This window comes from Parabacteroides hominis, from assembly GCF_014287585.1.
Taxonomy (GTDB): Bacteria; Bacteroidota; Bacteroidia; order Bacteroidales; family Tannerellaceae; genus Parabacteroides; species Parabacteroides hominis.
Map to the genome: position 1 here is coordinate 115,344 of NZ_JACOOJ010000004.1, position 84,486 is coordinate 199,829.

At 43.0% G+C, this 84,486-nt stretch carries 75 protein-coding genes, 5 tRNA genes and 2 pseudogenes (1 of these 82 cut by a window edge); 39 read left to right on the forward strand and 43 right to left on the reverse strand.

The window, feature by feature from the left end; genetic code table 11:
- The 4 genes from H8S65_RS03585 to H8S65_RS03600 all read right to left on the reverse strand — a co-directional run.
- Positions 1 to 1,088, reverse strand: the 5' portion of a protein-coding gene (locus H8S65_RS03585) for an AMP-binding protein (protein WP_186928595.1). The gene continues 577 nt to the left of window position 1, outside the view; only the first 1,088 of its 1,665 coding nucleotides appear in the window; it begins with the start codon at positions 1,086 to 1,088; the stop codon falls past the left edge of the window.
- 187 nt (positions 1,089 to 1,275) lie between these two features.
- Complete coding sequence (locus tag H8S65_RS03590; RefSeq protein WP_186928596.1) at positions 1,276 to 1,929, reverse strand: 3-keto-disaccharide hydrolase; 654 nt, start codon at positions 1,927 to 1,929, stop codon at positions 1,276 to 1,278.
- 24 nt (positions 1,930 to 1,953) lie between these two features.
- A complete protein-coding gene (gene ettA, locus H8S65_RS03595; protein ID WP_186928597.1) occupies positions 1,954 to 3,642 on the reverse strand; it encodes an energy-dependent translational throttle protein EttA in 1,689 nt (562 codons plus the stop codon).
- Positions 3,643 to 3,743: 101 nt separating this feature from the next.
- Positions 3,744 to 5,027, reverse strand: coding sequence for an MFS transporter (locus H8S65_RS03600; RefSeq protein WP_186928598.1), 1,284 nt, complete (start codon positions 5,025 to 5,027; stop codon positions 3,744 to 3,746).
- Positions 5,028 to 5,233: 206 nt separating this feature from the next.
- Between H8S65_RS03600 and H8S65_RS03605 the strand changes: the two genes are divergently transcribed.
- From H8S65_RS03605 to H8S65_RS03620, 4 genes and pseudogenes are all read left to right on the forward strand, one after another.
- Positions 5,234 to 5,306 (forward strand) — tRNA-Lys (locus tag H8S65_RS03605).
- Positions 5,307 to 5,580: 274 nt separating this feature from the next.
- Positions 5,581 to 6,357 (forward strand): annotated as a pseudogene (locus H8S65_RS03610) (phage integrase SAM-like domain and Arm DNA-binding domain-containing protein); the annotation flags it as partial.
- A 273-nt stretch (positions 6,358 to 6,630) separates the two neighbouring features.
- Positions 6,631 to 7,875 (forward strand): site-specific integrase, encoded by a 1,245-nt coding sequence (locus H8S65_RS03615; protein WP_186928599.1) that lies wholly within the window; start codon positions 6,631 to 6,633, stop codon positions 7,873 to 7,875.
- Positions 7,876 to 7,888: 13 nt separating this feature from the next.
- A complete protein-coding gene (locus H8S65_RS03620) occupies positions 7,889 to 9,130 on the forward strand; it encodes a site-specific integrase (protein ID WP_186928600.1) in 1,242 nt (413 codons plus the stop codon).
- Positions 9,131 to 9,328: 198 nt separating this feature from the next.
- Here the strand turns inward: H8S65_RS03620 and H8S65_RS03625 are convergent, their stop codons facing one another.
- The 10 genes from H8S65_RS03625 to H8S65_RS03670 all read right to left on the reverse strand — a co-directional run bounded on the left by H8S65_RS03625 (position 9,329) and on the right by H8S65_RS03670 (position 15,520).
- A complete protein-coding gene (locus tag H8S65_RS03625; RefSeq protein ID WP_122296713.1) occupies positions 9,329 to 9,742 on the reverse strand; it encodes a GNAT family N-acetyltransferase in 414 nt (137 codons plus the stop codon).
- Positions 9,739 to 10,680, reverse strand: a complete 942-nt coding sequence (locus tag H8S65_RS03630; RefSeq protein ID WP_122296714.1) for a DUF5712 family protein — start codon at positions 10,678 to 10,680, stop codon at positions 9,739 to 9,741. Before H8S65_RS03630 ends, H8S65_RS03625 begins: the two co-directional genes overlap by 4 nt.
- A gap of 4 nt (positions 10,681 to 10,684) precedes the next feature.
- Positions 10,685 to 11,269, reverse strand: coding sequence for a BfmA/BtgA family mobilization protein (locus H8S65_RS03635; protein ID WP_122296715.1), 585 nt, complete (start codon positions 11,267 to 11,269; stop codon positions 10,685 to 10,687).
- Positions 11,270 to 11,523: 254 nt separating this feature from the next.
- A complete protein-coding gene (locus tag H8S65_RS03640; RefSeq protein WP_122296716.1) occupies positions 11,524 to 11,874 on the reverse strand; it encodes a helix-turn-helix domain-containing protein in 351 nt (116 codons plus the stop codon).
- A gap of 147 nt (positions 11,875 to 12,021) precedes the next feature.
- Complete coding sequence (locus H8S65_RS21000; protein WP_230391785.1) at positions 12,022 to 12,489, reverse strand: hypothetical protein; 468 nt, start codon at positions 12,487 to 12,489, stop codon at positions 12,022 to 12,024.
- The gene (locus tag H8S65_RS03650; RefSeq protein ID WP_122296718.1) at positions 12,446 to 12,673 is read right to left on the reverse strand and encodes a hypothetical protein; all 228 of its coding nucleotides are present in this window, start codon (positions 12,671 to 12,673) and stop codon (positions 12,446 to 12,448) included. The genes H8S65_RS21000 and H8S65_RS03650 overlap by 44 nt, the downstream gene beginning before the upstream one ends.
- A gap of 70 nt (positions 12,674 to 12,743) precedes the next feature.
- Entirely contained in the window at positions 12,744 to 13,514 is a 771-nt protein-coding gene (locus tag H8S65_RS03655) for a GNAT family N-acetyltransferase (protein ID WP_122296719.1), read from the reverse strand.
- A 3-nt stretch (positions 13,515 to 13,517) separates the two neighbouring features.
- The gene (locus tag H8S65_RS03660; protein ID WP_122296720.1) at positions 13,518 to 14,387 is read right to left on the reverse strand and encodes an SPL family radical SAM protein; all 870 of its coding nucleotides are present in this window, start codon (positions 14,385 to 14,387) and stop codon (positions 13,518 to 13,520) included.
- 7 nt (positions 14,388 to 14,394) lie between these two features.
- Positions 14,395 to 14,670: a zinc ribbon domain-containing protein gene (locus H8S65_RS03665; RefSeq protein ID WP_028728931.1), complete on the reverse strand. Its 276-nt coding sequence runs from the start codon at positions 14,668 to 14,670 to the stop codon at positions 14,395 to 14,397.
- A gap of 7 nt (positions 14,671 to 14,677) precedes the next feature.
- Positions 14,678 to 15,520 (reverse strand): AraC family transcriptional regulator, encoded by an 843-nt coding sequence (locus tag H8S65_RS03670; RefSeq protein ID WP_122296722.1) that lies wholly within the window; start codon positions 15,518 to 15,520, stop codon positions 14,678 to 14,680.
- Positions 15,521 to 15,763: 243 nt separating this feature from the next.
- On the opposite strand from H8S65_RS03670, the pseudogene H8S65_RS03675 reads away from it, so the two are divergent.
- The 3 genes and pseudogenes from H8S65_RS03675 to H8S65_RS03685 form a co-directional block, all read left to right on the forward strand.
- A pseudogene (locus H8S65_RS03675) lies at positions 15,764 to 16,087 on the forward strand (site-specific integrase); the annotation flags it as partial.
- Between the two features lie 353 nt (positions 16,088 to 16,440).
- Positions 16,441 to 17,406: a DUF5712 family protein gene (locus H8S65_RS20910; RefSeq protein WP_255489019.1), complete on the forward strand. Its 966-nt coding sequence runs from the start codon at positions 16,441 to 16,443 to the stop codon at positions 17,404 to 17,406.
- Between the two features lie 422 nt (positions 17,407 to 17,828).
- On the forward strand, positions 17,829 to 23,909 hold the full coding sequence (locus H8S65_RS03685; RefSeq protein ID WP_186928601.1) for an NACHT domain-containing protein: 6,081 nt from the start codon (positions 17,829 to 17,831) through the stop codon (positions 23,907 to 23,909).
- 823 nt (positions 23,910 to 24,732) lie between these two features.
- Here the strand turns inward: H8S65_RS03685 and H8S65_RS03690 are convergent.
- Together H8S65_RS03690 and H8S65_RS03695 are read right to left on the reverse strand one after the other, a co-directional pair.
- The gene (locus tag H8S65_RS03690) at positions 24,733 to 25,977 is read right to left on the reverse strand and encodes an McrC family protein (RefSeq protein ID WP_222616233.1); all 1,245 of its coding nucleotides are present in this window, start codon (positions 25,975 to 25,977) and stop codon (positions 24,733 to 24,735) included.
- A 12-nt stretch (positions 25,978 to 25,989) separates the two neighbouring features.
- Positions 25,990 to 27,942, reverse strand: coding sequence for a DUF8426 domain-containing protein (locus H8S65_RS03695; RefSeq protein WP_222616234.1), 1,953 nt, complete (start codon positions 27,940 to 27,942; stop codon positions 25,990 to 25,992).
- Between the two features lie 974 nt (positions 27,943 to 28,916).
- Between H8S65_RS03695 and H8S65_RS03700 the strand changes: the two genes are divergently transcribed.
- A complete protein-coding gene (locus tag H8S65_RS03700; RefSeq protein WP_186928603.1) occupies positions 28,917 to 29,081 on the forward strand; it encodes a hypothetical protein in 165 nt (54 codons plus the stop codon).
- Between the two features lie 54 nt (positions 29,082 to 29,135).
- Here the strand turns inward: H8S65_RS03700 and H8S65_RS03705 are convergent.
- The 11 genes from H8S65_RS03705 to H8S65_RS03755 form a co-directional block, all read right to left on the reverse strand.
- Positions 29,136 to 29,209 (reverse strand) — tRNA-Arg (locus tag H8S65_RS03705).
- Positions 29,210 to 29,242: 33 nt separating this feature from the next.
- A tRNA-Arg gene (locus H8S65_RS03710) sits at positions 29,243 to 29,319 on the reverse strand.
- Positions 29,320 to 29,352: 33 nt separating this feature from the next.
- A tRNA-Arg gene (locus H8S65_RS03715) sits at positions 29,353 to 29,429 on the reverse strand.
- Between the two features lie 74 nt (positions 29,430 to 29,503).
- Positions 29,504 to 31,819: a patatin-like phospholipase family protein gene (locus H8S65_RS03720; protein WP_186928604.1), complete on the reverse strand. Its 2,316-nt coding sequence runs from the start codon at positions 31,817 to 31,819 to the stop codon at positions 29,504 to 29,506.
- Between the two features lie 229 nt (positions 31,820 to 32,048).
- On the reverse strand, positions 32,049 to 34,100 hold the full coding sequence (gene htpG, locus H8S65_RS03725) for a molecular chaperone HtpG (protein WP_186928605.1): 2,052 nt from the start codon (positions 34,098 to 34,100) through the stop codon (positions 32,049 to 32,051).
- Positions 34,101 to 34,413: 313 nt separating this feature from the next.
- Positions 34,414 to 35,970: a sodium:solute symporter family protein gene (locus H8S65_RS03730; protein ID WP_186928606.1), complete on the reverse strand. Its 1,557-nt coding sequence runs from the start codon at positions 35,968 to 35,970 to the stop codon at positions 34,414 to 34,416.
- The gene (locus H8S65_RS03735; protein WP_186928607.1) at positions 35,967 to 36,107 is read right to left on the reverse strand and encodes a symporter small accessory protein; all 141 of its coding nucleotides are present in this window, start codon (positions 36,105 to 36,107) and stop codon (positions 35,967 to 35,969) included. Before H8S65_RS03735 ends, H8S65_RS03730 begins: the two co-directional genes overlap by 4 nt.
- A gap of 13 nt (positions 36,108 to 36,120) precedes the next feature.
- Positions 36,121 to 36,546 (reverse strand): ACT domain-containing protein, encoded by a 426-nt coding sequence (locus H8S65_RS03740; protein ID WP_186928608.1) that lies wholly within the window; start codon positions 36,544 to 36,546, stop codon positions 36,121 to 36,123.
- A 26-nt stretch (positions 36,547 to 36,572) separates the two neighbouring features.
- The gene (locus H8S65_RS03745) at positions 36,573 to 37,874 is read right to left on the reverse strand and encodes a phenylacetate--CoA ligase family protein (protein WP_186928660.1); all 1,302 of its coding nucleotides are present in this window, start codon (positions 37,872 to 37,874) and stop codon (positions 36,573 to 36,575) included.
- 946 nt (positions 37,875 to 38,820) lie between these two features.
- Positions 38,821 to 39,222, reverse strand: coding sequence for an energy transducer TonB (locus H8S65_RS03750; protein ID WP_186928609.1), 402 nt, complete (start codon positions 39,220 to 39,222; stop codon positions 38,821 to 38,823).
- On the reverse strand, positions 39,188 to 40,264 hold the full coding sequence (locus tag H8S65_RS03755) for a DUF4934 domain-containing protein (RefSeq protein WP_186928610.1): 1,077 nt from the start codon (positions 40,262 to 40,264) through the stop codon (positions 39,188 to 39,190). The genes H8S65_RS03750 and H8S65_RS03755 overlap by 35 nt, the downstream gene beginning before the upstream one ends.
- Positions 40,265 to 40,571: 307 nt before the next feature.
- Between H8S65_RS03755 and H8S65_RS03760 the strand changes: the two genes are divergently transcribed.
- Genes H8S65_RS03760 through H8S65_RS03780 form a run of 5 tightly spaced genes read left to right on the forward strand, consistent with a single transcriptional unit; the run spans position 40,572 to position 42,484 of the window.
- Complete coding sequence (locus H8S65_RS03760; RefSeq protein ID WP_186928611.1) at positions 40,572 to 40,934, forward strand: hypothetical protein; 363 nt, start codon at positions 40,572 to 40,574, stop codon at positions 40,932 to 40,934.
- 6 nt (positions 40,935 to 40,940) lie between these two features.
- A complete protein-coding gene (locus H8S65_RS03765) occupies positions 40,941 to 41,150 on the forward strand; it encodes a hypothetical protein (protein ID WP_186928612.1) in 210 nt (69 codons plus the stop codon).
- On the forward strand, positions 41,134 to 41,673 hold the full coding sequence (locus H8S65_RS03770; protein WP_186928613.1) for an RNA polymerase sigma factor: 540 nt from the start codon (positions 41,134 to 41,136) through the stop codon (positions 41,671 to 41,673). Before H8S65_RS03765 ends, H8S65_RS03770 begins: the two co-directional genes overlap by 17 nt.
- A 4-nt stretch (positions 41,674 to 41,677) precedes the next feature.
- The gene (locus tag H8S65_RS03775) at positions 41,678 to 42,010 is read left to right on the forward strand and encodes a hypothetical protein (protein ID WP_186928614.1); all 333 of its coding nucleotides are present in this window, start codon (positions 41,678 to 41,680) and stop codon (positions 42,008 to 42,010) included.
- Positions 42,011 to 42,022: 12 nt separating this feature from the next.
- Complete coding sequence (locus H8S65_RS03780; protein WP_186928615.1) at positions 42,023 to 42,484, forward strand: hypothetical protein; 462 nt, start codon at positions 42,023 to 42,025, stop codon at positions 42,482 to 42,484.
- Positions 42,485 to 42,574: 90 nt separating this feature from the next.
- Here H8S65_RS03780 and H8S65_RS03785 read toward each other — a convergent pair whose 3' ends face one another.
- The gene (locus tag H8S65_RS03785) at positions 42,575 to 43,891 is read right to left on the reverse strand and encodes a Na+/H+ antiporter NhaC family protein (RefSeq protein ID WP_186928616.1); all 1,317 of its coding nucleotides are present in this window, start codon (positions 43,889 to 43,891) and stop codon (positions 42,575 to 42,577) included.
- A 17-nt stretch (positions 43,892 to 43,908) separates the two neighbouring features.
- Positions 43,909 to 46,494 (reverse strand): DUF5686 and carboxypeptidase-like regulatory domain-containing protein, encoded by a 2,586-nt coding sequence (locus H8S65_RS03790; protein ID WP_186928617.1) that lies wholly within the window; start codon positions 46,492 to 46,494, stop codon positions 43,909 to 43,911.
- 286 nt (positions 46,495 to 46,780) lie between these two features.
- On the opposite strand from H8S65_RS03790, the gene H8S65_RS03795 reads away from it, so the two are divergent.
- Genes H8S65_RS03795 through guaD form a run of 3 tightly spaced genes read left to right on the forward strand, consistent with a single transcriptional unit; the run spans position 46,781 to position 50,193 of the window.
- A complete protein-coding gene (locus H8S65_RS03795; protein WP_186928618.1) occupies positions 46,781 to 47,980 on the forward strand; it encodes a CHC2 zinc finger domain-containing protein in 1,200 nt (399 codons plus the stop codon).
- A gap of 7 nt (positions 47,981 to 47,987) precedes the next feature.
- A complete protein-coding gene (locus tag H8S65_RS03800) occupies positions 47,988 to 48,899 on the forward strand; it encodes a cation diffusion facilitator family transporter (protein WP_186928619.1) in 912 nt (303 codons plus the stop codon).
- Positions 48,892 to 50,193 (forward strand): guanine deaminase, encoded by a 1,302-nt coding sequence (gene guaD / locus H8S65_RS03805; protein ID WP_186928620.1) that lies wholly within the window; start codon positions 48,892 to 48,894, stop codon positions 50,191 to 50,193. The genes H8S65_RS03800 and guaD overlap by 8 nt, the downstream gene beginning before the upstream one ends.
- Positions 50,194 to 50,342: 149 nt before the next feature.
- Here guaD and H8S65_RS03810 read toward each other — a convergent pair whose 3' ends face one another.
- A complete protein-coding gene (locus tag H8S65_RS03810; protein ID WP_186928621.1) occupies positions 50,343 to 51,617 on the reverse strand; it encodes a type IX secretion system plug protein in 1,275 nt (424 codons plus the stop codon).
- A 126-nt stretch (positions 51,618 to 51,743) separates the two neighbouring features.
- On the opposite strand from H8S65_RS03810, the gene H8S65_RS03815 reads away from it, so the two are divergent.
- From H8S65_RS03815 to H8S65_RS03845, 7 genes are all read left to right on the forward strand, one after another.
- Entirely contained in the window at positions 51,744 to 53,093 is a 1,350-nt protein-coding gene (locus H8S65_RS03815; protein ID WP_186928622.1) for a Na(+)-translocating NADH-quinone reductase subunit A, read from the forward strand.
- A gap of 22 nt (positions 53,094 to 53,115) precedes the next feature.
- A complete protein-coding gene (locus H8S65_RS03820; protein ID WP_186928623.1) occupies positions 53,116 to 54,318 on the forward strand; it encodes an NADH:ubiquinone reductase (Na(+)-transporting) subunit B in 1,203 nt (400 codons plus the stop codon).
- A 13-nt stretch (positions 54,319 to 54,331) separates the two neighbouring features.
- Entirely contained in the window at positions 54,332 to 55,147 is an 816-nt protein-coding gene (gene nqrC / locus H8S65_RS03825; protein WP_186928624.1) for an NADH:ubiquinone reductase (Na(+)-transporting) subunit C, read from the forward strand.
- Positions 55,148 to 55,154: 7 nt separating this feature from the next.
- Positions 55,155 to 55,784, forward strand: coding sequence for an NADH:ubiquinone reductase (Na(+)-transporting) subunit D (locus tag H8S65_RS03830; RefSeq protein WP_186928625.1), 630 nt, complete (start codon positions 55,155 to 55,157; stop codon positions 55,782 to 55,784).
- Positions 55,785 to 55,810: 26 nt separating this feature from the next.
- A complete protein-coding gene (nqrE, locus tag H8S65_RS03835) occupies positions 55,811 to 56,428 on the forward strand; it encodes an NADH:ubiquinone reductase (Na(+)-transporting) subunit E (RefSeq protein ID WP_115499002.1) in 618 nt (205 codons plus the stop codon).
- Positions 56,429 to 56,456: 28 nt separating this feature from the next.
- Complete coding sequence (nqrF, locus tag H8S65_RS03840) at positions 56,457 to 57,743, forward strand: NADH:ubiquinone reductase (Na(+)-transporting) subunit F (protein WP_374046301.1); 1,287 nt, start codon at positions 56,457 to 56,459, stop codon at positions 57,741 to 57,743.
- Positions 57,744 to 57,970: 227 nt separating this feature from the next.
- Entirely contained in the window at positions 57,971 to 58,156 is a 186-nt protein-coding gene (locus tag H8S65_RS03845; RefSeq protein WP_186928626.1) for a hypothetical protein, read from the forward strand.
- Between the two features lie 127 nt (positions 58,157 to 58,283).
- On the opposite strand, the gene H8S65_RS03850 is transcribed toward H8S65_RS03845, so the two are convergent.
- Entirely contained in the window at positions 58,284 to 58,733 is a 450-nt protein-coding gene (locus H8S65_RS03850; protein ID WP_186928627.1) for a type I restriction enzyme HsdR N-terminal domain-containing protein, read from the reverse strand.
- Between the two features lie 54 nt (positions 58,734 to 58,787).
- On the opposite strand from H8S65_RS03850, the gene H8S65_RS03855 reads away from it, so the two are divergent.
- The 7 genes from H8S65_RS03855 (at position 58,788) to H8S65_RS03885 (ending at position 66,755) form a co-directional block, all read left to right on the forward strand.
- Positions 58,788 to 59,564, forward strand: a complete 777-nt coding sequence (locus H8S65_RS03855) for an AMP nucleosidase (protein ID WP_186928628.1) — start codon at positions 58,788 to 58,790, stop codon at positions 59,562 to 59,564.
- 24 nt (positions 59,565 to 59,588) lie between these two features.
- On the forward strand, positions 59,589 to 60,611 hold the full coding sequence (gene holA / locus H8S65_RS03860) for a DNA polymerase III subunit delta (protein ID WP_186928629.1): 1,023 nt from the start codon (positions 59,589 to 59,591) through the stop codon (positions 60,609 to 60,611).
- An 843-nt stretch (positions 60,612 to 61,454) separates the two neighbouring features.
- Complete coding sequence (locus H8S65_RS03865; protein ID WP_186928630.1) at positions 61,455 to 61,904, forward strand: helix-turn-helix domain-containing protein; 450 nt, start codon at positions 61,455 to 61,457, stop codon at positions 61,902 to 61,904.
- Positions 61,905 to 61,966: 62 nt separating this feature from the next.
- Complete coding sequence (locus H8S65_RS03870; protein WP_186928631.1) at positions 61,967 to 62,746, forward strand: dihydroorotate dehydrogenase electron transfer subunit; 780 nt, start codon at positions 61,967 to 61,969, stop codon at positions 62,744 to 62,746.
- A complete protein-coding gene (locus tag H8S65_RS03875; RefSeq protein WP_186928632.1) occupies positions 62,734 to 63,645 on the forward strand; it encodes a dihydroorotate dehydrogenase in 912 nt (303 codons plus the stop codon). Before H8S65_RS03870 ends, H8S65_RS03875 begins: the two co-directional genes overlap by 13 nt.
- Positions 63,646 to 63,848: 203 nt before the next feature.
- Positions 63,849 to 66,008: an alpha-galactosidase gene (locus H8S65_RS03880; protein WP_186928633.1), complete on the forward strand. Its 2,160-nt coding sequence runs from the start codon at positions 63,849 to 63,851 to the stop codon at positions 66,006 to 66,008.
- Positions 66,009 to 66,050: 42 nt separating this feature from the next.
- The gene (locus tag H8S65_RS03885) at positions 66,051 to 66,755 is read left to right on the forward strand and encodes an MgtC/SapB family protein (protein WP_186928634.1); all 705 of its coding nucleotides are present in this window, start codon (positions 66,051 to 66,053) and stop codon (positions 66,753 to 66,755) included.
- A gap of 4 nt (positions 66,756 to 66,759) precedes the next feature.
- Here H8S65_RS03885 and H8S65_RS03890 read toward each other — a convergent pair whose 3' ends face one another.
- From H8S65_RS03890 to coaW, 8 genes are all read right to left on the reverse strand, one after another.
- The gene (locus H8S65_RS03890) at positions 66,760 to 67,233 is read right to left on the reverse strand and encodes a C-GCAxxG-C-C family protein (protein ID WP_186928635.1); all 474 of its coding nucleotides are present in this window, start codon (positions 67,231 to 67,233) and stop codon (positions 66,760 to 66,762) included.
- A 17-nt stretch (positions 67,234 to 67,250) separates the two neighbouring features.
- The gene (locus H8S65_RS03895; protein ID WP_075964716.1) at positions 67,251 to 67,553 is read right to left on the reverse strand and encodes a Dabb family protein; all 303 of its coding nucleotides are present in this window, start codon (positions 67,551 to 67,553) and stop codon (positions 67,251 to 67,253) included.
- 20 nt (positions 67,554 to 67,573) lie between these two features.
- A complete protein-coding gene (serB, locus tag H8S65_RS03900) occupies positions 67,574 to 68,800 on the reverse strand; it encodes a phosphoserine phosphatase SerB (protein ID WP_186928636.1) in 1,227 nt (408 codons plus the stop codon).
- Between the two features lie 103 nt (positions 68,801 to 68,903).
- Positions 68,904 to 70,118: a sodium ion-translocating decarboxylase subunit beta gene (locus H8S65_RS03905; protein ID WP_186928637.1), complete on the reverse strand. Its 1,215-nt coding sequence runs from the start codon at positions 70,116 to 70,118 to the stop codon at positions 68,904 to 68,906.
- Positions 70,119 to 70,135: 17 nt separating this feature from the next.
- A complete protein-coding gene (locus tag H8S65_RS03910; RefSeq protein ID WP_186928638.1) occupies positions 70,136 to 70,576 on the reverse strand; it encodes a LapA family protein in 441 nt (146 codons plus the stop codon).
- Between the two features lie 86 nt (positions 70,577 to 70,662).
- A complete protein-coding gene (locus H8S65_RS03915; RefSeq protein ID WP_222616236.1) occupies positions 70,663 to 71,067 on the reverse strand; it encodes a hypothetical protein in 405 nt (134 codons plus the stop codon).
- A gap of 137 nt (positions 71,068 to 71,204) precedes the next feature.
- On the reverse strand, positions 71,205 to 72,581 hold the full coding sequence (locus H8S65_RS03920) for an aminopeptidase P family protein (RefSeq protein ID WP_186928639.1): 1,377 nt from the start codon (positions 72,579 to 72,581) through the stop codon (positions 71,205 to 71,207).
- 560 nt (positions 72,582 to 73,141) lie between these two features.
- Positions 73,142 to 73,984 (reverse strand): type II pantothenate kinase, encoded by an 843-nt coding sequence (coaW, locus tag H8S65_RS03925; RefSeq protein WP_186928640.1) that lies wholly within the window; start codon positions 73,982 to 73,984, stop codon positions 73,142 to 73,144.
- A 95-nt stretch (positions 73,985 to 74,079) separates the two neighbouring features.
- Here coaW and H8S65_RS03930 point away from each other — a divergent pair, with 95 nt between their 5' ends.
- Genes H8S65_RS03930 through H8S65_RS03955 form a run of 6 tightly spaced genes read left to right on the forward strand, consistent with a single transcriptional unit; the run spans position 74,080 to position 77,832 of the window.
- Positions 74,080 to 74,424, forward strand: a complete 345-nt coding sequence (locus H8S65_RS03930; RefSeq protein ID WP_186928641.1) for a DRTGG domain-containing protein — start codon at positions 74,080 to 74,082, stop codon at positions 74,422 to 74,424.
- 17 nt (positions 74,425 to 74,441) lie between these two features.
- The gene (locus H8S65_RS03935; protein ID WP_005643243.1) at positions 74,442 to 74,867 is read left to right on the forward strand and encodes an ATP-binding protein; all 426 of its coding nucleotides are present in this window, start codon (positions 74,442 to 74,444) and stop codon (positions 74,865 to 74,867) included.
- Between the two features lie 2 nt (positions 74,868 to 74,869).
- A complete protein-coding gene (locus H8S65_RS03940; RefSeq protein WP_186928642.1) occupies positions 74,870 to 76,246 on the forward strand; it encodes a [Fe-Fe] hydrogenase large subunit C-terminal domain-containing protein in 1,377 nt (458 codons plus the stop codon).
- On the forward strand, positions 76,233 to 76,571 hold the full coding sequence (locus H8S65_RS03945; RefSeq protein ID WP_186928643.1) for a DRTGG domain-containing protein: 339 nt from the start codon (positions 76,233 to 76,235) through the stop codon (positions 76,569 to 76,571). The genes H8S65_RS03940 and H8S65_RS03945 overlap by 14 nt, the downstream gene beginning before the upstream one ends.
- Positions 76,568 to 77,308 carry a PHP domain-containing protein gene (locus tag H8S65_RS03950; RefSeq protein WP_186928644.1) on the forward strand — a complete coding sequence of 247 codons (741 nt, stop codon included), beginning with the start codon at positions 76,568 to 76,570 and terminating at the stop codon, positions 77,306 to 77,308. The genes H8S65_RS03945 and H8S65_RS03950 overlap by 4 nt, the downstream gene beginning before the upstream one ends.
- Positions 77,305 to 77,832, forward strand: coding sequence for an ATP-binding protein (locus H8S65_RS03955; protein WP_186928645.1), 528 nt, complete (start codon positions 77,305 to 77,307; stop codon positions 77,830 to 77,832). Before H8S65_RS03950 ends, H8S65_RS03955 begins: the two co-directional genes overlap by 4 nt.
- Here the strand turns inward: H8S65_RS03955 and H8S65_RS03960 are convergent.
- The 3 genes from H8S65_RS03960 to H8S65_RS03970 all read right to left on the reverse strand — a co-directional run bounded on the left by H8S65_RS03960 (position 77,829) and on the right by H8S65_RS03970 (position 81,099).
- Positions 77,829 to 79,226, reverse strand: a complete 1,398-nt coding sequence (locus H8S65_RS03960) for an MltF family protein (RefSeq protein WP_186928646.1) — start codon at positions 79,224 to 79,226, stop codon at positions 77,829 to 77,831. The genes H8S65_RS03955 and H8S65_RS03960 overlap by 4 nt on opposite strands.
- A 10-nt stretch (positions 79,227 to 79,236) precedes the next feature.
- Positions 79,237 to 80,661 carry a 23S rRNA (uracil(1939)-C(5))-methyltransferase RlmD gene (gene rlmD, locus H8S65_RS03965; RefSeq protein ID WP_186928647.1) on the reverse strand — a complete coding sequence of 475 codons (1,425 nt, stop codon included), beginning with the start codon at positions 80,659 to 80,661 and terminating at the stop codon, positions 79,237 to 79,239.
- 75 nt (positions 80,662 to 80,736) lie between these two features.
- Positions 80,737 to 81,099: a winged helix-turn-helix transcriptional regulator gene (locus H8S65_RS03970; protein ID WP_186928648.1), complete on the reverse strand. Its 363-nt coding sequence runs from the start codon at positions 81,097 to 81,099 to the stop codon at positions 80,737 to 80,739.
- Between the two features lie 166 nt (positions 81,100 to 81,265).
- Between H8S65_RS03970 and H8S65_RS03975 the strand changes: the two genes are divergently transcribed.
- Positions 81,266 to 81,793, forward strand: a complete 528-nt coding sequence (locus H8S65_RS03975; protein WP_186928649.1) for a DJ-1/PfpI family protein — start codon at positions 81,266 to 81,268, stop codon at positions 81,791 to 81,793.
- 82 nt (positions 81,794 to 81,875) lie between these two features.
- On the opposite strand, the gene H8S65_RS03980 is transcribed toward H8S65_RS03975, so the two are convergent.
- Positions 81,876 to 82,505: a recombinase family protein gene (locus H8S65_RS03980; RefSeq protein ID WP_186928650.1), complete on the reverse strand. Its 630-nt coding sequence runs from the start codon at positions 82,503 to 82,505 to the stop codon at positions 81,876 to 81,878.
- Between the two features lie 220 nt (positions 82,506 to 82,725).
- Here H8S65_RS03980 and H8S65_RS03985 point away from each other — a divergent pair.
- Both H8S65_RS03985 and H8S65_RS03990 read left to right on the forward strand, forming a co-directional pair.
- A tRNA-Pro gene (locus H8S65_RS03985) sits at positions 82,726 to 82,800 on the forward strand.
- A gap of 199 nt (positions 82,801 to 82,999) precedes the next feature.
- The gene (locus H8S65_RS03990) at positions 83,000 to 84,274 is read left to right on the forward strand and encodes a phage integrase SAM-like domain-containing protein (RefSeq protein ID WP_186928651.1); all 1,275 of its coding nucleotides are present in this window, start codon (positions 83,000 to 83,002) and stop codon (positions 84,272 to 84,274) included.
- Positions 84,275 to 84,486: the final 212 nt, after the last annotated feature.

Sequence of the window (84,486 nt, forward strand, 5' to 3'; positions counted from 1 at the left end):
TCGTAGGAAACCAGCGGGCCGCATTCTGTCATTCCATAGCCTACCGTATAGCGGAAGTCGATGGATTTGAGGAACGTCTCCACCTCTTTATTGATGGCCGCACCGCCGATTACGATTTCGCCGAAGTTTCCGCCGAAAGAGGCATTCAACTTTTGGGCGATCTTCTCGCGTACCTTCTGGTCGACGTACGGTACTTTCAGCAGCAGCTTGATCAACGGTTTTTCCAGTTCGGGGAAAACCTTGTTCTTGATGATCTTCTCGATGATGAGCGGTACGGCAAGGATCAGCGCCGGGCGAACCGTCGCAAATGCCTCCGCAATGATTTTCGGACTCGGTGTGCGTGTCAGGAAATGAACGTGGCAGCCTTTATTGACGGAGTTCAGCACTTCGAAAGCCAATCCGTACATGTGTGCCATCGGCAACATGCAGACGATGTTGTCTCCCGGATGGATGAACGGCAGCCGGTCGTAGGCAAACTGCGTGTTGCTCCACAGGCTACGGTAGGGGATCATCACTCCTTTCGAGAAACTGGTCGTGCCGGACGTATAGTTCAGGACAGCCAGTTCCTCCGGGTCTTCGACATGATATTTCACATCGTTGGCGGTGAAGGAGCGGGGGTATTTTTTTCCGAAATATTCGTTGATGCGGTTGCGCACGGTACGTACCTCCTTATTCTTGCAGTCGATGATGGAGAAGTTGTCCAGCATCATGAACAGCTTGACTTCCGGCATCATCTTTTCGTTCAGGTTCTCCCAGTTGCTGGAACCTGCCAATACGGCTTTCGCTCCCGAATGGTTGACGATATGATGGATATTGTCGGGTTTGAACTCATGCAGGATCGGCACGGCAACAGCCCCGTAAGCCAGTATTCCGAAAAAGCAGATCGCCCAGTTGGAGGAGTTACGCCCGACGATGGCTACTTTGTCGCCTTTCTTGATACCGGCATGTTCCAGCAGGATGTGGAACTTCTCTATCCGCCGTGCGACGTCTTTGAAATGAAAAGTATGTCCGTTGTAATCGGAGAAAGCGGGGAGGTCCCAATGCTCCTTCATGCTTCTCTCTATAAGGCCCAAGAAACGATTATCCATAGTGATATAATTTTAAAAAGAACCGGAATATCCGTGAGAATGTTGCAAAGATAGCAAAGAAACGATATGTTTTACGGAATGATGGTACAGTTTCATAGGCATGAAACAAAAATTCCATAGGCAGGGAACAAGAGTTTCATGCCTATGGAACAGAAGTTTCATGCGGAGGGAATAAATCCGCGCCCGTTTACCACGGGGTGACCGTCACGTTGCGGAACTGGACTTCCTTGCCTTCGCTCTGCAAGCCGATGTAACCTTCTTTTACTTTGTTCGTCCCGGTGTTCTGGTAAACTCCGTTGATGTAAACCGTGATGACGCCGTCTTTTACGAAAATGTTGGCTTCGTTCCATTCACCGGCAGGTTTTTCGCTGTCCGGGTTGCTTTTGCGTACGACCGGGAAGGCAGGACGCGGCTGTCCGGATTTACCCTGGTATTCGGCCAGGTCCGAACCGCCAAGCAGGACGAAATCGCCGGCATTGTCAAGCATCAGGTTACATTCGATACCGTTCGGGAACGGGTTTTTCGGGTCTTCGATCAGCAGGAAGATGCCGCTGTTCGCCTTTTCCTTGCCGTTCGGCCAGCGGTATTCTACATGCAGTTTATAATCTCCGTATTTTTCTTTCGTGTACATGTATCCGAATGGCTGTCCCGTGATGTTGATGACGCCGTCTTTTACGGAATATACCTGTTCGGCTGGGACGGAATTCTTGTCGACAACGAAGTTCCAGCCGGAAAGATCTTTCCCGTTGAACAACTTGGTTGTTTTCTGTGCACTTGCTTCGCTACCGGAACACAAAAAGGCGGCAGCCACTACTGCCATTGATAACATTCTTTTTTTCATGGTCTTACAAAATTATTTATATGATTAATCAACAATAAGTTTACGATAACGGACGCGTTTCGGTTCCACGTCGCCCAACTGTTTGCGCTTGTACTCTTCATACTCCGAGTAGGAACCTTCGTAGAACACGACATTCGAATCCCCTTCGAACGAAAGGATATGCGTACAGATACGGTCGAGGAACCAACGGTCGTGGGAAACGACAACCGCACAACCGGCGAAGTTTTCCAGCCCTTCTTCGAGTGCCCGGAGCGTATTCACGTCAATATCGTTGGTCGGTTCGTCGAGCAGCAACACATTTGCTTCCGCTTTCAGCGTGAGGGCCAGATGCAGGCGGTTCCGTTCGCCACCGGAGAGCACACCGCAAAGTTTTTCCTGGTCGGCTCCCGCAAAATTGAATTTGGAGAGGTAGGCGCGGGAGTTGACTTCCTTGCCGCCTACGCGGATGAACTCTTGTCCGCCGGAAACGACCTGATAAACGGTCTTCTTCGGATCGATATCTTTGTGTGTCTGGTCTGCATAGCCGACCTTTACCGTTTCGCCCACTTCGAAAGAGCCTTTGTCGATGCTTTCCATTCCCATGATCATCTTGAACAACGTGGTCTTACCTGCACCGTTCGGACCGATCACGCCGACAATTCCGTTTGGCGGCAACATGAAGTTCAGGTCGTCAAACAGCAGTTTGTCGCCGAATGCCTTTGCTACATGCTGGGCCTCGATCACCTTGTTACCCAGGCGCGGGCCGTTCGGGATAAAGATTTCCAGTTTGGCTTCCCGTTCTTTCTGGTCTTCGTTCAAAAGGGCTTCGTACGAATTCAGGCGAGCCTTGCCTTTGGCCTGACGGGCTTTCGGGGCCATATTGATCCATTCCAGCTCGCGCTCCAATGTCTTACGGCGTTTACTAACCTGCTTTTCCTCCTGTGCCATACGTTTGGTCTTTTGATCCAGCCATGAAGAGTAGTTTCCTTTCCAGGGAATACCTTCTCCGCGGTCCAGTTCCAGAATCCATCCGGCCACATGGTCGAGGAAGTAACGGTCGTGTGTGATGCAGATAACCGTGCCCGCATATTGTTGCAAATGTTGCTCCAGCCAGTCGATCGACTCGGCATCCAAGTGGTTGGTCGGTTCGTCCAGCAACAAGACATCCGGCTGCTGCAACAACAAGCGGCAGAGAGCCACACGGCGGCGTTCGCCTCCCGACAGCGTATCGACCACCTGGTCTTCAGGCGGACAGCGCAGGGCATCCATCGCCCTTTCCAGGCGGCTGTCGAGGTTCCATGCGTCGGTTGCATCTATCTTATCTTGCAATTCGGCCTGTCGGTTGATCAGTGCGTCCATCTTGTCCGGATCTTCGAGCACTTCGGGATCGCCGAATTTTTCGTTTACTTCTTCATATTCCTTGAGGGTGTCCACGATATCCTGTACACCTTCCTGAACGATTTCCTTTACCGTCTTGCCCGGTTCCAGTTTCGGATCTTGCTCCAGATATCCGACGGAATATCCGGGTGAGAAAACCACTTCTCCCTGGTATTCTTTTTCGACACCGGCAATAATTTTCAGCAATGTAGATTTACCGGAACCGTTCAAACCGATGATCCCGATCTTAGCTCCATAGAAAAAGGACAGGTAAATATTTTTTAATACTTGTTTTTGAGGCGGAAAGACTTTACTCACGCCTACCATCGAGAAAATAATTTTCTTGTCGTCTGCCATGTTTCAAATTATATGTATTTATATGATCATTTTTCTTCGTGGACAAACTTACATAAATATCTTCATAGTTTATATATGTCGGATGAAAATAGCGTGTATTTTTATCCTTCCTGCCCCTTAGTTTTTAATTTATATCCATTTATCCCATAATACAATATATATACTTCCCCGGCAATGACCAACAACCATGTCCAGCGCCAGTTCCCGTCCAGCAGATCGGCGAAAATCCCCTGCAGGAAAGGAATGATCCCTCCACCGACGACGCCCATGGTCAAAACGCCGGATGCTTTGGTCGTATATTTTCCGAGTTTGTCGATTGCCAGTGTGAAAATTGCCGGCCACATGATGGAGTGGAAGAAGCCGATTCCCGTTAATACCCAAGGATTAGCTGCGATCATGGCGAATATCAACAACGCAATTGCTCCTATGGAGGCAATCACTAATTGTTTTTCGGAAGGTACTTTTTTGATAAAAGAGCCTAAAAAGCGTCCCAGTAGGAGCAACCCCCAATATAAGGCCGCCATGTGCGTGGCATTGGTGGCAAACGTTCCACCCAATTCGGATGCATACATATTGATATTGGCCCCGACTGCAACCTCGATGCCGACATAAAAGAAGATTCCCCATACGCCTAATTTAAGATGTCTGAAGGACCACACACTTTTTTCAAGTGTTTCTCCCGGTCCTTGCCGGATGTTATCGATGGAGGGCATTTGTGTTCTGTTAACAAAAAATATGATAACTAACATAAGTAGAATCAATATGATGAGCGGAACGACAAACTGTTCTGTCCGGATATCGTGTAAAGGTGTTCCGTAAAAAATCAGATAGCTGATGACAAGCGGTGCAACAGCCATACCGATCGAATTGCTTGTTCCTCCGATCATTTGCCGTTGCAAAGCTGTCGTTTTTCCGATTTGGCAGACGGCCAGATATAGGTTGAGCACGACTTGTAGTACTGTCGCTGCCATCCCGATCACAAAAGATCCGATCAGGAAAATAAAGAATCCGAGAGAAATCTGGTTTCCGAGTATGGAGATCCGTACTGGTGTGTAAATATGGAAAAGCACAGCCGCTTCATAGATGGCCAGTCCGGTGACGAGTATGAGCAGGGCGAGAAAGGAAGTTTTCCGGTATCCATATTTTTCCAACCATCGCGTCCCGAATCCTTCAGATAGGGGATAGGCAAGGAACCAGGAGAAATTCAACATCGTTACTAATGCATTCGTTATATTACCATCGTGGGGAAGCATGGCCGTCTGTAGCGGTATCTGGAACTGCTGATTGATTACGGTAAAAAGTCCCACGATAAAATAGAGTATCAGCATTACCGTAAACACAGCAAACGCGTTCACCACCTTTGTTCGAATATTATTTTGGTTCATGTGAAATAAATTTGGTTATGTTATTGATGAAAACAACCCTTCACCTTGAAAAGTTGCTTTTTTGAAAAAATGTTGATTTTCAGCCATAATTTAGTTTGGCGAATATTTTCTCTTAATGGAAAGTAAATAAAAATGCGCTCAACACTTGCATGATAAAAATTAATCACATATCTTTGCACCCGCATTACAGAAGTAACGCACAGGATGATTCGCTAGCTCAGCAGGTAGAGCACATCCCTTTTAAGGATGGGGTCCTGGGTTCGAACCCCAGGCGGATCACATAGGAACAAAGCCAAACGGCGACAAAAATTAGACAAGTCCTACAATATCAACGTATTGTGGGACTTTTTTTTATGTTTTAGTCTTGCCTGAAAGACAGAAAAGGGTCACGAAAAGACACTGTTGAGTATCCAAATCGTACCCCCTGCCCCAAAAAACGATTAGGGGGTACGATTGTCGGAAAATGGCTTACTTTTGGCGTGATTTGTCTATACTCTATTTATCTCATTTTCAGTGATTAGAATTAGTTTTGCAATCTAAAAAAAGTGAGAGTATGAAAAATGAAAAGAGTACATTCAGCGTATTGTTTTACCTGAAAAAAGACAAGATGAAAAAGAATGGTTTAGTACCCATTCATGCCCGTATCACAATAAACGGCAAACAAACCCAATTCAATACCAAGTTAGAAGTATTAGAAACTAACTGGAAATCCGGCAGAGCCATAGGTAAATCAATGGAGATACAAAGGCTTAATTCCATGTTGGACGACATCAAAGCAAATATCCGTTCTCACTTCCACAATCAATTAATGCGGGATAGCTATGTTACACCCGAAAGCGTAAAAAATGCACTTTTAGGCAGAGAGGAAGAAGCCAATACCATTATTTCCTTTTTTGTTCAGCACAACGAACAATACAAGAAAAAGGTTGCCGCCGGAGAAGCTACACAGAAAACATACACCCGTTACGAACTCACCAAAGAGCGTTTAATCGAATACATGAAAGATGAATTTCGTGTATCAGATTTGCCAATACGCCAAATCAACAAAGTATTTATTGAGAATTTCTACCTTTATATAATAAAGAACCACGACTGTTCACCCAACACGGCTATGAAGTTCATCCAGCGTTTCCGCACAGTCGTAAACTTCGCACAGGGCACGGGATTGATTACAGCCGACCCATTCGCCAATTACAAACTGAAATTCGAGTATATAGAAAGAGGGTATCTTGATAAAGACGAGATTAGCAGGATATGCAATAAAGATTTTGCTTCAAAGCGATTGGAACAGGTACGGGATATATTCATTTTTAGCTGCTTCACCGACTTATTACAGTAGAAGCAAGAAAGAGAAAAGCGATGTAATTGATTGAAATATAGAAATGTACGTCTTTTAGTGTCTTTGGGTGTCCGATAGTGAAATAGCAGGAAAAAGCAGATTTAAGCAAACTTTCCGTTTCTAAATCGTTACCCATTGAGATTAGAGAAAAACACAGCAAACCAATGACCTTGAACGTCTGGTTATAACACTGTTTGTCTGCTTGTTACATTGTTCAAATAACTCACAGAGAAAGTAATTTTACGAACTTAAAATGTGAGCGTTATGAACAACGAACTGAAAGTGTCCTTTTACCTCAAACGGGAAGGAAGTACAGAAAGAACAGAAGTAAACCCCGATGCCGTTTATCCGGTTATCGGAAAAATCATTATTGGCAACTCTATCGCCCAATTCAGTTCCAAACTGAAAATCGAAGAACGGCTTTGGAGTGTTAAATCCGGTCGGGCTACCGGAAAAAGTCGTGTAGCCGTTGAACTCAACAGAGAGATTAATAAAATTAATCTCTCCATACACACGCATTACAGGGCTATTTTAGAGCGAACCGGAACAGTTACAGCCCAAGAAGTTAAGAACGCATTTCAAGGGATTGCGACCGCACAAAAAACACTGCTTACTCTCTTTGATGAAATGATGCAGGATTTCCAAACACGCATCGGAATAGACCGTTCCCAAGCCACTTACCACAAATATGTTACCATCAGAAAACAAGTCAAACGTTTTCTGAAAGTCAAGTATAATGTTCAAGATATACCCCTGAACCAGTTAGACCTGACCTTTATCGAAGCGTTCGATTTTCATTTAAGAGTGGAAAGAAAAATGACGGATGAAACAGTTTCCGGTACTATGTTGGTGCTTTTCAAAGTCGTGCGTATCGCCCTGCATCGGAAATTGATTATCAATCCTCCTTTCTTTGGCTACAAGTTGAAGAAGCCCGATTTCAAAATACGCTCACTCACAAAAGAAGAGTTTCAAAGGCTTATATCCACTCCGATAGAATCCAAAAGCCAATGCTTTATCCGTGATATGTTCGTATTCGCAGCCTTTACGGGGCTTCCTTACATTGACCTGAAACAACTTACTTGGAAAGAAATTATTACCGAAGAAGATGGTAGTCTGTGGATTTCCACCGACAGACAAAAAACCGGAATACCATTTAATGTTAAATTGCTGGATATACCCGTACAGATTATAGAGAAATACAAAGGACTGGCAAAAGGAGAAAACGTATTTCCCATGTTAGGACCGGGACGTATTAATTATGCACTGAAAATTATCGCTAAACTCTGCAATATCACAACCAAACTAAGCTTCCATGTCGGGCGGCATGTTTTCGCTTCCGAATTATGCCTTTCGCAAGGCGTACCCATTGAAAGTGTCAGCCGGATGATGGGGCACAAGAATATTCAGACTACCCAACGCTACGCACGTGTCAATAATGAGAAGATAGGCAATGATATGAAATTGCTATCTCTCCGTATCTCCGATAAATACACTTATGTCGAACAATAAATTCCATATAACAATGAAAACAAATAGAAGTACTTTCGCTATATTATTCTACCCGAACACCAGTAAAACCAAGAAATCAGGAGCTTGCCCGATAGTCGGGCGTATCACTGTGGATGGTAAGAACACCACATTCAGCACCGGATTGGAAATAATGCCCGACAATTGGGATAATCAAATAGGGGCTGCAAAGGGACAATCTAAGGAATTAATATCTATCAATAAGCAAATAGAAAAGCTTCATAAAGAAATATCTTCCCATTATAACAATATGGTGAATAACAATGGTTACGTTACTGCCGAAGCTCTTAAAAATGCGTTACGTGGTATCGGTGTAAACCGTAATACCTTGATGCAGGAATTTGCCGAACTACTCGATGAAAAACGGAAAAGTATCGGAATACGGATAACTGAAGGTACATTTCCGGTATATACCAATGCCTACCGACACATGAAAGAGTTCCTCCAAGAAAGGTATAATCTTTCCGATTTGCCTTTTGGAAAGATTGATACTCCATTTGTAGAGAGCTATTTCCATTATCTGAAAATTGATTTGAAAATGACACCCCGAACAGTTAAAACTAATATGAATCCATTTCGTCAAGTTGTTGTAAGGGCTTGTAATAAAGGAGTTCTACGTCAGAACCCGTTCTTTGATTTTGTCCCTGAACGGGTAATTCCTAAACGTCCGTGGCTCTCTAATGACGAGATACAACGAATGATGCAAGCCAAGCTCAAACTTGCCACATGGCGTTTTACCCGTGATATGTTTATTTTTTCGACCTTTACAGGAATTTCAATCATTGATTTACGAAATCTGAAACATTCCAATATTCAGGAAATGGAAGACGGTAGCCAATGGATTATTCTTGACAGGCAAAAGACCGGAACAACTTCGTATATCCCACTGTTGGATATTCCTAAACGTATTCTTGAAAGATACAGAAATACGGAGTTTGCCGGAACAGATGGGAAAGTTTTCAAATTACAGCACCATGTTTCTATGAACTGGCAACTGAAACGTATTGCTAAGGCTGCCGATATAGACAAACGGCTGACGTTCCATATGAGTCGTTTCTCGTTTGCTACGACCGTCTGCCTGACGCAAGGTGTTCCAATAGAAAGCCTTAGCCAAATGATGGGACACCTTTCAATAAAGACTACTCAAATCTATGCGGAAGTTACCCGTACCAAAATCAATGAGGATATGACTAACCTTGCGGAACGGATTGAGGGTAAATATGAACTGGCAGAATAAGCAACTCCCAAACCAATATATTTTTTCCTTTTTTTCTCTGATACACGTTCACTATATGGAAAGAATAAATAAGGCAACACTTTTTGTAAATTTACTCTTTTTCGGGACGAAAAAGGAAGAAATTTACAAAAACCGCTTGCGGCTCGGTGTTGCCGTTTTATTCTTGGAATATACCTTTGTGTTCAGAGAAAGAAAGGATTAACTAAGATTATTCCATTGAAAATAAGATATTAGATTGGTTATCGCTATTGCGTAATTTTCGCCATCTATGGAATAAAAGCCTAACTTCTTGGCAAATGCACTGCTTTTGATGTTGGCACACTCAATGCCGATATAATTGAAACCATATTTCCGGGCTACTTCGGTCAAGAACCTAAGAAAGTGTGTTCCATGTCCTATCCGCTCTTTAATGAAACCCAATCGGGCGATAATCAGGCAATCAGGTGGAAAACGACTTTCAATCCTCCTGATACGCAAATACAAATCTACCCGGCTGTTTCTCCGGGTGGCAATTATATTATCCACCGTCAGGCAAACGAGTGATTTTCGATACTTGAACCGTTCCATCAGATAGCGGTCTATGTCGGCTCGTAGTTCTTCGTATTCAATCATCTTCTTATTCCTTTCTTCTTTTTCTTCTTACGTTTCTGTGCCTGTAATTCTTCCGCTAATGTTGCATCGTAGCTGCTGCCATCTCCCAATGAAAAGATAGATAACAGAGAATCGCCGCTCTTATTATCTCCCTGATTAAAAGAATGATACTCATTTCGCTTGCTATCAATATTGCAAGAAATCATGTTTTCTTTTTCACCGGATTGGAATACTTCTTTTTTATTTTCGCCAGTAAAATGTTGTTTTGGTTCTTTCAAATCTTGTTCCTGTAATTCAATCTGTTCGGAAATAGAACCGTTCTTCATGGTATTGGCATACTCAAAGGATTCTGATAATTGGCGGTTATAGCCGAACAGTTTATCAAATCCTTGCTCTGCCTGTTGGAACAGGTTCACACGGTCAAAACCACCTTTGATAACTCCGTTCTTGGTGTTCTTGTGGTTGGTTAGTGGAGATAGCTTCTTTTTATTAGCTTGGTCTTTCCGGCTCACAATCAAATGGCAGTGCATATTCAGTTCGTTATCGGAACGGCTACGGTCAAAATGTATCTTCCCGTAAAACTTTATATCCGCTTCGGATAGTCCTTTGTTGAAGTTCTTGGCGTATTCAGGAATAAAGACTTCCCGAATATACCGTTTCATTGCTTCGGCTTTCTCTTGTTCAGTATTCCCCATTGCCCGAAGTTCACTTTCCGATGGGCTGACATGGATGGCAAAAAACTTTGCATCCGTTTTCAACAGTTGCCCGATATTATTATCTATATCCTTAATAACCTTTGATTTGTAGATATTATCATCCGTCAGGTTGAAAAAGCCATCGGTATAGATACCCTTTTCCATCCGTTCCAAATCTTCATGCTCCATATATGAAGCTAATTGGCGGCTACTTCCTGCATTGTTGTATGTTCCGCTTGATGGTGGGGCAAAATCTATGTGCATGGTTCTATGTGTTTATCAGATTAATGATTTCCGCTTTTAAGTTCTCTTTCCGTTTGCTATCCATTACTCCACAAGCGGACAGTTCCGAATAGAGTTGTATCAGTTGAAGTAGCTTCTTGTAATCCCGTTGGTGTATTTGATAGAGTGCGTTTAGTTGCTTCCCTTGTTGGTTGATTATATCGGCATGTTTGCCAAATTGCTCACTTACTTTTTGTAGTACGGCTGTTTGTTTCCCCTGACTGGATTCCAGCCACGAAAGAATAAGTGTTTCCAATGTCTTGCCAATGGTATCAAACCGAACTGCAATAGAATTAGCGGTTCGTATCATGGGATTCAGTTGTTCCTCCTCGTAGTGTCGGATGAAGCGGATAATATCGTCCTGCCGTTTGTTAATTTTCGCCAGTTCCGATTTTACGGATTCCGGTGATTCCGATGGGTTGATACAGGCTTTATCAATATAGACAAATGCCAACCGGACTATTTCCCCTTTTTTCATCGAATAGCGTTTACAGAGCTTATCTATTAACTTACTCGTTAGTCGGTCTATTCCGATGGTGGTAAGTGTGGGTATATTATTGGTCTTATCCATGATTATAACTTTTTTATAAAGAAAGTGATATTCATTCAGTTGATTATAAGCGAAATACGTTTTCGACTTATAATCACTGTTATAAACGGTTACGAATGTAACCTCTTAAAGCCGAAGGCTTTGCCCCGCAGGGCAAGAGGGAGAACAGGACAAAGTCCAGTTCCCTCTTGCTTCATTTAGCGAAACGAGCCGAGCCACAAGGCGAGGCGGTTTCTGCTAAATGGGGAGCGGTGGCACATCATCAGGCGGTAACATTACCCGTCTTGTTTTGCAGTGGTTTGCTTATCGAGTTGGTTTTCCTTTTTGAACCGTTCATAGGTCTTACTTTCGGCATTTTCTTGAATAAATGTCCGGATGTCTGCTGCACGGTAATAGGTCTTATGGCTTATCGTGAAATAAGGGAGTTTGCCACTTACCCGATACCGTTGCAGGGTTCGGAAAGATACTTTTAGCAGGAAAGCTAAATCCTGATTGTCGAGTATCTTATCATTTTCGTCCAATACCTTGTCAGTATTGATAAGCGATTTCAGGTCTTGCCCGATTTCAGAGAGTTTTTTAGATAGTCGTTCCATCCACTTGTCGAAGTTTTCGTTGTCTATATACATTTTGCTTCATTTTTTAGTTGAACATTAAGTTTTCCAATCGATTGATGAAGCAAAGGACGGAAGAATAAGGAAATAAAAATAGAGGAGTCCGGTATTGACCCCTCTATATTATAAATGCAAATTATTATTTATCAACCTGTTGCAAAATCATCTTTTTTCATCTTTATTTTTCAGTACTTCCGCTTGTCGTTTCTTATATTCTTTAATAAGGACGGCTTTTAAAGCATCCAATGTTTTGGTGAGATTACATGATTTGCGTTTGAATAGTTCGTTTTGACGGTCATAGATACCGTTAAAACTAAATCCGAAAGCCTGTTCAAAGACATCCGAAAAAGCAATGATAGTTGGATGCTTGCCTGTGTTGTCGGTGATGCCACCCAACAGCATCAGGGCTGAAAGAATTTCGGTCATACCCATGATTCCGAGATTAGGAAACTTAGGTATAACCGATAAAGGTGATTCAAATGTCAATGGAGTTGCCGAAGGAAACGATTTGGGATGTGTGATTTTGAAATTTAGTAGTTCCTGTTCTGCGTTAATAATCGCCAGTGTCTTTTGTAAGAACCGCTTTTTAAGCGCATTTTTCCCCCTGCCCGTAAAGAGATGCTGTTTCAAGTGAAGCTATCTCAATACGGGTAGCTACAAGAATCCGGTAAGTAGTTGAATAATCCTCTCCATCCCCCACAATTCTTATTTGTTCGACAAATTCACCATAGGCATTTTGCATTTCTTGGTTAGTTACTTTCTGTGAGGTTTCAGACAATAGTCCAAATATCCTCGTTTGTAATAAATCATTCATAAGCAATCTTTTTAGAGTAAATGAATTGATTATGAAAAATGCATTTTTCAAATTGATAGAGAATCTATTTTTAATCAATTTTCAACAACTTAGTAAATCGGGATTCTACGCATATGCTCATATCTGTTGTTAAAAATTTGCCATTAAAAAAAACTGAAAATATAGTGGCTGGAGTAGGTACGGCTTGTGCCTGTTCCATTGTTTCCAACTTTATTACTTTTAGTGGAATATTATGTTCTTGTGCTAACACCCAGAGAGAACCATTTACATAGTAATCTGTAAAAGGACAACGATTTGTGTAATATACAACCAGTCCATTCTTTTCTTCACACTCTCCACTCTTTACACATTCCTTAAAAGATGGCGGCGGTGCATTATTATCGAATTTCAGCCCTAAGAGTGAAAATCCGTTTGGCAAATTTTCAATAATATTGAATCCTTGTTTAAGTAACCATTTTGTATCACTCATAAAGTGAAACTTTTTTGTTCCAACAACCGTAACCAAACCATTTTTACCTTGTGTTTTTGCATCCTCAATAGCGGATTGAAGCAATGCTTTAGCGTGCCCATTTCCCTTATATTGTCCTGATACCCAAAAGCAATTTATCATCAAATAATTGGAAGCATCAACCGGAATCCAAGCCTTTTCAGCAGGGACATATTCTATAAAAACTTTTGCTCGTGCATCTAATCGTCTGAAAATATATCCATTATCAAACTCTTTTTTTAGCCATGCTTTTTTCATTTCATAGCCTTTTAAACATTTTTTATCGGAAAATGCACAGCAGATATGTTCTGTATCTATATTTTCTTTTGTAAGTGTAATGTATTTTGTTTCCATGACTTAGAATAATGATGGTTGTTCATATATTTTAGGCTCGTAAAATCTCATTTTAGTTTCTATCCCCAATTTGATACATAGGTTATAGAATACATCTGACAGTTTCTTATAATCGTAACTGTAACAATCATATCGTTCACCAAATGCTGATTGATATTTAGCTTTTATTGTGGGGAACTGATTGTCTAATGCCATATAGAAATATTCTCGTGACCCTTTTCGGAGTGTCACACCAAACATAGGTAGTATATAAGATACACCCGAATCCTTTGCTTGTCTGATTATTGTTTCTATATTTTCTATTGTATCATTGATAAAAGGTAATATAGGCATTAATGTAACTCCTGTATAAACACCTTTGCCTGCTAACACTTTCATCGCATTATAACGCTCCGATGTGGGTGGTGCATTAGGTTCAATTTTTTTTGCAAGCGAATCTGTTGCACTGGTTATTGTAAAACTTACGGCTGCATACGTTTTTGATATTTCCTGCAAAATATCTATATCACGCTCTACTAAATTACTTTTGGTTATTATATGGACTGGGAATTTATATGAAGCAATAATTTGTAGAGCATTCCGGGTTAATTGCAGTTCTCTTTCCATTGGCATATATGGGTCATTCATAGAACCTGTACCTATGGTAGCTCTGTTTTTACGTTTACTTTGTAATTCCTTTGTCAGTAATTCTAAAGCGTTTTGCTTAACTAATATTTGCGATATATCTCCAACTCTGTAACATTCGCTTCGTGTATCACAATAGATACACCCGTGTTGGCATCCCCTATACAAATTCATGTTGTAAGTAATGCCAAACCAAGTATCTTGTTCCCTTAGTTTCGATAGAATTGATTTTGTTTCAATATATCGCATAATCTTTTTATTGTACTTTCCAACGTTTAAGTGTTGGAAAGTAAATTTTCATATTTGTAATAGCGTCCTCTTTAGTATAAACTACCTCAGAATCTTTGTTAAACTCATCTACAAATTGCGCACAATGCTCTATCATTTGCTCCATTGTGCAATCCATCGTAAATGCTCCGTCCTTAAAACAATAGCAGCAATATTCCTCATTTCTGCTTCCATCAGAGTTTGTTCCTAACTCGTCCTGATTTTGTAGCGGCATTCCGCAACTTTGGCAATACTTGTTCTCCATAAATGTTCTATTTTATTGGCATATAAATTTTTGTAATGTTTTCTTTGCTATTTTCAGTTCTATAACTAATATATTCTTCAAAAGCCATCCCATGCCGTATGGTGTGTTCAAAATTCACACTAATATTGTTATATAACTCTTGTAGCCCTGAACAACTCCCCTTTAACGTGTAAACCGCATACTTACCTTGTTGCAACCGAATTGTTCCAAACTCTCCAGTTGGAACAATCTTTTTTTTCACCGATGCACAAGCATAAAATCGGCATTGGTTATAGTTAGTTACGTTTGGGTCATCAAAACTCAATCCGATAAAACGAGTTTCAAGTGTTAAGGCTTGATTGTCTTTTAAAAACAGCATCAATTTATTCCATGCTATTTCATAAGGCTCTGCTTCACCATACTTTCCAAATATGCGAATATAGACCAACTCCAATCCTTCAAAATAGCATATTTCGGCTTGAAGACTACTTCTATTTCCACTACTTTGTACGTAGCCCTCTAATCGAGATTGTAACTCATTAATGTATGCTTTAGGAGATATACCAAACTGTTTCTTAAATGCTTTTGAAAAAGACTGTGGATTATCATATCCTACCATTGATGACAATGTTGTCAAGCTCATTTCTTCGGTTTGCATATATAGTACAGCCCGTTCAATACGTTGCCTTGCCACATAAGTATATAATGATTCATTTAGGGCAGAACGCATAATACGAAGTAATTGCCTTTGAGATACGTTTATTTTATCGGCAATGACATCCAACTGTAAAGGCAAATGCAGATTTGCACTGATATAATCAATAACCTGATTAACCTTTTGCTGATATATGTTTTCAGTACTATTTCTCATTGCTTCTGTTATTTGCAACAAAATTACTCATTTTGCTATGAGCAAATGTTGTCCAATCTCGCCAAATTAATATTTTATTCCCAAAGGAGAAAATATATTAGAAAATAATCGTACTTTTGTGAGAAAGTTATTTGAAGCAATGGAAAAACACAGCAGACTAAAGAAGTTCGCTCGTTTCTATATCGTTACCCATTGTTCTTTCTTTTTCTTCTAAATATCTATTTATCAATAGATAAAACTAAAATATTCTACTGCTTCACCGGACTTTCATATATTGACATATGCGAACTAACCCGTGACAATATACGTGTGGCATTTGACGATAATTTGTGGATTATAAAGAAGCGGCACAAAACAAAAGTAACATCGAATATCCGTTTGCTGGATATTCCTAAAGCTATCCTAAATAAATACGAGGGGAAATTAAAAAATGGTATGTTGTTGCCTGTTATCAGCAATCAAAAGACAAATGATTATTTGAAAGAAATTGCCATCGTGTGCGGTATTGATAAAAATATGACATTTCACCTTGCAAGGCACACGTTTGCAACTACTATTATATTATGACTTATTTAACTGTAATACAGATTATTATGAAAGTCATTTTTGAAAAGGGTAACGGTTTAGCAACGTGTAGCCTACCTTTGTCTGCTTCAAATTACATCATCTCAAAAAACACATTACAAAGATAGACTTTCCTTTTATAATATACAACTGTTGGGTATATATAAAACAGGCATCGCATATACTCTTGAAGCACAACATACATAAAAAGTCACTTTAGAAGATAAGTCTTGATTCAAATCAAGACTTATCTTCTTTTTAGCGCATATTTTTGCATAATATTTCTTTATCAATAATACACAGTGTTGGATATTTGCTAAAGAAACACTATTAGTTGAAAACAAATATACAGTCTTATGAAAAATATAACTAATCTTGCGATTTCTTGTACATCAGGTGGTTATAAAAATGCATTTACACAAGGTGTACTAACTGCATTTGAAGAAAATAGTTTAATAGCAAATGTTTACGCAGCTTGTTCCTCATCTGCTTTAATTGCTGCATTTGCCGCTTTTAGTAAAATCAGGAAATTGGATTTAACTTTATGGAAAAATGGATATTCAATTAGCCAAGAAGATTGTGGAGACCAAAGCAGAGCTATGTTGCATACAATAAAACAACTTTCACCCGAAATAATTGATAACTTGTGGGCTTCTTCATCCAGTGAGCAGGAACAAGCCAAAGCTATGAAACGGTATATTCGTGAGGTATTTATTCCTAAATATGCCAAGAACTTCAACAAAGGACTATCCGCTTCGGATATAAAGTTTTACTGTAAAATCCATTTTGACCGTAACCGTTCCGATAATGAACTGAATATGCACTGTCATTTAATAGTGAGCCGGAAAGACCAAGCCAATAAAAAGAAGTTGTCACCGCTAACCAACCACAAGAATACTAAGAAAGGAACGATTAAAGGTGGTTTTGATAGAAAGAATCTATTCCTGCAAGTAGAACAGGGATTTGATAAAGTATTCGACTACAATCGCCAACAAACAGAATCATTCAACTATCACAACACGATGAAGAACGGTTCTATACTTGAACAACTTGAATTACAAGAACAAAAAATTGTTGGTAGAAAGACTATTGATGTGCAAACAAATGAAAATGTAAAAACAACCTCAAATATTTCAATACAACAGCAATTCAGTATATCAGTAAACCAATCCACCAATAATTCAGTAAATCAATCAAGCGATAGAGACGCTTTGTCTTTTTTGTTTCCGATACTCCCATCTGTAACTGACTTTAATCCAAGGGATAAACAACAGCAACTGAGACACAAGAAAAAAAAGAAGCGAAAACTAGGACTAAGTTGAAATATTCTATTTTACATCCCATAAAACATATAAACAAATATACATCTCAGTAATAAAGCGTTAACACCAAAAACTATGAGTTTTACAGAAAATCTCTACATCTACTCTTTAGAGTGTATTTCTCGCAAAAGTGTAGTCCTATTTATTCCCTATACGAAAGAGGTGTTTAACAGATATAAAAGAAAAATTGTCTAAAAGAATTTTGTAAACAAAAATATATGCGAACCGTTTATGCATTGTGTTGTGTCTGTATTGTCTATTATTCAGTGCATTATAAGTAAATTGTATTAGGTAAATATATGGCCCTTGTATAAAATCACTATCTTTGTACTTCATAAGATAATTGCAGTGACAGCCATTCGCTGCAGTTTTTCTATTGTTTAATAAGAAAAAATGTTTTAGATTATAGCATTATACAGGAAATGAGAGAAGAGAATAAAGTCCCTGCCCGTGGCGAAAGAGCTGCAATAGGAGGTTATTTGCCTCAATTTGATGAATTTGCATGGTTTGTCTATTTAAACTTGATTAATCGAGAACTTGAATGGATTAGAATAGCAGATCATAAAGCGGGGAAGTTAGATGATATCCAATACTCCACTCATTCTGAAATTCATGCTTATCAAGTAAAATGGACTATTGACGAAGCAAACATATCATTTGCAAACTTTATAGAATTATTTCCTCTGATTGCTTCAAGTTGGAAGACTTTAAAGACGGATAATCCGACAAAAAAGATTACCCCCCACCTAATTACAAATAAGTCAGCATCATCTCATGATAACATAAAAGAAAACGAAACAAAGATTGGTTCATTTTATGACTTCATTTCCGAAGTATGGAAGAAACTCAAATCAAAACAAACAATTGATGAAAGGTGGAATCCTATAATTGATAATCTAAAAAAAGTATCAACCTTGAACGATTCTGAATTTCATGAATTTATTTATTGTTTTGATTTTCAACCGAACTACAAACAGAAGAAGTTTAGCGTTGATAATATTAAATATTCTAAGGAAAAAGAAGATCTTCAGCAAATCAGTAGGTTCATAGTTGAACAGGTAGCCAATCCTAATAGAGTGGTAGAGTTTAGCCGTCAGGAAATTATTCAAAAATTAGGATGGACTGACAGATTTAGAACTAGTTTTAACCATGAGTTAATTGTTGATAGACAAAAATATCAGCCAATACAGTCAACAATTGATCTGTTAAATACTAAATTAACCGAGCATAAAAATGGATATTTGTTCTTAGTTGGGGGGCCTGGTTCTGGTAAATCTACATTATTGAACCAATGGTCAAAAGGCTTGAAGCTGCGAGTTGTGAAGTATTATGCATTTGATTTCGTAAATCCATCTTCACATTTAAACTTTTATGAAAGAGGAAATGCTACCTATCTATTTTTTGACCTCGTTTTTCAATTGAAAGATGCTGGTATTTATAAAAGGGAGGTTCTACCTTATAAGGATATTGTTTTTCTGAAAGAAGTATTTGCAGAACAACTCAAGGCTATAGGAGAAGATTACCTTAGAAATGGACAGCCTACTATAATTATTATTGATGGTTTAGACCATGTGCCTAGAGAGTACAAATCAGTAACAAACAGTTTTTTAAGAGAGCTTCCTTTGCCATCATCTCTACCAGAAGGCGTTTTTATTGTCTTAGGCAGCCAAACTTATGAGCTTGAAGACCTCCCACAGGAGGTTAAAGGTGAATTCCAAAGAGAAAACAGGACTATTGCAATAGATCCTCTCAAGAAAGAAGAAGTATATAAATATCTTGACACTTTTGACACTTCTGTTCAACTTGCAAATTCACAAAAACTAAAAATCTTTGAGAAATCACAAGGACATCCTCTGTATTTGTCTTATTTAGTTGAAAAGGTCATCAAATCTAATTCTATTGACCAAACAATTGAATTATTTGATGCAATAGAAGGGAATATTGATAATTATTACAAAAAAATCTGGTCGCCAATTCAACAAGATACGAAATTAGTGCAATTATTGGGTCTAATTGCAAGAATCAATGGAATTATAAGCCTTCATTTCGTCAAAGAATGGGGATTTGAATATGACGTTCATAAAGCATTTAATGAAAAAGCAAGAATTCTGTTTAATGAAAATAATAAAAATTTGACATTTTTCCACAACTCATTCAGGCAGTTTCTTTTATACCAGACATCTTTTGATTATTTGATAAATGATTTTGATTCTAAAAGAAACCAAGACTACCATAGTCAACTTGCCGAATTTTACAAGAAATCAAGTATTGAAAAACCATGGAAGCAGAATTTTCACTTATATCAGGCACAGAAATATGAAGAATTTATTTTGGAAGTTACACCTGATAGTTTTACAGAACAATTATTGAATTTCAGGCCGGCAGATGAAATAAAAAAAGATTGTAAATTAGGCATTGAAATTGCTAGGCAGACTAAAAATCTCAATATCCTTGTTCGATATTTATTATCACTGGCAGAAATTGAAAAAAGATTGTTCAATATCGATCCTGCTTCGCTTACAGAAGAATTACTAATTCTAAATAAATTTGAAATAGCGAGTGGTTATTTGAGAACAGGAAATATTCTCCATTGTAATGAAGCATATGCACTTAAAGCATCTCGTTTGTTTATTGAAAACGGGTATAGATCTGAAGGAACTGCCTTATTCAATTTAGCATATCCAGAAATTGTAACTGACACTGGTATTACAATAGATGATGAAATGCACAGATATGATGAAACAAAAGATGCATTAGAAGAGTGGGTTTATACTGCGCCATATTTTGAAACAACTGAAAGCATTCTTTCCAAGGTTGAAAATATAAAATTCTCTGAACGTGTAGTTAAAAATAGGTGTGATGAAAAAGAGTCTGATTTATCTTTAATACTTCTTACTCATCTTGCTTATAGTTTAGCAGATCAAAATAAGTGGCATGACTTCGAGTTGATTTTAAAAAGAATAGATACTTCTACACCAAAAGAAAGAGATACATTGTTTCAGATTCTCCAATATGCTATTGAACAATGCTTAGATTTAGCAGATAGTAGTCGTGCAACAGAATATTTGTCTTTATTAAGAACATATTTTCCGAAAGATAAGGTAACCCCGATAGGTAAAATATATATTGCGGAGTTGATATATAAAGTCACTCAAGATATTGATGAAACAGGTGATTGGATAGAAGGTGTTAATATCTCTCCTAATGCTGAACAAGTTGATTTAGATTATAAAGATTCATTAGATCCCTTTTTGCCTCTTATAAAGCTCAATAAATTGCAGAATCTATGTGGCAATGGAATTTCTATTACAACAGCGGTTCCATCAGTAAAAAGAGGAAGTGACGAAGAAATTTTAGTTGAATTTGAAAGAATGTTATGTCTTACAACTCAAATTTTAACAGATGGAATTCTTCAAACACCAGTGGCTTTAACTAAAGATATTACAAAACGGGTTTTTCCCATAGTTAGATTTTATTATAAAGAAATTTCTCATAGAAATAGATATTGGTATAAACTCAAAGAGTCTAAAGGATCCTATTTTGACTACCTTATTTATGCCGTTTCTAAGTTTAGTCCCCAATGCCTAGAAAATTTAGGAAACTATCTGTTTCAGGAATTTGAGAATTCTCCAAAATATTGGGGATCCAGTTTAAAAAGGAAAATCATAGTATCGCTTTTAGAAAATGGTTTTAATCAAGAAATAGCACAAAAACAATTGATAAAATTGGAAGAATCTATGTTTGTTGGTCACGATATTGATGGGCGTATCAATGAATGTTTAGCACATTCAAATGCATGGCTCAAAATAGGAAAGTTCATTGAAGGTGAAAAATGGCTCAAACAAGCAATTCAAGAATCTATAGGAATAGGTTATAGCAAAGATTATCAATTTAGTTCATGGATTAAATGGCTTAAAATAACCATTCTGAAAAATCCAGAAGACGCAACAAAAAGAATTAAATGGTTTTTATCTCATTTAAACCATATAAAAGAAACCACAGAGGGAAAAGCTTATTGGGATGCATCCGAAGAATTATTGGAAGTAGCATATGAACATAATCATAATGATGGTTTTGAACAAACCGCTTGGCAGTTGGAACATAATTTGATTGATTTCAATGAAGCTATGTCCCTTTTTATAAAATTCTTTGTTGAACGAACTAAAAGTCAAGATGAGTTTGTTAGTATTGTTCAACTGTACACGCATTTATACTTGCTTTTATCAGAATCAACAGACTTGTCTTTACTTCAGACTATTTTATCAAAAGGGCATAAAATATTAGAAAGAAAGTTTTTCGTGAATCAGGTATTGGGAATTATTTCCGCTATTAATATTAAGGCGTATGAAATTAATCGACATTATTTACTTTCTGAAATCAATAATTTTTTCTTGTCATCTGGAATGAAAATAGAAAATTATCTTCCGGACTTTCGAATACCAGAAAAAAAAGAAAGAACCGGATCGTCAGAGTCATCTAATATTTTAGAATTAAAAACAAATAATGAAAGCCTTCATGAAAGTGAAGTATTGAAACGGAGTGTAAATTATGACGATTTGAAAAATTTTGTTCAAGATGAAGATGTGAGATCGTATTTCAATTGGTCAAATGTATTGGAGAATATAACCCCTCTACTTTCCACTTCCCAAATTGAAGAGATTGCTAATATATCCCAAATAAGACGGAGAGAGTCCGATTTTTATGCCAAGCTAAGTATAGCTGCTTTTGAGAAAGGTGATGTTGAATTAGCAGAGAAATTAGCCAATAAAAGTCTTGAATCATCAAGTGAGTCTGGATGGATTAAATATATGGATGGCGGAACTAGAATAACAGCTTTTAATGCTTTGAGAAGGATAAATTCAGAGCTGTCTTCAGAAAAAGCATTTGAAGTTTTTTCTCATGATATTGCAAGTACAAATTATCCTAGTACATATATCACTCATCTTGATGAAATAATTCCCTTATTAGTCAAAACGTATAATGAGGAAGAAATTTGGTTTGAAATTTTTGGTTATTTGCAAAGGGTAATGGCCAATAGTAATCCAACAGAAGATTTGCCAGTGCTTTCATCTATTAATCAGCCTATAATAGAGACTTTGGTGGACTATTTGATGTATTTGTTAAAATCCCCTGTGGTCATCGTAAAAGAACAGTCGACTATATTATTCGCAAAATACATTGATCAGGGAAATAGCTACGCTTTTAATCAATTAATAGAAAAAAAGCTAGATGATTACCTATCTATGGATGTTATAATGGCATTGTTTGAGTTAAAATCGATAAAGGTTAATGATCTTCTTCCTCGAATTAAAGAATTTGCAATATCAAAAGACTATCAATTGAGAGATAATGCAAGTCAGATTCTTGCAATAAAAGGAGAAGAAATCCCTATTCCTCCAATAATTGATTTACCTCAAATATATTCTTTGCATATTCCTGAAACTAAAAAGCCAGATTTCAATAAGCCAATTGATCCATATTTTCCGGATATTGACATTAATGACCCACTAGACCTAATCAGGCCCTTTGAATACTACATAAATATTTTATATCAAGAATCTGGCATCGATGAATCTAATTTAATCTATAGGACTTGTTCTATTATGAAACAAATTGGAAATAAAGAAGAATGGACTGTTGATTATGAAAAGAAGCTAAGATACCATTTAGAAGAAGTTAACTTAAAGTATTCTTATCCAAGACCAAGAGTTATTGCGGCACAAAGAGCTATTATGTGTGTTGTTAATGAGTTAATAGACTCCGGCATTATTGATGATATAAGAATTCGAGGTGCTTTCAGGTCACATGATTATACAGTCCCCCTTTTTGGTGAGACTGTTAAGCCTTCATTTATCCCAAGAATTGAAGAAAAAGAATTTGGAGGTGTAAATAATGATTGGTTGGATAGGATTGCTGAATCATCTAGATTAGCTGAACCTTTATTGGATTACGGAAAAGATTTCAAGATTATAGCAGAATATACAATGATCAAGAATCTAGATTGGGGGGCACCTACAGAAGAATACATGTCACAAATTGCTGTTAGCGATAAATTGGATGAAGAAAACCACTACATTTTTGGTGCTGTTTTTCATCAGTTGAGTAAGGATTACCATTATTTGAGAGGTGGAGGACATTTCATTGTAGTTATTAGAGATCATCGATTTAATCAATTCGAATTAAAATCAAGATGGATTGCTATAAACCCCGTCTTAGCCAGATATTTAGGATGGGAGCCAGAATCAAATAAATTATTTGCATGGAAAAATTCCAAAGGAAGCTTAATGGCAGAGTCTATTTATTGGTCAAATGGAAACATTCATATGGATCCACGCAAAGATGGAGAAGTTGGAGAAGGTTGGTTTGTCATTGTTTCAAAGGAGGGATTGGATCAAATTAAATTAGTTGAAAAAAACTTGTTTATACAAAAGAAGTTGACACGATCCAAGTATGATGAATCTGTGAAACATGAGAACAAAATATTTAATGTTATAAGTATATAATTACGCCACACATCACTATTCTATATGAAGCGGTGGAGATTTCCCAATAAAGAATATAGATAATTATTTGTTAGTAGTAAGATGCAAAATATTTACTTTCTGATAGTAGTTAATGCATATTGATAATTTTGTAGACTTAAAGAAAAGTCTTATCCTTGCTATTAGTATTCTCCATGAGCAAACTACTGCAAAAGCACGTAGCAAATTAGTGGGATAATTCATGGGATATGCTTGAAACTAAAAATATAAAGTTTTAAATATCAGCATGGTAACTCCGACAGGAGAATCCCAGGCGGATCACATAAGAACAAAGCCAAACGGCGACAAAAAAAGAGATAAGTCCTACAATATCAACGTATTGTGGGACTTTTTTTATTGTTTCAGTCTTGCTTGAAAGACAAAAAAGGGGTACGAAAAGACATACTTTAGTTTCCAAATAGGGGGGGTACGGTTGTTGGAAAATGGCTTACTTTTGGTGTGATTTGTTTATGTTCTATTTGTTTCATTTTCAGTGATTAGAATTTGTTTTGTAATCTAAAAAAGTGAGACAGTGAAAAATGAAAAGAGTGTATTCAGCGTATTGTTTTACCTGAAAAGAAATAATCTGACTTTAATTTCTTTTGAATTAGAGATTATGCTGAATTCGAGAGAAGTTGGGTAACGGTTTGGCGACCGTTCTTCTTTCTGTGCTTTGCGGTGCAATGCTATCAAATAACTCAGGGCAAAGGGGGAGTGAGGAAATCTCAAGCATATATTCTCCCTTTTGTGGTTAGATATAAAGGATTATCCCCTTTATAATTTGTTAATTCGGTTTAGTCGTTAATTATTCGAGTAATTTATTTATGCTATCAGAGATCATCATTTGCCACCTCTTCACATTGACATCTACTCCAATGGAAATCACCCCACACTCATTCTCACTCAATTCGTTAGGATTATAGGTGTCATATTCATAGTACTTACCGGTTCTATAGCTGCAGTCTATTCCGGGATAAACTAATGCAACCTTTTTGGCACCAAAATATTTCATATATACAAACATCTGCCTGAGATCTTCATGCACCGGATTATGACCGTTTAAGTTCTTCCATTTAGTATCTAATACCACGCACTTCTCAGTCCCTTTATTTAGCACAATATCCGGTCTGATTCTTGACCGATGGCCTGTATTCGGTTTCCAGAAATTTTTGATACTTTGAGCTGCAATCGTTGTCTCTTTATCTTTGAATTTTCTTATACTAACATATACAAATTGCTCCCAAAGTGCATTCATGTCAAACATCAAAGCCAATACGTTATCATCACCTTTGCGCACATCCGGATGATAATTCAATAATAATAAACGAGAAATTTCCAAAGCTTTTCTATATGGCTCGGTCTTACGATCTAGTGAAATTCGTTCAAAAAGGGTCTTGGTTACCTTAACATCGTATAGTTCCGGGAAATCTAAAAGCAGTGTTCCTATACGGCTATTAAGCTCAGTATGGGTATGTATGTTTTTCAGGAGTTTTAATGTCTTATAAAGAATAGCGTGGATATCATGTTGCTTATCATAAGTATAATGTTTGACATAGAAACGCTCTTGATGAACTATATTCTGATTAATATGCTTAGCAAAATGTATGGTTCCCTTCAATATAGAGAGATTCCCCTCCGTTTTACGATACTTTTTTACTAATCCTCTGTGTAAAAGATATTCTAACTCCTTAACGAATAATTCAAAGTATAAATCGAGTACAGAATTGGCACGTAATTGCAAATCGGAACTACTGGGTGCATGGATATCAATAACACCCACTGCGCGTAGCATAGATATCAAGACATTCCGCCAAGTATTTTCATCTCCGCTCTTATCTGCTTTTGGCAAAACTTCTATTATGGTTTTACCAATCTGAATAACACCTACATATTCATTGAATTTGACTCCATGATGCACTAATGAGTAATAGGGAACTCCATCTTCGCCATAGAATGTCTGTAAAACACCTAATTGCTTTTGAGAAAGTCGTTTTTCTCCCCGATCAGAACGCAGGGTTTCATGTTCAAAAACAGTAATATGTCCATCCACCTTTTTCAACTTTTACACTTTTCTCATTAATGAATATACTGCTGCCGTGAAACTTTCATCTGTCATGTCTTGGGCATTTCGGATACGATAGACTATCTTCTCCAAAAGAACGCTACTCTCATAATCATCAAATGGTGCGAAGAAGTCTTCTTCAATCTGATTTTCATTAATTTCAAAGAATCCGGCACCAATAACCAATCCTATTTTGCCATAATCTCCATAAAAATATTCTTGTAGCAGTGGAATGATTTTATTTTGAAATGTACTTTTTAGATCATTTAGGGTACTAATATTTAAAAAATAGCTATGCCCTATCATATGGTCTTTGTCCAACAACTTTTCGATTCGCTTGTTAATAATTTCAAGAAGGAGGGATAAGTCTATTCCATTTATTATTCCATCTTTGGCCTTACCATCAGTTCTTATTAAACTATAGCAGGGAGGCATTTCAATAAAACTGAATCTTCGTCTGAGAGCAGTATCCAAAGCCTCTACACTTCTGTCGGCAGTATTCATAGTCCCCAAAATATACACATTAGGGGGAACGCCAAAAGAATCCTTACTATATGGTAATCGTACTTGAATCGCCTCTGCATTTCCCAAACGCTTATCTTCCTCTATTAAAGTAATCAACTCTCCAAAAATTTGAGAAACATTACCGCGGTTAATTTCGTCAATAATCAGCACAAATGACTCTCCATCTTTATCTTTATAATCTTCTCTCGAAAGGGCTTGAACGACTTCTTTTTTTTCCTCCCAAGTATATTTTCTTATACTCTTATTCGGCTCTACAGAATCAGAGATGTTATTTCTTATGGCATTCAGTACGGCCCAGTTAGCCGTAGAGTTACTGCCTCCAATAATTGATCTGAACTGTTGATCTATATTATGAACTTCCGATAAATCGCTAAAAGCGGCATGAAGTTTTGAAAGTCTTTGTTTTGTAACCGGATAAATATTGTCTTTGCCCGGATGTTTAATCAGAATACTCCCTTGTTGGGAAATTCCATCAACAATAACCCTCCCTCCATTTTTAGTAGCTAATTCTACTTGTTGTTCTGATGTAAGTTTCTCTTCTATTCTTTGAACAAAATCATCAAAAGCAAGTGAGAAATCAAGCACATTCTCAGTGATTTCGGACTCCTTTTCTTTCGCCAATGCAAAAGCCGCTTCAATGCACAATTTCCTGAAAATACCCTCTTCTATTCGATAAATGATAGGGTCTCCCTCTTTTTCCGGTTCAACAGGCTTAATTCCTTCGACAAAATCCTCGTATGTCATGCTTTGATGGAATGTTGTAAAAACAATCCTCCCTTCTTTGACTTTTTGCTCAAAGCGTTCTTTTACATCTTGTCGACTTAAACCTGTTAAATCTTCTCCACAAAGTTCTAATGCTTTATTTATAGTATTATATGTTTTTCCTGTACCCGGAGGACCGAAAAGTATTTGATTTAACTCATTAGCCATTTTTGATTCCTTTTTATATGTTCTGATAAGACTATCGATTTTTTGAATGGTGTCTAAATGTTGAATTTTATACACGGTAGTTTGTAAACCTTCATCATTTCTCAATTCAGGTTCTATAATTTTCCAAACTACTCGTCTAAAATGAGGAAAGTTCTCGGAACTATTATATCCATAATCACCCACAATTTCTCCTATGCCTAAGATTTTTGCTCCGTTTTGGGCTAAAACAATATCGCCATCTTTAATATCCTTCAAAAAACTGAATATTTCTCCTGCTTTTCGGCTTGCTACATTTTTCTTATCGGGATAATAGCCCTCATCATGAAACAATCGGATTATATCTTTTTTACTTTGAATGCCGCTTTCTAATAAATCTCCTATCTCCGGCCATCCAATCGATACATACTGATTATTCTTCATTATTTCCCAGTAATTATTATAACCATCACTGGTGCCAATACGCCAATAATTTCGAGATTGTCCTATTTGTTTGTCCATCGTGTTGAAGGTCTAAGTTCTATGCCATCTCGATTAATTCGTGAAATAGCCTGAAGTATGTGCTCTTTCGTAATACCTTTGGGATCAAATGTCATATTTATTTGCGTTATTATATTTGAACATCAAAGATAAGGAATATATAGCAGACAGCCTTCAATTATATCTTAAAACCTTTGCTTTTGCCCTCTTCCTGTTTGATACTGGGTCTTTTATGGTAGTTGGTCGCCTGCTCACTTCCTCATCTTGTGCCTAAACCAGTCGAGTATCTTTCGCCTCAAAGTGTTGTTTGTGTTCCGGTGAAGAGCATTTAGCCGATTCGTCCGTCAAGGTTTTACGAGGTAATAACGGCCTCTAAGCCTAATGACTGCCTTCTGTGTTTATAATTTATTCATATGTAATATGTTATCGTTATATTTGCTCGTTATTATTATTGTTTGATAATGTGTGAATATAGTGATAATAATATATCACAAATGAAAGCTGAAGAAAATTTAATTTCAAAACCTATATAGATATTTTGATCTTCGAAATTTATTTCGTTACTTTGTGTCATAGGTGTGATAGCTTTTATTACTGAATTTTGTTTTCGTAGTTACAAATGTAAGTAATTTAGTTATTGCACCTATTTTTTTATCAAATCTCATCGGGCGGGAAACGCCCTACAGTAATCAGCCATACCGACGGGTCGGTGGAAATGAGCAATGCAAACATAGTGACTTGATTGCATATCGTCCATCGAAAACAGACATACTTTCCATGTCGGTCACCCTCTATCCACGAACTGCTCTATATATTAGGAACTCCACCAGTAAATGCAACAAAAAAATAGGAGAGTTGAAATGGTAGACGTTTAAATAAAGAGATAAATTGAAATGAAAAAATATCAGAGGTTTGTGAACAATATGAAAAACAAGAATGTTTATTTGAGGTACATAAAGAATGTAAATTCAAATAATCTAAAAAACATGAAAAGTATGATATCGTACACAGACGCTGAAAACGGGAAAGTTGCTTTGATGCAGGAGATATTGGGTGTTAAAGACATACAAGATATTGACTTGCTCTACGAATTGCACCAGGAGTTTATGGATGCACAAAAGAATGCAGGAAATAGTGAAGAGCAGAATGAACTTTCATGATTCTTCAAAAACAAAAAAAGAGAATGCTAACTTGATAGCATTCTCTTTTTTTTGTGACCGCGACAGGATTCAAACCTGTAACCGGCTGATCCGTAGTCAGCTACTCTATTCAGTTGAGCTACGCGGCCAATCTTTATATTTTCGTTTAAACTTTATCTGAGTGGTGACCGCGACAGGATTCAAACCTGTAACCGGCTGATCCGTAGTCAGCTACTCTATTCAGTTGAGCTACGCGGCCAATCTTCATTTTTGTTTAAACTTCATCTTGAAATGGTGACCGCGACAGGATTCAAACCTGTAACCGGCTGATCCGTAGTCAGCTACTCTATTCAGTTGAGCTACGCGGCCATTATTTCGTGATTGCGAGTGCAAAGGTAGCACTTTCTTTAATATCTGCAAGTCTTTTCTATATCTTTTTTTTACTAATCGAGCATCTTCGGGTTAAATATCAGATAACCAATATTCAAGCCGAAGTTAAAATTTTTTGCCGGATAGCTGTATCCGTTTGCATACAGGCTGATACTGGCGAAGGGTAGTTGCAAAACAATGGCTGCTTCTCCCATATACTTAAAAGAATGAAGGAATTTCCCGTAATAGGGGATTGCCGTGTATGTGTCGTTATTCCATATTTCTTCTTTCTTTATCTCGTATAACGGCGCGAAGCCGTACATGTCGAGGCGGAAGTGCAGCAGTTTGCTGAATTTCCAGATCGGCGACAATCCGAATGCCACATACTGGTTGGCACGGAACGCTTCGTTGAAGACAATCTGGCTATGCGGCGTCGGCGTGAAGGCGGGCGCTTGCAAAACGGAAGCCGTGTAGTTGTTCATCAGGTTCTTGCTGGAGAGCACGAGTTCACTCATAAAGCCGAGATTGAAATGCGAACTGATCGTCTTGTACTGTTCCCATTCGCCTTTCATTTGCAGCCAGCTATGGACTTTCCGGTCGAATGAACCCATATCCGTAATGGGGGACGGTATATACTTTTCAGTGCCGGTTACATATTGCGCCACTAAGAATTGTTTTCGCCCGGAGATCGGATATTGTTTATAGTCCAACGAGTTACGTTCGATACTGAGAGAGCCGGCAAACAGATCATACCAGCTGTGATCGGTGGTCGCGTTCGGGAAGGTCATGTTGGAGGTCTGGAAATAGTAATCATTCAGCCGACCGTAAGCAAAACCGATCTCGGCTTTGGCACGGTTCAGGAACGGAAATCCTAACTTGACCTTCGTGTACAATTCTTTCTGGTGGATGAAAGCCGGCAGCACGTCTTCGTAGAACAAAGACTGGCTTTCGGAGTATTTCTTGTCCGAGAATACGCCTTGCCAATTCAGATAGGTCGGTATTCTCGTCTTCAAATAGATACGGCCGTTCAGCATCACGCCGCTGAAAGAGTTGCCAACCTGGAAATTGGCGTTCACATCGGCAGCATACCGTCTCAAATACTGGTATCCCAGTCCCAGGAACAGCTGGTTGGCCTGATAGGAAGAAATGTTGCCTCCGAATCCGACTGTGATCTCTTCCTTCATCTTGACATCGAGATACAGGTCGAACTTCTTTTCCTTCCGGTTATAAACGGCGTGGGGCAATATCTCTTTGATTTTGGAATAGGTCAGCATCTTGAAATAGGCACGCTTGAACTCTTCCATCGAGAACTCATGGTTGATGTCGCGATGTAGCTGGGATTCAATGTATTTCTTCTGCGATTCATTCACGCCTGTCACATATATATTTTGGAAAATCAGCGGAGGGAGGCCTTGCTTATAAGCCTCGCGGCGTTTGTTGACTTCGCTTAGTTCCACACGCCGGGGGACGCGTGCTTTGATGGAGTCGATCATTGCCATCGTCCGCTTGTAGCCGATATCCATCAAATCCCGTGCTTTTTGAAAATCGAGCAGGGAGACGGTGGGGAAGCTGAATTTGATCATCATGCCTTCGTCTTCCGGAACGTCATATTCCGTCTTCTGCATGATCATCGTTTCAAGCTGGTTATAAGGATTGGACGAAGGTTTGTTGTTGCCGCCTGCCACTGTCGAACCGAAGATGAAGTCCGGGTGGAAAGCCTCTTTCATCGGGCCGACCGGGAAGTTGTCGTAGATGCCGCCGTCGAAAATGGGGACACTGTCTTTCCAGATCGGCTGGAAAAAGAAGGGGAATGTCATCGATGCACGGACGGCGTCTCCGAGGTCTCCGTTTTTGAAGATAATGGCTTTCTTGCTGTAGATGTCCGAGGCCACGCAGCGGAACGGGACGAAGAGGTTGTCGAAATTCCAGCCGGCTTTTGCCGTAGCCTGCGAAAACAGGGCCATAAACGCCTGGTTCATCTGGATCGGATTGATCAGGCTTTGTGGGAAGAAACTGGCTTTCACCTGCAACGAGTCGGTCATGTCGATGGAGAAATGGCCAAATTCCGGTGTCGGGTCGGGGCGTTTGAAATAATATTTGTATTCGTTTTCCACCGTTCCGGTTTGCCAGTAGCTGAACTCTTCGGAGAGCATCAGTTCAACCATTTCTTCAGGCGTATATCCCATTGCATAGAGGCTGCCGACAATCGCGCCGGCAGATGTTCCTGTTATGTAATCAATTGGTATTCCGTTTTCTTCCAGTGCTTTGATTACTCCGATATGGGCAGCTCCTTTCGCGCCGCCGCCACTCAGAACCAATCCCACTTTCTGGGCATATCCTATTTGTAAAGCCGCAAACAACAGGGCTGTCAGTACAGCTATTCTTTTCATACTTGTATCTTCTCTGCTTAATGAATTCAAATGTAGTCGTTATTTCCCAGACTACAAGAGTTTGAGATATATAAAATACAACATAAAATTGGTCCGTTTTGTTAATCCTGCGAAGAAACTTGGTTCCGGCTGCTGGCCGAAATAAAAAGGGTGTCAAACATCCCATTCCCATGTCAAGTGCGGGAATGGGAAGTTTGACACCCTTTTGCTATTCTCTTCCGGCTCCGGTTTAACCGATCATCTGAACGCTACGTTTGATGAACCGGCTCAATGCTTCACCTTTCAACATGCCGTTTGCCAACAGGGCAAGGTCGATCAATTGGCTGACCAGTTTGTTTTCACCGGCATATTCGGACAGGATGTTGTTGCGTTGTTCTGCCAGTTCGTCGATCTTTTTGTTTGTATTCGTCATGTCTTCCTTTTCTTCAGAAGTGATTTCTTCTTCTTTCTTCTTACTCTGGGCTTCGCGCAGGTCGGACTGACGTGCTTTCCAGCCTTTCAGGTCGGCAAGGATCGGGTTCAGTTTCTCGGCACAAGCCGCTTCTTCTTCAGTCAGGATTTTCTTAACCAGTTCGTGGTCTGTGTTCAGTACCAGGTTGTAGCTGTCCGGCAATTCTCCGTAGAACGACATACCGGGCTGCATGGCAGACATTTCACGCATACGGCGCATATACTCGCTCTGTGTCAGCATGACCGGGTTGGAGCTTTCGCCCAACGCTTCGAATGTGACAATAAAGTCCGTCTTCTCGATCTTCGGCAGCTGGCTTTTGAACATTTCCTGCAGGGCGTTCTTTTCGTCCTCATTCAGCGTCACCTTGCTGACATCGTCCTTACGGATCAGATTGTCGATCGTGTCACTGTCCACACGGACAAAACGTGTCTTTTCGAACTTCTGTTCCATCTGGCTAATGGCATGGACATCCAGCTGGCCGTCCATGATCAGCACGCTGTAGGCTTTGTCTTTTGCAGCCTGGATATAGCTGTACTGGTCATTGGCATTCGTTGTGTACAGGTAGATCAGGTTGCCTTCCTTGTCTGTCTGGTTGGCTTCCGTCAGCGCTTTGTATTCTTCGAATGTATAATATTTGCCGTCTACATCCTTCAATAGGGCGAATTTGGCTGCGCGATCGTAGAATTTTTCTTCGCTCAACATTCCGTACTGGATGAAGAGTTTCAGGCTGTCCCATTTTTCTTCGAATTGCGGACGGTCGTTCTTGAACATTTCTTCCAAGCGATCTGCCACCTTTTTCATAATGTGGTTGGAGATTTTTTTCACATTCTGGTCGCTCTGCAGGTAAGAACGGGACACGTTCAGCGGGATATCCGGGGAATCGAGCACACCGTGCAGCAGTGTCAGGAATTCAGGAACGATGCCTTCAACCGAATCGGTCACAAACACCTGGTTGCTATATAACTGGATTTTGTTGCGATGCAGGTCGATGTTGCTCTTGATACGCGGGAAATACAGGATACCGGTCAGATGGAACGGATAATCCACATTCAGGTGAATCCAGAACAATGGTTCGTCGGACATCGGATACAGGTCCTGATAGAATTTCTTATAGTCTTCATCCGTCATATCCGTCGGCTTGCGAACCCATGCCGGCTGGATATCGTTGATGATATTGTCTTCGTCGGTATCGACATATTTTCCGTCTTTCCATTCCTGCTTCTTTCCGAATGCGATGGGAACCGGCAGGTAACGGCAGTATTTGGTCAACAGGCTGTTGATCTTGTCTTTGTTCAGGAAATCTTTGTTCTCGTCGTCGATATACAGGATGATATCTGTTCCGCGATCTTCTTTTTCCGTCTCTTCCAATGTATATTCGGGTGTACCGTCGCAGCTCCATTTCATAGGAACGGCTCCTTCTTTATACGATTTGGTGACAATTTCCACTTTCTTGGAAACCATGAAAGAAGAATAGAAACCAAGTCCGAAGTGACCGATGATAGCGGCTGCGTCGTTCTTGTATTTTTCAACGAACTCTTCAGCACCGGAGAAGGCGATCTGGTTGATATATTTGTCGATCTCTTCGGCTGTCATACCGATACCGCGGTCGGAGATTTTGATCGTATCGCTATCGAAACTGACATGTACAGTCAGGTCTCCCAGTTCTCCTTTGAACTCGCCGACAGAAGCCAGTGTTTTCAATTTCTGCGTTGCATCAACTGCGTTAGATACTAATTCACGAAGAAAAATTTCGTGATCACTATACAAAAACTTTTTGATGATAGGGAAGATGTTCTCACTCGTAACACCGATGTTTCCTTGTTTTGCCATAATCCGATATAAAATATTTTGATGTTATACTTATTGTTTCCTATAACTATAATTATTCACGCAATGTTTAATTACAAAAACAATGCCAAACGAACAAAATGACATTTTGACTGACAAGTTATCAGGGTGGAGAGGGAAGGAATGTATATAAAAAATTAAAGGCTGTCTCACGACAACCCCTAACCAACTTTGTTAACCTTAAATCTAATACTATTATGAAAAAACCACATTGCAAATGTACGGATATTTCTGTAATTGTCAATAGATAAAGTATTAAATTTTGTTCATTTGATTGTAATAAAATCTAATATCTTCAAATGTCTTGCTTTTTATATGTTATCAGGCTTACGAGAACCATCGCAAGGGTGGATAAAGGCAATGCGAACAGGATCGGATCGATGGCGAACCAGGGATAAACGTCGATCAGGACATCGCGCCCAAACAACAGATTGCATAAACCGACCGCTCCGGCTTCCGCCTTGTGAAGGAACAGCATGGCGAACAAACTTGCCAGCGCTCCCGTCCATAAACTTGCCAGCGCTCCTTCCTTGGTCGCTTTCTTCCAGAAGAGGGAACAGAAGTAGGCCGGGAGGAAAGTGGCTGCACAAATCCCCATGAACAGGGCTGTTCCGCGTGCTATGACTCCTGCGCTCAGCGTATAACAGATTATGTAGCTGACCAGGATGGAGCAAAGCACTCCGATACGTACGCCTATCGTCGAGTTGGCATTTTTCCTATGTCCCAGCTTGGGGAACATGTCTGCCCCGAAAGAGGCCCCCATCGTGTGGAACTGGGCACTAAGCGTAGACATACTTGCCGACAGGATGCAGAGCATGAAAACGGCACTGAACCATTCCGGCATTGCCCGGTCGATGAACAGCGGTATAATCTTGTCCATGTCCTTGATGGCTTCCGATGCAACCACGCCTTCCGTTTTCAGGAAAAAGAGGTTCGATAACGCTCCGACATGATAAATGGCTCCGACGGTCACGATCAGGAAAACACAACCGATCAGTACGCCCCGGTTCAATTGCTTGGTGCTTTCCACCATCATGAAACGTACGACCAACTGCGGTTGGGCGAGGCAGCCGATGCCGACTCCTAAGATAAGCGAGGTTACGAGAGTGTACCATTGCGGAGACCCGGTCACCGGCATGGCTGTCCATCCCTGGTGTCCTACCTCCTTGAACCGTTCAGGGACAAGCGGGGCGATTTCCGTCAGCTTCCGGTTGGCTTCGATAAAGCCCATATCCATCACCCGATAGAACCAGAACAGCAGGAACAGCATGCAGGCGAACATGATGACGGCCTGCAAAGCATCTGTATATAACACGCCTTTAATACCTCCCGTGATTACATAGGCTGCCACTATAAGCGTGAAAATAAGCAGCGCCAGATGCAGGTCTATGTGGAACATTTGTTCGATGAACACTGCACCTCCTTTCATTACGACTGCTGCATACAGCGGCATGCCGATAAAGATGATGGCGGCAATGAATATCTGTATGGCACGCGAATTATAGTGCAATCCCAATAATTGCGGGAATGTGCGGGCATTGTACTTTTCGCCTAACTTACGGGTGTTCCGCCCGAATATGATAAAAGCGATGACAACGCCCATAAACATATTCAACAAGCAAAGCCATTGGATTCCCATACCGAAGGTGGCCGCAACCCCTCCGAAGCCGACAATGGCCGATGCGGAGATAAAGGTCGCCCCGTATGAAAGGGCCATGATGATGGGATTCACTTTCCGTCCCCCCAGCAAATAATCGCTGGCATTTTTCGTCTGTTTGTATCCGATGTATCCCAGCCAGGCCAGGATGAACATATAGATGATTACTACGATACCTAAAGTCAGTGTGTTCATTTTTCCGGCTGTTGTGGGTTAGTACTATCCTCGTCGTCTTTATTCCAATGGGTTACTCCGAACCAAATGGAATAAAACAGGCAGACGAGGGCTAACAGGTAGGCCAGCCAGATGCCAGGGTCGCTTATTCCGAACATGTATTGTCGCTTTTTATAATTTGATCAAATCACTTTCACAAATATATTCCAGATTCTGACGGCGTATTACTTCGCGGGCTGCTTCCCGGTTGTTCGTGCGCAAGATCAGGATCGATTTCTCTTTGACAGAGAAACAATACATATATTCTATACTAAGGCCGGCCTTTGTGAAACAGGACAATGTTTGGGCAAAGCTGCCTGCACAGGAGTCCGTGACGATTGCCAGCACATCTGTCAGGTTCGCGCTGACATTGTTGCCCTTCAGGATTTTATAAGCCTTTTGCGGATCGCTGACTATGATGCGCAGAATACCGTATTCGGACGTGTCAGCAACCGTTGCGGCAATAATTCGTATCTTCTCTTCGGCCAGCAAAGCGAGGATCTCGCTTAACTTACCGTATTTGTTTTCCAGAAAAATAGAAATCTGATTGACTGTCATTTTAATTTAAAATTTATGGTTTGTATTTAGCAAAGTTTACGCAAGTCTTTCACCCGGACGGCTTTTCCATCCTGCACCGGCAGGGAGCCTTTGGCTACCAGTTTCAGGTGGGGAGTCAGGAGCAGCTCGTCTTTCAACTGGCGGGTGATTTCCTTTGTCAGACGTTGCAAAACGCTGTAATCGTCGGTAAACAGGTCGCTCAATTCCACTTCGATCAGCATCTCGTCATTGTTTCCTACCGTTTCGATTGTAATCAGGTAATTGCTGCCCAGTTCTTTAAACTGCATCAGTATCTTTTCGATCTGGATGGGGAAGAGGTTGACCCCTTTCAAGATGATCATATCGTCGCTACGGCCTTTGAAACGTGCCAGGCGTTTATGCGTCCGTCCGCAGGGGCATTCGCCCGGAAGGACACAGGTCAGGTCGCGGGTACGGTAGCGGAACAAAGGCATAGCCTCGCGGTTGATGGTCGTCAGGACCATTTCGCCGACTTCACCTTCTTTGACCGGCTGTAATGTGACCGGATCGATAATTTCTACGATTACATTATCTTCCCAGATATGGAGTCCGTTCTGTTCCGTGCATTCGAATGCGACGCCGGGACCGTTCATCTCCGACATTCCGAAACAGTTGTATGCTTTTACGCCTAACAACTGCTCGATCCGGCGGCGTTGTTCTTCCGAATGGGGTTCAGCACCGATACAAACGGTGTGCAGTTTGGTGTCGCGGCGGGGATCTATACCTATTTCATACATCACTTCCGCCAGACGGGTGGCATAGCTGGGAATGATGTGGAGGCAGGTCGTCCCGAAATCCGTGATGAACTTGATCTGCCGTTTGGTATTTCCTGCTGCTGCCGGTACGGTCAGGCAACCTAATTTTTCGGCTCCGTATTGAAACCCTAATCCGCCGGTGAACATTCCGTAGCCGGAAGTGTTCTGGAATACGTCCGTGTCGCGAATGCCTACCATATACATACAGCGTGCCACCTGATTGGCCCATTGGTCCAGGTCTTTGGCCGAGTGCAACACGACCGTCGGGTTTCCTGTCGTGCCGCTCGACGAGTGGATGCGGACGCAGTCTTTGATAGGAATAGCCGCCATGCCGTACGGATAATTGTTGCGAAGGTCGTCTTTCGTCGTGAAAGGGATCTTTTGCAAATCGTCCAATGATTGGATACTGTCGGCTGTTATGCCGTTTTCTTTGAATACTTTGTTGTAGAAAGGAGAATTTCCGGCTGCTTCAATTGTCTTTTTCAATCGCTCCAACTGCAGTTTCTCCAAGTCTTCGCGATTCATTGTTTCAATATCTTTCTGCCAATATTCCATCGTTTTTTGCATTATAATGTGTTTGATTCATGAAATTAGAGTGCAAATATATTGTTTATATTGGTAAAATCGCATAATATTTACAAAATAAACACGTGATGACGCTTTTATCTTTAAAGAAAGCAGCCATTTAAAAACGCTTGTTTCTCACAGAAGCGTCAGACTGGGAAAGTCAAATTTCTGTTTTATCAAAATGTCACTTCCACCCCATGAAAATCGGATTAGTAACCCATATATTTGGAATTACACTTAAGGGTAATATTTTTTAACGTTTCTATTTGAAGCGTGTTATCCAGATAAAGCAAATAAAATGATATCGGGGTGAGGCTGTACTATGCACAAATCGTACTCGGCTTGTTCTTTACTTTTGTGGCTTTTGCCGAATCTTAAAACCAAATTGTTAAAAAGTACAATATCCCCTATTGGGACATTTTTCTATTTTGAATGAAATTTCGAATGATTTATGTATGACGTATTTATTTTTTTATAGAAATTCGTTGGCAATTAGTAGAATGAGATCGGCAAGAAATTGAAAAACAAAAAATATTTGTTACTGAAAAGCAAGGACTGCTAACATTGTGAAAAAGCTAAACTCCTGGAGAATCGTCTGTAGCAAACAAAAGGTGGACATGAGCCTGAATATCCAAAAAGCGATGTACCGCTTTTTTGCCACGAAGACCGTCTTCATGGCCATGACGACCGTTCTTATCGCCGTGACGACCGTCTTCGTGGTACATGGTCTCGGCATCTCACGGCAACGACGACCGTCTTCAAGGTGAAAAACTGCGCAACTCATGGCAGAAAGCCCTTTCTGTTGCAGGAAAAACCGGAACTGACGACTATTCCTAAATAATATGTTTCGTTGTTAAAGAAACGATAATATACAATAAGCCCATTCGGGTTAGTCATGAAGATAGCCGCTTTGACAGTTCTCGGATAGAGGATATCACTCCTGTACTTTCGCTCCCCGCATACGGAAAATGACGGGAAGGGAGAAACCGGTTCGTACTGCTTTTTTACCCATAGTTCCTGGATGCCATTTCGGGAAAGAACTAATGACACGAATCGCTTCCTTGTCCAAAGAAGGGTAGAGGCTGTCTCCTTCCAGAATATGGATATCGGATAAGCGGCCGTCTTTTTCAACCACGAACCGGCAAATCACTTTTCCTTGTTTCTCGATCTTCCACGCATCTTTTGGGTATCGGATGTTGTCGGATATGAATTTCATGATTGCTTCTACATCTTTAGCGTAATTTTCCTCCGATCCTCCGTATAGATAATAAGGCATGTGATCCACGCGAAGATACACTTTGTCATCTCCTTCCGTATCGCCTTTTTGAGCAAACAAATTCAGAAGGGTAACGGGGCCAGATCGCTGATCCGCCTAAGAGATCATCTTTCAGCATCTTTCCATGATTGCCTTTTACGGTGAACTCGGTTTTCGTTGTTTTGTCATATACAAGGTAACGCTTGTCATCGTCATCAAAATCATGTTTCCCCCTTCGTTTGGCCAGAAAAAACACATAACGGTCATCTTCCGCCACTGATACAATACCCCAGTAATTACCCCCATACCGATCGTTGTCTTCCGCGGAATACCAATACTCATATTCCAAAGGCAATTTGTATTTTCCCATGTCGAATGCGATATAAGGCGTTTTTTTCACTCCATCCAGACGGAATACGGTATCGTTCGATATTCTGTTTTTCAGATAAAGATTGCCATTGTAATGATAAAATTCTCTTTCCCAACGGGAATGGGAGAAATACACACCGTCAGTGTTTTTTATTTTTATCCCATAATTGGGGTTCAGGCAAACCGACAAGGTGTCATTGTTGCGATTAAAAGCATGTGCCAGATACTTTTCTTGATGGATACCCAAAGCTGTTGTCCAAAACACCGTGTCGGAAACTGCGATGTTGTAAAAGAATTCATCCTCAATCTTAATGTTGCGCAGATAATTGCCATACAGGTCATAAAACAAAATCTGATGCCAATCGGCAATAAGGACCTCTTTATGAATCGGGTCATAGTCGAACCCGTGAAGTGATATATATTCTCCCGGTCCTTGTCCCTTTTTGCCGATCTGCATGATCCATTCCCCATCTAAAGTAAATTTGCTGATTCCCGATATCGAGCGGACAAGCCAGCAATCTTCTGCCTGAACGACATCCCAAATACGACTGATTATCAAATCTTCAGGTGTTTTCAATTCTAAGTATTCCACTGTATCTGCAACCTCGGATATATTCATTCCTTGCTCTTTGCTGAAGCCGGATTCTATATCGACCGTAAACAGACGATCCGTTCTTTGTGTTTTTTCAGAACAAGAAAAAAGAGTCAGACACAAACAAATTAATAACAGACAGTTCATCAAAGTCGCGCACATCTCATAAATGTATTATTTTTCAAATATACGTTTTTTTCATTACTTCCCATAAATATCATTTTGACATAATCATAAAATGAAGAATTTATACCATTTGACGCTTAATAAATAGATTTCGAGATTTCTTTGATCCCCTTTTATGTATGCGTCAAACTCTATTGGGTTCTCATGAAAAAATCGAAAAAAATTGCTTACCCTATTTTACTTTCATTTCTTTACCGGGTCTTATATTATAAAACGTCCATTCAGATGAGCTCACAAAGAGGTACGTGGAACATGAATGTATAACGAAATAATATAAATGACTATGTGTAAAACGAAAAATTGGAAAACAGGGATACTGGTAATTGCGTTGGCATTGGTTTGCGGTTCGGCAAACGCACAACATTGGCGTCGGTATAACCATTACCATCCGGATCGGGTGGTTACCGTTGTGGTTCGACCTGACGTAACATCTCATGTCAGTAACCGTTTTAACCAAAAGGAGCGATTGGCGATGGCGGTGGCTTATTTGGAGACGCACAAATATCTAACCATCAAGCAATATGCAAAAATGACGCGACTTAGCAAGACTTCGGCAGAAGCCGAGCTTGACGCTTTCGCAATGGATAAGAAAAAGCCCATACAACTTGTCATTAGGGGGAAAAAGAAAGTTTATATTAGAAAATAATAGAATATGAAACCAATTTGTAAATTACTGGCTTTAGGGGTAATCGTTATGTTCTTGCTGCAATCGTGTGTGACCGTGCGTCCGCCTTGCCACCATCGCCATCACAGACATTGTTTTGTCGTTACACAGCCAATAACCGGCACGGCCTTGTTCAACCTAACTTCTGCCGAATGTCCGGCGGAGTCAGAACCAGCTACTTATGGAAATAAAGGATGACCGGGAATTGGTGGTGATAGCAGTTAAAGAACCGGAAAAAGGATTCCGATTGCTGATGGCAAAGTACAAAGATGCGGTATATTGGCACATTAGACGACTGGTGGTGTCGCACGATGATGCGCAAGACGCAACACAGGAAACATTTGTGCGAATATTCCGCTCTTTGACGCAATTCAAGAGTGAATGCTCCTTCCGGTCGTGGATTTATCGGATTGCCACTAACGAGGCCTTGCGCATTCTGAACCGGCGTCAAGACCGGGTGTCGTTGGATGATTCCCCGGTTGAGCTAAACAGTATGATGGCTGATGAGTATGTGGACTACAGCGATTTGGAAGTGATCAGGCTGCAACAGGCTATCTTAGCATTGCCTACCAAACAGCAATTGGCTTTCAACTTGCGATACTATAACGAAATGGGATATGACGAAATAGCCGCAATCACAGGCTCTACGGCTGACAGTGTGAAGTCAAGCTATCATATCGCAAAAGAGAAGATTATCAGATATATGAACTTAAATAATTAGACATATGAAAAAAGAATTTGACTTCAACCGCATAGGTAAGCGAATGCCCTATACCACACCTGAAGGCTTTTTAGACAATCTGGAAAAACAGGTGTGGGAGCAGGTAAAAGACGAGGTGAAGCCGTCCAAGCCCAAGCGGAATTATAGCCTTTGGTATTTTATATCCGGTGGACTTGTGGCTGCAAGTGTAACGTTGCTGCTTGTCTTCAACATCCTGCCCGGTCATCAAAAGCCGGACGATTTTGAGGCGTTTGAACAAGCTTTCTCAAACCTGAGCCATGCTGATCAGGATTATCTGCTTACCGTCTATCAAGACGACTTGTTTATGAATCAATAAAAAAGAAAAATTATGAAGAACATCATTAGAATTTTCATGCTTACCGTAGCAATGGTAACTATCAGTGTAAGTACTTATGCCCAAAAAAATGATCACCAGCGTATGACGAGGGAACAGTTGGCTGAAGTTCAGGCCAATTTTATAGCCAATGAGATGTCGATGGACGACACGACTGCCGGGCAGTTTATCGAGACTTTCTGTCAGTTCCAGAAAGAAATTTGGGCACTTGGTCCCAGACCCAAAAGAGAAACTTCGGACCGTACGGATGCAGAGGCCGAACAAATACTGAAAGAACGGTTTTCCCACAGCCAAAAGATACTTGACTTAAGGAAGAAGTATTATATGGAATACAGCAAATTTCTGACACAGAAGCAGATTGAACGTGTTTATAGATTGGAAAGGGAAATGATGAACCGTCTGTATTATCGTTCTTCTTTCTGTCCACAATGTCTTCGTGTGAGAATGAAAAAATAGAAGATGCCGTATTGTCCGGTGAGTAGGAGGAACAGGATTCAGACCATGAAAGTGTAACCGAGTAGTTTGGACTGTATTTGGCAAGTTGTCTTATCTCTTGTTCTGGCTGTATTTACGAGGATAATTGAACGCGATGGCTAATAATGCACCTGCACCCAATAAATAAGGATAGTACAGGTATTGCATGATCTCGATGGGAGAGACGTGCCCTAAGCCTGCCGCCATCAATAATTGTGCGCCGTAAGGTATGATGCCCTGTACGAAGCAGGAAAAAATGTCCAACAGGCTGGCACTGCGTCTCGGATCTATTTTGAAACGATCGGCGATATCTTTGGCTATCGGACCTGCCATGATCAGGGCGATGGTGTTGTTTGCGGTACAAAGGTTTGCAAAACTGATTAGTGCGGCAATGCTTCCTTCGGCTCCTTTGGAGGAACGGATGCGGGACGTGAGTTTCAGGATGATCCAGTCGATACCGCCGTTATACCGTATCATTTCCAACATACCGCCGGCCAGTAAAGTCACGATGATCAGTTCGCCCATATTCGTAATACCCAGCCCCATCGAGGCATTCCATCCCCAGATATCGAACCCGCCTGTCAGCAATCCGACGATACCGGAAAGGATAATCCCGACTATCAGGACCATCATGACATTCACGCCGCAAATAGCTGTTATGAGGACAACCAGATAGGGCAGGACCTTGACCCATTCGATCGGCCCTGTTTCATATCCGCTCCCGACTCCGCTTCCGATCAACACATAGATAATGCCGGTTAATATGGCGATCGGAAGGGCGATTCGGATGTTCACCTTGAACTTGTCATTCATATTACAACCTTGCGTGCGTGTGGCAACGATAGTGGTGTCCGATATGAAAGACAGGTTGTCTCCGAACATGGCCCCGCTTACGACAACGCCCAACATGAGCGCATCGGGCATTCCGGTTTTGCCGGCGATCCCTACGGCAACAGGAGCCAGGGCGACGATTGTCCCGACCGATGTCCCGACGGAAATCGAAATGAAACAAGCAGCGAGGAAGATTCCGGCTGCCAACAAATTGCCCGGCAGGATGGACATGGCCAGATTCACGGTAGCATCGACAGCTCCCATCGCTTTGGCTGTTTGGGCGAAAGCACCGGCAAAGATGAAGATCAATACCATCAGCATAATATTACTGTTGGCCGCTCCCCGGCAGAATTGTTCGATCCGGTTGCTGAGCTTGCCTCCTTTGGACATGGCGATGGCAACTACCGAGGCGATAACAAAGGCCACGGTAATAGGCATCTTATAGAAATCACCTGCGATAATGGACACTACAAGGTAAGATAATAAAAAAACAACCAGAGGTGTCAATGCCCAGGGGTTAGGGGCATGATGTAAACGTGAACTATTCGGATCTGTCATTCTTGTTAAACCGCATGTTAGAAAGTAAATCTCAACGCAATACGGATGCCTCCCTTCTTGATATCCGGATGATTCAGGTAAGTTAAGCGTCTGTAATAATCGATGCGCAGGATCTTAAATATATTTTCCAAACCGACGCTGCATTCCATATATGGAGTGTTGCCCAACGGCTGTGTCCCTTCCGGTAACAAGAAAAGTCCCGGCGTCAAGGTCGGATTGTTTTTATCCGTCAGTCCGCCATAGATCATATTAAAGGAAAGAACCTCACGCAGGCGCAGCCACTTGATACCCGGAATACGGTTCAGGATCCAGCCCTTCAGATAATAAGTAGCATTGAACGATACATATTGGTCGGTCACAAACTCCAACGCGTTCATCATGTGGAATGCTTCCGGCTGGATTGTGACGGATTGGTTCGTATTCGGCAAAATCAACAAGGGAAAAGGTACTTTATCCCAAACTTTACCTGCTTTTACCTGTGCATCGATATGGCCGAACGAAGAAAGCCAGATGCGTTTCTCGGCACTGAGCTCCGTATGGTTGTAATTGTAATCGCCACCTAATACGCCTTTAATGCCTAATTGATGGGAGAGTTTGAATACGGGAGCGTCTTTGGACAGGTTGAATACGGATTCTTTACCCGAACGCCCGTTGTAGGCGCGTTCACCCGGAGCGAAACGCAATTGTGTCCCGATTTCGGATGTCGTGAAATCTTTTATATGGAACAAATTCCCGGAGTCGTCCCGTTTAATGTATTGAAGGGTTCCTGCCGCCTCGTTGTTCTGGTTCATCATCCAGGACTTCCATGTCAGGCCGTTCAGCCATTCTTTCTCGTATTGCAATACGCTTTTGCGGATATACTGCATCTTGGTCACAGGTTCTCCTACTTTCCAGGCAACGAAAATGTTATCCTTGCTTGTGAAAAGGAAGTCCTGGCCTGGGGTGTACACGTCATATTCCTGGATAAACGACAGGTTATTGACCGGATTTTCACCTTCGTGATATTCTTTTTTAGTGAAGCTGTGCGTTAATTTCAGGTTGTATTTGATCTTGCGGTCGTTTGTGCCGTAAGCCAGATAGCCGCTTGCAAACCAATACGGATTGAGGTTGGCGGTCGTCATTCCTCCGACACGCATACGGAAACCTTCCAGATGGTTCGCACTAAAGGTCGTATTCATCGGACCGAAGTCGAATTTGGTCACTTTCTTGTCGTTTGCTGTCGGGATATAGCCTGTTATCAAGATTTCGGCGGTTTTGATAATGGCATTGAAGGCCGGAACTTTACGCAGTTGCCCCAATAAATCTTTTAGCGCATCTTCCTTCTCTTTCAATGGAATAGGGCGGTTGTGCGTCCAGAACGTATCCGGCTGTGCCGTCGCTTCCGGCAAGACATGCAATGCCCCTAAGAGCCCGAAAACGGAGTCTGCGTTCTGCACGTTGAAATTATAATTGTCGTAATTCCTGAGCTGGTGCGCATAGAGTTGTTGCGCCCCCTTTACCACATAGAAATTGACGAAAGTGTTCTCTTGGTCGAGTACCCAGGTGCTATCCGGCATCTGTTTGAATTCCTGTTCGATACGGAGCTTGTCCACCCAGTTCAGATTGATATTGGCGGGTGTGTTCAACAATACTTTCTTGACCGCATAATTACCGTCGAGCGTTATATAAAGCCGTCCCGTAAACCCGTAGCTTTCACTGTTTGCCGGAACGAAAGCCAGATCCACACATTTGTCTCCTCCCACATCGAGCGTATCCATGATGTAGTAATGGTAATATGTGGTCGCCAGTGTCGATGATAACGGGCTGACGAACCGGTTCAATAGAATAGGGATGTTATTATCGAAAATATTGATACTCTTGAATATTTCTTCCAGGTTGGAGGTTATGCCGCCACCGTCATCCAACGTCTTATCGATCCCCTGCATGCGTTTGGCCCTGACAATTGTCTTTTCCGCTTTGGGACTTTTCCGGTAGTAGAAGTCCGACAGGTTTTCACGCACGGAAACGGTCAGAATCGGTTTGCCGTTAAATTCGGACGTATCCAGGTAGTTTTTGATAAATTTGAACTTTTTCAGAAATTTGTTCTTGTCGAGATTCGGATTGAAATTATCCAGCGACAGGCTTAGTTTTTCATATACTTCCGTTTGATATTCCGGCTTTGCCTCGATCCGGTTGTCATTCTTGTGTGCAATTACTTTTTTGATAAGCTCTACAGCCGGGTTATCCTTGCGGGTATATTTTTCTCTTTTGGGTTTGACCACGACTTCCGATATCTCGAAAGCAGTCGGTTTCAACAACAATTCCAGATTGTCATTCTTTTTACCGGGCTTGAGGTCGATGAATTTAGTGTCGTAGCCCAATGAGGCGGCAGCCAGTTTGGTGTAGCCTTGGTTGTTTTGGAGGGTGAATGCTCCATTTTCGTCTGTCATAGCTCCGATAGTCGATCCGTCAAAATAGACGGATACAAACGGGAGCGGTTCACCGGTAATCGAGTCTTTGACAATACCGGAGGCCGAGGTAAAACTCTGAGCGTATGATAGAAAAGTTCCTGCTACTGATTGTAACAGAGCTATTAATATTATATAACGGATAAATCTTACCATGTATTTAACGTTGTTCCTTCTCGGATATAGACAGCAAAGGTAAGATTTTTATTGGTTATGGTCTTGCAGGCGATATTAATAATCTTTAATCGAAAGATAGTCTGCCGCTTAAATAGAGGGAACGGATTTGTTTTTTTGTAATTAAATGTCAGACATGAACCAATAAGTGGGTTTTGTATTCAATTTCTCTTTATATTTGTTCCTTCCGAGAACGTGAAAACACGTTTTTTATGATTGATTTTTGGAGGAAGATTGTTTTTGTTTTTCTCAATAACTACGAAAAAAAATGAGGATAAAAATTTTGGAGCAACAAATTATTCAAGCAGTCCGGTTGGAAGATGTAGTAAAGCGGTATGCAGAGCTATTTCGAGGAAGTAAATCCGGGAAAACCCTAAGATGTAATTGCTTATTTCATAGGGATGATGGTAAGTCTTTTAAAGTAAAAGTGACGGAACAGACTTACGAATGCGGCATCTGTAAGGAAGCCGGCAACGTAGTAGATCTGGTACAGTCCTTAGTCGGGTGCAACGAGACGGAAGCCTTGTATGTCCTGTCTGATTGGTATGATATACCGATAAAAAGGCCTGGTAACCTTGCTGCACAAAAAAACAGGCGGCGAGAAAAATGTTCGAAAGATGTAAGTTTACTGTGTTCTATACATGAAAACAGGGAATTTAACATGCTGTTTGAGTCGTTGGATTTTTGGAAGGGTGATAATGCACTGTTTGCAGCCGGCCATAAGTATCTGGAGCTGGGGCTAAGCCCGTCGGTACTTCCTGATAAGTATGAACGGCTTGCAGGCCTTATGCTCTTTCCTGTCCGGGACGGGGAAGGCGTACTGCAAGGCTTCCTGAAATATATGGCAGAAGAGAAAGACCAGGGATGCATTTGTTATCCGCCAAATCTGGCGGATAACAGTCTGTTAGGTCTTTACCAGGCAATCAAGGCGATCGAAAAACTCGGATTTGTCTATCTGGTATGGAACTGCAAGGATCTATTGGCTATGCATGTCGCCGGTTTTACCAATACGGTGGCGTGTTGTAACGGCAATTTGACCGATCAGCAGATTCATTTGCTTCTGAAATATGCGAACCGGATCGTTATAATTCATACCGCTGAAGTACCCAATCAGGTCAGGGCGACAAAGACAGCCGCCCGTTTATCGTTTGCATCGGCAGTGACTTATCGCTTGTCATTGTCCAAAAAGGATCTTTCTGCTTTATACAGGAGGATGGGAGTGGCTAAATTTGAATATTATATCCGCCAGTCTACCCGTTTGGTATTCTTGAATGCTTTGCGGGATAAGTGGGTGGGTGAACAGCAGGCGCTTGCCAAACAATCGAATGCTGCGAAGTCGAAGGAAGAAAAAGCGGAATTGCGCTCCAACCAGATTGTCATCCGGAACAAACTGGATAAGCTTTCGGGTATTTTGAATGAAAACTGGGGACATCTGAGCTGGTTTTTCGATAAATTTGTTGTTCATTAGAAAAGAAATGAAAGAGCATATCAGAAAACGAAAAATCATGGCCGTGACCCTGATCGGATCGCTTGCCAACTTTCTGCTATTGGTTTTCAAATTCATAGCAGGTGTATTGGGGCACAGTAGCGCCATGATCGCGGATGCTGTGCACTCGCTATCCGATTTTGTGACGGATGTAATCGTTTTGCTCTTCATTAACATATCGTCCAAACCGAAAGACGAAGGACATGATTACGGGCACGGGAAATATGAGACTTTGGCTACCACGATCATCGGGATTGTCCTGATGTGCGTAGGAGCCGGCCTTTTCTGGGACGGTGCGAATAAGATTTTCGGATTCTATTTTAGGGGCGAACAGTTGGAAAGCCCCGGTAAGATCGCGCTTATTGCCGCCATTGTCTCTATTATAATAAAGGAAGCCCTGTATCGTCTGACGTTATATGTCGGGAAGAAAGAGAATAGCCAGGCCGTTATCGCGAATGCCTGGCATCATCGTTCGGACGCTTTTTCTTCTATTGGAACAACGTTGGGGATTGGCGGGGCTATCCTTTTAGGAGATAACTGGCGTGTGCTGGACCCGATAGCTGCCGTGATCGTCAGCATACTGATTGTGAAGGTGGCATTCCAGTTGGTCATACCTGCAATTAATGATTTGCTGGAAAAATCTTTACCGGGCGAGATCGAAGATGAGATTCTTTCTATAATAAATGAGACGCCGGAGGTCAGGAACCCGCATAATTTATGTACGCGTAGAATCGGCAACGATTTTGCGATAGAAGTACATATCCGGGTCGACGGGCAAATAACCGTAAGCCGTGCGCATGAGCTGACGAAAGATATAGAAAATAAGTTACGTTTGAAATTCGGTCCGGCAACCCATATCGTCTTGCATGTCGAACCGATAAAAGAGAAAAAAGATGAGTGAACTGACATTATACAGGGGAGAAGTTTTTGATTTTATCGATTCTCCCTTAAATAGAAAAGACGCTTACCGGTATTTTCCCGATGGAGCATTGGCCGTACGGGATGGGGAAATAGTCGATTGCGGTCCTTACAAGGAGATTAAAGGCCGTTATGCCGATTACGAACTGGTTGATTATTCCGGCAAACTCCTGATGCCTGGATTTATAGACTCCCACATCCATTACCCGCAAGCCGAGATAATCGGGATGTACGGAAAGCAGTTGCTGGATTGGCTGGATGACTATACTTTCCCTGCTGAACAGGCGTTTGCTTCTCCGGAGCATGCGGACAAGATGGCCCGCTTCTTTATACAGGAGTTGTTCAGGAACGGTACGACGACCTGTATGGCTTATGCGACGGTACATCCGGCTTCCGTCACCGCTCTCTTTTCCGTTGCGTCGGAATATAATATGTGTATGCTGACCGGAAAAGTGCTGATGGACCGGAACGCCCCGGCGGGATTGACCGATACGGCAGGACAGGGGGAATCCGAAAGCCGTTCCCTGATTGAAACCTGGCATGGTAAAGGTCGGAACCGCTATGTCATCACGCCCCGTTTTGCCATATCTTGCTCGATGGAACAACTGCTTGCTGCCGGGCGTTTGCACGGACAATATCCGGACACTTATATACAGACGCATCTTTCCGAAAATAAAGACGAGATCGACAGCACGCTTTCTTTGTGTCCCGATTGCCAGGATTATCTGGAAGTATACGAGCGGGCAGGATTGGTTACGGACCGCTCAGTCTTCGGGCATTGCATTCATCTGTCTGATTCGGAATGCCGCCGGCTGGCCGAAGCCGGTTCCGTCATAGCGCATTGTCCAACATCCAACCTCTTTTTGGGAAGCGGCCTGTTCGATATGCAACAGGCCAATCGCCTCGGCATGCAAACCGTATTGGCGACGGATGTCGGAGCCGGAACTTCTTTCTCCTTGCTGCGTACGATGGGAGAGTCCTATAAAGTGCAGCAGCTTAACGGATATCCTATGTCTGTGTTGGAATCCTTATATAAATGTACATTGGGAGCCGCCAAGGCACTTCGCCTGGACGATGAAATCGGTTGTTTCGGGAAAGGCCGGAAAGCGGACTTCATTGTCGTGGATTATGCTGCGACACCTTCCCTGCAGGCACGCATGGACTATCTGAAACGGAATGGGAAGTGGACATTGGAGAACAAGCTGTTCGGCTTGCAAGCCATAGGGGATGACCGGAATATTCAAGCTACTTATATAATAGGTACGCGAGTGAAGTAGTTCCCGCGCGTTCTCAAAGGTGTGAGAATCTTTTCTCATAGCAGTGAGAACTTTTTCCCATGATGTTGAGAATTAATTCTCATGCCGGTGAGAATCTTTTCTCAGCAGTATGAGATTTGGTGAGAAAAAGCAACGAACAATTCGTAGACTTAGAATACCTGCATTTCGTTCCTTACAGTCGTGACGCCGATCAGCCGGTCGTAGCGGGCTCCCATCGGACGGTAATAAACATAGATGCTATATTCGTTTTGCGTCTGGTAGTAATTGCCTTCTATCGGGCCTGTCTGGCCGACAGTGGAGCCGGTCGGGACAAACAAATACTGGTAGTTGTAGCTTCCCTGTTTGAGAAGGACGGCTTTCTCATACTGCTTGGTCTCGAAGTTATAGCCCATTTTGCTCTTTTCATCCAATACATTATTAAATAGCTCGCCGTTCAGGTAGACGCTCCCGTCGGGCAGCGGGTCGCATGCAAGCGTAAAGTGTACGATATAATAATCGGCTTCCGTATCCGGATCGTTACAATCGCTGCAACGGATGAAGAAACGTCCGTCCTGATCCTGGTCATATTGGTAAGTGCCTTTGTTCCGCTTGTAATCGGTCATAAGTTCCACATTATAGTAAGGATTGTGGAAGGAGATGTTTTCGACATGCATGCCATTATATCTATTACTCAGGAATTCCATGCGGCGGTACTCGTTCCCGGCAGGGAAAATAAGGTTGCGGTTATAGGTATAGGAGATTTGGTTCTCCAGTATACTCATAGGTTGCAAGTCCGTCACGGCATTGTCGCGCCGGTTGTCCTGGTAAACGAATATCTTCAGGTCCGTCTGCGGATAAGTGATCGGGAAATTCTTGTTGTTAATGTTGAAACTCACCTGCTGGTGGCTCTGGTTGGTGTCGATATCCGTGTTCCCGCTTACCGAGGCCGAGATGTTGACAACCGGTTCTGCCACAGAGAAGCAGGCTGTAAGAATGATCTGGTCCGGCGTATCCTCGTTATAGACCTGGATGGCATAATTGCCGGAGACCTTGAACTGGATGTCGTCGTTCGGAAGCAACAGGCGGTAGTTCGAATATTGGGTCGTAGTCCCGATGGAATTGGCAAAATCGTCGATTGTCGTTCCCTGGAAACCATTCATATACTCGATCGGACTCAACTGCGATTGCGTCCAGTCGGCGTTGCAGTACACCACGTTATAGGCATATCGTGTGTATCCGCTGCCCAAACCGTCGAAATTGATTTCGATCCGCTCTTCTCCTCCCAACGTTATATAAGGCTCGGATATCAACTCTCCGGCGACTTTCACCTGAAGCGTTTTTATCTGCTTGCTATTGACATTGGTGAAGTATTTCACCTGTGCGTTTGCCCCGATGGAAAGGGCAAAAACCATCACAAATAGTAAACTGTACACTCTCTTTTTCATATTTCTTTCTTTGTCGGTGCAAAATTATGGAATTATTTCTTTATTTATTTTCTGTTCCCTGCTTTAAAGCATGAAAAATTGCTTACTTTTGCGGGAAAATTACATATAAACAATTTTAGTTGTATCATGGCAAATGTGATTAAGATTAAAAAGGGTTTAGACATTAATCTGAAGGGCAAAGCCTCGGACGTACTGTTAAACGGAGGGAAAAGCGATAGTTACGCTATCGTTCCCGATTATTATAACGGTATTGTACCCAAAGTTGTTGCCAAAGTAGGAGAAAAAGTCAAAGCCGGTTCTGTATTGATGATCGATAAGAACCGCCCGGAGATCAAGTTTGTTTCGCCAGTCAGTGGCGAAGTAACTGCCGTAAATCGAGGTGAGAAGCGCAAAGTGCTTAGCGTAGTCGTTAAGCCGGAAGCGCAGATCGACTATGAAGATTTCGGTAAGAAAAATGTAGCTTCCCTGAAGAGAGAAGAGGTAAAGGAGGCAATTCAGCACGCTGGTATGTGGCCGTTTATCAAACAACGTCCGTACGACATCGTCGCTTCGCCGGCTGACGAACCGCGTGACATCTTTGTTTCTGCATTCTATTCCGCGCCGTTAGCTCCGAACTTCGATTTCATCTTGAAAGGACAGGAGGCTGATTTTCAGACGGGGTTGGATGCACTTGCAAAACTTACCGACGGTAAGGTGTATGTCGGCATCCGCAAAGGTTCTTCCGTAAGTGCGAAAGGTGTTGAAACCGTAGAAGTGGAAGGTCCGCATCCTGCTGCTAATGTGGGAGTACAAATTAATCACATCAAGCCTGTCAATAAGGGCGAAGTGGTTTGGACGGTCAATCCGGCCGACGTGATTGTAATCGGCCGTCTGTTCAATAAGGGGATCGCCGATTTCAGCCGCCTGGTTGTGATAACCGGTTCCGAAACGACAGAGAGAGGATACGTCAAGGCAATCGCCGGCTGTACGATCGGTAGCCTGGTTGACGGAAAGATCATGAGAGGCAACGAAGATATCCGTATTATCAGCGGTAACGTGTTGAGCGGTACGAAGGTAATGAAAGACGATTATCTGGGAGCATACGATAACCAGATCACGGTTATTCCGGAAGGCGACGAAACATACGACTTCTTCGGTTGGGCGACTCCCGGCTTCGGAAAATACAGTGTGAGCCATTCATTCCCGACCTGGTTGACGGGCAAGAACAAGGAATATGTGATAGACGCCCGTATCAAGGGAGGCAAGCGCGCTATGATCATGTCCAACGAATACGAAAGCGTGTTCCCGATGGACATCATGCCGGAATATCTGCTGAAGGCCATTATCGCATTCGATATCGATAAGATGGAAAACCTGGGTATCTATGAAGTGGCGCCCGAAGATTTCGCCCTTTGCGAATTTGTCGATACATCCAAACTCGAAATTCAGAAGATCGTCCGTAACGGTCTGGATGTGTTATACAAGGAAATGAATTAATAACATTAAAAATTAGAATACATTGAAAGCGTTAAGGAATTACCTCGACAAGATTAAGCCTAACTTTGAGGAAGGCGGAAAGCTGGCGATGTTCCGTTCTGTTTTTGAAGGTATCGAAACATTCCTGTTTGTTCCGAGCACAACTTCCAAATCAGGCGTACACATTCATGACTATATTGACTCGAAGCGCACGATGACCGTTGTCATCATTGCTTTGTTGCCCGCTTTGCTTTTTGGTATGTACAATGTCGGTTATCAGCATAACCTTGCAGTAGGGGCTGATCCGGGATTTCTCATGACTTTTATTTTTGGTTTTCTGGCTGTATTGCCTAAAATCATTGTTTCGTATGTGGTAGGTCTGGGTATCGAATTTGCTGTTGCCCAGGTTAAGAAGGAAGAAATCCAGGAAGGTTTCCTGGTTTCCGGTATCTTGATCCCGATGATCGTTCCGATCGACACTCCGTTATGGATGATCGCCGTTGCTACTGCATTCGCTGTTGTTTTTGCTAAGGAAGTATTCGGTGGTACAGGTTATAATGTATTTAATGTAGCGTTGGTTACACGTGCATTCCTGTTCTTCGCATATCCGGCAGCCATGTCGGGCGACCAGGTGTTTGTTCGTACGGCTGATACGTTCGGTATCGGTGCGGGACAGGTGGTGGACGGTTTCTCAGGCGCAACTCCGTTAGGACAGGTTGCTATCGCAGGCAAGGAACTGATCGGCTCGTTCCAGGCCGTCGATGTCCTCGGACATCCGATCTCCACATGGGACATGTTCTTAGGACTGATTCCGGGTTCAATCGGCGAAACATCCGTATTGGCAATCCTGATCGGTGCGTTCATCCTGCTTTTCACTAAGATCGCAAGCTGGAAGACAATGATATCCGTATTTGTGGGTGGCGCAGTGATGTCTCTGATCTTCAATATGATCGGAACAACGGTTGCGATGTGTGTCTCTCCGTTTGATCATTTGTTCCTGGGCGGTTTCGCATTCGGCGCCGTGTTTATGGCTACCGACCCCGTAACTTCTGCCCGTACGGAAACAGGTAAGTATATCTACGGCTTCCTGGTAGGAGCTATGGCTATCATTATCCGTGCATTGAATCCGGGTTATCCTGAAGGAATGATGCTCGCTATCCTGTTGATGAATGTATTTGCTCCGCTGATCGACTACTATGTAGTGGAAGCTAACATCAACCGCAGATTGAAACGTGTAATCAAATAAAGTAAGAAGGAGTATGGCAAAATATAAATGTAAAGTATGTGGATATATCCACGAAGGGAATAAAGCTCCGGATGTTTGTCCTATATGTGCAGCTCCTGCTTCTGATTTCGAAGAAGTGAAGGACGAGGCTGCCGCCGCTAAGAAAGGTATTAACCGGGATAGTAATGTTTATACGGTTGTATATGCTGCGGTAATGGTTGTCTTGGTTGCTGTCGTGTTGGCATTTACTTCACAATCGCTGAGAAGTTTCCAGCAGAAGAATGAAGAAAACGACAAACGCCAGCAGATTTTGCGTTCTATCAACGTATCGGTATCGGCAAATGAAGCCGAACCCAAATATACGGAACTGATCAAAGAAGCATTTTTGGTAAATGAAAACGGTGAAAAGGTGGAAGGTGACGCTTTTGCTGCCGACGTGGTGAAGGCCGCTGCCGAACACGAATATCCTGTTTTTGTTGCAAATGTAGATGGCCAACCTAAGTATATCATGGCCTTGCATGGAGCCGGTCTGTGGGGACCGCTGTGGGGATACATCTCTGTCGACAGTGATAAAAACACCATCTATGGTGCGGACTTCAGCCACCAGGGTGAAACTCCGGGTTTGGGCGCTGAAATTTCAAAGCCTGCATTCAGCAATGAATTCAAGGGAAAGAAGCTGTTCATGGATGGCACGTTTAAGTCTGTCGCTGTTGTTAAACCTGGCAAAGGTGTTGCCGGTCAGGATTATGTGGACGGTATTTCCGGTGGTACAATCACAAGCAAGGGTGTTGATGCAATGTTGTTCAACAGTTTGAGTGGTTATGTCAAGTTTTTAACCTCACAAAATTAAGTAGAAGATGGGATTATTATCGAATAAGAATAAAGAAGTTCTGTTAGGCCCGCTTAGCGCCAACAACCCGGTGATCGTCCAGATGCTGGGTATCTGCTCTGCGTTGGCTGTGACATCAAAACTGGAGCCGGCTATTGTAATGGGTATTTCAGTAACGGCTGTCGTGGCTTTTGCCAACGTGATTATTTCGTTGATTCGTAACACGATTCCTAACCGTATCCGTATTATCGTACAGTTGGTTGTTGTGGCTGCGTTGGTGACTATTGTTAGTGAAGTGCTGAAAGCGTTTGCCTATGATGTAAACAAACAGCTTTCCGTGTTTGTAGGTCTGATCATTACCAACTGTATCCTGATGGGACGCCTGGAAGCTTTCGCGCTGGGCAACGGCCCGTGGGAGTCATTCCTTGACGGTGTCGGTAACGGTCTGGGATATGCATTGATTCTGGTGATTGTAGGTTTCTTCCGCGAGCTGTTAGGTTCAGGAACACTGTTAGGTTTCCAGGTGATTCCGCAGGCATTTTACGATTTTGGTTATGTGAACAACGGCTTGATGATTTTGCCGCCGATGGCATTGATCGTGATCGCTGTGATTATTTGGGTTCATCGTGCTCGTAACAAAGAACTTCAGGAAAATTAATGCTAAACGATTAAACGAATAATAGAATGGAAGAATTATTAAGCACATTTGTCCGCTCGATTTTTGTAGACAACATGATTTTTGCATACTATCTGGGTATGTGTTCTTTCGTGGCTGTTTCCAAGAATGTGAAGACTGCTTTAGGATTAGGTATAGCAGTGACATTCGTTCTCTTGTGTACACTGCCGATCAACTATATGCTTGAAAATTATGTACTGAAAGAAGGTGCATTGAGCTGGTTAGGGCCGGATTTCGCTAATGTGAATCTGAGCTTCCTTGCCTTTATCATCTTTATCGCCGTTATTGCCTCCTTTGTGCAATTGGTTGAGATGGTTATCGAGAAGTTTTCTCCTTCTCTATATGCTTCCCTGGGTATCTTTTTGCCGCTGATCGCTGTAAACTGCGCTATCCTGGGCGGTTCTCTGTTCATGCAACAGAAAGCATTCCCGAATGTAGGTGTTGCGACTGTATATGGCTTAGGTTCTGGTATCGGATGGTTGCTGGCTATCGTTGGTATGGCGGCTATTCGTGAAAAACTGGCATATTCGGATATCCCCAAACCGTTGAAAGGTCTTGGTATTACCTTTATCATTACCGGTTTGATGGGGATGGCCTTCATGTGCTTCTCAGGTCTTAAGATTTAAGTATTAACGCATTAAATAACAGATAAAGATGATTTTATTAATGTCGGGCGGACTTACAATCGCAGCCAGTGCAGTTGTTTTCCTGTTGATTACGCTGATCCTGGTAGCTGCACTTTTGTTCGCTAAAGCAAAATTGGTTCCATCCGGAAATGTGAAACTGGAGGTAAATAAAGAAAAGGAAATAGAAACCCCTATCGGCGGAACGTTGTTAGGCGCTTTGCAGAGTGGCGGCATCTTCTTGTCTTCTGCTTGTGGTGGTGGTGGTAAATGTGGCCAGTGCCGTGCGCAGGTACTCGAAGGGGGCGGAGAAATCCTGCCGACCGAAAAGGGCTTCTTCTCTCGTAAACAGGTCAAAGACCATTGGCGTCTGGCATGCCAGTGCAAAGTGAAGGAAGATATGGTTGTTCAGGTTCCGGACGAAGTTTTCGGCGTGAAGGAATGGGAATGCGAAGTTATCTCCAACAAGAACGTGGCTACTTTCATCAAAGAGTTTATCGTGGCATTGCCTAAGGGCGAACACATGGACTTCCTGCCGGGTTCTTATGCACAGATCAAGATTCCGGCATACTCGATGGATTACAACAAGGATATCGATAAAGCCCTGATCGGTGATGAATATTTGCCGGCATGGGAAAAGTTCGGTTTGTTCACGCTGAAATGTAAGAACGACGAGCCGACTATCCGTGCATATTCTATGGCTAACTATCCTGCTGAAGGCGACCGTATCATGTTGACGGTACGTATCGCAACCCCGCCGTTCAAACCGAAACCCGAAGTGGGCTTCCAGGATGTAATGCCGGGTATCGCTTCTTCTTATATCTTTACCCTGAAACCGGGTGACAAGGTGACGATGAGCGGTCCTTACGGTGATTTCCATCCGATCTTCGACTCGAAGAGAGAGATGATGTGGGTCGGTGGTGGTGCCGGTATGGCTCCGCTACGTGCTCAGATCATGCACATGACAAAGACACTCAAGACTACGGACCGCAAGATGTCATACTTCTACGGAGCCCGCGCTCTGAACGAAGTGTTCTATCTGGAAGACTTCCTGGAAATCGAAAAGGAATTCCCGAACTTCACATTCCATCTGGCGCTCGACCGTCCGGATCCTGTAGCAGATGCAGCAGGCGTGAAGTACACGGCCGGTTTCGTTCATCAGGTAATCTACGATACATATCTGAAGGATCACGAAGCTCCGGAAGATATCGAATACTACATGTGTGGTCCGGGCCCGATGTCAAAGGCAGTGGAAAATATGCTGGACAATCTGGGCGTGCCGCGTGAAATGTTGCATTTTGACGACTTCGGCGCATAACAGGTTATTCGAACATAACAATAATAGAATCGGGAAAGGATATTTATTCTTTCCCGATTTTTTTTAAACTATTCTATGTATTAGTATGTTATCCTTAAAAATCAAAGGTGAAAGGCGAGTTGTCACGAAAGAATTACAAAGAAAATACATTTCTTTTGTAATATAGTGCAGCGTTTTGCGTTTTGAATACATCATACTTATATATGATATTAAAATTGTAATAGAATATGAAAGCGTTGATATTATCTTTTTTTGCAGTAATCTTAGGTTATTCGCTCATCTTTGATGAAGGGAAGACAGTTGACCAGCCTGTCATAAAGGATAGTAATTCCGTATACGTCGACAGACCGATCAATATGCAAATCTCCGATTCCATCGTGATATACAAGGATCAGACTGCATCCGTTTTGTGAATTTTAGTTAGAGTTTGTTGTTTACCTGTGTTTTTTAGTATCACTTTATCACACCTCTATCATGCTCTATCATGAAATATCCGTTTCTTTTGGGGAGAAATATATGATCTATTTGGCAAAAAGAAGGTTATAGCTCGTTGTATGCGGGTATTCCTTCCAAAAAGGCGTAAGCCTGGTTGTTGTAATCGATTTTGCAGCAATAGTGGTTCAAGCCGTTGCTAACGATCAAGTATTCGACACGCAACACCATGTTGTAACGGGCTATCTGGTCAAAAACAGCATTGGTAATGTTTATGTGGGGAGCTTTATACTCGACAATGACCAAAGGCTCCAGGAAACGGTTATAGGCGACCGTGTCGCAACGTTTGGAGGTTCCGTTCAGTTTGACCAGCACTTCGTTTGCCAGCAGTTCTTTCGGGTAACTCTTCCGGGTGATCAGATAATTGACAAAATGCTGGCGTACCCATTCTTCGGGAGTCAGGGCCACATATTTTTGCCGTACAGGATCGAAGATCGTACGTTTTCCATCTTTTTCTGCTACTTTAGGTACGAAACCGGGTAAGTTTAATGCAAGCATTTATTATATTTGTTCTTTTATTCTGTAAAAATAGACCATCAAAGGTAGTGATTTATGAAAACAAAACAAGAAATTGTCGAGAATTGGTTGCCGCGCTATACGGAGCGGAAGCTGGAAGACTTCGATAAATATATCCTGCTCACCAACTTTACGAAGTATGTGGAGCTGTTTGCCGACCATTTTAACGTGCCGATCCTGGGGCTGAAAAACTCCATGCCGAACGCATCGGCCAATGGCATCACGATTATCAATTTCGGGATGGGGAGCGCGAATGCGGCGACAATTATGGATTTGCTATCGGCGATAAAGCCGACGGCCGTGCTTTTTCTGGGGAAATGCGGAGGATTGAAGAAGGCGAACAACCTGGGAGATTATGTCATGCCGATTGCGGCTATCCGGGGAGAAGGGACTTCGAATGAATACCTGCCGGCAGAAGTGCCGTCGCTCCCGGCTTTCTCGATGATGCGCGCCATCTCGTCCGCCATACGTGACCGGGGGAAAGACTACTGGACCGGGACCGTCTACACGACGAACCGCCGGGTATGGGAATATGACAGTGATTTCAAAAACTATCTTCGCCGTACGCACGCTACCGGTATCGATATGGAGACGGCTACCTTGTTTACGGCAGGCTTTGCAAACGAGATCCCGACAGGAGCCTTATTGATGATTTCCGACAAACCGATGGAAGAAACCGGGGTGAAGACGGAAGCCAGCGACCGCGAGGTGACCCGGAATTTTGCGGAAGAGCATGTGATGTTGGGAGTGGAAGCGCTTCGCCAGATTATTGATAGAAAAAAGACGATCCGTCACATCCGTTTCAGTTGGTAATTTTAATTGAAATCACGCGCAAATATGGCAAAAAAAGAATATACATACGAAGAAATATGCCGGGATATCGTCGCTAAAAAATTCGCTCCTGTCTATATAATGATGGGAGAAGAACCGTTTTTTATGGATCGGATAACTGACTTGCTGCTCGAAAATGTATTGGAAGAATCCGAACGGGATTTTAACCAGATTATCATGTATGGAGCGGATACGGATGCAGCATCTGTAATTAATGCAGCACGCCGTTTCCCGATGATGTCAAAATATCAGTTAGTGGTTGTCCGGGAAGCTCAATTAATTCGTGATATCGAGCTTCTGTCTAACTATGTTAAGAACCCGCTAATGTCGACGGTTCTGGTCATTAATTATAAATATAAAAATCTGGATCGTCGTAAGACTTTGGCTTCTGCGACCGACAAGATCGGTGTGCTGTTCGAGTCCAAAAAGATTCCCGACTATAAGATGCCGGCTTTTATCACATCATTTATGCAACTGCGTTCAGTAGGAATAGATGGGAAGGCGGCTCAGATGCTTTCTGACTTCCTTGGAAACGATTTAAGCCGCCTGAGTAAGGAATTGGACAAGCTGGCATTAATCCTGCCTGAAAAAGGCGCAAAACGCATCACGCCGGAGTTGGTGGAGCAGAATATCGGAATCAGTAAAGAATACAATAACTTCGAGCTGATAAAGGCGCTTGCTATGAAAGATGTCTTGAAGGCAAACCGTATTGCCCAGTACTTCGAGAAGAACCCGAAAAGCAATCCGATCCAGATGACCCTTCCTGTATTATTTAACTATTTCTCGAATCTTCTGATTTGCTATTATACGAAGGATCGTTCCGAAACCGGCTTGATGACGGCGCTCGGACTTCGGGGGACATTCCAGGTTAAGGATTACCTTTTAGGGATGCGAAACTATTCGGCGATGAAAGTGTTTAACCTGATCAGCGATATCCGTATGACGGATGCCCGTTCGAAAGGAGTGGAAAACACTTCCGTTTCCGATGCCGAGCTTTTAAAGGAATTGCTCTACAAAATCCTGCACTAAAACGATTTTTATACCTAATTAGCCCTAAGAAGAGGCTTTTTATCTGGAACAATAAAAAAGCTGAACCTGATAAAAAGCCTCTTTTTCTTGTTTTTCAATCCTTTATCTTCAATATTACCCTGCTGAGATTTAAATATTTGTCTTTTCCTGAATATCTGTTCACAAAAATCACCAAAATGGAAGGGTTAAGGTTTTAGCTGCACAAAAATATATTCGTCCATAAATGGGACAAACGTAAATAGGGACACTTTGTCAGTAAGTAAAATCAAGTCTTTTTAGTAGAGTATTGAATTGTGAACAAAATAGCGTAGATTATAAATGTAAACATGCGTTTTGTATAAAAAATAACAGTTTACAATTCTATTTTGTACACAAGCAACAAGGATGAAACATTTGTTTCTGTTTACGTTACTATCTTAAACAAGTAAAAATAATACTTTCATCTCAGCTTTATATTTTCAGCATAAATACTCATAAACCATCGAATTATACAGAATTATTAATCTAATGCATTAATTTTTCTGCTACATATGTGTACAAATGTGGCTTAATAGTGGGTTTACTCCTGCTATTTACGTATATAATTATAAGTATAACAATAAGATGCATGTAATAAATGAAGTGATGCTTTAATTTGTTTTTTACACTAAAACAATCTGTTTACAATCATACCAAGCACAATTGTTCCCATTAGATACAAAAGTAACAGTTTAAGTTTATATAATTAAATTGCACAAATGAGAATTATAGTGTATATTTGTATCATTGTTGATTCGTATACATTTATACCATGTAAACGGACATAATGTCAGTATTTCTATAAATAAATTAGGATTTACAAAAATGATAGGACGTATTACCCAAATCATGGAGCGTGAAGGCTTAACTCCTTCTAAATTTGCAGAAGCAATCGGTATCCAGCGTTCAGCAATGTCGCATATTCTGAACGGAAGAAATAATGTAAGTCTGGATGTCCTTATAAAAATTCTGGATCGATTCACTTATGTGGATTCCGACTGGCTCCTTTTCGGTAAAGGCGAAATGGTGCGAAATCATGTGTCGACACAGCCCGATTTGTTCTCAAATATGGCGATAAATCCGTCCGAAGGGCAAGTCGCTCTTGAATATCGCAAGGAAATGAGGGTTGATACACCTGTAAACAGCATCAAACCACCTGTTGTTGAGCAAATTATACAACAAGAAACGGCTGCAAGAAAAGTAAGTAAAATAATGGTATTCTATTCCGATAATACATTTGATACTTTTATTTCTGAAAAAAACAAGAAAGAATAGCTTGTTTTGGTTTATATACCATATTCATGTATCTTTGTATAGAATTAGACTAATCATATTATATGAAGAAGTACATGCTTGACATGAAGGTGACTGAAAACTGCAACCTTCACAAAAATTACTGCCTGCTTAAACTAACATCTGATCAGATCCTGCCGGAAATGTTGCCGGGACAGTTCGTACAGGTACGTGTGGATAACTCTCCTACAACATTTCTTCGTCGTCCGATCTCAATTAATTATGTTGACAGAGCGACTAATGAACTGTGGTTGCTCATTCAGTTGGTTGGTGACGGAACGCGTCGGATGGCTGAGTATAAGCCGGGTGATATTGTTAATATCATGTTGCCTTTGGGGAACGGTTTTACGCTGCCTGCCGATAAAGGGCAAAAACTACTGCTGATCGGCGGTGGTGTCGGGACGGCTCCGATGTTGTTTTTAGGTGCAATCCTGAAAAAGGCCGGTTATACACCTACATTCCTTTTAGGGGCACGTTCTAAAGAGGATGTGCTACAATTGGAACAGTTCGAACAGTTTGGAACCGTATATGTTACAACTGAAGACGGTTCATTGGGCGAAACGGGATATGTAACGAACCATTCCATCTTGAAAGATGTACATTTCGACCGGATTTACACTTGTGGACCCAAACCTATGATGGTGGCTGTTGCCAAATATGCTCATGCAAGCTCTATTGCATGCGAAGTATCTCTTGAAAACACAATGGCTTGTGGTATAGGTGCTTGCTTATGCTGTGTGGAGAAGACTAAGGATGAACATCATGTGTGTGTATGTACTGAAGGACCTGTATTTAATATTGAAAATTTGACATGGCTGAATTAAACGTAAACATCGGTAATTTACAATTGAAGAACCCGGTCATGACGGCGTCGGGTACTTTCGGATATGGCATTGAATATTCGGACTTTATGGATATCTCCCGCTTGGGCGGTATTTTTGTGAAAGGGACAACGATCCAGCCGCGCGAAGGGAACTTCTATCCCCGTATGGCGGAAACCCCTTCGGGAATGTTGAATGCTGTAGGTCTGCAGAATAAAGGTGCACAATATTTTGTCGATCATATCTATCCGGAGATTAAGGATATCGACACGAACATGATTGTAAACGTGAGCGGTTCCTCTGTAGAAACGTATGTGGAATGTGCTGAAAAGATAGCGGATTTGGACAAGATTCCGGCTATCGAACTGAATATTTCCTGCCCGAATGTAAAACAGGGAGGTATGGCTTTTGGAGTGACAACTTGTGGGGCAAGCGAAGTGGTGAAGGCAGTCCGCAAGGTTTATCCGAAGACCCTTATTGTAAAACTTTCCCCTAATGTGACCGATATTACGGAGATTGCCAGGGCGGTCGAAGCCGAGGGAGCTGATTCCGTTTCATTGATTAATACCATGCTGGGTATGGCCATTGACGCGGAGAAGCGTAGACCGATATTATCTACAATAACCGGTGGTCTTTCCGGTCCTTGTGTAAAGCCGGTGGCCTTGCGGATGGTATGGCAGACATATAAGGCTGTGAAGATTCCTATTATCGGCCTGGGTGGTATTTCGAACTGGAAAGATGCGGTGGAGTTCATGCTGGCCGGAGCTACGGCAATCCAGATCGGAACCTACAATTTTGTAGATCCTACCGTCGGTATAAAGGTTATCGAAGGAATGGACGACTATTGTAACAGACATGGATTTTCGTCTGTCCGCGAATTGATCGGAGCCTTGGAAGTATAAAAAACAGGATGAAATAATCCTTTCCGGAATAACAAATTAAAGAAAAGCCGGTAAAACGCATAAAATAAGTCGTTTTACCGGCTTTTTCTTGTAATTTTTATTTGTTTGGAACATGATTATTCCAATAATTATGATATCTTTGTTCGTATATAAAATAAACCTTGAATTTGTAATATCGAATTAATAAATTATAGAAGAAAAACATGAAGATCAGACACCTTTTTATGCTATGTCTAATAGCGATATCAGCGACGCTGAGTGCAAATGGAAAAACTGTAATTCCAATTACGACCGATAACATTAGCCTTATTTATAAGGTTGATGAGAAAAATGGTCGCCTGTATCAATCTTATCTGGGACAAAAACTGTCATTTGATTCGGATATTGCACAATTACCTCTCGGAAATGAGGCCTATCTGACACATGGTATGGAAGATTATTTCGAGCCGGCTATCCGTGTTTTGCATAATGACGGCAATCCGTCCCTGCTCCTGAAATATGTCTCCCACGAAAGCAAACAGCTTCAGTCGGGAGTTAACGAGACGGTAATTCTTTTGAAAGATGATAAATATCCGGTCGAAGTGAAGTTGCATTTCATCGCTTATCCAAAGGAAAACATCATCAAGGAATATGCGGAGATCTCACATCAGGAGAAGAAGCCTGTAACCCTTTATAATTATGCTTCCTCTTTGTTGCATCTGAATGGCAGCAAGTATTTTCTGACTGAATTTACAGGAGATTGGGCGCATGAAGTCAATATGAAGGAAACCGAACTGGCTTTTGGTAAAAAGATGTTAGACACCAAATTGGGAAGCCGTGCCAATATGTTTTGCTCCCCGTTCTTTTTGCTTGCCCTGGACAGGAAAGCGGAAGAGAATGCAGGAGATATATTATTCGGAACTATCGGATGGACAGGTAATTATCGTTTCACATTCGAAGTAGACAACGAGAATGGACTGCGTGTCCTTTCCGGTATCAACCCATATGCATCGGAATACTCATTGAAACCGAACGAAGTGTTCCGCACGCCGGAATTTATTTTCACTTACAGTACGGAAGGGAAAGGTAAAGCCAGCCGCGATTTCCAGCGTTGGGCACGTAAATATCAGTTGAAAGACGGCGAGAAATCCCGTATGACATTGCTGAACAACTGGGAAGCGACCTATTTTGACTTTAACGAGGACAAGTTGGTGAATATTATGGATGAAGCCGTTGCATTAGGAGTCGATATGTTCCTGCTTGACGACGGCTGGTTTGCCAATAAATATCCCCGCAGCAGTGACCATCAAGGCTTAGGAGACTGGGAAGAAACCGTAACCAAGCTGCCTAACGGTATCGGAAAGCTGGTGAAGGAAGCAACGGACAGAGGCATTAAATTTGGCTTGTGGATCGAACCGGAAATGGTAAACCCGAAAAGCGAATTGTATGAGAAACATAAGGACTGGGTGATCCATTTGCCGAACCGTGACGAGTATTACTTTAGAAACCAGATGGTTTTGGATTTGAGTAATCCGAAAGTCCAGGATTATGTATATGGCGTGGTAGACAATCTGATGACTAAATATCCGGGTATCGCCTATTTCAAATGGGATTGCAACAGCCCGATTACGAATATCTATTCTCCGTATCTGAAAGACCAGCAGTCTCATTTATACATCGAGCATGTGCGCGGTCTGTATAACGTGCTGGAACGGATCAAACAGAAATATCCGAATCTGCCGATGATGTTGTGTTCCGGTGGCGGTGGCCGTTGCGACTATGAAGCGTTGAAATATTTCACGGAGTTCTGGCCGAGCGATAATACGGATGCTATCGAGCGAATCTTTATCCAGTGGGGTTATTCCCACTTCTTCCCGGCTAAAAGCATGGCTGCCCACGTAACGAGTTGGGGTAAACAGCCGGTTAAGTTCCGTACGGACGTAGCCAGCATGTGCAAGTTAGGTTTCGACATCCGTATCCACGAAATGAACCAGGCGGATCAGCAATATTGCAAGGAGGCAGTGGCTAACTTCAAACGTCTGGACGATGTTATTCTGGACGGAGACCAATACCGTTTGCAGTCGCCTTATGAAAGCCAGCATGCTGCCGTTATGTATGCCAATGGCAATGCAGGCAAGGCCGTTCTGTTTGCTTTCGATATCCATCCGAGATACGCAGAGTCGATGCAACCACTTCGTTTACAGGGATTGAAGAAAGATGCCCGTTACGAACTGAAGGAAATCAACCTGATTCCGGGTACGCAATCCAGATTGGCCTGCAATGGCAAGACGTTCTCCGGAGAGTTCCTGATGAATGTCGGCATTCCTGTGTTTTCAAGCCGGCCGACAAACAGTCATGTGATTGAAATTACAGAGGTAAAGTGATCAAACAAATACTTATATTTGCGTGTTACTAAAGCAATAAGTATGTTAGAACAGATAAACGACATATTACAAAACACGGTTATTACCCCCTATACGGCAGCCGTAAAGCTGTTGATCAGTTTCTTCTTTGGAGCTGTCATCGGGATAGAGCGCCAGTTCAGAAGACGGGAGGCGGGAATGCGTACCTTTACATTGATTTGTATGGGTTCGACTGCTGCCATGCTGGTCTCGATCTGGATTCCGCAATGTTATCCTAATTTCTTGAATGGCGATCCGGGACGTATTGCGGCACAAGTGCTTTCGGGTATCGGTTTCCTCGGAGCAGGAGCGATCATCCAGAGCCACGGGAGCGTGCATGGACTGACTACGGCGGCTTGTATCTGGGTAATGGCGGTAATAGGTTTGGCAGTGGGAGCCGGAATGTATATTCCGGCTGCTATTGCAACTGTCATAACACTTTTCATTCTGGTCAGCTTGGAACGTTTGGAGAGAAGAATGTTCCTGAACGGTGTCAATAAGATACTGACTATTACTTGTTCTACGGCAACACCCGATTTAAAGGCTGTCCGTAAAATATTGGAAAGTAAAGGCGTTTTTATCGTAAGTGTCTCTTTCGAGACATTTTATAAAGAGGACCGGTCCGTTATCACATACAAAGTGAACGTAAAGGCGATCTCCTCCTATACAAACTTATTCAACGAAATACGGAGTTTAGGTATTGTTACACAAATCAGATTGATGGCATAAGCCATCAATCCAATTCCCCTTTCAGCATTCTCCCTGCAATGCGAGCCGAATCTTCAACGAATCTTCCACAGGGGCGTTTCTGATAATATTCTTGCGTACGGGCAGCCGGTGCCGGTGTCGTAGCTGCAGCATCTTCAGGAGGCAAAAGGCGGCGGCAAATAATCGTTCCATTCTTTTCCTTGAACATATCAGCCATTTTCTGTACCATAGCATAGTTCTTTGTGCGAGCTTCCTGATCGGTGATATCCAGAACCGGATATTTGAAACCGGCCAACATGGCCATTGCGCTGACCGTCCCGCAAATTTCACGCATACGGGCTACACCTCCTCCAAAAGAGACAGACATTTTCTTTGCCATCTCCATGTCCAGTTCAAAAACATCCGAGTAGGCCAGAAAGACAGATTGCGCACAGTTATAACCCGCTTCGAAGTTCCGGACTGCACGATTTACACGTTCTTCAATATCGAAGTCTTTCATGATACTACCTATATCTTTTAATATTCATAATCGACGCAAGCCCTGTCTGCCTTGACGGGACCGATGATGCCTTTGGCTACGGCTACATGTTCGGGATGGTTGGCATACGTGCTGACATCCTCAAGTGTATCCAGTTCCGTAGTCAGGATGATATCCCATGTCTCTGCCGGATTCACGTTAAAATCTACGCGGATCATGCGCAAGACGTCGATTTTGTCGATCAATGCTTCTAATCCCGTTTTGATTTCCTGCATTTTAGCCTGCTTGTCGGCCGGAGTTGCAAACTCCTTCAATTTAAACATTACGATGTGTCTGATCATTTTTCTCTTATTATTTGTAGTTACATTTTTTCATCCAGATAGGAATCTTTATAGCCTAAGAAGTACAGGATGCCGTCCAGACCGATTGTTGAAATGGACTGTTTGGCCGTAGCCTTTACTTTTGGTTTGGCATGGAAAGCAATTCCGAGACCCGCAATACTGATCATCGGCAAGTCGTTGGCGCCATCTCCGACAGCGACCGTCTGGCGAATATCCACATTCTCGACTTGTGCAATGAGACGGAGCAGTTCTGCTTTGCGTTTTCCGTCTACAATGTCACCGACATAGCGTCCGGTCAGTTTTCCATTCTCCACTTCAAGCTCGTTGGCATAGACGTAGTCGATGTTGTATTTCTGCTTCAGATAGTTGCCGAAGTAGGTAAATCCTCCGGAAAGGATCGCGATCTTGAAGCCGACCTTTTTCAAGATACGCATCAGGCGGTCCACCCCTTCAGTAATCGGCAGGTTCTCGGCAATTTCCTGCATAACGGAAACATCCAGGCCCTTCAACAAAGCGCAACGCTGGCGGAAACTTTCGCAGAAGTCGATTTCTCCCCGCATAGCCGCTTCGGTAATGGCTTTCACCTGATCGCCGACACCGGCCCGGATAGCCAATTCGTCGATCACTTCCGTTTCGATCAGCGTCGAATCCATATCGAAGCAGATCAGGCGGCGCATGCGCCGGAACATGCTTTCTTCCTGAAAGGATATATCCATCTCCTGTTCGGCGGAAAGTTTCATGAAGTCGGCCTTCATCTGTTCCTTATCCCTGGGAGTTCCGCGCACGGAAAATTCCACGCTTGCTTTCGGCGTACGGGCATTTTCGTCTAACGGAATACGTCCCGTCAGGCGCTTGATGTCGTCGATGTTCATATCCTGGTCGGCAACGATGCGCGTAACGCCGGCGATTTGCCGTGCCGTCAGTTTCCGTCCCAGGATCGTTATGATATACCGGTTCTTGCCCTGCATGGAAACCCATTGGTTATAAGCCTCTTCGGTGATCGGATTGAAACGGATATTCACATCCAGTTCGTAGCTCTTGAAGAGCAACTCTTTCAGAATATCTCCTGAGTTTCCTTCGCTGCTCTGAAATAAGATGCCTAAAGATAGATTGTTATGGATGTCGGCTTGACCGATATCTAAAATAACAGCATTATTCTTGGCCAGTATCTCGGAAAGGGCAGCAGTCACTCCCGGACGATCCGCACCATTTATATTTATCAGTATTATTTCGTCTTTTTGTCCCATACTATTATAATTGTAAGGCGAAGAAACGAATAATTCTTTTAAGTAAAAAGTGTTTTCCAAAAATAATGCTTTTTCTTGAATTTCAAACTCGTGATGATTATGATCAGAGATATGGAATAATCGTTATATAAATACCTGTAATAATGGCCGAAGTGATTACACCGGAGATGTTTGCACCTAAGGCATCTCCCAAAATAAAAGATTCGGGATTTTCCTTGCTGACCAGCTTTTGTGCAACCTTAGCCGTGGTCGGTACACAACTCACGGCTGCGATTCCGATCACCGGGTTATAATTGCCTTTCTTAATGAAATACATGATATATCCGCCGATGATTCCACCGATTCCGGACAATAATAAAGCAGCAATACCTAAGACCAGGAGCTTCAGGATTTTCGGGTCGAGCAATAGTTTGGCATCGCAAAGGACTCCCAACAGCAGACCTAACATGAAAGTCGAACCATACAGAAGCGGGCCGCTGACGAAATCATAAATATGCTTCATGCCGGATTCACGGATAGCAACTCCCAGGAACAGGGAGAAGAACAACGGGGAAGCAACCGGGAACAGAAAACACAGCACGGCACATAAGATTACGGAAAAAGCCAGCTTTACTTTGGCATCATAGGTTTTGGGAGCCTTTTTAGTTGTCATCTTGATTGCACGCAGGCGTTTCGGGATCAGGAGTTTTACCAGATACGGATAGCCTCCGTAGGTAAGTCCGAGATACAGATAGGCGACAACCGTGATCGGGACGAACAGATGCTTGGCCAGCATCAACGAAGTAAACAATACCATTGGTCCGTCGGCTCCGCCTACCATAGCAACGGAAGCGCTTTCTCCCAAATTCAAACCGATAGCGGAAGCGATCGGGAGAGTCAGGAATGTTCCGAGTTCGGCACACAGTGCCAGGAACAGGCTGGCAAACGGTTTTTGCAGCAGGAAACCGACGTCCAGCAGCGTACCGATTCCCATAAATACAAAACAGGCTATCAACCCGTTACTGAACGTCAGCGTATAGACCGGTTGCAGAAAGTCGATCTGCATGACGTTCATCAACTCGTCTGTATCGGAAAGCATCGGGTCCAGGAACAAGTTGCCCAATACACCGCCCGGCATAATCAGCGTACCGCAATTGATTGCGATCATACCCAGTCCCATCGGGATCATAACCATCGGTTCGAGCACACCTTTCCAGCCCAGATAGACCAGTAGCCCACCTAAAAGGATCAGAAATATACGGGCTGCGGCCAATAGCCAGCCACCGGCTACCATTGTTCCAAAGCCTTGGAACAGTCCTAAGAAATCTATATTTTCCATATTGTCAGTTACGTTTTTTATTCTTCCGGAGAAAGAGGTTTGTTTTTATTTGAGTTTCGTTTCTTCATGATCTGTTCTTTCTTTTTCAGATACATGAAGCGCGTGTCACGGGGGTAGTAATAGTCGATCAGGTCGAGTTGCGATGCCCCGTGGCTGACACCGTGATAGTATCCGCCGGGCTTCATATTGGCAAGATCGGGATTTTCACCTCTGGCGAAGTCTTCGCGTTCGTCATTGAGTTGCTCTATTCCTTCGGGAGGAACAAGACCTAACAGTTCGCTTATTTTGGCCCGAACTTTATTTATTCTGTTGAACTGCGCCAGTTCAGCAGCGTGCGAGTGATGATATTCCAGGGAGTCGGCCCAGAAAGCGATACCTTTGATGACACCGGCGACAAAAAAGCCAATGACAAAGGTAAGGCCCATCATCTCCAGGGTAGAAATGAATAGACTTAACATATTTCTTAACTAATTTATATGAATAACGATTCTGCTTCCGATGCGATACCGGAAGTAATTTAAAATCACTAAATCCCTGAAGAGTGCTAAATAATTATTTTTCGGAGTACGTAGACCCAATGGCCTGCACGTATGCGAAGAGAAGAGAATTTTATGGATTGTACGATTCGTAAAGTCTCGGAAGTCTTGTTGAGCAGGTTTTGTTCTTTTTGCAGAAACACTTCAAACTGCCTGGACACTATTTTCACCAGCCGCTCGTAGCTTTCCTGCAAGACCTGTGAACGGGGTGTCACGCAAAGTCCGGTACATTTGAACTGGGATATTTTTTCGTAATCGATCTGTTCCTGCTTGACACCGGAATCCGGTAGCCTGTCAAGGAGCGTCGCGACAGCGGAAGGTAAGGCGGAGATACTATTTTCTTCGGTTGCAATCTTTCCATCCAGCGCGAAAAGGCAGATCAGAGATAATATGAACAGCATCTTCTTTATCATGGCGCGAATATAGAAACAGTTCTCGGATATATAACTTCCGGGGTGGGATAAAAGTTGTAAAAAATTAGATAAAAACAAAAGAGTGCGTCCCGCAAATACAACGGTCGACGCACTCTCCTCATGTGTCTGTCCTGTTTTTATTTCCTTATCGCTTCTACTTCTTCAGCACGAACGGGGATCTTTTTACCTAACAGGCGGGCGCCGTTTTCGGTGATCAGATAGTCCTCTTCGTTGCGGATACCGCTGAAATCTTTGTATGTGAACAGCTTGTCGTAGTTGATAAATTCAGTGAACTTGTTCTGGCTTCTCCAGAGATCCATCAGTTCGGGGATGAAGTAAACGCCCGGTTCGATGGTCAGGACAAAGCCCGGTTCCAATTTACGTCCGAGGCGGAGAGACTTGCGTCCGAACTCCGTGCTCTTCGGCTGGCCGTCATATCCGACGTAGACTTCGCCTAAGTTTTCCATATCGTGAACATCCAGTCCCATCATGTGTCCCAAACCGCAAGGCATGAACATGGCATGAGCACCGGCTTTGACAGCTTCCATCGGATCACCTTTCACAAAGCCTAACTCTTTCAGACCTTCCATGATCACTTTGCAGGACAATTCATATACATCGACAAACGGGATGCCCGGACGCAAAGCTGCAACAGCCGCTTCGTGGGCCGCCACCTGGATATCGTAGATCTCGCGTTGGCGAGTCGTAAACTTGGCATCGGCAGGAATCGTAGACGACATATCGCCGGCATATCCCATCTCCGTTTCGGCGCCGGCATCGAGCAGAAGCATGTCGCCGCTCTTGATCCTGTTGCTATGATCATGATTGTGCAACGTCTGTCCGTTGATCGTCGCGATGATAGGGAAGGAGAGTTCGTAATTGTTTGCATAAGCCACTTCGGCAACGGCAGCGGCCACTTCACTTTCGCGGATGCCCGGACGAACGGTGCGCATGGCAGCCAGATGCATGTCGGCTGTCACGATACAGGCCTTTTCTATTTCCGCAATTTCTTCTTCGCTCTTATAGTTACGCTGGTTGACAACGCCCATTATAAAAGGTACGGAAGGTTTTTCGGCTCCCGGAACGACGCCTAACCATTGGAACAGTTTGATCTGGTGTTCGGCGCGATAAGTCGGCAGGTAATGAACCGGCTGGCCTTTCTGCTGTGCGCTCTTCAGATAGGTTTCGATTTCCTTGAAGGGACGTACTTCGGTGATACCGGCGGCTTCGCTCTTTTCCTTCAGCGTCGGCTGTGTACCCATCCAGACGATTGCGTCGATCGTCAGTTCGTCGCCGAAAATGATCTCGCGGTTGTTGTCTATGTCGATGATGGCGGACAGTCCGGCATAGGGAAGTCCGAAGAAATACAGAAAAGTGGAATCCTGGCGGAAGTGGTATGTGTTATCGGCATAGTTCATACCGGACTCATCGTTACCTAAAAATAACAACAGGCCGGAACCTATCGTCTGTTTTAATTTAGCCCTGCGGGCGATATAAGTTTCTTTTGCGAACATGATATTATAAATTTGATTTAATGCTACCAAAGATAAGCATAAATTGGAATCCTAACATATTCGGGAGGTATTATTTTTATATAGACAGAGTCAACAAGCAGGGTAATATAAAAGTTGCCGTTATCAGTAATAAATAAAAACCTGCTTATCGAGTACCTCAAAAACTACTCGATAAGCAGGCTCTTGTCTACTTAGTAAGCAGACCACCCCTCTACTTATCGAGTAGACAGGAGGCTGCTTAATAAGTCGATTTTTGTCTGCTTTATAACTGGACCAATGTCACAATAGGACGGTCTTGCATATCTTGAAAAACTGTAGCTTTTCCGGATTCCATGTCTACTTCGATTCTTAGAAGAATAGCCATGTCCGAATTTTTTATATGCCCCCACGGCTCTTAGATATTCGGATTTTAGTTTATCAAAATGTCACTGCCACCCCGTCTAAATCGGATTAGTAGTGCATCTATTTGGATTTAGTATAGCGGGTAATATTTTTTAACGTTTCATAATGCACTGCTTTGTTCTTATAAAGATGACAGAATGATAATCCGACCGGGAAAACTAACAGACCGGATGAACCGTCGAGCCGTTTATGTAGGTAAGGGCGGCTCCTATGGCGGTTCTGTATTCCGAATACTTGGGGATCAGGAAACGGACGCCGTACATTTCTTCCAGCTTGGGGAAGATTTCCTTGCACTGGGGCAACTGCGTCAGGTTGCCGATCAGGACGAAATCCCGTATCGGGCTGTTGAGAGCCGACAGGATGGCGGCCTGGCCGATCGACTGCAGGACCATGTGGATGATCCCCGAAGCAATATCTTCGGGAGAAGCGTTGCCGTCCGCTTTTCCGAAGTTGGAGGCGGTGGCGTCCAGCGGCAGGTCGGGCAGAGGCCGGTTGCAGATGTCCTGTATCTGGAGGTCGATATTCGTCAGAGTCCCTTTTCGGGCCATTTCTGCGATCAGATGGATGTCCTGCGTTTTCAGGAGCAGGCGGGAGAGTCCCAGCAAGGTTCCGCCACCGACGCCGATCCCGCCGATATGTTGGATCTGCTGCCCTTCCACCTTGACGAAAGAAGTTCCCGTTCCCATGCTTACAACGATCAGGTTCTCCAGCGAAGCGGCATATTTGGCTCCGAGGCCGTTGGCCAGAAATTCATCTGTCTTGGCTGTCGGCAGGCCATATAGCGGCTGGTCGATGAAGGCGCTTCCCACGCCCGTCAGCATCACCATCTCGATCTCCGGCAAGGTGATCCCGTTGTCATAGATATACTTGCCGAAAGCTCCGAAGAGCGAGGTGACCGGATCTGTCGCCTTGACGAACATCGGCGATTTGATGCTCTTGTTTTCCACTCCGACAATCTTGGTTGTGCTTCCACCGACGTCAATACCTATTACTACGCCCATATTTTCATGATTTAGTTGTAATTTTCTGTATCTTTTCGCTTGCAAAGTTATAACTATTTCTTACATTGTCCCGGCAAATATAACCTTTATATAATATGAAGATACGGCAGATAATGGCGCTTACCGGCGCAACAGTCGTGTGCGGAAGCGGCCGGGAAGACCACGAAGTGCAATGCGCTTTCGCCAGCGACCTGATGAGCGATGTCCTGACACTGGATTGTAACGGTGTGCTGCTCGTCACGGGCTTATGCAATATGCAGACGATCCGGACGGCGGAGATGGCGGATGTTTCCTGCATCCTGTTCGTGCGGGGAAAGAAAGCGACTCCCGAAATACTGCAACTGGCAGCGGAAAACGATATGATCCTGATGGAAACGGACCACTCTATGTACCACACGGTCGGCGAGCTCTATTGCAACGGACTTCCGCCTATCTATTAAGCAAAGGAGGTGAAGATATGCAATTCAGATTTGAACTGGAAGGAGGCAACTTCTCAAAAGCCGGCTATGCTTCGAGCCAGATAAAGAAGGTCTTGAAGCAACTGTCCGTCGATCCGCGCATCATCAAGCGGGTGGTCGTCGCCCTCTATGAAGCCGAGGTCAATGTTGTTGCCCATGCCTGGCGCGGGACGGTGCTGGCCGATATCGAAGCCGACAGGATCAGCCTTCTGTTGCAAGACGAAGGCCCCGGCATTCCCGATATCGGCCAGGCGATGCAGGAAGGATTCTCCACTGCTTCGGCTGCCGTCCGCGAGATGGGGTTCGGTGCAGGCATGGGGTTGCCCAATATGAAGAAGAATGTAGATGAATTAACGATCGAGAGCAAAGTAGGAGAGGGTACGGTTGTCCGTATGCTAACCTATTTCTCCGCAAACGACAGATAGGCATGGAAGAGACAAAGTTTTATCACGCATTGAAAATAGACAATGACCGCTGTGTCGGCTGTACCCATTGCATGACAAAGTGCCCGACCGGTGCGATCCGCATCCGCGAGGGGAAAGCCTCCATCCGCAAAGGCTGGTGTGTGGACTGCGGCGAATGCCTGAAAGCCTGCCCGACGGAAGCGATCTATGTGGAGCAGGACGACTTCCAGAAAATCTTCGACTATAAGGCGCGTGTCGTGCTGGTCCCGACGGTCTTTATCGGGCAGTTTTCCAAATATACGACAGAAGAGGAGATTTTCAGTGCGCTATACGAACTGGGATTCACGCATGTGTTCCAGGTCGAGTTTACGGCAGACATGATCCACCGCGAAATGCTGCGGCAGATGGAGCAGGCGGAGGAAAAGCCTGTCATCAGTTCGTTCTGTCCGGCTATCGTCCGGCTGATACAGGTGCGCTTTCCGGCCCTGGTCGATAATATCCTGTTGGTGAAACCGCCGGTCAATGCCACTGCAACTTACTATCATAAAGTGCTGGAAGAAGACGGTTTCTCGTCCGAAGAGATCGGCATCTTTTATGTGACCCCCTGTGCAGCCAAGATCGCCTCCCTGAAAGGCGCGGAAGGCTATTCGTCCACGATCAAGGGCGTGATCAATATGGATACGCTATATAATAAGGTATATCATATTCTGAAAAACCGTCCGAAAGACTTTGTGCCCGAATGTGTCCTTCCGCCGTCCCTGACCAAGAAGGAGATGCGTTGGAGCCAGACGGGAGGCGAAGCCAAGCATTTCTCCGGCCGCTGTCTGGCGATCGACGAGATACACAATGTTATCGAGTTCTTGGAACGGATGGAATCGACAACCGAGGTCCGCAATGTGGATTTCCTCGAACTGCGTGCCTGCGACCGGAGCTGTGCGGGCGGCGTGCTGGCTGTCGCCAACCGTTTCCTTACTGCCGAGCGGGTAATGAAGCGTTCGATGAAGCGTGACAAGGCCCCGCTGATCTATTCCGACCGCTTGGAAGCGTTGTCCTATCTGAAACAGCACATCACTATTCGTCCGCTTCAGCCCAATCCGAAGCTGCGGTACGAAGGGAATATCGAAGAAGTCCTGAAAAAGATGGAGCAGGTGCGCAAGCTGATGTGTTATCTGCCCGGCATCGACTGCGGGGCCTGCGGTTCGCCCAACTGCCAGGCGTTGGCGGAAGATATCGTCCGCCATGAGGCGCAGTTCAGCGATTGTGTCTTTATGCAGCGTAATATGGAGAAGCACGGGAAGCTGGACAAGGAACACGCTTTCCGCCTGATTGAAAAGACTTGGGGGAAAGACCGGTTGAACAAAGATTGTTATAAGAAAGGAGCTAAATATGAAGGTCAGTGATTTAGTGAGAGAATTGAACTTAACCGTTTTTTGCGGGGAAGCAGGGTTGGACGCGGAGATTTCCGGCGGTTATACCAGCGACCTGTTGAGTGACGTAATGGGACATATCGATGAAGGAATGTTGTGGATCACGATGCAGACGCACCAGAACATCGTGGCCGTCGCCACCCTGAAAGATGCGGCTGCCGTCCTGATCGTGAACGGGGCTTCGCCGGACGAGGAGACGCTCGATAAAGGAAAAGAGGAAAACGTGCCTTTGCTCGGAACGCCGCTTTCCGCATTCGAAGTAACAGGAAAAATCTACCGCCTTTTGCAACAGGCATGAAAGAGTTCCGGGTAGACTTGCACCTGCACACTTGCCTTTCGCCTTGCGGAAGCCTGGAGATGAGTCCGCAGCGGATTGTGGAAACGGCCCTCGAACGGGGACTGGATGCCATAGCTGTCACGGATCATAACAGCACGTTGCAATGTCCCGAAATCCAGGCATTGGGAAAGGAGCGGGGACTGACGGTCTTTGCCGGCGCGGAGGTGACGACACGCGAAGAGGCGCACTGTGTTGCGCTTTTTGCAGATGACGAGGCACGCGCTGCTTTCCAGGCCTATCTATATGACCATCTGCCGCCTGTCCCGAACGATCCCGAACGTTTTGGCGACCAGGTTTGGGTGAACGGCCGGAACGAGATTGTGGGAGAAGCTCCCTATTTGCTTATTTCCGCCCTTGACCAGAGTGTGGAACAGATTGCCGCAGTGGTGCATCGCCTGGGCGGGTTGTTCATTGCAGCCCATGTCGAACGCCCTTCGTTCAGCCTGATCAGCCAGTTGGGATTCATCGATCCTTCCTTGCCTTTGGATGCAATCGAGTTCAACGATGCTGTCCGCTATGAAAAGTTAGTGGCGGCACATGCTTATTTGAAACAGTATACGGTTTACCGCGCTTCCGATGCACATTATCCCGAACAGATCGGCACAAAATACTCCCTGTTGAAAGCTGATGCGCTCGATTTCCAGCATTTGGCGATGGCTTTCCGGAAGGAAAACAGTCATACGATTGTAACAGCATGAATAATCTATCTTTCCATATCACTGATATCACGGCAAACAGCATCCGGGCAAATGCTTCGGAGATAGGTTTGCATATAGAAGAACAAGATGCGCAAATCATTATCCGCATTACGGACGACGGTTCAGGAATGGACGAGGAAACCGTTGCCCGCATCACAAATCCGTTCTACACCACCCGCACGACCCGCAAAGTGGGGCTCGGTATTCCCTTCCTGATCCAGAATGCGGAGCAGACAGGCGGGGCTGTGTCCATTACATCCAAGCCGGGAAAGGGAACGGAGGTGGCAGCCTCTTTCCATTCCGACCATATCGACTGTCCGCCCTGGGGGGATCTTCCGGGAACGGTCGCCATGCTGATCACCGGCAATCCGGATATTAATGTTCGCTTTGAATATCAGGCAGGAAAAACTACATTCTCTATCAGTACGAATGAGATAAAAGAGATTTTGGACGGCATCCCGCTTAGCCATCCGAAAGTGATGCTGTTGGTAAAAGAGATGATCAGGGAGAATATCAGGCCCTAACCTTTTTGACCTGTTTTTGTCAGATAGTAGTTGTAACGTTCCATCACTTCGCGCACATAGTTGAAGGTTTCCGAACCACGCAGGTAACCGTGTTTGCAGACCGGATCGTTGTAGTATTCCGGATCGTTTTTCAACCGGATATATTCGGCCACATTATCGTCCCAAACGTACGGGTTCTTGCCATATTTCTCTGCCAGCCGTTGCGCATCGTAAATATGCCCGATCCCTGCATTGTAGGCCGCCAGCGTGAACTTGATCTTTTCGACCGGGTCGGTTATTTTACCGAATCCCTGGCGGAAACGGCGCAGGCAATCCACACCTGTACGGATGCCCGTATCGGGGTCTTTCAGTTCGTGAGGCGTCACGCCCAAAGCCTTAGCTGTATTCGGCATGATCCCCATCAGCCCTTCTGCGCCGGCCCATGAGACGACGTTCGGATTGAAGCGGGACTCCTGGTAGCCGATCGAGGCGAGCAGCTGCCAGTCCCATCCGATATTTTTGGCATGTTTGCGGAAGAGTTCGTCGTAAGGCGATACATGCCCATTTTTGACTTCCGGCAGTTCGGCTGTGACGGGCTGTTTGCTCAGTTCGAAATAACGTTTCGTCAAAGCCTTGTAGACATGTGTTCCCGCCTTGTCGGACGCCCAAGCGTCGATGGCCTCGGCCAGTTTGGGGCTGCTTTTGCGTACGACCCAGGAAGAGCGTTGCAGGAAACTGACCTTCAGCGAAACGTTCAGGTTCCAGAAATAAGTTTTGTTCAGGCGGGCTATATTCTCGTCGCTTATGGTGTAAGGGATTTCCCCCTGCGAGACCATGCCGATCAGATCCTCTGTCGTCACCGTATCGGCATCCACTTCATGAATCCGGATACCGCCGCCCAGTTCGACATCGAGGTTTTTCAGCCGTTCGAAGTATTTGGTTCCTGGTTTTACATAGACATCTTTTCCGAGCAGTTCCGTCACGTCGGTGATGACCTTGTCGCCCTTGTTGGCTTGCTGGATCAACACCTGGCAGTCTTGTTCTTCCCGTCCGCAATAGATCAGCTTCTCTTTCATGCGGTTGCTGATCTGGATCGGGTAGGCGACTACATCCGCCTCGCCTGCTTCCAGCATCTCGATCAACTTCGTAGGGCTTTCTGCTGCCTTGATGTTCAGTTTCAATCCTTCCGAGCGGGCGAAATCCTTGATCAGTTCGTATTCGTAACCCATCGGTTGCATCTTATACTGGAAATAAGATGTCGAGCTGTAAAGCGTGACGGCAGTTATTTCGCCTTGCGCCTTCAGTTGCGGCAGGTCCATTGTCACATCGTCATCCTCCTGTCCTTGTTCCTGCCTCGCACGATTGCAGCCGGATAACAACAGCGTAACAAAAAACAAAAGGATGACCTTCTTCATTTCTTAATTATTAATTCTTGTTTTTTAATTTCTCCAAGAGAACGACATTCTCCACGTGATGCGTATGCGGGAACATATCTACCGGCTGCACCTTCTTGACGGCATATTTCACGGAGAGCAAGCTCAGGTCGCGTGCCTGTGTCGCCGGGTTACAGCTTACATAAACGATACGTTCCGGCTCTGCAAAGAGGATCGTGTCGATCACATCGTCATGCATACCGGCACGGGGCGGGTCTGTGATAATAACATCCGGACGGCCATGTTGGTTGATGAAATCCTGTGTCAGGATATCCTTCATGTCACCAGCGTAGAACAGTGTATTCTCGATCTTGTTCAGTGCGGAGTTGACTTTGGCATCCTCGATTGCTTCGGGCACATATTCGATGCCGATCACTTTCTTTGCCTGGCGTGAGACGAAATTGGCAATCGTGCCGGTTCCGGTGTACAAGTCGTAAACCATTTCGTTTCCGGTTAGTCCGGCAAACTCACGGGCAACCTTGTACAGTTCGTAAGCCTGTTCACTGTTGGTCTGGTAGAATGATTTCGGACCGACTTTGAACTGAAGTCCTTCCATCTCTTCGATGATATGATCTTTTCCGCGGAACACAAGAACGTCCTGGTCGGTAATCGTATCGTTGCATTTTCCATTAATGACATACATCAGTGAAGTGATCTCCGGGAACTGTTCGGCGACATGGGAGAGAAGTGCTTCCCGGTGTTCCACATCTTCATAGAAGAACACTAACACCACCATCAGATCGCCTGTTGAAGCCGTACGGATCATCAATGTGCGCACAAATCCTTCCTGATTGCGGAGGTCGAAGAACGGATAACCTTCGTGTGTCAGACAATATTCTTTGACCGCCAGGCGGATACGGTTTGATATATCGTTCTGCAACCAGCATTTGTGAATGTCGAGCACCTTGTCAAACATCCCCGGAATATGGAAACCGACCGCATTCATGCAATCGAACTTAGCTCCGGTTTTCACCTCTTCTTCAGTCAGCCATTTCTTGTTGGAGAACGTAAATTCGAGCTTATTGCGATAGAAGGTCGTGTGTTTAGACCCTTTGATCGGAAGAATTTCTTCCATCTCGATTTTGCCGATGCGCGTCAGGTTGTCTATTACTTGTTTGTGTTTATAACGAATCTGCTCCTCGTAGGGAAGATGCTGCCATTTACAGCCGCCACACACGCCGAAATGTTTGCAGAACGGCACTGCACGCTGGGGCGAGTATTCATGAAAATGTACTGCTTTTCCCTCCGCATAACTATGTTTTTTACGTGTCAACTGTATGTCGATGACATCTCCGGGGGCGACAAAAGGTACGAATACCACCATGTCGTTCACTCGTGCGATAGCCTTTCCTTCTGCGGCTACATCTGTTATCGTTACCTTTTCCAATAAAGGCAACTGCTTCTTATTTCTTGCCAAGATGATTAATTTTTTAATTTTGCGCAAAGATAGAGATAAAATACATCGTAAAATACTTTGCGCAAAAGATTTTGACTATCCGTGTAACTGCCCTGTCTTTTCCCGGCTCTCGAAAATAACTGTCATATGTTCCAATGCCCAACCGACAAGGCTTTCTATATGTGGCATCAGCGTTTTGCCGGTTTCCGTAAGCTGGTACTCGACTCTGGGCGGGACTTCAGCGTAGACCGCTCTCGAAACAAGCCCGTCGGTTTCCAGTGTCCGGAGCGTGACAGTCAGCATACGCTGGGAAATGTCGGATATTGTTTTTTGGATGTCGCTGAAACGCATCGTGCCGTTTGCGTTCAGTGTGATCATAACAAGCATCGACCACTTGTCGCCGAGCCTGCACAAGATGTCCCGGATAGGACAATTCCCTGTCGGATAAAAATTTTTCATTTTTTTTGTTTTAGTAGCGCCTTGTGTCTCAACAATAGTTACATTTATGTAAGTAGCTTATTCATAGGTGCGTTCTTGTTTTACCGAATCAGACTACTTATCTTTGCTGTACAAAGGTAATAAACTTACTAAAAAGAACTATTGTATCACTAAAATTATTATTATCATGGCAAAGAAAGTAGCCGTTTTGGCAGTGAATCCGGTAAACGGATGTGGATTGTTTCAGTATCTGGAAGCATTTTTTGAAAATGGTATTTCTTATAAAGTGTTTGCTGTCAGCAATTCGAAGGAGATTCGTACAAACTCCGGTATCGCTTTGATCGTAGACGATGTCGTCGCAAACTTGAAAGGACATGAAGATGACTTTGATGCGATGGTATTCGCATGTGGAGATGCTATACCGCAGTTTGCTCAACATGCAGGAGAACCGTACAACCAGGATCTGATGGCTGTCATTTCAGCGTTCGGACAAAAGGGGAAAATCATGATCGGGCATTGTGCCGGAGCAATGCTGTTTGATATGGCAGGTGTTATCGATGGAAAGACGGTTGCCGTCCATCCGCTTGCAAAGCCGGCTATACAAAAGGGAAAGGCAACAGACAACAAATCTGAGGTCGATGGAAATATTTACACAGCTCAAGATGAAAATAGCATCTGGACGATGATGTCCCAGGTACTCGATGCCTTGAAATAAAAATCAGATTGTCTATTTATAAGAAGAGCGGTACTTCCGAAAGATTTATAAACTTTAGGTCCGTACCGCTCTTTTTTTATATTTATTCGGTATCGCTTTTCTTTTTCCTTCTCGAAGGCAGGTTCGGTATATTTTCCCGGACGAAGCGCTTGAAACCGCTTAAAGAAACCTTATAATAATCGGCTAATTCGGCATATGTCGCATTTTCTTCCTTCAATTCTCTTTCGATCTGGCTTTTCTGGGAAAGGAGAAATTCGGTTTTGGGGCTTCCCAAAGGTCGTCCTAATTTCGTTCCTTTATTTTTGCTGGCCGTCAGTGCTTCTTTCGTACGGGCAGAAATAAGTTTACTTTCTATTTCGGAAACAAGTCCGAATGTGAATGCCAGCGTCTTGCTATCCACGTTGTCTTCGAATGAATAGCCTTCCTTGATACAGTAAAGCGTCACTTTCTTTTCAATGCACAACAAAATCAAATGCATTATCTCCATCAGCTTCCGGCTGAGTCGGGTGACGTCGGCAACGATAAGAATATCGCCTTCTTGCAAATTCTTTATCACGTCTTCGAGTCGGTTTTTCCCTTTGGAAGAGTTTTTAGCATCTTTCAGCCACTTATCAATCTCAATTTTTTTTGCTTTTGCAAATTGTTCGATTGCATTTTTCTGGCTCTCTGTTTGTTGTTTATTTGAATATGTACGGATATAAGCAATTGTCATATTTCTTAATTATTTAAATTTTGTTTCATTATTTGATATATAACAGATTGGTTTGCAATATGTTCATTCTAAAAATTAATAAGAGGGAGGATGCATATTGTTATAATGATCTCCTAAACTGATGCGAATGTACGCAAATAAAAAAAACAATGAAATATTTGGTAGTTAAAAATAAATACCTACCTTTGCACCGCAATCAAAAATAAAGAGATTGCGAAAACGGGGTGTAGCGCAGTCCGGTTAGCGCACCTGCTTTGGGAGCAGGGGGTCCCAGGTTCGAATCCTGGTACCCCGACAGAGAATAAGAGGCTGTATTTAAGCTAATTAAAGAGATGACGAGTCGGTACATAATTGTATTGGCTCGTTTTTTTTATGCCAAAACGGCTTATTTCTCTTTAATAAGCGTCGATAAGGCAGGGTATTTCTTTTAAATATCTTTTAAACGATTCTGTACAATATGTTTTTGGTTTCAAACATTAAAAACATGAAGTACTATGGCAACTTTTAAAGCGGTCGTTATGGCCGGTAATTCGCACATAAAATCAGACGGAACAAAAAATATCAAGATCCGTATATATCATAACAAGGCATCACAGTATATCTCTACTCCTTATTATATTCAGGAGGACTATTTGGGTAAAGATGGTGTGATCACTTCCGGCTACCGGGATGCGGATCTACTCAACTACGAGCTCGGTAACTTGATTCAAAAATATCGTAGTGTCTGTATTAAGCTTGGCATCGAGCGAGTATCACGCATGAGCTGTATAGAGGTTAAGGAGCAGATAACAGCGGCTATGGAACCGGAGTATGAGTTCATAGACTTTATAGCCTTCTGTAATGGTATTATAGAAAAAACGGATAAAGAAGCTACTCGGGAATGGTATCAAACAGCCTTGAACTCTTTATGCTGGTTTTATAACCGGAAAAAGATTGATGTTCGGGATGTCACGGCTCAACGGTTGAACGAATTTAAGCAGCAGCTATCTATCTCTGGCCAGGGAGGGAAGCCACTTTCTCCAGGTGGTATCAGTAACTATCTCCGCGCGATCCGATCACTACTGAATAAAGCTAAGGCATATTATAATAATGAGGACTATGATATCATACGGATACCGAACGACCCATTTTCAAAGGTGAAAGTACCCAAGTATCGCCGGGAGCGCAAAACGATCTCCGCTGAAGATATTATCCGGATTAGGGACGGACACTTCTCAACTGGACGGGCTAACATGGCACGTGATGTCTTTATGATCATGTTCTATATGATGGGGATCAATGTAAAAGACCTGTACCAGATGCGAGGAACGAAAAGAGGCCGGTTGGAATATGAACGGAGTAAAACAGAAACAGAAGATAATGTATACCGGTTCCCGCTATCAATAAGGATAGAGCCGGAACTGGAGCCTTTAATAAAACAATATAGCGATATTGGGTTCCTGTCATATTTTCGCCGGAAATACTGTAATCATAAGAGTTTTATGAAAGCAGTCAATAAGGGATTAAAGAAGATAGCCGATGAATTGAACTTGCACTGCGAATTGACAACAAACTGGATTAGGCACAGCTGGGCGAGTGTTGCGAGGAATAAAGCCGGTGTTCCAAAAGCTGATGTGGACTTCTGTCTTGGCCATGTGAACAATGATTATAAGATGGCTGATATTTATATAGAGATCGATTACTCTATATTTGACAAGTCAAACCGGACGGTTTTGGACTACCTTAAAAAAATATCTCAAAAAAAACAGGCTAAATGTTTGCAGGTATAAAAAAGCTCCCTATATTTGCAGCAGAGAATTCGAGTTGGATTTTAGACGAAAGTTTGAGATCCAACTTTTTGTGTTTATACACATTGTCTTAAGCTTTCCTGTAAACATCCGATAAATAACCATTTACCTGGTGCCTTCCATAAAATCAGGCACAATGACAATATCTGTTTCAAAAAACATGTTGCTTGCGAAATTGCAGCAACTTTCTCGAA

Excerpts from the sequence above, each read along its gene's own strand:
- H8S65_RS20910 (WP_255489019.1), top strand. The coding sequence starts at position 16,441 with ATGAAAAATATAACTAATCTTGCGATTTCTTGTACATCAGGTGGTTAT.
- H8S65_RS03795 (WP_186928618.1), top strand. The coding sequence starts at position 46,781 with ATGAGGATAAAAATTTTGGAGCAACAAATTATTCAAGCAGTCCGGTTG.
- H8S65_RS03695 (WP_222616234.1), bottom strand. The coding sequence starts at position 27,942 with ATGGACAAACAAATAGGACAATCTCGAAATTATTGGCGTATTGGCACC.
- H8S65_RS03740 (WP_186928608.1), bottom strand. The coding sequence starts at position 36,546 with ATGACAGTCAATCAGATTTCTATTTTTCTGGAAAACAAATACGGTAAG.
- H8S65_RS03760 (WP_186928611.1), top strand. The coding sequence starts at position 40,572 with ATGTGTAAAACGAAAAATTGGAAAACAGGGATACTGGTAATTGCGTTG.
- H8S65_RS03655 (WP_122296719.1), bottom strand. The coding sequence starts at position 13,514 with ATGGAAACAAAATACATTACACTTACAAAAGAAAATATAGATACAGAA.
- H8S65_RS03895 (WP_075964716.1), bottom strand. The coding sequence starts at position 67,553 with ATGATCAGACACATCGTAATGTTTAAATTGAAGGAGTTTGCAACTCCG.
- H8S65_RS03800 (WP_186928619.1), top strand. The coding sequence starts at position 47,988 with ATGAAAGAGCATATCAGAAAACGAAAAATCATGGCCGTGACCCTGATC.
- H8S65_RS03930 (WP_186928641.1), top strand. The coding sequence starts at position 74,080 with ATGAAGATACGGCAGATAATGGCGCTTACCGGCGCAACAGTCGTGTGC.
- H8S65_RS03815 (WP_186928622.1), top strand. The coding sequence starts at position 51,744 with ATGGCAAATGTGATTAAGATTAAAAAGGGTTTAGACATTAATCTGAAG.
- H8S65_RS03625 (WP_122296713.1), bottom strand. The coding sequence starts at position 9,742 with ATGATTGAATACGAAGAACTACGAGCCGACATAGACCGCTATCTGATG.
- H8S65_RS03955 (WP_186928645.1), top strand. The coding sequence starts at position 77,305 with ATGAATAATCTATCTTTCCATATCACTGATATCACGGCAAACAGCATC.
- H8S65_RS03720 (WP_186928604.1), bottom strand. The coding sequence starts at position 31,819 with ATGAAAAGAATAGCTGTACTGACAGCCCTGTTGTTTGCGGCTTTACAA.
- nqrF (WP_374046301.1), top strand. The coding sequence starts at position 56,457 with ATGATTTTATTAATGTCGGGCGGACTTACAATCGCAGCCAGTGCAGTT.
- H8S65_RS03920 (WP_186928639.1), bottom strand. The coding sequence starts at position 72,581 with ATGTTCGCAAAAGAAACTTATATCGCCCGCAGGGCTAAATTAAAACAG.
- H8S65_RS03960 (WP_186928646.1), bottom strand. The coding sequence starts at position 79,226 with ATGAAGAAGGTCATCCTTTTGTTTTTTGTTACGCTGTTGTTATCCGGC.
- H8S65_RS03970 (WP_186928648.1), bottom strand. The coding sequence starts at position 81,099 with ATGAAAAATTTTTATCCGACAGGGAATTGTCCTATCCGGGACATCTTG.
- H8S65_RS03885 (WP_186928634.1), top strand. The coding sequence starts at position 66,051 with ATGTTAGAACAGATAAACGACATATTACAAAACACGGTTATTACCCCC.
- H8S65_RS03870 (WP_186928631.1), top strand. The coding sequence starts at position 61,967 with ATGAAGAAGTACATGCTTGACATGAAGGTGACTGAAAACTGCAACCTT.
- H8S65_RS03790 (WP_186928617.1), bottom strand. The coding sequence starts at position 46,494 with ATGGTAAGATTTATCCGTTATATAATATTAATAGCTCTGTTACAATCA.
- guaD (WP_186928620.1), top strand. The coding sequence starts at position 48,892 with ATGAGTGAACTGACATTATACAGGGGAGAAGTTTTTGATTTTATCGAT.
- H8S65_RS03615 (WP_186928599.1), top strand. The coding sequence starts at position 6,631 with ATGAACAACGAACTGAAAGTGTCCTTTTACCTCAAACGGGAAGGAAGT.
- H8S65_RS03830 (WP_186928625.1), top strand. The coding sequence starts at position 55,155 with ATGGGATTATTATCGAATAAGAATAAAGAAGTTCTGTTAGGCCCGCTT.
- H8S65_RS03630 (WP_122296714.1), bottom strand. The coding sequence starts at position 10,680 with ATGCACATAGATTTTGCCCCACCATCAAGCGGAACATACAACAATGCA.
- H8S65_RS03620 (WP_186928600.1), top strand. The coding sequence starts at position 7,889 with ATGAAAACAAATAGAAGTACTTTCGCTATATTATTCTACCCGAACACC.
- H8S65_RS03855 (WP_186928628.1), top strand. The coding sequence starts at position 58,788 with ATGAAAACAAAACAAGAAATTGTCGAGAATTGGTTGCCGCGCTATACG.
- H8S65_RS03685 (WP_186928601.1), top strand. The coding sequence starts at position 17,829 with ATGAGAGAAGAGAATAAAGTCCCTGCCCGTGGCGAAAGAGCTGCAATA.
- H8S65_RS03650 (WP_122296718.1), bottom strand. The coding sequence starts at position 12,673 with ATGAATGATTTATTACAAACGAGGATATTTGGACTATTGTCTGAAACC.
- H8S65_RS03665 (WP_028728931.1), bottom strand. The coding sequence starts at position 14,670 with ATGGAGAACAAGTATTGCCAAAGTTGCGGAATGCCGCTACAAAATCAG.
- H8S65_RS03975 (WP_186928649.1), top strand. The coding sequence starts at position 81,266 with ATGGCAAAGAAAGTAGCCGTTTTGGCAGTGAATCCGGTAAACGGATGT.
- H8S65_RS03935 (WP_005643243.1), top strand. The coding sequence starts at position 74,442 with ATGCAATTCAGATTTGAACTGGAAGGAGGCAACTTCTCAAAAGCCGGC.
- H8S65_RS03635 (WP_122296715.1), bottom strand. The coding sequence starts at position 11,269 with ATGGATAAGACCAATAATATACCCACACTTACCACCATCGGAATAGAC.
- nqrC (WP_186928624.1), top strand. The coding sequence starts at position 54,332 with ATGGCAAAATATAAATGTAAAGTATGTGGATATATCCACGAAGGGAAT.
- ettA (WP_186928597.1), bottom strand. The coding sequence starts at position 3,642 with ATGGCAGACGACAAGAAAATTATTTTCTCGATGGTAGGCGTGAGTAAA.
- nqrE (WP_115499002.1), top strand. The coding sequence starts at position 55,811 with ATGGAAGAATTATTAAGCACATTTGTCCGCTCGATTTTTGTAGACAAC.
- H8S65_RS03755 (WP_186928610.1), bottom strand. The coding sequence starts at position 40,264 with ATGTGCGCGACTTTGATGAACTGTCTGTTATTAATTTGTTTGTGTCTG.
- H8S65_RS03590 (WP_186928596.1), bottom strand. The coding sequence starts at position 1,929 with ATGAAAAAAAGAATGTTATCAATGGCAGTAGTGGCTGCCGCCTTTTTG.
- H8S65_RS03850 (WP_186928627.1), bottom strand. The coding sequence starts at position 58,733 with ATGCTTGCATTAAACTTACCCGGTTTCGTACCTAAAGTAGCAGAAAAA.
- holA (WP_186928629.1), top strand. The coding sequence starts at position 59,589 with ATGGCAAAAAAAGAATATACATACGAAGAAATATGCCGGGATATCGTC.
- H8S65_RS03735 (WP_186928607.1), bottom strand. The coding sequence starts at position 36,107 with ATGTTCGGAATAAGCGACCCTGGCATCTGGCTGGCCTACCTGTTAGCC.
- H8S65_RS03745 (WP_186928660.1), bottom strand. The coding sequence starts at position 37,874 with ATGGAATATTGGCAGAAAGATATTGAAACAATGAATCGCGAAGACTTG.
- H8S65_RS03880 (WP_186928633.1), top strand. The coding sequence starts at position 63,849 with ATGAAGATCAGACACCTTTTTATGCTATGTCTAATAGCGATATCAGCG.
- serB (WP_186928636.1), bottom strand. The coding sequence starts at position 68,800 with ATGGGACAAAAAGACGAAATAATACTGATAAATATAAATGGTGCGGAT.
- H8S65_RS03915 (WP_222616236.1), bottom strand. The coding sequence starts at position 71,067 with ATGATAAAGAAGATGCTGTTCATATTATCTCTGATCTGCCTTTTCGCG.
- H8S65_RS03770 (WP_186928613.1), top strand. The coding sequence starts at position 41,134 with ATGGAAATAAAGGATGACCGGGAATTGGTGGTGATAGCAGTTAAAGAA.
- H8S65_RS03865 (WP_186928630.1), top strand. The coding sequence starts at position 61,455 with ATGATAGGACGTATTACCCAAATCATGGAGCGTGAAGGCTTAACTCCT.
- H8S65_RS03910 (WP_186928638.1), bottom strand. The coding sequence starts at position 70,576 with ATGTTAAGTCTATTCATTTCTACCCTGGAGATGATGGGCCTTACCTTT.
- H8S65_RS03670 (WP_122296722.1), bottom strand. The coding sequence starts at position 15,520 with ATGAGAAATAGTACTGAAAACATATATCAGCAAAAGGTTAATCAGGTT.
- H8S65_RS03775 (WP_186928614.1), top strand. The coding sequence starts at position 41,678 with ATGAAAAAAGAATTTGACTTCAACCGCATAGGTAAGCGAATGCCCTAT.
- coaW (WP_186928640.1), bottom strand. The coding sequence starts at position 73,984 with ATGGGCGTAGTAATAGGTATTGACGTCGGTGGAAGCACAACCAAGATT.
- H8S65_RS03875 (WP_186928632.1), top strand. The coding sequence starts at position 62,734 with ATGGCTGAATTAAACGTAAACATCGGTAATTTACAATTGAAGAACCCG.
- H8S65_RS03980 (WP_186928650.1), bottom strand. The coding sequence starts at position 82,505 with ATGACAATTGCTTATATCCGTACATATTCAAATAAACAACAAACAGAG.
- H8S65_RS03810 (WP_186928621.1), bottom strand. The coding sequence starts at position 51,617 with ATGAAAAAGAGAGTGTACAGTTTACTATTTGTGATGGTTTTTGCCCTT.
- H8S65_RS03730 (WP_186928606.1), bottom strand. The coding sequence starts at position 35,970 with ATGAACACACTGACTTTAGGTATCGTAGTAATCATCTATATGTTCATC.
- H8S65_RS03785 (WP_186928616.1), bottom strand. The coding sequence starts at position 43,891 with ATGACAGATCCGAATAGTTCACGTTTACATCATGCCCCTAACCCCTGG.
- H8S65_RS03660 (WP_122296720.1), bottom strand. The coding sequence starts at position 14,387 with ATGCGATATATTGAAACAAAATCAATTCTATCGAAACTAAGGGAACAA.
- H8S65_RS03940 (WP_186928642.1), top strand. The coding sequence starts at position 74,870 with ATGGAAGAGACAAAGTTTTATCACGCATTGAAAATAGACAATGACCGC.
- H8S65_RS03905 (WP_186928637.1), bottom strand. The coding sequence starts at position 70,118 with ATGGAAAATATAGATTTCTTAGGACTGTTCCAAGGCTTTGGAACAATG.
- H8S65_RS03765 (WP_186928612.1), top strand. The coding sequence starts at position 40,941 with ATGAAACCAATTTGTAAATTACTGGCTTTAGGGGTAATCGTTATGTTC.
- H8S65_RS03845 (WP_186928626.1), top strand. The coding sequence starts at position 57,971 with ATGAAAGCGTTGATATTATCTTTTTTTGCAGTAATCTTAGGTTATTCG.
- H8S65_RS03990 (WP_186928651.1), top strand. The coding sequence starts at position 83,000 with ATGGCAACTTTTAAAGCGGTCGTTATGGCCGGTAATTCGCACATAAAA.
- H8S65_RS03950 (WP_186928644.1), top strand. The coding sequence starts at position 76,568 with ATGAAAGAGTTCCGGGTAGACTTGCACCTGCACACTTGCCTTTCGCCT.
- H8S65_RS03700 (WP_186928603.1), top strand. The coding sequence starts at position 28,917 with ATGATATCGTACACAGACGCTGAAAACGGGAAAGTTGCTTTGATGCAG.
- H8S65_RS03890 (WP_186928635.1), bottom strand. The coding sequence starts at position 67,233 with ATGAAAGACTTCGATATTGAAGAACGTGTAAATCGTGCAGTCCGGAAC.
- H8S65_RS03945 (WP_186928643.1), top strand. The coding sequence starts at position 76,233 with ATGAAGGTCAGTGATTTAGTGAGAGAATTGAACTTAACCGTTTTTTGC.
- H8S65_RS03640 (WP_122296716.1), bottom strand. The coding sequence starts at position 11,874 with ATGTATATAGACAACGAAAACTTCGACAAGTGGATGGAACGACTATCT.
- H8S65_RS03780 (WP_186928615.1), top strand. The coding sequence starts at position 42,023 with ATGAAGAACATCATTAGAATTTTCATGCTTACCGTAGCAATGGTAACT.
- H8S65_RS03600 (WP_186928598.1), bottom strand. The coding sequence starts at position 5,027 with ATGAACCAAAATAATATTCGAACAAAGGTGGTGAACGCGTTTGCTGTG.
- htpG (WP_186928605.1), bottom strand. The coding sequence starts at position 34,100 with ATGGCAAAACAAGGAAACATCGGTGTTACGAGTGAGAACATCTTCCCT.